Annotated in this window: 101 protein-coding genes and 5 pseudogenes; 57 read left to right on the forward strand and 49 right to left on the reverse strand. The window is 54.3% G+C overall.

All coding sequences use genetic code 11. The features are described 5' to 3' along the window. From CLV88_RS17860 to CLV88_RS17945, 17 genes and pseudogenes are all read left to right on the forward strand, one after another. Positions 1-137 (forward strand): annotated as a pseudogene (locus CLV88_RS17860) (IS5/IS1182 family transposase); the annotation flags it as partial. Between the two features lie 241 nt (positions 138-378). Then, the gene (locus CLV88_RS17865; protein WP_106609781.1) at positions 379-582 is read left to right on the forward strand and encodes a hypothetical protein; all 204 of its coding nucleotides are present in this window, start codon (positions 379-381) and stop codon (positions 580-582) included. Positions 583-760: 178 nt separating this feature from the next. After that, positions 761-940, forward strand: coding sequence for a hypothetical protein (locus CLV88_RS17870; protein ID WP_106609782.1), 180 nt, complete (start codon positions 761-763; stop codon positions 938-940). 151 nt (positions 941-1,091) lie between these two features. Continuing rightward, entirely contained in the window at positions 1,092-1,946 is an 855-nt protein-coding gene (gene cpaB / locus CLV88_RS17875; RefSeq protein WP_106609783.1) for a Flp pilus assembly protein CpaB, read from the forward strand. 199 nt (positions 1,947-2,145) lie between these two features. Further along, positions 2,146-3,549 carry a type II and III secretion system protein family protein gene (locus tag CLV88_RS17880; RefSeq protein ID WP_106609784.1) on the forward strand — a complete coding sequence of 468 codons (1,404 nt, stop codon included), beginning with the start codon at positions 2,146-2,148 and terminating at the stop codon, positions 3,547-3,549. 185 nt (positions 3,550-3,734) lie between these two features. Beyond that, positions 3,735-4,217 carry an OmpA family protein gene (locus tag CLV88_RS17885; RefSeq protein ID WP_423827744.1) on the forward strand — a complete coding sequence of 161 codons (483 nt, stop codon included), beginning with the start codon at positions 3,735-3,737 and terminating at the stop codon, positions 4,215-4,217. Between the two features lie 346 nt (positions 4,218-4,563). After that, positions 4,564-5,820, forward strand: coding sequence for a CpaE/TadZ family protein (locus CLV88_RS17895; RefSeq protein WP_106609787.1), 1,257 nt, complete (start codon positions 4,564-4,566; stop codon positions 5,818-5,820). Between the two features lie 14 nt (positions 5,821-5,834). Next, complete coding sequence (locus CLV88_RS17900) at positions 5,835-7,307, forward strand: TadA family conjugal transfer-associated ATPase (protein WP_106609788.1); 1,473 nt, start codon at positions 5,835-5,837, stop codon at positions 7,305-7,307. 5 nt (positions 7,308-7,312) lie between these two features. Further along, complete coding sequence (locus tag CLV88_RS17905) at positions 7,313-8,281, forward strand: type II secretion system F family protein (RefSeq protein ID WP_106609789.1); 969 nt, start codon at positions 7,313-7,315, stop codon at positions 8,279-8,281. A gap of 12 nt (positions 8,282-8,293) precedes the next feature. Beyond that, entirely contained in the window at positions 8,294-9,265 is a 972-nt protein-coding gene (locus CLV88_RS17910; RefSeq protein ID WP_106609790.1) for a type II secretion system F family protein, read from the forward strand. Positions 9,266-9,278: 13 nt separating this feature from the next. Continuing rightward, complete coding sequence (locus CLV88_RS17915; protein WP_207797096.1) at positions 9,279-9,854, forward strand: tetratricopeptide repeat protein; 576 nt, start codon at positions 9,279-9,281, stop codon at positions 9,852-9,854. Positions 9,855-9,884: 30 nt separating this feature from the next. After that, positions 9,885-10,733, forward strand: a complete 849-nt coding sequence (locus tag CLV88_RS17920; protein ID WP_106609791.1) for a tetratricopeptide repeat protein — start codon at positions 9,885-9,887, stop codon at positions 10,731-10,733. Positions 10,734-10,748: 15 nt separating this feature from the next. After that, a complete protein-coding gene (locus tag CLV88_RS17925) occupies positions 10,749-11,243 on the forward strand; it encodes a prepilin peptidase (protein WP_106609792.1) in 495 nt (164 codons plus the stop codon). A gap of 99 nt (positions 11,244-11,342) precedes the next feature. Then, positions 11,343-12,650, forward strand: coding sequence for an ATPase (locus CLV88_RS17930; protein ID WP_106609793.1), 1,308 nt, complete (start codon positions 11,343-11,345; stop codon positions 12,648-12,650). A 246-nt stretch (positions 12,651-12,896) separates the two neighbouring features. After that, positions 12,897-13,829, forward strand: coding sequence for a bifunctional riboflavin kinase/FAD synthetase (locus tag CLV88_RS17935; RefSeq protein ID WP_106609794.1), 933 nt, complete (start codon positions 12,897-12,899; stop codon positions 13,827-13,829). After that, the gene (locus CLV88_RS17940) at positions 13,802-14,311 is read left to right on the forward strand and encodes a YcgN family cysteine cluster protein (RefSeq protein WP_279338360.1); all 510 of its coding nucleotides are present in this window, start codon (positions 13,802-13,804) and stop codon (positions 14,309-14,311) included. Before CLV88_RS17935 ends, CLV88_RS17940 begins: the two co-directional genes overlap by 28 nt. Next, positions 14,311-15,363, forward strand: a complete 1,053-nt coding sequence (locus CLV88_RS17945; protein WP_106609795.1) for a threonine aldolase family protein — start codon at positions 14,311-14,313, stop codon at positions 15,361-15,363. Before CLV88_RS17940 ends, CLV88_RS17945 begins: the two co-directional genes overlap by 1 nt. Positions 15,364-15,379: 16 nt before the next feature. Here CLV88_RS17945 and CLV88_RS17950 read toward each other — a convergent pair whose 3' ends face one another. Further along, positions 15,380-16,210: an alpha/beta fold hydrolase gene (locus tag CLV88_RS17950; RefSeq protein WP_341477188.1), complete on the reverse strand. Its 831-nt coding sequence runs from the start codon at positions 16,208-16,210 to the stop codon at positions 15,380-15,382. Then, the gene (locus CLV88_RS17955; RefSeq protein ID WP_106609797.1) at positions 16,156-16,755 is read right to left on the reverse strand and encodes a 2-hydroxychromene-2-carboxylate isomerase; all 600 of its coding nucleotides are present in this window, start codon (positions 16,753-16,755) and stop codon (positions 16,156-16,158) included. Before CLV88_RS17955 ends, CLV88_RS17950 begins: the two co-directional genes overlap by 55 nt. A gap of 104 nt (positions 16,756-16,859) precedes the next feature. Between CLV88_RS17955 and CLV88_RS17960 the strand changes: the two genes are divergently transcribed. Then, positions 16,860-17,876 carry a ribose-phosphate pyrophosphokinase gene (locus CLV88_RS17960; RefSeq protein ID WP_106609798.1) on the forward strand — a complete coding sequence of 339 codons (1,017 nt, stop codon included), beginning with the start codon at positions 16,860-16,862 and terminating at the stop codon, positions 17,874-17,876. A gap of 83 nt (positions 17,877-17,959) precedes the next feature. On the opposite strand, the gene CLV88_RS17965 is transcribed toward CLV88_RS17960, so the two are convergent. The 6 genes from CLV88_RS17965 to CLV88_RS17990 all read right to left on the reverse strand — a co-directional run bounded on the left by CLV88_RS17965 (position 17,960) and on the right by CLV88_RS17990 (position 23,610). Then, complete coding sequence (locus tag CLV88_RS17965) at positions 17,960-18,313, reverse strand: H-type lectin domain-containing protein (protein WP_106609799.1); 354 nt, start codon at positions 18,311-18,313, stop codon at positions 17,960-17,962. Between the two features lie 462 nt (positions 18,314-18,775). After that, complete coding sequence (locus CLV88_RS17970) at positions 18,776-19,171, reverse strand: F0F1 ATP synthase subunit epsilon (protein ID WP_106609800.1); 396 nt, start codon at positions 19,169-19,171, stop codon at positions 18,776-18,778. 11 nt (positions 19,172-19,182) lie between these two features. Further along, entirely contained in the window at positions 19,183-20,607 is a 1,425-nt protein-coding gene (atpD, locus tag CLV88_RS17975) for a F0F1 ATP synthase subunit beta (protein ID WP_106609801.1), read from the reverse strand. Between the two features lie 16 nt (positions 20,608-20,623). After that, positions 20,624-21,499, reverse strand: coding sequence for a F0F1 ATP synthase subunit gamma (locus tag CLV88_RS17980; RefSeq protein WP_106609802.1), 876 nt, complete (start codon positions 21,497-21,499; stop codon positions 20,624-20,626). Between the two features lie 12 nt (positions 21,500-21,511). Beyond that, positions 21,512-23,050 (reverse strand): F0F1 ATP synthase subunit alpha, encoded by a 1,539-nt coding sequence (atpA, locus tag CLV88_RS17985; protein ID WP_106609803.1) that lies wholly within the window; start codon positions 23,048-23,050, stop codon positions 21,512-21,514. Next, positions 23,050-23,610, reverse strand: a complete 561-nt coding sequence (locus CLV88_RS17990; protein WP_106609875.1) for a F0F1 ATP synthase subunit delta — start codon at positions 23,608-23,610, stop codon at positions 23,050-23,052. Before CLV88_RS17990 ends, atpA begins: the two co-directional genes overlap by 1 nt. Positions 23,611-23,838: 228 nt before the next feature. On the opposite strand from CLV88_RS17990, the gene CLV88_RS17995 reads away from it, so the two are divergent. Then, entirely contained in the window at positions 23,839-24,399 is a 561-nt protein-coding gene (locus tag CLV88_RS17995; protein WP_106609804.1) for a hypothetical protein, read from the forward strand. Positions 24,400-25,101: 702 nt separating this feature from the next. Further along, positions 25,102-25,443: a hypothetical protein gene (locus CLV88_RS18005; protein ID WP_106609806.1), complete on the forward strand. Its 342-nt coding sequence runs from the start codon at positions 25,102-25,104 to the stop codon at positions 25,441-25,443. 322 nt (positions 25,444-25,765) lie between these two features. On the opposite strand, the gene CLV88_RS18010 is transcribed toward CLV88_RS18005, so the two are convergent. Then, positions 25,766-26,506, reverse strand: a complete 741-nt coding sequence (locus CLV88_RS18010; RefSeq protein ID WP_106609876.1) for a class I SAM-dependent methyltransferase — start codon at positions 26,504-26,506, stop codon at positions 25,766-25,768. 61 nt (positions 26,507-26,567) lie between these two features. On the opposite strand from CLV88_RS18010, the gene gloB reads away from it, so the two are divergent. The 3 genes from gloB (at position 26,568) to CLV88_RS18025 (ending at position 30,898) form a co-directional block, all read left to right on the forward strand. Continuing rightward, a complete protein-coding gene (gene gloB, locus CLV88_RS18015) occupies positions 26,568-27,341 on the forward strand; it encodes a hydroxyacylglutathione hydrolase (RefSeq protein WP_207797097.1) in 774 nt (257 codons plus the stop codon). Positions 27,342-27,584: 243 nt separating this feature from the next. Beyond that, positions 27,585-29,909, forward strand: coding sequence for an ATP-dependent Clp protease ATP-binding subunit ClpA (gene clpA, locus CLV88_RS18020; RefSeq protein ID WP_106609807.1), 2,325 nt, complete (start codon positions 27,585-27,587; stop codon positions 29,907-29,909). A gap of 35 nt (positions 29,910-29,944) precedes the next feature. Further along, on the forward strand, positions 29,945-30,898 hold the full coding sequence (locus CLV88_RS18025) for a M23 family metallopeptidase (RefSeq protein WP_106609878.1): 954 nt from the start codon (positions 29,945-29,947) through the stop codon (positions 30,896-30,898). Between the two features lie 4 nt (positions 30,899-30,902). Here the strand turns inward: CLV88_RS18025 and CLV88_RS18030 are convergent, their stop codons facing one another. From CLV88_RS18030 to CLV88_RS18040, 3 genes are all read right to left on the reverse strand, one after another. Continuing rightward, a complete protein-coding gene (locus tag CLV88_RS18030) occupies positions 30,903-33,479 on the reverse strand; it encodes a peptidoglycan -binding protein (protein WP_106609808.1) in 2,577 nt (858 codons plus the stop codon). 11 nt (positions 33,480-33,490) lie between these two features. Next, positions 33,491-34,729, reverse strand: a complete 1,239-nt coding sequence (locus CLV88_RS18035; protein WP_106609809.1) for a biopolymer transporter ExbB — start codon at positions 34,727-34,729, stop codon at positions 33,491-33,493. Between the two features lie 95 nt (positions 34,730-34,824). After that, the gene (locus tag CLV88_RS18040; protein ID WP_106609810.1) at positions 34,825-35,349 is read right to left on the reverse strand and encodes a gamma-glutamylcyclotransferase; all 525 of its coding nucleotides are present in this window, start codon (positions 35,347-35,349) and stop codon (positions 34,825-34,827) included. A gap of 74 nt (positions 35,350-35,423) precedes the next feature. Between CLV88_RS18040 and CLV88_RS18045 the strand changes: the two genes are divergently transcribed. After that, the gene (locus tag CLV88_RS18045) at positions 35,424-36,419 is read left to right on the forward strand and encodes a DUF2125 domain-containing protein (protein ID WP_106609811.1); all 996 of its coding nucleotides are present in this window, start codon (positions 35,424-35,426) and stop codon (positions 36,417-36,419) included. A gap of 42 nt (positions 36,420-36,461) precedes the next feature. On the opposite strand, the gene CLV88_RS18050 is transcribed toward CLV88_RS18045, so the two are convergent. The 9 genes from CLV88_RS18050 to CLV88_RS18095 all read right to left on the reverse strand — a co-directional run bounded on the left by CLV88_RS18050 (position 36,462) and on the right by CLV88_RS18095 (position 45,385). Further along, the gene (locus CLV88_RS18050) at positions 36,462-37,280 is read right to left on the reverse strand and encodes an extensin-like domain-containing protein (protein ID WP_243403716.1); all 819 of its coding nucleotides are present in this window, start codon (positions 37,278-37,280) and stop codon (positions 36,462-36,464) included. Between the two features lie 14 nt (positions 37,281-37,294). Beyond that, complete coding sequence (locus CLV88_RS18055; RefSeq protein WP_106609813.1) at positions 37,295-38,221, reverse strand: prephenate/arogenate dehydrogenase family protein; 927 nt, start codon at positions 38,219-38,221, stop codon at positions 37,295-37,297. Further along, complete coding sequence (gene hisC / locus CLV88_RS18060) at positions 38,221-39,321, reverse strand: histidinol-phosphate transaminase (protein WP_106609879.1); 1,101 nt, start codon at positions 39,319-39,321, stop codon at positions 38,221-38,223. Before hisC ends, CLV88_RS18055 begins: the two co-directional genes overlap by 1 nt. Positions 39,322-39,627: 306 nt before the next feature. Further along, entirely contained in the window at positions 39,628-40,248 is a 621-nt protein-coding gene (gene rpsD, locus CLV88_RS18065) for a 30S ribosomal protein S4 (protein WP_106609814.1), read from the reverse strand. Positions 40,249-40,509: 261 nt separating this feature from the next. Then, the gene (locus tag CLV88_RS18070) at positions 40,510-41,571 is read right to left on the reverse strand and encodes a Hint domain-containing protein (RefSeq protein ID WP_106609880.1); all 1,062 of its coding nucleotides are present in this window, start codon (positions 41,569-41,571) and stop codon (positions 40,510-40,512) included. Positions 41,572-41,688: 117 nt separating this feature from the next. Then, positions 41,689-42,603, reverse strand: coding sequence for a lipid A-modifier LpxR family protein (locus tag CLV88_RS18075; protein ID WP_106609815.1), 915 nt, complete (start codon positions 42,601-42,603; stop codon positions 41,689-41,691). A gap of 142 nt (positions 42,604-42,745) precedes the next feature. After that, positions 42,746-43,234 (reverse strand): peptidoglycan-binding domain-containing protein, encoded by a 489-nt coding sequence (locus tag CLV88_RS23185; RefSeq protein WP_133169992.1) that lies wholly within the window; start codon positions 43,232-43,234, stop codon positions 42,746-42,748. A 658-nt stretch (positions 43,235-43,892) separates the two neighbouring features. Continuing rightward, positions 43,893-44,669, reverse strand: a complete 777-nt coding sequence (locus CLV88_RS18090; RefSeq protein WP_106609818.1) for a DUF2092 domain-containing protein — start codon at positions 44,667-44,669, stop codon at positions 43,893-43,895. A 98-nt stretch (positions 44,670-44,767) separates the two neighbouring features. Beyond that, entirely contained in the window at positions 44,768-45,385 is a 618-nt protein-coding gene (locus tag CLV88_RS18095; protein ID WP_106609819.1) for a response regulator transcription factor, read from the reverse strand. 247 nt (positions 45,386-45,632) lie between these two features. Here CLV88_RS18095 and CLV88_RS18100 point away from each other — a divergent pair, with 247 nt between their 5' ends. The 7 genes from CLV88_RS18100 (at position 45,633) to CLV88_RS18130 (ending at position 53,254) form a co-directional block, all read left to right on the forward strand. After that, positions 45,633-46,154 (forward strand): putative pterin-binding protein, encoded by a 522-nt coding sequence (locus tag CLV88_RS18100; protein ID WP_243403717.1) that lies wholly within the window; start codon positions 45,633-45,635, stop codon positions 46,152-46,154. Positions 46,155-46,202: 48 nt separating this feature from the next. Beyond that, positions 46,203-48,791 carry a hybrid sensor histidine kinase/response regulator gene (locus tag CLV88_RS18105; protein WP_106609820.1) on the forward strand — a complete coding sequence of 863 codons (2,589 nt, stop codon included), beginning with the start codon at positions 46,203-46,205 and terminating at the stop codon, positions 48,789-48,791. A 108-nt stretch (positions 48,792-48,899) separates the two neighbouring features. Next, on the forward strand, positions 48,900-50,084 hold the full coding sequence (locus CLV88_RS18110; RefSeq protein WP_106609821.1) for a lipid-transfer protein: 1,185 nt from the start codon (positions 48,900-48,902) through the stop codon (positions 50,082-50,084). Continuing rightward, positions 50,084-50,554, forward strand: a complete 471-nt coding sequence (locus CLV88_RS18115) for an FAS1-like dehydratase domain-containing protein (protein ID WP_106609822.1) — start codon at positions 50,084-50,086, stop codon at positions 50,552-50,554. Before CLV88_RS18110 ends, CLV88_RS18115 begins: the two co-directional genes overlap by 1 nt. After that, the gene (locus CLV88_RS18120; protein ID WP_106609823.1) at positions 50,551-50,970 is read left to right on the forward strand and encodes a MaoC/PaaZ C-terminal domain-containing protein; all 420 of its coding nucleotides are present in this window, start codon (positions 50,551-50,553) and stop codon (positions 50,968-50,970) included. Before CLV88_RS18115 ends, CLV88_RS18120 begins: the two co-directional genes overlap by 4 nt. 12 nt (positions 50,971-50,982) lie before the next feature. Further along, positions 50,983-52,131, forward strand: coding sequence for an acyl-CoA dehydrogenase family protein (locus tag CLV88_RS18125; protein WP_106609824.1), 1,149 nt, complete (start codon positions 50,983-50,985; stop codon positions 52,129-52,131). 25 nt (positions 52,132-52,156) lie between these two features. Further along, complete coding sequence (locus tag CLV88_RS18130) at positions 52,157-53,254, forward strand: CaiB/BaiF CoA transferase family protein (protein ID WP_106609825.1); 1,098 nt, start codon at positions 52,157-52,159, stop codon at positions 53,252-53,254. A 521-nt stretch (positions 53,255-53,775) separates the two neighbouring features. Here the strand turns inward: CLV88_RS18130 and CLV88_RS18135 are convergent. Further along, positions 53,776-54,963 (reverse strand): AI-2E family transporter, encoded by a 1,188-nt coding sequence (locus tag CLV88_RS18135; protein ID WP_106609826.1) that lies wholly within the window; start codon positions 54,961-54,963, stop codon positions 53,776-53,778. A 203-nt stretch (positions 54,964-55,166) separates the two neighbouring features. Between CLV88_RS18135 and CLV88_RS18140 the strand changes: the two genes are divergently transcribed. Together CLV88_RS18140 and CLV88_RS18145 are read left to right on the forward strand one after the other, a co-directional pair. Beyond that, positions 55,167-56,060 carry a YegS/Rv2252/BmrU family lipid kinase gene (locus tag CLV88_RS18140; protein WP_106609827.1) on the forward strand — a complete coding sequence of 298 codons (894 nt, stop codon included), beginning with the start codon at positions 55,167-55,169 and terminating at the stop codon, positions 56,058-56,060. Between the two features lie 5 nt (positions 56,061-56,065). Then, a complete protein-coding gene (locus CLV88_RS18145; RefSeq protein WP_106609828.1) occupies positions 56,066-56,911 on the forward strand; it encodes a YihY/virulence factor BrkB family protein in 846 nt (281 codons plus the stop codon). A 72-nt stretch (positions 56,912-56,983) separates the two neighbouring features. On the opposite strand, the gene CLV88_RS18150 is transcribed toward CLV88_RS18145, so the two are convergent. Next, positions 56,984-57,994: a helix-turn-helix transcriptional regulator gene (locus CLV88_RS18150; protein WP_165798926.1), complete on the reverse strand. Its 1,011-nt coding sequence runs from the start codon at positions 57,992-57,994 to the stop codon at positions 56,984-56,986. Between the two features lie 332 nt (positions 57,995-58,326). Between CLV88_RS18150 and CLV88_RS18155 the strand changes: the two genes are divergently transcribed. The 9 genes from CLV88_RS18155 to CLV88_RS18195 all read left to right on the forward strand — a co-directional run bounded on the left by CLV88_RS18155 (position 58,327) and on the right by CLV88_RS18195 (position 67,078). Further along, entirely contained in the window at positions 58,327-59,871 is a 1,545-nt protein-coding gene (locus CLV88_RS18155) for an arylsulfatase (RefSeq protein WP_207797103.1), read from the forward strand. A gap of 147 nt (positions 59,872-60,018) precedes the next feature. Continuing rightward, entirely contained in the window at positions 60,019-60,528 is a 510-nt protein-coding gene (locus CLV88_RS18160) for a DUF1269 domain-containing protein (RefSeq protein WP_106609830.1), read from the forward strand. A 140-nt stretch (positions 60,529-60,668) separates the two neighbouring features. Then, positions 60,669-61,022: a PRC-barrel domain-containing protein gene (locus CLV88_RS18165; RefSeq protein WP_165798927.1), complete on the forward strand. Its 354-nt coding sequence runs from the start codon at positions 60,669-60,671 to the stop codon at positions 61,020-61,022. Positions 61,023-61,128: 106 nt separating this feature from the next. Then, complete coding sequence (locus tag CLV88_RS18170) at positions 61,129-61,683, forward strand: HdeD family acid-resistance protein (protein WP_106609832.1); 555 nt, start codon at positions 61,129-61,131, stop codon at positions 61,681-61,683. A 57-nt stretch (positions 61,684-61,740) separates the two neighbouring features. Beyond that, positions 61,741-63,459: an alkaline phosphatase family protein gene (locus CLV88_RS18175; protein ID WP_243403719.1), complete on the forward strand. Its 1,719-nt coding sequence runs from the start codon at positions 61,741-61,743 to the stop codon at positions 63,457-63,459. Further along, positions 63,456-64,241, forward strand: coding sequence for a hypothetical protein (locus CLV88_RS18180; protein WP_207797098.1), 786 nt, complete (start codon positions 63,456-63,458; stop codon positions 64,239-64,241). Before CLV88_RS18175 ends, CLV88_RS18180 begins: the two co-directional genes overlap by 4 nt. 12 nt (positions 64,242-64,253) lie before the next feature. Continuing rightward, positions 64,254-65,177 carry a DUF1269 domain-containing protein gene (locus CLV88_RS18185; protein ID WP_133169993.1) on the forward strand — a complete coding sequence of 308 codons (924 nt, stop codon included), beginning with the start codon at positions 64,254-64,256 and terminating at the stop codon, positions 65,175-65,177. Positions 65,178-65,240: 63 nt separating this feature from the next. Further along, on the forward strand, positions 65,241-65,525 hold the full coding sequence (locus tag CLV88_RS18190) for a hypothetical protein (protein ID WP_133169994.1): 285 nt from the start codon (positions 65,241-65,243) through the stop codon (positions 65,523-65,525). 263 nt (positions 65,526-65,788) lie between these two features. Beyond that, a complete protein-coding gene (locus tag CLV88_RS18195; RefSeq protein WP_165798928.1) occupies positions 65,789-67,078 on the forward strand; it encodes an AI-2E family transporter in 1,290 nt (429 codons plus the stop codon). Between the two features lie 53 nt (positions 67,079-67,131). On the opposite strand, the gene cls is transcribed toward CLV88_RS18195, so the two are convergent. Continuing rightward, positions 67,132-68,541: a cardiolipin synthase gene (cls, locus tag CLV88_RS18200; RefSeq protein ID WP_106609836.1), complete on the reverse strand. Its 1,410-nt coding sequence runs from the start codon at positions 68,539-68,541 to the stop codon at positions 67,132-67,134. A 443-nt stretch (positions 68,542-68,984) separates the two neighbouring features. On the opposite strand from cls, the gene CLV88_RS18205 reads away from it, so the two are divergent. Continuing rightward, positions 68,985-69,923, forward strand: a complete 939-nt coding sequence (locus tag CLV88_RS18205; RefSeq protein ID WP_165798929.1) for a mechanosensitive ion channel family protein — start codon at positions 68,985-68,987, stop codon at positions 69,921-69,923. Between the two features lie 14 nt (positions 69,924-69,937). Here CLV88_RS18205 and CLV88_RS18210 read toward each other — a convergent pair whose 3' ends face one another. Next, positions 69,938-70,399 carry a phage holin family protein gene (locus CLV88_RS18210; protein ID WP_106609838.1) on the reverse strand — a complete coding sequence of 154 codons (462 nt, stop codon included), beginning with the start codon at positions 70,397-70,399 and terminating at the stop codon, positions 69,938-69,940. 9 nt (positions 70,400-70,408) lie between these two features. After that, entirely contained in the window at positions 70,409-70,678 is a 270-nt protein-coding gene (locus CLV88_RS18215) for a hypothetical protein (RefSeq protein WP_106609839.1), read from the reverse strand. Positions 70,679-71,089: 411 nt separating this feature from the next. Here CLV88_RS18215 and CLV88_RS18220 point away from each other — a divergent pair, with 411 nt between their 5' ends. From CLV88_RS18220 to CLV88_RS23410, 4 genes and pseudogenes are all read left to right on the forward strand, one after another. Continuing rightward, positions 71,090-71,809, forward strand: coding sequence for a hypothetical protein (locus CLV88_RS18220; protein WP_165798930.1), 720 nt, complete (start codon positions 71,090-71,092; stop codon positions 71,807-71,809). 18 nt (positions 71,810-71,827) lie between these two features. Then, a complete protein-coding gene (locus tag CLV88_RS18225) occupies positions 71,828-72,334 on the forward strand; it encodes a site-specific integrase (protein ID WP_106609841.1) in 507 nt (168 codons plus the stop codon). After that, the gene (locus CLV88_RS18230) at positions 72,327-73,388 is read left to right on the forward strand and encodes a tyrosine-type recombinase/integrase (RefSeq protein WP_165798931.1); all 1,062 of its coding nucleotides are present in this window, start codon (positions 72,327-72,329) and stop codon (positions 73,386-73,388) included. Before CLV88_RS18225 ends, CLV88_RS18230 begins: the two co-directional genes overlap by 8 nt. A gap of 692 nt (positions 73,389-74,080) precedes the next feature. Continuing rightward, positions 74,081-74,518: pseudogene (locus CLV88_RS23410) on the forward strand (FAD-binding domain-containing protein); the annotation flags it as partial. Positions 74,519-74,542: 24 nt separating this feature from the next. On the opposite strand, the pseudogene CLV88_RS23415 reads toward CLV88_RS23410, so the two are convergent. From CLV88_RS23415 to CLV88_RS18270, 6 genes and pseudogenes are all read right to left on the reverse strand, one after another. Next, positions 74,543-75,171 (reverse strand): annotated as a pseudogene (locus tag CLV88_RS23415) (transposase); the annotation flags it as partial. A 225-nt stretch (positions 75,172-75,396) separates the two neighbouring features. Next, complete coding sequence (locus tag CLV88_RS18250) at positions 75,397-76,275, reverse strand: NAD(P)-dependent oxidoreductase (RefSeq protein ID WP_243403720.1); 879 nt, start codon at positions 76,273-76,275, stop codon at positions 75,397-75,399. Positions 76,276-76,294: 19 nt separating this feature from the next. Then, positions 76,295-76,720, reverse strand: a complete 426-nt coding sequence (locus CLV88_RS18255; protein ID WP_106609845.1) for a GlcG/HbpS family heme-binding protein — start codon at positions 76,718-76,720, stop codon at positions 76,295-76,297. A gap of 19 nt (positions 76,721-76,739) precedes the next feature. Beyond that, a complete protein-coding gene (locus CLV88_RS18260) occupies positions 76,740-78,026 on the reverse strand; it encodes a TRAP transporter large permease (protein WP_106609846.1) in 1,287 nt (428 codons plus the stop codon). Positions 78,027-78,028: 2 nt separating this feature from the next. Next, positions 78,029-78,562 (reverse strand): TRAP transporter small permease, encoded by a 534-nt coding sequence (locus CLV88_RS18265; RefSeq protein WP_106609847.1) that lies wholly within the window; start codon positions 78,560-78,562, stop codon positions 78,029-78,031. Positions 78,563-78,635: 73 nt separating this feature from the next. Then, on the reverse strand, positions 78,636-79,610 hold the full coding sequence (locus tag CLV88_RS18270) for a TRAP transporter substrate-binding protein (RefSeq protein ID WP_106609848.1): 975 nt from the start codon (positions 79,608-79,610) through the stop codon (positions 78,636-78,638). A 321-nt stretch (positions 79,611-79,931) separates the two neighbouring features. On the opposite strand from CLV88_RS18270, the gene CLV88_RS18275 reads away from it, so the two are divergent. The 3 genes from CLV88_RS18275 (at position 79,932) to CLV88_RS18285 (ending at position 83,704) form a co-directional block, all read left to right on the forward strand. Further along, positions 79,932-80,600, forward strand: a complete 669-nt coding sequence (locus CLV88_RS18275; RefSeq protein WP_133169996.1) for a GntR family transcriptional regulator — start codon at positions 79,932-79,934, stop codon at positions 80,598-80,600. 273 nt (positions 80,601-80,873) lie between these two features. Continuing rightward, the gene (gene uxaC / locus CLV88_RS18280) at positions 80,874-82,280 is read left to right on the forward strand and encodes a glucuronate isomerase (RefSeq protein WP_106609850.1); all 1,407 of its coding nucleotides are present in this window, start codon (positions 80,874-80,876) and stop codon (positions 82,278-82,280) included. Further along, positions 82,277-83,704, forward strand: a complete 1,428-nt coding sequence (locus CLV88_RS18285) for a mannitol dehydrogenase family protein (RefSeq protein WP_243403721.1) — start codon at positions 82,277-82,279, stop codon at positions 83,702-83,704. Before uxaC ends, CLV88_RS18285 begins: the two co-directional genes overlap by 4 nt. A gap of 224 nt (positions 83,705-83,928) precedes the next feature. Here the strand turns inward: CLV88_RS18285 and CLV88_RS18290 are convergent, their stop codons facing one another. Then, positions 83,929-84,366, reverse strand: coding sequence for a hypothetical protein (locus CLV88_RS18290; RefSeq protein WP_106609851.1), 438 nt, complete (start codon positions 84,364-84,366; stop codon positions 83,929-83,931). 408 nt (positions 84,367-84,774) lie between these two features. On the opposite strand from CLV88_RS18290, the gene CLV88_RS18295 reads away from it, so the two are divergent. Beyond that, a complete protein-coding gene (locus tag CLV88_RS18295) occupies positions 84,775-85,743 on the forward strand; it encodes an SMP-30/gluconolactonase/LRE family protein (protein WP_106609852.1) in 969 nt (322 codons plus the stop codon). A gap of 170 nt (positions 85,744-85,913) precedes the next feature. On the opposite strand, the gene CLV88_RS18300 is transcribed toward CLV88_RS18295, so the two are convergent. The 7 genes and pseudogenes from CLV88_RS18300 to CLV88_RS18335 all read right to left on the reverse strand — a co-directional run bounded on the left by CLV88_RS18300 (position 85,914) and on the right by CLV88_RS18335 (position 91,808). Then, a complete protein-coding gene (locus tag CLV88_RS18300; RefSeq protein WP_106609853.1) occupies positions 85,914-86,357 on the reverse strand; it encodes a GNAT family protein in 444 nt (147 codons plus the stop codon). A gap of 184 nt (positions 86,358-86,541) precedes the next feature. Next, positions 86,542-87,297 carry a CPBP family glutamic-type intramembrane protease gene (locus CLV88_RS18305; RefSeq protein ID WP_106609854.1) on the reverse strand — a complete coding sequence of 252 codons (756 nt, stop codon included), beginning with the start codon at positions 87,295-87,297 and terminating at the stop codon, positions 86,542-86,544. 99 nt (positions 87,298-87,396) lie between these two features. After that, positions 87,397-88,578: pseudogene (locus tag CLV88_RS18310) on the reverse strand (serine hydrolase domain-containing protein). Beyond that, positions 88,575-89,561: a S41 family peptidase gene (locus CLV88_RS18320; RefSeq protein ID WP_165798932.1), complete on the reverse strand. Its 987-nt coding sequence runs from the start codon at positions 89,559-89,561 to the stop codon at positions 88,575-88,577. The pseudogene CLV88_RS18310 and the gene CLV88_RS18320 overlap by 4 nt, the downstream one beginning before the upstream one ends. Positions 89,562-89,698: 137 nt before the next feature. After that, the gene (locus CLV88_RS18325) at positions 89,699-90,097 is read right to left on the reverse strand and encodes a DUF4260 domain-containing protein (protein ID WP_243403722.1); all 399 of its coding nucleotides are present in this window, start codon (positions 90,095-90,097) and stop codon (positions 89,699-89,701) included. Between the two features lie 83 nt (positions 90,098-90,180). Next, positions 90,181-90,720, reverse strand: coding sequence for a hypothetical protein (locus CLV88_RS18330; RefSeq protein WP_133169998.1), 540 nt, complete (start codon positions 90,718-90,720; stop codon positions 90,181-90,183). Positions 90,721-90,803: 83 nt separating this feature from the next. After that, complete coding sequence (locus tag CLV88_RS18335) at positions 90,804-91,808, reverse strand: helix-turn-helix domain-containing protein (RefSeq protein WP_133169999.1); 1,005 nt, start codon at positions 91,806-91,808, stop codon at positions 90,804-90,806. A 766-nt stretch (positions 91,809-92,574) separates the two neighbouring features. Between CLV88_RS18335 and CLV88_RS18345 the strand changes: the two genes are divergently transcribed. Both CLV88_RS18345 and CLV88_RS18350 read left to right on the forward strand, forming a co-directional pair. After that, positions 92,575-93,252: a recombinase family protein gene (locus CLV88_RS18345; RefSeq protein ID WP_243403723.1), complete on the forward strand. Its 678-nt coding sequence runs from the start codon at positions 92,575-92,577 to the stop codon at positions 93,250-93,252. A gap of 234 nt (positions 93,253-93,486) precedes the next feature. Beyond that, positions 93,487-93,755, forward strand: a pseudogene (locus CLV88_RS18350) (IS5/IS1182 family transposase); the annotation flags it as partial. Between the two features lie 41 nt (positions 93,756-93,796). On the opposite strand, the gene CLV88_RS22865 reads toward CLV88_RS18350, so the two are convergent. From CLV88_RS22865 to CLV88_RS18385, 8 genes are all read right to left on the reverse strand, one after another. Then, positions 93,797-94,261: a hypothetical protein gene (locus CLV88_RS22865; RefSeq protein ID WP_133170000.1), complete on the reverse strand. Its 465-nt coding sequence runs from the start codon at positions 94,259-94,261 to the stop codon at positions 93,797-93,799. Then, on the reverse strand, positions 94,258-95,376 hold the full coding sequence (locus tag CLV88_RS18355; RefSeq protein ID WP_165798933.1) for an ROK family transcriptional regulator: 1,119 nt from the start codon (positions 95,374-95,376) through the stop codon (positions 94,258-94,260). Before CLV88_RS18355 ends, CLV88_RS22865 begins: the two co-directional genes overlap by 4 nt. 131 nt (positions 95,377-95,507) lie before the next feature. Then, positions 95,508-96,161 (reverse strand): fructose-6-phosphate aldolase, encoded by a 654-nt coding sequence (gene fsa, locus CLV88_RS18360; RefSeq protein WP_106609863.1) that lies wholly within the window; start codon positions 96,159-96,161, stop codon positions 95,508-95,510. A 31-nt stretch (positions 96,162-96,192) separates the two neighbouring features. Then, positions 96,193-98,184, reverse strand: a complete 1,992-nt coding sequence (gene tkt, locus CLV88_RS18365; RefSeq protein WP_207797101.1) for a transketolase — start codon at positions 98,182-98,184, stop codon at positions 96,193-96,195. A 26-nt stretch (positions 98,185-98,210) separates the two neighbouring features. Further along, positions 98,211-98,894, reverse strand: coding sequence for a nucleoside/nucleotide kinase family protein (locus CLV88_RS18370; protein ID WP_106609865.1), 684 nt, complete (start codon positions 98,892-98,894; stop codon positions 98,211-98,213). Continuing rightward, positions 98,891-99,700, reverse strand: a complete 810-nt coding sequence (locus CLV88_RS18375; protein WP_106609866.1) for an ATP-binding cassette domain-containing protein — start codon at positions 99,698-99,700, stop codon at positions 98,891-98,893. Before CLV88_RS18375 ends, CLV88_RS18370 begins: the two co-directional genes overlap by 4 nt. Next, positions 99,676-100,746: an ABC transporter permease gene (locus CLV88_RS18380; protein WP_106609867.1), complete on the reverse strand. Its 1,071-nt coding sequence runs from the start codon at positions 100,744-100,746 to the stop codon at positions 99,676-99,678. Before CLV88_RS18380 ends, CLV88_RS18375 begins: the two co-directional genes overlap by 25 nt. Before the next feature lie 116 nt (positions 100,747-100,862). After that, entirely contained in the window at positions 100,863-101,879 is a 1,017-nt protein-coding gene (locus CLV88_RS18385; RefSeq protein ID WP_106609868.1) for a sugar ABC transporter substrate-binding protein, read from the reverse strand. Between the two features lie 64 nt (positions 101,880-101,943). On the opposite strand from CLV88_RS18385, the gene CLV88_RS18390 reads away from it, so the two are divergent. From CLV88_RS18390 to CLV88_RS18405, 4 genes are all read left to right on the forward strand, one after another. Then, positions 101,944-103,395 (forward strand): ROK family transcriptional regulator, encoded by a 1,452-nt coding sequence (locus tag CLV88_RS18390; RefSeq protein ID WP_133170001.1) that lies wholly within the window; start codon positions 101,944-101,946, stop codon positions 103,393-103,395. Between the two features lie 325 nt (positions 103,396-103,720). Next, positions 103,721-106,294, forward strand: a complete 2,574-nt coding sequence (locus CLV88_RS18395) for an ATP-binding cassette domain-containing protein (protein ID WP_106609870.1) — start codon at positions 103,721-103,723, stop codon at positions 106,292-106,294. Continuing rightward, positions 106,291-107,274: an ABC transporter permease gene (locus tag CLV88_RS18400; protein ID WP_106609871.1), complete on the forward strand. Its 984-nt coding sequence runs from the start codon at positions 106,291-106,293 to the stop codon at positions 107,272-107,274. Before CLV88_RS18395 ends, CLV88_RS18400 begins: the two co-directional genes overlap by 4 nt. Before the next feature lie 48 nt (positions 107,275-107,322). Further along, positions 107,323-108,318 (forward strand): rhamnose ABC transporter substrate-binding protein, encoded by a 996-nt coding sequence (locus CLV88_RS18405; RefSeq protein ID WP_106609872.1) that lies wholly within the window; start codon positions 107,323-107,325, stop codon positions 108,316-108,318. A gap of 322 nt (positions 108,319-108,640) precedes the next feature. On the opposite strand, the gene CLV88_RS23190 is transcribed toward CLV88_RS18405, so the two are convergent. Then, on the reverse strand, positions 108,641-108,936 hold a 296-nt coding region (locus tag CLV88_RS23190; RefSeq protein ID WP_207797102.1), incomplete at its 5' end, for a hypothetical protein.

A 108,936-nucleotide genomic window follows, 5' to 3' on the forward strand; every position in this document is an offset into this window, starting at 1 on the left:
CGCATTGCGTGAAACGACTTGGCCAATCCTTGATGGCGGGTGACTTCGATCGTCAGGTCGCTGAGGTCCAAATCCGCATCGCGGCACTCAACCGCTTTACCGCTCTTGGTATACCTGCAACTGAGCCCGCAGGATAAGTCCGTCCGGGGAAACGGGAACTGCGCTCACACCCCGATTTGTGCAACAAGGCTTTCCTTCTCTCTGTTTTCCTCAGAAACAACCGGAAAAAGAACCAGAATGGTTGCTAAGACGCCCCAATCCCGCCCCATTCCTTAGCGATAAATCAATCATACCAAGTCGGACGGGCAACTGAGAGAGACGCCCACTCAATCCGACAAGGTCGATTAAACACTCAATGATCCTTTGGAGGGACACATCATGATCAAGTTCATCAAAAACTTCCGCAAAGACGACTCTGGCGCCGTAACTGTTGACTGGGTTGTTCTGACTGCCGCCGTTGTTGGTCTGGCTGTAGCTGCATACACAACCATCGAAACCAACACTGCGAGCCTGGCTGCTAACGCAGCGGGCACTCTGGGCGAGCAAAACGCTGACGCAACTGCTATCCCTGCAGACAACTAAGTTCGCATTTTGCGAAGGACGATTTGCAAGGGGCCGCGTAGAACTACGCTGGCCCCTTGTCGCTCAAATAATAGGGTCGCGCGTCACACCCGTCGTGCAATCCAATTGTTGTTTTTTCGGCAAGGGGTAGTGCCGGCAAACTTCCAATGGCCTCAGAACACCTAGCGGGAGAGATACCATGGAAAGATTCTTAAAGGGTTTTCAGCGCAACGAAAACGGCGCTGTAACTGTTGATTGGGTCGTTCTAACGGCAGCATTGGTTGGCCTCGCGGTAGGTCTAGTTGGCGCGATTAGCGGCGCAACCCAAGGCGTCGCGAACAATACCGGTCAACAGATCGACGACCAGATCGAAGACTAATCTTTTTTCAGGTGTGTATTGCTGCCCGGCTCCACGAAACGAACTGATTTCGTCCCTCGAACCGCCACAATTGCAATGCATAATCAATTCCGAAGAAGTCCCGATACGGGAACGCCAACCCGTGAAATGAATAACTGCGAGGTGATACATCATGCGAGCTATATTTGCCGTGGTCTTGCTGGTCGGCCTAGGTCTAGCCGGTTTTGCCGTCTACATGGCGCAAAACTATGTCGAAGGATACCAGTCCGCACTCGCAAAAGAACGTTCCGAGCGTCAGAACATCGATTTGGTGGACGGCTTTATCGTTGCGAAATCTTTGAAATATGGAGAACGACTGATCAAAGCAGACGTTAGGATTGTAAAATGGCCCAAAGCGGCCATGCCGGACGGAATGTTCACAACGGTCGAAGAGTTGTTCCCCAAAGGTGATGACCGCGACCGTGTGATTTTACGCGCGATGGAAAAAGGTGAAGTTCTGATTGCTGCCAAAGTTTCCAAACCGGGCGAAGAGGCCGGCATCACATCTCGACTTGAGCGTGGTCAGCGTGCCTTCGCGATAAAGGTTGACGTGACAAGTGGCGTTTCGGGGTTCTTGCGGCCTGGAGACCGCGTCGACGTTTATTGGACCGGCAAAGCTAGCGACAAACGCGACGCGCGTGGAGAATTTACCAAGTTGATCGAAGCCAATGTCAGCCTGATTGCAATTGACCAAACAGCCGATGAGGAAGTTAAGTCTGGCAAGATCGCCCGCACTGTAACGGTAGCAGCCTCTCCGCAGCAAGTAGCTGCGCTAGCACAAGCGCAATCGACTGGCCGCCTGTCACTTGCACTTGTCGGAGTTGAGGATGACACGATTGCCTCAGCGATTGAAGTCGATCAGCGTGAGCTGTTGGGATTTCAAATAGAAGAAGCCGTGGTAGAAGAAGTTGAGCGAGACCGGGTCTGCACAATCAAAACCCGAAAAGGCGGCAACGTCGTCCAAATTCCCATCCCCTGCACGAACTGACCATAGGAGTTCGAACAGATGCAACTTTGATGAGGCGCCAGTCACTGGCGCCTTTTTTGTTCTAGCCTGTGTTCAGTTATCCACATGCACTAAACCTCCGAAACCTTTGATTCTTGCAAAAAAACTTAAACTGACGCACAGTGCAAATAAATGTGGACGTTAGATCCATGATCCGAGGCGTGATCGAGAGGCAGGTCACATGAAAAATCGACGTATCGTACAGGCCGCGTTAGTCGGGGCTTTCCTATGCATTCTTCCTGTTTTATCAGGTCCAGTTCAGGCAGAATCCCTTCGCATCGTGCGAAGCGGCACATCCTCTGGGCTAAGCGTACCAATGAACCGCGCGGTGGTCGTCGAGAGTGACGTTCCATTCGCGGAACTTTCGATCGCGAACCCCGCGATTGCAGACATTTCATCCCTATCTGATCGCACGATCTATGTTTTGGGTAAGGCGCCTGGCATCACAACGCTGACTTTGCTGGACGCGACCGGCAAGCTCATTACCAACGTAGAGGTCAGTGTATCTCCGGATATTTCTGAGTTCAAAGAGCGCTTACGTCAGATCCTACCAGGGGAAAAGATTGAGGTCCGCACTGCAAACGACGGTGTTGTACTTTCAGGAACCGTATCTTCTGCTCAAAAGCTACAACGCGCATTGGATCTCGCCCAGCGCTATGCGCCTGAACGTGTATCCAACCTGATGGTCGTCGGTGGCGTCCAACAGGTTATGCTAAAAGTACGATTTGCAGAAATGCAGCGCACTGTCTCGAAATCACTGAGTTCATCGGTAATTGCCAACAACCCCGCCAACGTCTTGTTGGAAACAGGTACGTTGCTCGGGACCACTGCATCTGGCTCTGCTCCAACGATTCCGGCCAACACTGCAGGTGCTCTTGGTTTTACGTTCGGCGTTGGCTCGTTCGAAGTCGGCATTCTTCTGGAAGCTTTAGAGCGCAAGGGCGTCGTGCGCACTTTAGCTGAACCGAACCTTACCGCCCTTTCTGGACAAGAGGCTAAATTTTTGGCCGGTGGCGAATACCCTATTCCTGTTGCTCAGGACGACAATACAATCACTGTCGAGTTCAAACCATTTGGTGTCGAACTCAACTTTATTCCCCGCGTCGTAGACGGTGACCTGATCAACCTTGAATTGGCAGCCGCTGTCTCTGCAATTGACACTGCCAACAGCTTCTCAGACGGGACAATTTCGATCGCGGGTTTCCGGCGGCGCGAAGCCTCTACAACGGTTGAACTGCGTGACGGAGAAAGCTTCGCAATTGCAGGCTTGCTGCAAGATGACTTTCAGGACAACAACGACCAGATTCCGTGGCTTGGCGATGTTCCTGTTCTAGGTGCACTTTTTCGCAGCGCAGATTTTCAGCGCGATCAGTCAGAATTGGTCATCATCATCACGGCACATCTGGTAACCCCTACCAGGGGCGAAGCGCTTTCCCTGCCCACTGACCGGATCAAGCCGCCAACCGAACAGGGGCTGTTCCTTTATGGCCACGTCGCACGCGACGCAAAAGCCCCGCAAAAAGGCCCAGCCGGCGAAGTTGCCAAACAGGACTTCTCCGGATCCTACGGCTATGTGATGGACTAAGGAACAGACCTATGTGGAAGCACTTTGCCGCCCTCGCACTTCTTCTAACCAGCGCTTGTTCGGACGGCGACCGAGACGCCGTTCCCTCATGGTGGCGCGAAGCAGGATCAGTTATTGACAATGGCCATTTCGGAGAGGCGACTTTAAACAACACGAGCATTCACAATGGCGACAAGCAATATGTTTTGGCACTGGCCAACCGATTCTCTGAGGAAGTGAATTCGACAGTCAACTTTGCATTCGACAGCACTCAACTTGACCACGCCGCGCGCATGACACTCCAACAACAAGCATCTTGGATTCTTCAATTCCCCGAAGTCCGCTTCAAAGTTTACGGTCACACGGATCTCGTCGGCAGCGATGCCTACAACAGAAGCCTTGGTTTGCGACGCGCAAAAACTGTGGTCAGCTATCTGGTGGCGCGCGGTGTTAACCGTGACAGATTGGAGGCGGTGGTTTCCCTCGGCAAAGAGCAACCCCTTGTCGTCACCCAAGGTCGCGAACGTCGAAACCGCCGAACTGTCACAGAGGTCACTGGCTTTGTGGATCGTCATCCGACAGTGCTTGACGGAAAATACGCAGAAGTTGTTTATCGTCAGTATGTTACCGGCGCAAAACCTCAAACCGAGCTGGTCGGATTGTCCGCGACCGGAACAAGTAGCGAATAATCACAAACTAATCTAGCTTACAAAACCCAAAGCGAGAGACCGGCCAAAGCGCCGGTCTTTTTGCATCTTCGCAACGCGTCACCGCAAATGGCATAAGGCCCATCTGTTTCAACCAGTGGGGAAACGAATTGGCAATTGCGTCTTGATCGTCGCACAATTCCGCACAATTTCGGTTTTTTGGCCCCAATGTTGCCCCAGTTAGAGGTGATTTTCTGATCAATGGGACAAGTGTGTCGACGAGAGTCGCGCTCTTGCACCAAGGAAACGGAACCGGGGCAGCAGTGTTGGTAACGCCCCTCAATCCGAAAAAGAAATGCGGATGCCGCGAGCAAGGAACCAGAGGCTTATGACGAGTAGCGAGCCGATCCAAAGCGAACCGAGCCCGATCCTGGCGTGTACCATTTGCCGGGACGTGCAAAACTTTGAACTCCTCATAGTGGATATGGAGGAGGCTCTAGGAGAGCAATGGGGTGATTTGGGGTTTGAGGATGCGATTCCGTTCATGTCCCAACCCGAAGCCGCGCATCTGAATTTTATTGCTCTCGCCATCGATGATCTTGACGAGGAAAACCTGTCTCAATTGACGGACATTATTTCCGAGGCTCGCAACCGGAACATCCAAACAATTTTGATTGCAGAGGACGTTACTCCAGCGTCGCTGCATCACTTGCTACGTCAAGGCGCAAACGAGTTCATTCCTTACCCTCTTCCCCCCGGCGAATTGCAATCGGTCATCGAAAAATCGGACAATGCCGGATCAGATGAAGAGATCGTACCAGATCAACCTCAGCAACCCGCTGTCGCATTAAACTCCCGTTCTGAATCTCGTGAAGGTGTTCTAATCGCGGCTCAGGGACTCGCTGGTGGAACGGGCGCGACAACACTTGCGGTAAACTTAGGTTGGGAATTGGCAAACATCTCTAAGAAGAACTCACCCTCGGTTTGCCTGCTAGATTTGGACCTGCAATTCGGTTCAGTTTCGACTTTTCTGGATCTACCCAGACAAGACGCCGCATTCGAAGTAATCACCGATACCGAAAGTATGGATAGCGAGAGTTTCGGACAGGCATTACAGACCTACGAAGACAAACTGCACGTGCTGACGTCGCCACCTGATATCATTCCCATGGACCTGGTATCGCCCGAGGATATCGAACGTATTCTTGATGTAGCGCGCAGGCACTATGACTATGTGATCGTCGATATGCCTTCGGTCTTGGTGCAATGGTCCGAAGTCGTTCTCAATACGGCCCATGTCTATTTCGCGACTATGGAAATTGACATGCGCTCAGCCCAGAACGCCATGCGGCTTAAACGTGCACTCCAAGCCGAAGACCTTCCATTTGAAAAGCTGCGCTATGTCATGAACCGCGCACCAAAATTCACCGATCTAAGCGGAAAGAGCCGTGTGAAAAGGCTCGCGGAAAGCCTCGGCATTTCAATCGACCTACACTTGCCGGATGGCGGCAAACAGGTCGCCGCGAGCGGCGATCATGGCCAGCCATTGGGGCTAAGCGCGGCCAAGAACCCGCTTCGTAAAGAAATCGCCAAACTAGCGACCAGCCTATTCGAAATCGAACACGCTGACGATAAAGCAGCTTAAGGGAAGGAAACACCATGTTTTCCCGTTATAAGAAAACTACTAGTGCCAAACCAAATGGCGCAGTCGCCACCGGGGCGGTCAAAGGCAATTCAGCCTCCACGACACCACAAACCACCCAGGTTTCCAAACCTGACGCTGCGCCGAAAAAACCAATAATGAGGAAACCCTTGGCAACGGCGCCAGCCCAAGTTGTCGCTGGCGATAAAGAACGTCGTCGCAAAGAGCGCCTTGGTGAAATTAAACTGGAACTGCACCGCGAACTACTGGACAATCTTAACCTCTCAGTGCTGGACAAAGCCTCCGAAAAGGAGCTGCGCGCGGAGATTGGCGCAATCGCAACAGAGGTACTTCAGGAAAAGGCCATAGTGCTCAACCGTGAAGAGCGCACCAATCTGTTTCAAGAACTCTATGATGAAGTGACCGGTCTTGGCCCGCTCGAAACCCTGCTTCAGGACGAAACTGTCAACGACATTTTGGTAAACGGGCCAAAACAGATTTTTGTCGAGCGTGAAGGCCGTTTGCAACTAACCGACATCGTTTTTAAAGATGAAAAGCACCTTCTACGCATTATCGACAAAATCGTCTCAGCAGTAGGTCGTCGCGTTGACGAGTCAAACCCTTATGTTGACGCTCGCCTCCAAGACGGTTCGCGTTTCAACGCCATGGTTCCGCCAATCGCCGTCGATGGATCCCTTGTCTCCATTCGTAAATTTAAAAAGGACAAGCTTGGAATTGACGATCTCGTCGGGTTTGGCGCGTTCTCCGAGCAAATGGCAGCCTACCTGCAGGCGGCAGTTTCCACGCGTCTCAATGTGATCGTCTCGGGTGGTACTGGCTCCGGTAAGACCACAACATTAAACGCGCTATCGTCCTTTATCGACAATGCCGAACGCATCTTAACAATCGAAGACACCGCCGAACTCCAACTGCAACAGACCCATGTTGGTCGGATGGAAAGTCGCCCACCCAACGTTGAAGGCAAGGGCGAGGTATCCCCTCGGGATTGTCTAAAAAACGCGCTGCGGATGCGCCCAGACCGCATCATTGTAGGTGAGACGCGCGGCGAAGAAGTAATCGACATGCTTCAAGCGATGAACACCGGTCACGATGGGTCAATGACCACGATCCACGCAAACTCGGCGCGCGATGGTGTGTCACGGCTGGAGAACATGATCGCCATGGCTGGGATCGAAATGCCCATCAAGGCCGTACGCTCTCAAATCTCTTCGGCGGTGAACCTGATCGTTCAAGCCTCCCGACTTCAGGACGGGTCGCGCCGGATGACCTCGATCACCGAAGTCACCGGAATGGAAGGTGACGTAATTTCCATGCAAGAACTGTTTCGATACCAACGAACCGGCCTCACCCCTGACAACAAAATCATCGGCCATTTCACTGCCACCGGTGTCCGTTCGCATTATTCTGAACGTTTCCGCATGTGGGGCTACGAACTTCCGGCTGACATCTATGAACCGAGCGCGGGGTAACAACGATGCCAATTTCTCCAGAACTCATAGTATATGGCCTTATTTTTGTGGGCGTATTCGTCCTTGTGGAAGGCATTTACCTAACCGTTTTCGGTAAGTCGATCAGCCTGAATAGCCGTGTCAATCGCCGTCTAGAAATGATGGACAAAGGCGCGCGGCGCGACGAAGTGCTTGAGCAACTCCGGAAGGAGATGAATCAACATGGTGAAAACAAGACCATCCCACTCTATTCCATGCTGGCCGAAAAGGCACAGAAAGCCGCGATAGCGTTTACGCCACAACAGCTCATCTTGATGATGGGAGCCGTTTCGGCCTTTGCATTTGTTGGACTTTCAGTTGGAACTCAAACTGGCGTCGCCACCACCGCTGTAATCTCTGTCATGATGGGTGTGGGAGGGGTCTATTTCTGGGTCAGCATGAAGGCGGGTAAGCGCATCGCCATGATTGAAGAACAACTTCCCGATGCCATCGAACTCATGGTGCGTTCGCTCAAAGTTGGCCACCCATTTTCGTCCGCGATTCAAATCGTGTCCCGTGAGATTGACGATCCACTTGCAACAGAATTTGGTCTGATCGCTGACGAAAGCGCATATGGCCGTGACGTTGGCGAAGCACTCAAGGATATGGCAGAACGTCTTGATATGCAGGATATGCGCTTTCTCTCCGTTGCAGTCACGATCCAACAACAATCAGGTGGCAATTTGGCAGAGATTCTCGCCGGTTTGTCCAAAGTGATACGTGCTCGCTTCCGCCTGTTTCGCAGGGTCAAGGCCATTACCGCCGAAGCCAAGTGGTCCGGAAAGTTTCTTTCCGCCTTCCCTGTCGTCGCACTGATCGTGATCAACGTGCTTGACCCCAACTACTATGACGAAGTTAAGCCGCACGAACTATTCATTCCAGGCTGTATTGCTGTGGGACTGTTTCTGGCCGCAAATCTGATCATCATGCGCATTCTGACGAACATCAAGGTCTGAGGAGACACCAAAATGAATACACTCGAAGCCCTCAACCTTATGCTCATAGATCAACTCGGCCCAAACGGACCGATGATTGGCATCGCTATCGCTTTCACATTGTTTCTTGGTCTGATCATCCCGTTGATGCTCGGGCGCAAAGATGACCCGATAGAAAAACTGAAACGTTCGCAACAGGAAGGCGCGAACTCCAAACGCAAGGAGCAGCTGCGCCGAAAAGGTGCGAACGCCAAGCTGGACAAATACAAAGCATTTCTTGAACCCAAGAGCGAGGAAGAGCTTAGCTCGGTTCGCCTTACTTTAATGCAAGCGGGATATCCTTCCAGAGACGCCGTTCGCGCGTATCACTTGGCGCAAATGCTTCTAGGTATTGGCGGACTTATTTTGGGCGTACTCTACTTCGTCTATGTTAAGGGCACCGAAGGTGCGACCACCCAGGACACCCTCATGTACACACTCGGACCCGGCGTGATCGGATACATGATGCCAAAATACTGGGTTACTCGCCGGGTCGAAGCCCGCAAGGAAGAGATTACCGCCGGTTTTCCAGACTCGCTGGATATGATGCTCGTATGCGTCGAGGCCGGTCAATCGCTTGACCAATCCATTGTTCGCGTCGCGGGTGAATTGCGCGCCTCCTACCCGGCACTGGCAGACGAATTCCAAATTGTCGCCTATGAAATGAAGGCAGGAAAAGACAAACAACAGGTTCTTTCGGATATGGGCGAACGTTGCGGTGTTCAGGATGTGTCATCATTCGTAACGGTTCTGATCCAGTCCGCTACATTTGGTACATCCATCGCAGAGGCGCTACGCGTTTACGCAGGAGAAATGCGCGACAAACGCGTCATGCGCGCGGAAGAAGCCGCAAACAAGTTGCCAACCAAGATGACACTTGCGACTATGGCACTAACTGTTCCACCGCTACTGATTATTCTCGTGTCGCCTTCAATCGTTGGCATCGGCAACATGGGCGGCAACTAACAAGAAACCAACTATGAACCGTTATTGGGCATTTGCACTATGTTTGACCTATATTTCCATGGCCGCCTGTTCACCGGGTGGCCTTGGAACATCGTCATCTCCTGACCCCGATAGTCCATTTGCCCCTGCCGTAGATGCTAGCAAGCAAGCTGAAGATGGCTTGATCGTTGGATGGCGTTTGATGGAGGCCAACGAATATGAGCTGGCGTTGGAAGCCTTCGCTCGCCATGCACTTGATAATGGCACGACGCCAGAAGTAAAAGCATCGGTTGCCACCGCATATATTGGGTTGGGTCGTTTGGGTCAGGCTGAAACTCTACTCCACGAAAGCCTCGAAGCCGAACCCGAGCATCCAGAGACTTGGAACAACCTCGGAGTTGTCCTGCTCGAACGAGGTCGATTAGGCGAGGCAGAACAAATCTTTCGCAAGGCCTATGCACTGGACAATGGCCAAAGTGACTCAATCCGCGATAATTTACGCTTAGTGCTCGCAAAATCGGAAAACCCCGGCTATGATGACGGGAAAACACAAGACTATAAATTGGTGCGGCGGGGTAGCAGCGATTACCTCATCCGGGAAACACCATAAGAGGCAAGAGCAGTACAAAGGACGCAAAAAATGCGCCACCCTTTTCTCTGGACTATCTGTGCAGCTGGTTTGGCTGTTATTTCGGCGTGTGCAAACTCCGAGGATGAAAGCGTCGAACGCGCTATTCAGAATGTGAATGCGCTGGACGAGTCTAACCTGTCAGATGTCATGCTCACAGTCGCAGACCCCAACGAAGGCGTAAACTACTTTCAGCGGACGCTTAAGGACAATCCTGACCGCATCGATATCAAGCGCGGACTCGCAATTTCATATGTGAGGGCCAAGCGTTTCGCCGAAGCGGTCCCGGCCTGGAAAAACGTAGTCAAAGATAGCGAAAGCACAAATAATGATCGAGTTGACCTCGCGGACTCACAGATTCGAGCAGGTAAATGGGACGGCGCAGAAGAAACACTGGACAGCATTCCTCCCACGCACGAGACATTCAAGCGCTACCGTCTGGAGGCAATGATCGCCGACGCCAATCAGGAATGGAACCACGCCGACAGTTTTTATGAAATCGCGGTTGGTCTTACCACGCGCCCTGCTGGAGTTATGAACAACTGGGGTTATTCGAAACTAACCCGAGGAGACTATTCCGAAGCCGAGCGCCTCTTTGGTGAGGCTATCCGTCAGGATAGCACTTTGTTCACTGCCAAGAACAACATGGTTCTCGCTCGCGGTGCTCAGCGCAATTATACTTTGCCAGTCATCCCCATGGTCCAGACAGAGCGCGCGCAACTCCTGCATACCTTGGCGCTCTCAGCAATCAAACAAGGCGATACGGAAACCGGCAAAGCGCTGTTGCGCGATGCCATCGACACGCACCCCCAGCATTTCGAGGCTGCCGTGCGCGCCTTGCGCTCGCTGGAAAACACGTAAACGAGCGCCGCGCCTATGCTGATTACGGCCCAGTCGGCACTATGGTTCCTGCCATTTGTTCTCCCGATCTGTTTTTATGTTGCATGGTCCGACATGCGCGCTATGCGCATTCCCAACCACTCCGTGATGGCACTACTTGGTGTCTTTTTGGTGATCGGGCTGATCGCCCTGCCCTTCTCTGAATATGCGTGGCGCTTGTTACATATCGTTGCGGTACTAATCCTTGGAATGGTTTTGAATGCAGGCGGCCTCGTTGGCGCGGGCGACGCCAAATTCTCGGCCGCAGCTGCGCCGTTTGTCGCGCTTGGCGATTTGCGCCTAATGCTGGCAATTTTTGCCGCGACCCTTCTCGCCGCATGGGTAACCCATCGTCTCGCGAAATACTCGCCACTACGTCGCGCATTACCTGAATGGGAAAGCTGGGACAAAGGTTGGGATTTCCCGATGGGCCTCGCGCTTGGTGGCGCATTAGGCATCTACCTCGTGCTCGGCGCCTTGTACGGGGCTTAAGCGGGCCTGAAATTCGCCTTTTTTGTCTGATTGAATCGCATTCAACACGCTGCGCATCTTGATGCGTCCATGACTCGCGCCTGTCAGGAGATACCGCTGATGAACATGCAAACTTCAAACGTGATGGCCCCGCCGCCGCCCAAGCGGTTAGAGGAAATGCGCCTACCCATCGTTATGATGCGCGACATCCTATTGAAAACCATGTTTCGCAAAAACATTGACATGGTTTCTGATATCGCTGCGGCTGTTTGCCTCCCAACCGCAGTGACTCAAGAACTTGTCGACATGGCCCGCGAGCAACGCTTTTGCGAAGCAACCGGTACGCTCAATGCCAATAATGGCAATGAAATGGGCTATCAACTAACGGATCTCGGCAAACATCGGGCACAGGACGCGCTGGCGCAATCAGAGTATTTTGGCGCGATGCCAGTACCACTCGACGTCTACCGCGAACAGGTTAAGCGCCAGTCAATCCGCAATATTCAAATTACCCGCCAACAACTCACAGATGCAATGGGCCATCTGATCCTGCCTGACAGTCTGCTCGATAATCTCGGCCCCGCTGTCGGCTCAGGACGCTCTATCCTCATGTATGGTCCCCCCGGCAACGGAAAATCGTCAATTTCAAACGGAATCCGAGATGCGATGGGCGACAAGGTCTATGTTCCCCGTGCCATTGAATACGCTGGACAGGTGATTACCGTATATGATCCCATCGTGCACTCCGCTGCAGAAAGCGACACTCAAAATCCAAACAGCCTGCGCCGGGTTGCGCGATTTGACACCCGATATGTTAAATGTGACCGGCCTACGGTGATTACCGGCGGCGAGCTGTCGCTCGACATGCTCGATCTGGTCTTCAACCCGACGGCGCGTACCTATCAGGCACCGCTGCAGCTCAAATCCACGGGTGGTATCTTTATCGTCGACGATCTGGGTCGTCAGGCGGAACCGCCACAATCGTTGGTCAACCGTTGGATTGTGCCTTTGGAGGAAAGCAAAGACATCCTTGCGCTACAATCAGGCGAAAAATTCGAGGTCCCTTTCGACACGCTGGTGATCTTCTCCACCAACTTCCACCCAAATGAGATCTTTGACCAAGCGGCCCTGCGCCGGATCTTCTACAAGATAAAGATCGACGGTCCCAGTCAGGAAAACTTCCTAAAGATTTTCGCGTTGATTGCCCAGAAAAAGCGAATGCCCCTTGACGAGAAAGCACTAGTACATCTGCTAAAGCACAAGTACCCCACGATCGAAAATGTCTATGCAAACTACCAACCGGTCTTCCTCATCGACCAGATGATCTCGATCTGCGAATTCGAAGGCATTCCGTATCAGATGAATCCTGACCTGATCGATCGCGCTTGGGCTAACATGTTCGTCAAAGACGAACACATCGTCAAATAGATCCATCAAAACCGACCGCCAGTCTCAATGTGGGTTTGTCGTTGGGTACCGTGCTTGGCGAGTTGACCGTTGGCAAGTACCGATTTCCACGCGAGGTTTGTTAGTTTCCGCGCGACTTACCTGTTTCGCCTCGAACGCCCGAAGTTGAACGATCAAACCACGTCGACATGTGCTACCTGCGCGGTTGCACGTCTACTGCACGTGCACCTCTTGCACACGCTTGTTCAACAAGTTACCCCTCGCGCTATGAAGATAATTCGAGACTATCAGTTCGTCGCAAAAAAAGATCGCGGTGCCAGTGCCGCGATTGGCAATTTTGATGGTGTACATCTAGGCCACCAATCGGTGATCGAAATCGCACGCAATGCGGACACCAACGCGCCCATGGGAATTGTCACATTCGAACCGCACCCTCGCGAGTTTTTTGCTCCAGACGCCCCTCCGTTCCGCCTGACAGGCGCCGACACACGTGCTTTACGATTAGAGAAGCTAGGCGTCGAATTCGTTTATGAACTTCCTTTCAACGCCACTCTATCCAGCCTCACACCACGTGAATTTGCCCGTGATGTGATCGCAGATGGCCTGGGCTTGTCCCACGTGGTCGTAGGTGCCGATTTTTGCTTTGGCAAGAGTCGCAGCGGCACCGCAGCAGATTTGCGGATCTTTGGAAAAGAATTCGGTTTTGGTGTCACCGTCGCGCCGCTTTTGCAATCCGGTGAAAATCAAGTCTCATCCACATCTATTCGTGCTGCTCTCAGCAATGGCAACCCCCGTGAAGCCGCGCGTATGCTTGGGCACTGGCACCGAATCTCTGGCCCCGTAATCGGTGGCGACCAACGCGGCCGCAACCTTGGTTACCCCACCGCGAACATGTCGCTGGACGGCCTGCATCCGCCGAGATTTGGCGTATACGCTGTACTCGTCGATGTATTGGAAGGCCCCCATTCAGGCAGCTACCAAGGCGCATCCTCGATTGGCATTCGCCCGATGTTCGGCGCAAATAAAGCTAATATCGAAACATATATTTTCGACTTTTCTGGGGATCTCTACGGCACCCCTCTTTCAATCGCGCTGGTCGACTTCCTGCGCCCAGAGGAAAAATACGACAGCCTTGAGGCTTTGGTGGCACAAATCGAAAAAGACTGCGCTGAATGCCGCGCGATCCTCACAGCACTTTGAATACGATGAGCAATTCCGACCCAATTTCACGCAATGGCCTGTCTACTCGGTTCTGGGAAAAAAAGCCTCTCGACCAGTTTTCTCAAATGGAATGGGAAGCGCTGTGTGATGGCTGCGGAAAATGCTGTTTAAATAAACTCGAAGATGCCGATACTGGCGAAGTTGCACTTACCCGTGTCGCATGCCGCTTGTTGGACGACGAAACCTGCCGCTGCACCCAGTACGACATCCGACATCAATTTGTGCCCGAATGCATCGTACTCAAGCCTTCGAACCTCGACACCCACGCTTACTGGATGCCGCAAACTTGCGCGTATCGCCTGCTGTGGCAGGGCAAGCCGCTCTATGATTGGCATCCGCTCATTTCTGGTGATCCGTTAAGCGTGCATCAAGCTGGCGTCTCTGTCTGGCGTATGACAGTCTCTGAGTTTGAAACCCCCCAAGACGAATGGGAAGATCACATTATCCAGGAACCGCTCTGATGTTTTTTGCTTCTGACAACTCTGGCCCCGCCTTGCCCCTGGTCATGGCCGCACTGGCGGACGCCAACACAGGGTACGTGATGGGTTACGGCGCTGATCCAATCATGAACGAAGTACAGGCCCAGATCCGCGAAACGTTTGACGCGCCCGAGGCTGCCGTCTACCTCGTCTCTACTGGTACCACAGCTAATGCGCTCGCGCTGGCTACGTTGACCAGCCCGTGGGAAACCATCTTTTGTTCGCGTGTCGCGCATATCCAAGAAGACGAATGCAACGCACCCGAATTTTACACCGGCGGAGCCAAGCTCACTCTTGTTGGCGACGGTGACAAGGTATCACCCGTGGCTCTGACCGCGGCAATCGAGGCCGAGGAAAACCGCGGCGTGCATGGACCCCAACGTGGCCCGCTTTCGATCACTCAAGTCACCGAACGCGGAACCATCTATACGCTTGATGAAATTCGCACCCTAACCGCAATCGCCAAAGCCCACGACATGCCGGTCCATCTTGACGGCGCTCGCTTTGCCAACGCGATTGAAGCACTTGGCTGTTCACCTGCAGATATGACCTGGAAAGCCGGTGTCGACGCTGTCAGCTTTGGCGGCACAAAAAACGGCTGCCTTGGCGTCGAAGCAGTGATCTTCTTTGACCCCAAGCACTCTTGGGAATTTGAGCTGCGCCGAAAACGCGGCGGACACCTCTTTTCCAAGCACCGCTATCTATCTGCTCAGATGAATGCCTACCTCAAAGGCGATCTTTGGCGCCGCGCCGCCAATACTGCCAACGCGCGCGCCGCACGACTTGTCGCGGGTCTCAAGGAAGTATCCGCTGTCAGTTTTGCCCATGAACCACAGGCCAACATGGTTTTTGCGTCAATGCCCCGTGCCAAGCACAAATCTCTGTTCGAAGCCGGCGCGGTCTATCATATCTGGGATGGTAGCCTCGAAGGGGATGATCCAAACGCACTGGTCACCGCGCGCTTTGTCTGTGACTGGTCGATTAGTGAAGAACAGATCGATCAGTTTATTGCGCTGGCACAAAGCACCAACTAAGCGTGGCGAAGCGCGCCTAAGGAATTAACCTTGTCACTTCCTGCGCCACGGTGGCAGGATGCGAAATCGCACCCATATGCCCCGCACCAGGCACTCTCACTCGTACCGCGCCTTCGATCCGTTCTGCCAGCCCGTCGCAAATAGAGGTAATCTCCGGCGGTGACTCCACTCCATCCATTATTGCGCAAGGCACAGTAATCTCTCCTAAACGAGGCAAAGTACCAGGAGTGTCCAATGAAACGTAGTTTTGCGAACCCAAAACGAAAGGGATGCGGCGCGCAAATCCGTCACGTACTTGCTTTGGTATTGCCGCCCATGGCGTGCCGTCGTTCCATTGCTTCATAAAATCGCGCGCCGCTGCCGTGTGGTCTCCAGATCTGACAGCTCTGGCAATCCGCGAGACCATGGCCTCGTGCGCATCAAACCCCCCAAGGTCGATCCCGCGGGCCAAAGCGAAAAAAACTGGCTCGTAGAGCGTCAAACTGCGCACTATTTTTGGGTGGCTCACGGCCAGTTGCAATGCAACAACCGCCCCAAAGCTGTGAGCAATAACATCCACTGGGGCCTGTATTCTCTCGAGAACAGCCTCTGACACTAATGTTCCTGTACATGAGACCCCGTCATACGGCGCGCTACGTCCGTGCCCAGGCATGTCCAATGCGTGTATCGTCAGCACGTCATTCAGGTATTCGCTCACACCGCGCCATGCGCCCGAATGTGCCATTGTGCAATGTAAGGCCAGAGCAGTACGCCTACCCTGACCCAACTTACGCCAATATACATCTCTGGCGCTCAAAGTGCTCCGGCCAAGTGCCTGTCCAGATAGGTCAGACGGTCTTGACCCCAAAAACGCACGTCACCGTCAGTTATGTAAAATGGCGAACCAAAGACGCCTGCGCTAACGGCCTCTTCCAGATTGCGGGCATAAGTCTCGGCCCCAGCCAGCAAACCAGTATCAGCTAAGGCAGGATCAAATCCAGCCGCTTCCAGACAGGCGCGTATCACCTCGTCCTGAGCGACGTCCCTTTCCTCAACCCAACAGGCCCGCAGGATCGATTGAGTCAAAGCCCCGAGATCTCCGCCGCCCGCAGCTTGCGCCGCAATAATTGCATAAGAAGACGGCGCCATATTCGTGGGGAAATACGCCGGGGCCAGGTTCAATGGCATATCCAGCATCTTTGATTGATAGATCATGTCCTGAGCACGGTATTCTTGGCGCGAAGGATGGCGATCTTTGGGCGATGTGCCACCCGTCCGCGCAAACAACGCCATGATATCCAGGGGTTTGTAAGTAATCGTTGCGCCTTGCTTGGACGCGATTTCCTCCAACCGACCCCCTGCCAAATACGCATAGGGGGAAATCGTTGCAAAATAGTAGTCGATATGTGGCATTCCGCCCTCCGGTCATGCTGTGCTGTTTGCCTGACCCTAGGCACATGCTAAGCGGAAGGCAACGACACGAATCTGTCATAAGTGCACTTCTGGGGATCTCGCACATGCCAAATATTCTTGAACCAAAAATGATCACCGGCAGCTCGAACATGCCGTTGGCCAAAGCCATCGCACGCCGTATGTCTATGCACCGCGGCCAAACTGTAGAACTCGTCAACGCACGAGTTGAACGCTTCAACGATGCCGAAATCTTTGTCGAGGTCTACGATAACGTACGAGGTGAGGATATGTTCATTGTGCAGTCGACGTCACGTCCTGCCAACGACAACCTCATGGAACTACTTATTATGGCGGATGCGCTGCGTCGTTCATCGGCGAAACGCATCACAGCTGTGATCCCATATTTTGGCTATGCACGCCAAGACCGCCGCACCAAAGCCCGCACACCGATCTCTGCCAAGTTGGTGGCAAATATGATTGTCGAAGCGGGCATCGAGCGCGTTTTGACAATGGACCTACACGCGGCGCAGATCCAGGGTTTCTTCGATATCCCCGTTGATAACCTTTATGCGTCTCCAATTTTTGCGCTGGACATAAAACAACAATTTAAAGACACGCTTTCCGAAGTCATGGTTGTTTCTCCCGACGTTGGCGGCGTAGCACGTGCACGTGAATTGGCAAAACGAATTGGAGCTCCACTCTCAATTGTCGATAAGCGCCGCGAAAAGCCAGGCGAAGTAGCGGAGATGACCGTGATCGGTGACGTCTCTGGCAAAAAGTGTATTATCGTGGACGACATGTGCGACACTGCCGGAACACTCTGCAAAGCAGCTGAGGTCCTAATTGAACACGGCGCAACGGAGGTCCATTCTTACATATCACACGGTGTCATGTCTGGCCCCGCCGTCGACCGTGTTACAAAGTCGGTAATGAAGTCGTTGGTAATCACAGACTCTATTGAACCTACTCAATCCGTTCTTGATGCAGACAACATTCGGATCGTACCCACGGCCCCAATGTTTGCTCAAGCTATTATGAATATTTCGACCGGTACTAGCGTCTCGTCATTATTTGAAACCGAAACACTCGAACCGTCATATGAAGGCCTTTTCAAAGGCTAGCACAACGACGAGTACTGCGAAACCAGAAGCACCCTCGCAACTGTTTGCGAGGGTGCTATTAATTCAATGTAGATCGCGCAATCCTAGTCGTCTATTTGCCAATCATCTGCAAATGCCAATTCACCAATCGACATCCACGACATGCGCACTCGCGCTACTCGGCTATCACCCCAAGTGCGAAAAACCAGATGAAATCCAAGATTTGTGACCTCTTCGGCCACGACTTCGGCCCGTATATTATTCTGGCTGTCGATATCCCAAAGTGAGAGCCCCACGTGAACCACTGGTGGAACACGGTATTTTTGCGAAAATCGAATAAGTTTACGACGTTCCCTGGGGCCGTTTCCGGTCCACATTTCGCCGTCGTTTTCAAAGTCTGAAAACAGCGTCGCGTCGCCGCTGTCCACACCAATATAGTTATTCCGTAATTTCTTCATCGTAACTTCCCAATTACGTTAGGCATACGCTTTGTCTCTCGGAAAATTCAATCCCCAAAAATTGTTCACATGATGTCGTGTGTCAAAAAATGGCGATGCAATCTCTATCACGATAGAACCACTCGCTATGCGAACTACATCGGACTGCTCAAGGCAGTGGGACACCAGTTCCGGCAAAATGATACATCCGACCGCATGAAAACCAAGATGGAAAAGTAGTCCGAATGACCTTACGAAAGTTGAACGACCGAGTTGTGATACGCCTTATCGACGGTAAACCAATTGATTTCGAACACGTCATTCGACGCATGCCTCTCTTCTGCGGCGGAAGCAATCTAAATGGATTTCCACTCATCAACCGCGTCGCAAGGTTTTCAATCTGTGAGATCGAATCTCGACCATCAGCAAAAAAAAGGCCCCGCCATATGGCAGGGCCCAAGTGGAAAGTTCACAGATTCAAAATCAATCCATGTCATCCATTAGGTGCACAAGATCTGCCACGAATTTCTCCGCAGCGTCCTTGTCGTCGGCCCCAGCTCCTTCTGCCGACTTGCGGGCGCTCGTCAGAACGTCCTCAAGATCCGCCTTGCTAACTTCCGTACCAACATGCGCGTGTTCCGCGATGACAGAGATTGACTCTGCCGAGATTTCCGCGAAACCGCGGGTCACAACAAAATCTTTCTCACCGTCACTCGATTGCACCTTAACAACGCCCGGGCGAAGCGAGGTCAATAAAGGCGCGTGTCCCGCCATCGCGGTCAAGTCGCCATCCGCACCGGGAATTTGCACCGAGGTCACCTCGAGCGAAGCAAGGCTTCGCTCAGGGCTGACCAGATCAAATTGCATCGTGTTTGCCATTTCGGGCCTCCTTAGGCCGCTTCAGCAGCCATCTTTTCGGCTTTTGCGATCACTTCGTCGATGCCGCCAACCATGTAAAAGGCACCTTCGGGCAAGTGATCGTATTCGCCAGCCACGACAGCTTTGAACGACGCAATCGTGTCTTCCAGCGGAACCTGAACACCGTCAGAGCCGGTGAACACTTTCGCAACGTCAAACGGCTGCGACAGGAAACGCTCGATCTTACGGGCACGGGCCACGGCCATTTTGTCTTCTTCGGACAATTCGTCCATCCCGAGGATGGCGATGATGTCCTGAAGCGACTTGTAACGCTGCAGAATCTGCTGAACGTCGGACGCAACCTGATAGTGCTCTTCACCAATGATCAGCGGGTCAAGCAGACGCGAGGTCGAACCCAGCGGATCCACGGCAGGGTAGATACCCTTTTCCGAAATCGCACGGTCCAGAACGGTTGTCGCATCAAGGTGCGCAAACGAGGTTGCTGGTGCAGGGTCGGTAAGGTCATCCGCAGGCACGTAAACGGCCTGAACCGACGTGATCGAACCAGACTTGGTCGAGGTGATGCGTTCCTGCATCGCGCCCATGTCAGTTGCCAGCGTTGGCTGGTAGCCCACGGCCGACGGAATACGACCGAGCAGAGCCGAAACTTCCGAACCCGCCTGCGTAAAGCGGAAGATGTTGTCCACAAAGAACAGAACGTCAGCACCGGTTTCGTCGCGGAACTGTTCCGCCAGGGTCAGACCCGACAGTGCAACACGCATACGTGCACCGGGAGGCTCGTTCATCTGGCCGTAAACCAGAGCAATTTTCGACTCGGGCAGGTTGTCAGGAACGATAACACCGGATTCGATCATCTCGTGGTAGAGGTCGTTGCCTTCACGGGTCCGCTCGCCAACACCCGCAAACACGGACACACCCGAGTGCACTTTCGCGATGTTGTTGATCAGTTCCATGATCAGAACGGTTTTTCCAACGCCGGCACCACCGAACAGACCAATTTTACCACCCTTGGTATAGGGCGCCAGCAGGTCGATAACTTTGATGCCGGTGGTCAGGATTTCGGTCGCGGTCGACTGATCGGCAAATGCCGGTGCGTCGCCGTGGATCGGGCGTGTGCCTGTCGCGTCAACCGGGCCCTGTTCGTCAACCGGGTCGCCGGTCACGTTCAGGATACGGCCAAGTGTGCCAGTTCCAACCGGAACAGCAATCGGAACACCAGTGTCTTCAACCGCTTGTCCGCGCACCAAACCTTCGGTGGCGTCCATCGCGATGGTACGAACTGTGTTTTCGCCAAGGTGCTGGGCCACTTCCAGAACCAATTTCTTACCGTTGTTTTCGGTGGTCAGCGCGTTGAGGATTTCCGGCAGGGCGTCCTCGAACTGCACGTCCACAACGGCGCCAATGACCGCGGTCACTTTGCCTTTTGCGTTTGCCATGTTTCGTCTCCGGTTCTTAGAGCGCTTCAGCGCCCGAGATGATTTCAATAAGCTCGTTGGTGATCACAGCCTGACGCGAGCGGTTGTACTGAATGGTCAGTTTGTCGATCATGTCGCCAGCGTTGCGTGTCGCGTTGTCCATTGCCGACATCCGAGAGCCTTGCTCGGATGCGCCATTTTCCAACAGCGCAGCAAAGATCTGAGTTGCGACGCCGCGCGGCAACAAGTCAGCCAGAATGGCCTCTTCACTGGGCTCGTAGTCATACAACGTAGCGGCACCTGCATCCTCGACTTCGTCAAACGATGCCGGAATGATCTGCTGAGCTGTCGGCACTTGAGTTACGACGTTGACAAACTTCGAATAGAAGATCGTGCACACGTCAAACTCTTCGCTATCAAATCGCGCCAGAAGATCGCGTGCGATATCCTGAGCGTTGTCGTATCCGATGCGCTTTACTTCTGTCAGGTCAACATGACCAACAAAGTGCTCGCCTAGATCCCGTTTTATGCTGTCACGGCCTTTTTTTCCAACGGTGACAATCTTCACCGTTTTGCCCTGAGACAGTAGTTCCTGCGCCCGCGCACGACCAAGCTTGGCAATGTTCGAGTTGAAACCGCCACATAAACCGCGTTCAGCCGTCATGATGACTAGCAAGTGAACATCATCCTTGCCCGTGCCACTCAGTAGCTTGGGCGCAGAATCCGATCCACCAACCGAAGCAGCCAGCCCACCCAGAACGGCATTGAACCGTTCTGTGTATGGGCGCGACTGTTCCGCGCTTTCCTGCGCGCGGCGAAGTTTCGCCGCGGCAACCATTTGCATGGCTTTTGTGATCTTCCGAGTGTTTTTTACACTCTCGATCCTGTTTTTAAGGTCCTTTAGATTTGGCATCTGTCAGGCCCCTTACGCGAAATCAGCGGCGAATTCGTCGAGTGCTGCTTTCACTTTATCTGCGGCGTCGCCCTTGATCTTGGGATCTTCATCGGTGATCCACTGCAAAAGGTCCGCGTGTTTGCTGCGAAGGTGCAGCAACATGCCTTGCTCAAAGCGGCCAACGTCGGACACTTCAACTTTGTCCAGATAACCGTTCACACCCGCGAAAATCACACAGACGATTTCGGCGTTGGTCAGTGGAGAATACTGGGCCTGCTTCATCAGTTCGGTCAGACGTGCGCCACGGTTCAAAAGCTGCTGTGTTGCGGCGTCAAGGTCAGACCCGAACTGAGCAAACGCAGCCATCTCACGATACTGAGCCAGCGAAAGCTTCACCGGACCGGCAACCGAAGACATCGCCTTGGTTTGCGCCGAAGAGCCAACCCGCGAAACCGACAGACCGGTGTTCACAGCTGGGCGGATACCCTGATAGAACAGTTCGGTTTCAAGGAAGATCTGGCCATCAGTGATCGAAATCACGTTGGTCGGAATAAACGCAGAAACGTCACCACCTTGGGTTTCGATCACAGGCAGCGCAGTCAGCGAACCGGAACCGTAATCTTCGTTGAGCTTGGCCGAACGCTCTAGCAGGCGCGAGTGGAGATAGAAAACGTCACCAGGATAGGCTTCACGTCCGGGTGGGCGACGCAGCAGCAGAGACATCTGACGATAAGACACGGCCTGTTTGGACAGGTCATCGTAGATGATCAGCGCGTGACGGCCGTTGTCGCGGAAGAACTCCGCCATTGCGGTCGCAGCGTATGGTGCCAGGAACTGCATTGGCGCTGGATCGGAAGCAGTCGCGGCGACAACGATCGAATATTCAATTGCACCGGTCTCTTCCAGCTTTTTCACCAGCTGAGCAACAGTCGAACGCTTCTGACCGATCGCAACGTACACACAGTACAGTTTTTTGCTCTCGTCATCGCCAGCGGCTTCGTTGTAGGATTTCTGGTTCAGGATCGCATCCAGAGCCACAGCCGTTTTACCGGTCTGACGGTCACCAATGATCAGCTCGCGCTGGCCACGGCCAATCGGGATCATCGCGTCAACCGATTTCAGACCAGTCGCCATCGGCTCGTGCACCGATTTACGCGGGATAATGCCTGGCGCTTTCACATCCGCAACGCCGCGCTCAGTGGATTCAATCGGGCCTTTGCCGTCGATTGGGTTGCCCAGACCGTCCACAACACGACCCAAGAGGCCGTTGCCGATTGGCACGTCCACGATCGAGTTGGTGCGCTTAACTGTGTCACCTTCTTTGATGTCACGGTCGGACCCGAAGATAACAACACCAACGTTGTCGCTCTCAAGGTTCAGGGCCATACCCTGAATACCACCGGGGAATTCAACCATCTCACCGGCCTGAACATTGTCCAGCCCGTAGACGCGCGCGATACCGTCGCCGACGGAAAGCACACGGCCAACTTCGGCCACTTCGGCTTCATTGCCGAAATTTTTAATCTGGTCCTTAAGGATCGCAGAGATTTCGGCTGCTTGGATACCCATTATCCGACCTCTTTCATTGCATTCTGGAGGGAAGCGAGCTTGGAGCGGATCGACGTATCGATCATCTTCGAACCCACTTTAACGACAAGACCGCCAACGAGGGCATCGTCAACGGTCGCATTGATCTTAACAGTTTTGCCCACACGAGCTTCCAGCGTTTTCGCCAGCTTCTCGCTCTGAGTTTTGGTCAGCGCCTTGGCGGTTACTACATCGGCGGTCACTTCACCCTTTTGCTCGGCAATCATTGCGCGCAGCTGTTCAATCAGCTGGGGCAGCACGAACAAACGGCGTTTTTCTGCCATCAGGCCCAGAGCTTTTTTCAGAACGGGCATCAGGCCCATCTTATCGGCAATGGCACCTATAGCCTTACCTTGATCGTCGCGGCTCACCAACGGTGAGTTGATCAACGCGCCCAGGTCGGCACTGTCTGCCAGCACGTTTGCCAATTCATCCAATCCTGATTCCAGTTTGGCAAGTGCATTATTCTCTTGAGCGATCTCAAAGACCGCGGTGGCATAGCGCTCGGCGATGCCGGAGGAGATCGAAGCTGGTTCGGACACGTCCACCCTTCCGCTTTCTGGCTCCGGCTTCTGCATACATGTGTATGCAATTCCTCGGAGCGTTACGTCGCCCTGCTGATGAGCAGGGCAGTCAAATCCGACGCGGGTGTAGCAGAGGCTCGAGCGTCTAGCAACATTGTTTGAAATATTCCCAAAACCCGCAAAAGTCCTTGTTTATAAGGTGTTGCGCAGGGTGCGACCCTTTGCCTGCGACAGAGGGTCAAAAAAATGCCCCTCAAAGACGGGTTTTTCGCGATTCCCATGCCCCAATTGTGCCGTTACTCCGCGGCGACAGAGTGTTTCGATGGACCCGCATTGTATTTGACGCCCAATCGCGTCAACGTTGTTGGGACTTCTAATGAGGCCACGGTACTTACAGTGGTGTCCATTTTTCTATTGTCCCTGCTTGGATTCGGCTTTGCGTTAATTCTGGCCGAAACCATCTCTGATGATGACAATGACAACGAGACGGAAACCGAAACCCCGACGTGTGGTGCCCAAACGATCACCGGTACAGTCGGAGATGATTTTCTTGTCGCACATGACAGCCAACTTGTGCGCGCCGAAGATGGCGATGACCGCGTCAGGGTTCTGGGTGACACCACTGTTCAAGGCGGCGTTGGTAGCGACATTCAGTGCTGCTTTGAAAGCGCAGAGGACGCGGAATTCTACGTCGGCGCGGGTGATGACCGCATTGATACCAGCCGCGTAACCGCCGGGCAAAGCAATGGCGGAAGCGTCAAAGACCATATCACTTCAGGTAGCCAAGGTGTTGCACGAGGCGGTTAGGGTAACGATGAGATCACGACAGGCGCAATTAGCGCAGTTTTGGGCGGCACTGGGGATGACAGCATCACGGCAACCGACGGTTCCGACCTGCGCGGAGGATATGGCGACGACACGATCTCCGGCCAAGATGACGCAACACTGTTCGGTAGACACGGCGATGACCGCATCTCTGTCGGGGATCACTCTCCTTTCGACGGCAGGCACGGAGACGACCCGATCTTCGGGGGAAACGAAAGCGAACTCCTTGGGGGTGCAGGCGACGACGCGCTTCGCATTGGCAGCGGTTTCGGACATGGTGGCGAGGGGGCGGATCATCTCACAGCCGCACTAAGCTGGCTCCTGAGCGACCAAGGCGCGCAGCTAACTATTACCGGTGGCGAAGGAATCGACCGCTGTTCTGTTGCGCCCGAGCGCTGCAGGGGAGACCACGAGTTTAGATCTGCCCCCCGGTCGTCATCACGGGTTTCGCGACCGGGGCCAAACAGCTGATTCTGGAGGAGGCAGACCTGATGGTGTTACTTTCCGCCGTTATCGCTCCTCCTCTAACGGGAGCTACACAGAGGTCACGGCAACGTATGAATTGGGCCTAGGCGTCACTTCCCCGGATGACAACCAGATCCCGATCGTTATCATCTTGAGGGTGTGCCCGAATTGGGCGAGGACGACATTTCCGTCATCAGTTAGGCGGATAACGATACTGAATTGTCCCTTGTATCTGGAACAGACGGCGACGACACCGTTTCTTTCACGCCAGACAGTTTCCTTTTGGCCGGGCCTGGCAATGATATGGTGACGTCAAGTATCGAAAATGCAGTTGTCCGTCTGTGCGACGGAGACGGCACCAACATGTCCGACGCGAACGGTGGCAATGTTCACGGTGGCATCGGCAACGATACAATTGCCTACGGTGGTGCAGGCGAAGACACCCTTGTCGCCGAGTGCGGCTCAGGCAACCACGTGTTCCATGGCGGCAGGGGCTATGACAGTTATGAAGTCGGCGGTGATCATGTTTTTGTGGGCACAGCACATGAAGTATTGTTGTGAACGTTTATCCCGAAGACATCGGCGAGGAAGCCCCATTTATTAGTAGCAACCACGATCCATACAGTGCTTTGCCCGCACTAGACTGGCCAGACGGTGTGTTTGTCCTGTATTTGCCGCCGGAGTTATTGGCGATCTGACGATCGTTTCCGTCCCGATACAAACAACCCAATGTCCTTTCGACCTTGAACCATCAGCACCGCCAACAATCAGGTTTGGTTTCGGTCCGAGCCTGGATTTTTGATTAGGGCTCACCAACTGGACCTGTTCATCATCAACCGCGACGTTGTCTTCTAGTGTAATTCGGCACTTGCCGCTCCAAACTTTAAACTGGCTTCGCCACCGGCGATGGGGCCAAAACCCCCAACGGCTTTTTCACGGCCTCGCGCAGCCCAGGTCCGCTCGGCGCATGAACCCGTTTGCTTGCCTCAACGATCAAAACGCCTCCCGACATGACCGGCGAAACGGTTTTCCCAAAGCTCTCGATCAGTGGGCCGGATTTGCGCCAGAATCGCTTGTGCGACGGGGGCTGAAACAGAGTCGCGCGATGACGTTCTGGCATGAAACCATGTTGACGCAACTGAGCCTCCAATTGTCCAGTGGAATAAGGGCGTCCAAAACCAAATGGCGTTTTGTCGCTGCGCGACCACAGGCCTGAACGATGGGGCACAACAAATATGGCCCGCCCTCCGGGGCCCAGAACCCGATGCGCCTCAAGCAAAACATCAGTGGGCCGTTCGCTGGTCTCCAGCCCGTGCATCATCACCAACCGGTCCACATGGCCCGTTTCGATCGGCCACAGCGTCTCTTCGCACAGGACCGAAACGTTTTTCATCCCCGCAGGCCAGGGCATAACGCCCTGCGGTCCCGGCATCAAACCGATGACCCGACGCGCTTCGGCCAGATAAGGGCGCAACAACGGCACCGCAAAGCCAAACCCCGCCACTGTCTGCCCTTTTGCATCCGGCCAAAGTTCCAACAACTCATCGCGCACGGCCTTTTGCGCCGCGCGCCCCAAAGTGCTGCGGTAATAAAAATTCCGTAAGTCCTGCACATCAAGATGCATTGCACCCGGTCCCATGATCGGCAAAGCTCTATTCAACATAGCAATGAAAAGGCGAAAATCCATGCCCTCCCAACAGCTCGTTACCATCCCCTGTCTTTCCGACAACTACGCCTTCCTGCTTCACAACACTGTGACGGGCGAAACAACTCTGATCGATGCACCCGAAGCGGCGCCAATCAATGCAACCCTTGCCGAACGAGAGTGGTCGCTCACCACAGTAATGCTCACTCATCATCACTACGATCACATTGATGGTCTACCTGATATCCTTGCCCAGTATCCCAACGCAAAGGTCATTGGCGCATCGGCAGATGCTCACCGATTGCCAGCACTCGATGTTGCAGTAGCCGAAGGCGACACGCTGACCATCGCAGGTGAATCCGTGCGGGTGATCGACGTACCCGGTCACACCGTCGGCCACATCGCCTATTACTTCCCGGACACCAAAGCTGTTTTTACTGGTGACAGCCTCATGGCTTTAGGATGTGGTCGCTTGTTTGAAGGCACACCAGACATGATGTGGCAAAGCCTTTCCAAGCTCGCCGCTCTGCCGGACGGCACTACCGTCTGTTCCGGCCACGAATACACAGTCGCTAATGGCCGTTTTGCCGCCACCATAGACACCGGAAACCCAGCTCTGAACACACGACTCGCTGCTGTGGCCAAGGCGCGCGCGGACGGCATTCCAACCGTACCTTCATCCCTCGCAGAGGAACGTGCGACAAACCCGTTCCTGCGCCCGAACGATCCCGCGATACAGCGACTCCTTGGAATGGAGGGCGCGGACCCGGCGTCTGTTTTTGCTGAAATCCGCCGTCGAAAAGACAATTTCTAACCCCTACCCCCTGCGCACGCTTGCATAGCGGCGAAAAATCCGCTTTGCCCAGTTTTCCTGCAATCTGCGATTTCCTTGAGGAAAACACCCAAATTTCAGGTCGATCACGATAATTGTGAGGCAAAAAAGCAAGAAAGTCCTTGAAGACAGCCTCAGATCGACCAAACTTTAACTGTATGAGGCCAATGATGTGGTTGGGGCCTCGGCCCTCCGCATCCCAGAACTAGAAGGAGCACGAGAGCAGTGCCTTCATTCTCGAATACACTAGAACACGCCATTCACGCGGCTTTGGCTCAAGCGAACCAGCGCAAGCACGAGTTTGCCACGCTGGAGCACTTACTTCTGTCGCTACTGGACGAACCCGATGCCCTGCGCGTGATGCAAGCGTGCAGCGTCAATGTCGATGAACTGCGCGAGACGCTTGTTGAATTCATCGATGATGACCTGTCTAACCTTGTGACAGATATCGAAGGATCCGAGGCAGTGCCGACCGCTGCGTTCCAGCGCGTTATCCAGCGCGCTGCGATCCATGTGCAGTCATCCGGTCGAACCGAAGTAACCGGCGCCAACGTGCTGGTCGCCATTTTTGCCGAACGCGAATCCAATGCTGCCTACTTCCTTCAAGAACAGGATATGACCCGGTATGACGCGGTCAACTACATCGCGCATGGCGTGGCCAAGGACCCCGCTTTTGGTGAGGCGCGGCCTGTCACCGGAGCCCCTGAAGAGAACGATGAACAGGCGGGAGCGCAGGTTGAAGGCGACAACAAAGAGAGTGCGCTTGCAAAATACTGTGTCGATTTGAACGTCAAGGCCTCTCAAGGCGACGTTGATCCGCTCATTGGCCGCGATCACGAAGTTGAACGCTGTATTCAAGTGCTGTGCCGCCGCCGAAAGAACAACCCTTTGCTAGTGGGTGACCCTGGTGTTGGGAAAACCGCAATCGCAGAGGGCCTCGCACGCAAAGTGGTTCAGGGTGAAACACCGGAAGTGCTCGCTTCTACAACCATCTATTCACTCGATATGGGGGCACTTTTGGCCGGCACCCGCTATCGCGGCGATTTCGAGGAACGTCTCAAGGCGGTTGTGACTGAACTTGAGGCGCACCCAGACGCCGTTCTTTTTATTGACGAAATTCACACAGTGATCGGCGCCGGTGCGACTTCTGGTGGCGCGATGGATGCATCTAACTTGCTGAAACCGGCATTGCAGGGCGGCAAACTGCGCACAATGGGGTCCACAACCTATAAAGAGTTCCGCCAGCACTTTGAAAAAGATCGAGCCCTGTCGCGCCGCTTCCAAAAAATCGACGTGAACGAGCCGACTGTTTCAGACAGCATCAAGATCCTCAAAGGTCTTAAGGAATATTTCGAGGAGCACCACTCCGTAAAATACACCGCCGACGCGATCAAAACAGCTGTGGAACTCTCCGCACGCTATATCAACGACCGCAAGCTGCCGGACAAGGCCATTGATGTCATCGACGAAGCCGGCGCCGCGCAACATCTTGTCGCGGCTTCCAAGCGCCGCAAAACCATCGGAGTGAAAGAAATCGAAGCGGTCGTAGCGAAGATCGCCCGCATTCCGCCCAAAAATGTGTCCAAGGACGATGCAGAAGTTCTCAAAGATCTCGAAAAATCCCTCAAGCGCGTGGTCTTCGGTCAGGACAAGGCCATTGATGCTCTGTCTTCCGCGATAAAACTGTCGCGTGCAGGTCTGCGCGAGCCGGAAAAACCCATTGGAAACTATCTTTTTGCAGGCCCAACCGGGGTTGGTAAGACCGAAGTGGCCAAGCAGCTGGCGCACACACTGGGCGTCGAGCTATTGCGCTTTGACATGTCTGAGTACATGGAGAAACACGCGGTTTCGCGTCTCATTGGCGCCCCTCCAGGCTATGTCGGCTTTGATCAAGGGGGAATGCTAACCGACGGTGTGGATCAGCATCCACATTGTGTTCTGTTGCTTGACGAGATCGAAAAGGCCCACCCTGATGTATACAATATTCTGCTGCAGGTTATGGATCACGGCGAACTGACAGACCATAATGGACGTACAGTCTCTTTCCGCAACGTGGTCCTCATTATGACTTCCAATGCAGGCGCTGCCGAACAAGCCAAGGCAGCGATAGGATTTGGCCGTGACCGTCGCGAAGGTGAGGATACCGCTGCAATCGAGCGCACTTTTACGCCTGAATTCCGCAACCGTCTCGACGCGGTAATTTCTTTCGCACCCCTGCCCAAGGACGTGATTCTTCAGGTCGTCGAAAAATTTGTTCTGCAGCTCGAAGCGCAACTCATGGATCGCAACGTATCTATCGAGCTTACTCGCAAAGCCGCCGAATGGCTGGCCGACCGCGGCTATGACGAAAAAATGGGCGCTCGCCCTTTAGGCCGCACGATACAAGAGTATATCAAGAAACCACTGGCCGAAGAGTTGCTCTTTGGCAAACTGGCCAAAGGTGGGCTTGTTAAGGTCAAAGTCAAGGATGGCGAACTGGTCCTGGATATGTCCGGCCCGGAAAAGCCGCGGATATCGGGAGATAAACCACCGCTGCTCACGGCCGAGTGACACGCGCTGCACTCAAATTCATTGTCAGCACCCTAATGGCATTACAGGCCTTTGGGGTGATATCTATTGCCCAAGCAGACCCACCGCAGTTGGTCCATCCGGTCGATTGTGTCCTTGGTGAAACTTGTTTCATCCAGAACTACGTCGATCACGACCCAAGCCCCGATTACGCCGATTTCTCTTGCGGCCCGCTCAGCTACGATGGCCACAAGGGTACAGATTTCGCACTACCTAGCCTCGAAGTTATGATGTCTGGCGTCAGCGTTCTGGCCGCAGCGCCCGGTGTTGTCAGTGGCGTTCGTGATGGTATGCCCGATCAGGAATTCAACGAACAAAACGCCGCCACAGTTCAAGGGCGCGATTGCGGTAACGGTGTCGCCATAGATCACGGCGATGGTTGGGTCACGCAATATTGCCACATGAAACAGGACAGCGTCGCAGTCACTTTAGGTCAACGGGTCACTACAGGTGAAACTCTCGGCCAGGTAGGCCTATCTGGCCGCACACAGTTCCCCCACCTCCACATATCGCTGCGCCAGAACGAACGAGTCGTGGACCCTTTCCGCCCGGACCCAAAAACCACAAACTGCGCGCCATCACCCCAAACACTATGGAAATCTCCAACAAAGTACGTACCCGGAGGGTTGATCCAGGTTGCCTTCGCTCCTGGTATTCCACAGTTTAAAACCATCAAATCAGGCATGGCCGCCCACCCCAAACTTCCAGCCCAGGCAAAGGCGCTCGTGCTGTTCGCTTACGGTTTTGGCAGCCGCGCGGGCGATAGTGTAATCCTCGAAATTATCGGTCCGCAAGGAAACGTCCTAACGCATACTGAAATTCTTGAGAAAACTCAGGCCCAATATTTCAGGGCATCGGGCCGTCGCACCCCAATGGGCGGCTGGCTGCCTGGCGTTTATCACGGCAAGGTCGAGGTTCTGCGGGATGGTGTCGCGCTAGACAGCGGCGCGGCGACAGTCCTAATCCAATAACCCTCTATCTTTCGGTGAATTTCAACTCAATTCGCCGATTGCGCGCTCTTGCCTCAGCAGTATCCGTGTTGTCAACCGGTTGGTATTCACCAAAACCATTTGCCGATAATCGATATGGCGCTACCCCGAGCGCTTCGATCATAAAGCGCACAACCGACAACGCGCGCGCTTGACTAAGCTCCCAGTTATCCGCGTAGAAGCCGCCACCAATTGGAACATTATCTGTATGCCCGTCGACCCGGATAATCCAGTCGATCTCGTCTGGTATTTCACCTGCAACCGTCTGCAATATCTGCGCGACCTTGGCGATCTCGTCTTTACCTTCGATTGACAGATCCGCACTGCCCGGCGCGAACAATACTTCCGAGGCGAACACAAACCGGTCGCCGACAATGCGTACACCTTCTTGTGCGCCCAGCACTTGTCGTAAGCGGCCAAAGAACTCTGACCGATACTGTGCCAAATCCTTGGTCTCCGCCTCCAGCGCGGCCTTTTCTGCCTCCAACCGCTTGCGCTCTTCCTCTTCAAGCTCCCGCCGCCGCCGCTCTTCCGCAGCCGCGCGCGCCAGTGCAGCGTTCAGGTCGCTGCCCAAAGTTTCCAACTGTACTCGCGCCGCCGCATCGCGCTCCTTGTAGTCATCAAGCAACGCCTGCAATCCCGCCAGCTGCGTTCGTAGCGCACCAATTTGTTGGTTCAAGGCCTCGATCTTACGTAGGCTCTCTGCCGATCGCGCCTCTTCCTGCTCCAACGCCTTGTTCGCGGCTGCCAGCAAGGCTGCCCGTTCTTGCGCAGCACTCAACGCCTCACCCGAAGACCCTTCGGCCAAACGTTGCGCCGCCAACGCAGCGGCCAGTTCGCGTTCCAACGCCTCCGTATCACGCAAAGTCGCCTCCACCGCCAACTTCGCAGCCACGGCAGCAGCTAACCTCTCACGCAAGGAACGGGCATTTTCCTGAACAGCAACCAGCTCTGCCTCGGTTGACTGCTGCGCCAATACAGCCGCCGCCAACCGCTCTTCCAGTGATTGCAGCGCATCTTGCAAACCGGCCCCATTGCTTTCTGCTTCATCTGCACGTGACTCGGCCGCCAATTGTGCTGCCAACGCCTCAGACAATTGCAACTCAAGCGCAGTCAATAGGTCCACCTTGCTCGCGACCTCCACTTCGGCCAATGAAAGCGCCGCTTCGACCGACGCCAAACGCGCACTCAGGTCCTCAAGGTCGGCGCGCAACTCGCCCTGAGTTGAATTCGCACCCAGTCGCGCCGCCTCCAGCGCGGCTTTCGTTTCTACCAACTCCCTTGTTAGCGCTTCCAGATCAGCGCTCAGGCGATCTTCCACGGCTTTCGCTGCTGTTTCAGTTGAAGTCAGTTTTGCCTCGACGGCCGCCAACCGGGCCTGCAAATCCGAGACTGTTTGGGTGCCTGTTTCCACGCCCAACAACGCCGCCGTCAACTCCGCCTTGACCGAGGCGAGCTCTGCCGCGGTGGCGGTCGCATCTTGCTTGGTTGTCTCCAGCGCCAATACTGCGCGTGCCAACTGAGCCGCCAAATCTTCTTTTTCAGCCAGCACGCCTTCCAGATTTCCACGCGCCACGGCCAAATCTCGTTCCCGCGCAGCAAGCTCCGCCTGAACCGCTGCCAACCTGAGGGCAGCCTCTGCAAGGTCATCGGAAACATCCTGCCCTTCAACCAATGCTGCCGCAAGCTTCAGATCCAGATCCTCTCGCGCGGCCTCGGCGGCGGCCAACATTGTCAGCGTGTCTTCGGCCTCCTTGCGCTGCGCCTCCAGTGCGAGCGTCATCGCCGTCAACTCCGCCTCGGCATTTTGCAAGCGTTCGCGTAACGCCTCTGCCGCTGCTGCTTCAGCCAGCCGTGCCATTTCCTCTGCGCTCAGCGTCTCTTCCAACTCGCCTGCGCGGGCCACGAGATCGGCTTCGCGCGCCTCGCTTTGGGCCAGCTTGCTCTGCAGATCATCGATCAAAGCCTGCAAGGCTTCACGCCGCGCCGCGTCCAGCCGCGCCGCCTCAACCTGTGCATCAATCTCGGTCCGTGCCTGCGCCAGCGCCAAATTTAGCGCCTCTCGTTCATCCACCAACGCCGCACGTTCCGCGTCCAATTCATCACGCCGCGATTCAAGATCTGCAATTGTGCTCAGAGCAGCTTCGCGTTGCGACAACAAGGTCGCCACCTGCGCCTCAAAACTGGTAATACTAGCCTGCGCGGCCTCCAGCGCGGCTTCAGTCGCATCCCTTTCCGCCGTCAGAGACGCAATCAACGCATCCTGCTCGCGCACCAGTGTTTCTCGATCATCCAAAGTCGCTCGAAGTCCACCTAATTCGGTCTCCAAACCGGCAGACCGTTCGCGCTCAAGCCCTAAGGCGCTGGCCAATGCGGCAACTTCCAACTCCAACGCGTTCAGCTCAGTTTCCTGTCCGGTAATCGTCTCGCTCAGCACCGATTGAACGATCATGAAAATCGTCAAAACGAACATCAACACCAGCAAGAGGCCGGTCATTGCATCGACAAAACCGGGCCAGATCGAAGCCTGAAATCGCTGTCCTGTGCGCCGAGAAAGGGCCATAGAACCGCCCCCTACCCTTCGCCCGGCTCAGGTCGTGGTTTGGCGCGCAATTTTCCAACGGCCTTGGGCCGTTCTGCCTGAATCTTTGCCATTTGCCGCAATGTGCGCTGCAAAGCCGACAGATCAGTGCGCAACTCGGCCATGCTCTCCTGACGCCCCGCCGAAACCTCTTCCAGAATGCGCAACATCTGAACGTCAATCGAACGCAACCGCATCCGGCTTTCTGCATCGATCCCGCTGCCGCCATCTTCTTCGCGATGTTCAATGGCGTGGATCAACCGTTCCTGCCCTTCGGCAACGCGCAGCAGCGCTTGGGTCGTGGGCGCCTGCGCCTCCATTCGGTCAGTCATCCGATGGATTGCCTCGGCTAGTTGGTTCAGACGTTCATCCGCGTCGACTCGCCCCCCCATCGCCAGCGAAACGTTCTGTTGCAAAAGCTCCATTTGTTGGGCCATGTGATCAAATGCCATGCTCACACCGGACATTTCGCCGCCGTCGCCGTCACCCCCATCGCCGGATGAAAACCCGACCCGTGTGATCGAACTCAACCACTCTTCCAGTTCGCGGTAAAATCGGTTCTGCCCGTGCCCGGCGAACAGCTCTAGCAAACCTACGATCAACGATCCCGCCAGCCCTAAAAGCGACGACGCAAATGCGATTCCCATGCCTCCCAACTGTGCTTCCAGCCCGGTCATCAAACGCGAAAATCCGTCCGCACTGCTTTCACCTTCTTGCGGTGCAAGGCTACGGATTGTGTCGACTACAGCTGGAACCGTCGTGGCAAGGCCGTAGAACGTCCCCAAAAGCCCTAAGAAGATCAACATATTAACAAGGTAGCGTGTGATTTCACGCCCCTCGTCAATCCGTGTCGCGACCGAATCCAGAATGGATCGTGAACTGGAAGCTCCAATCTGGCTATGCGCCCCACGTGACCGCAACAGCGCTGCTAACGGCGCCAACAACGATGGCGGTTGATAAGAATTATGCCCCTCGCGCAAGCCCGCAAAACTCTCGATCCAACGCACAGATTTGATCAGTGAAAATACCTGCCAGAAACAAGCCAAAACACCGATCAAGAAGACAAACGCGATGAACCCGTTCAGGTACGGGTTGGCGATAAACACCGGCAAAACGCGCGGTAGGGCGACGTAGACCAACAGGCCCGTCAGCCCCAACACGACCAGCATCAATATGATCTGACGAAACGGTTGAGAGAAGTGCGGCTCGACTTTGCGGTCCGGCTGGTCCATGTGGACGGTTCCTGACACTATGATTTAATCGCGCTCACCCTAATGGCACTTGGTCACAGTGCCAAGGATTTATGCGCTGCACTGCCGCATCTGCATCAAACTGTTGTCAATTCGCGCACACGTTGCGACAACCAATCCAGTTCCGGATCAGTGATCCCCAGCTCGCCCAGATGACTTGCCGTATTGTGCAGATACTCGGTGTTGGGACCCCGTCCACCGACCGCCTCTGCTATGATCTGCGCCTGCTCTTCGACGTCCAGATGGCAATACTGTACATGATGCGGGTCAATCACATATGTCACTGCCACTACTTCGCGCCCATCCGCCAGCGTCACGGGCAGTTTCTTTTCCAGATAGGCCGAGCTGATCAGCTCCCGTTCGCGCAAATAGTCCAATGTCGCTTCGCGCCGCTCCGGTGTTACGGACAATGCGAGCCCCTGACAGGTCGCCCCTGCCAACTCGTCCAATGCCAAAACCAGCCCCGGCGAGTCCACTGTTCCGCGATGGTGGATCGAACGCATACAAAAGCTTCGGTGCCAGCCCGGCAACGTCGCAATCGACTTTTCTTCATATTCAAAGCCCGGATTCCATAACAAGGACCCGTATCCAAAAACCCACATATTCCGCCTCTGGTTCTTTTTTGCGAGCGCCTTTAAACACCAATTCGAAGGAATGGAAAAGAGGCCACCCCAAGATGAAGCGACTTGCCTTTCTTATCATCTTTGCTGCCTTCGTCTGGTCTGGCTTTTGGGCTGTGGGTTTCTGGGGACTTAACGTCGGACTGGATGCTTGGTTCAAACAACGCCGCGCAGAAGGCTGGGTCGCAGAATTTGATGAACGTAGCATCCTTGGTTATCCCAGCCGCTTTGACATCACGTTCGAGAATCTCTCCCTGGCCGATCCAGATACATCTGTCGCCTGGGAGGCTCCTTTTTTCCAAATCCTCGCGCTTAGCTACCGCCCGAACCACGTTATCGCTGTCTGGCCAAACAACCAGACCCTAGCAACCCCGACCGAGAAACTCACGCTGCGCACAAAAGACATGCGCGCTTCGCTTGTATTGCTGAGCGACACAAATCTTAGCCTTGATCGAACCAACCTCTCAATCCAGAATCTTGCACTTAACTCTACAGCCGGCTGGCAATTGACCGCCCAAAACCTCGACCTCGCTCTGCATTCCGTACCAGATACCGCAGCCACCTATCGCGTGGGGCTGAATACCAAGGAACTTGCACCCAACGTAGCGTTTCGCATGCCGGCAGACGTAAACTTGCCCCGTACATTCAGTGCTCTGAATGCACGCCTAACCGCCAAGTTCGACCGCCCCCTTGATCGCACCACTATCGAAGAGAGCCGCCCGCAGCCCACCGCGCTTGATTTGGAACTGGCTGAAATCACCTGGGGTGAGTTGCACCTCAACGCCGCTGGCCAAGTCACACTCGACAAACTGGGCTACCCAACTGGTGCGATTACCATCCGCGCTGTCAACTGGCGCGAGATCCTGAACATCGCGCGCGCTTCTGGTCAATTCTCCTCCGACGTCCTCAATACCGTGGAATCCGCACTCGATTTAATCTCGAAGCTTTCCGGCAATTCAAACGAGCTGGACTTGCCGCTGACATTCGAGAACAACACGACCCGCCTCGGCCCAGTTCCCATCGCACCCGCGCCTCGTATCCGTTTGCGCTAAGCGAAGCAGCCCGTACGGGTCAATGCGCGCACACCAGAAACATTACCGGCAATAACTCCCACCGCGGTGGCGCGCGATATCAAAATGGAAATGATCCCGATGGTAACGATCCGAGTTGGGGCCTAGAACAGTTCCAAACGGACCACAGGCTTTAGAGTGCGCCTTCTTGAGGATGCGACCTTTCTTGCCTTTGTTCCAATCTCGCAGCACGCTGATACTGTCTCCATTCTTCAAATGCACCGCCGCAATATCAATTGCATTTCCCTTACCGTGCTCCGAAATTTTTGCACCGGGTCGGTTGTTGCGCGTACGGCACGCATAGCTAGCCACCACTTTCAGCTCAGCTACCCCGCCGCCGTACCGCCCCACTGCTGGCTCAAGCCCCTTGTCGACCCAAAGCTGTAACGCCCGCGCCGTATCACATTTGATCGTCGCTGGTCGGCTCAAATTAACTCCGTTCACTTCGTGAAGCCGAATTGCGTCTCTTGGAATGCCACAGCCGCGTACGTTCGACATTACCGGCTTGATCTCTTCGCCGTACAGCTTGCGATCCTTGCAAAGCCTTACAAGCCCATCTTTGCGCTTTGCCCTCAGCGACCAGTCGCGTTTCTTCTTTTCCGGCTTCGCCTCAGGCTCAGGTTTTGGCAAAACCGCAGCCGTCGAGGCTGCCGCAACCGCAGAGGACACCTTCCGGGTTACATTTTGAGGTCGTACAACTGGACGCAGCGACGCATCAGGCGCAAAGCTCGACAAGGCTGGTGGGAAAACATGCTCGCGCGTGACAGGTCGCAACGATTTTTCCGGCGCCCGCGCCTCCACAAATCCGGCAACCCCCAACCCAACGCAGAGGGCCGCTGCCATCGCAGCCCGCCCCTTCATGACTTGGGCGCGCCCCGGCCAAAATCCGGCGCGTCTGTATCCTGGCCCGCTTCGATAATCCCGCGCCGAATGGTACGTGTGCGAGTGAAATAATCAAACAGGTGATCGCCGTCGCCGGTACGTATGGCACGCTGCAACGCAAACAACTCTTCGGTGAACCTGCCCAAGACCTCCAACGTCGCGTCTTTGTTGGTCAAGAACACGTCCCGCCACATGGTCGGATCAGATGCAGCGATGCGAGTAAAATCCCGAAAACCTGCAGCGGAATACTTGATCACTTCGCTGTCTGTTACCCGGCGCAAATCGTCGGCGACACCCACCATCGTATAGGCAATCAGATGCGGTGCGTGGCTGGTGACAGCCAGGACCAGATCATGGTGATCCGCATCCATCTGATCGACATTCGCACCCATCCCTTCCCACAGGTCGCGCAATCGCGCAACGGCCTCTGGGTCGGTTGCATCATCAGCGGGAACGATAATACACCAGCGATTGTCGTAAAGCTCGGCAAAGCCACTCTCAGGCCCCGAATGCTCTGTCCCGGCCAACGGGTGCGCAGGTACAAAATGCACCCCGCCTGGCAGATGCGGTGCAACTGCTGAGATGACAGACCGCTTGACTGACCCCACATCGCTTACAGTTGTGCCAGATTTCAAATGCGGCGCAATTTCGCGAGCCACAGCGCCCATCGCTCCCACTGGAACACAGAGCACGACAAGGTCAGCCCCCTCAACGGCGTCACGCGCACTTTCGCACACACGGTCACATAACCCGATCCGCCGCGCCGTTTCGCGTGTCGCCCTTGAGCGCGCGAACCCCGTAACTTCGCCTGCCAATCCGCGTCGTTTCATCGCCCAGAACATCGACGACGCGATCAGTCCTAACCCAATCAAAGCCACACGTTCGTATACAGGCGCTGTCATCAGGCATCTTCCGGCGCGTTGCGCTTGGCCTTGAATTGCCCAACTGCATGGGCGACACGGCGACAGCTCGCCTCATCCCCAACCGTTATGCGTAAGCAATGCGGCAGGCCGTAGCCCGCCACCAGACGCACAATGATGCCTTGCGACTTCAAATAGGCGTCACATGCCACTGCCTCGTCCTGATCCGCAAATCGCGCCAGGATAAAGTTGGCCGTTGACGTATCTGATGGCACACCCAGCTCAGCCAAAGCTTCGGCGAGCCACGCGCGCATCCGTGCGTTCTCGGACCGGCACTTGCGTACCCAAGCCTGATCACGCACCGCCGCTTCGGCAACCGACATTTGTATTGTCGACAAGTTGAACGGCTGACGTAAACGATTGAGTACATCGATGATCTCGCGCGATGCATAACCCCAGCCAACGCGCAATCCACCAAGGCCATAAATCTTGGAGAACGTCCGCGTCATAATCACGTTCTCACGCGCACCCACCAGCAACGCACCGCCGTCAAACCCCTCGACATATTCCGTATAGGCACCATCATGAACCAAAATGGCGCCATTGGGTAATCCATCCGCCAGACGGGCAACCTCGTTGCCTCCAATCATAGTGCCGGTCGGATTTGCCGGGTTTGCGATGAATACGATTTTGGTCTTGTCAGTACACGCCGCCAAAATCGCATCCACGTCCACGACGCGTTCGCGTTCGGGAACAACCACCGGTTTCGCCCCAACCATACGCGCTAGGATGGGGTACATTGAAAATCCGTGTTCGGTGTAGATCACTTCGTCATCCACACCGGCATAGGCCTGCGTGACGAATTGCAACACTTCGTCTGACCCAACACCACAAATAATGCGATCCTTGTCCAAACCGTGCACTTCGCCAATTGCGGCCCGCAGCTCCGCGTGATCGGTTGACGGATACCGATGCAAGTTATGTCCAGTCTTGCCATGGGCAGCTTTCACTGCGTCCGAGGTTCCCAGTGGGTTCTCGTTCGAAGAAAGCTTGACCACATCTGACACCCCCTCCACAGAGGATGTACCACCCACGTAGAGCTCGATATCCATGATACCCGGCTGTGGCTGAATGACTGACATCATAATACTCCTGCTACGCACTGGTACTTAGCCCCGCGCCATCCCCAAGGCTAGAGGCTTTCGCCCATTCTCTTAAGTACGGATACGCAGCAACTCCGATACTGGCACAAAAACCACAGCCCGTTTTTGCGTAAAGCAATTGCGACGCGCTCATAGTCTTCCAAGAATTCATTTCGTTTGACCGCCGCTACCCTTCTGACTTCAGGAGAACTCCAAAAAATGCTTTCGCCTTATCTGACCTGCGAAACAAAAAACCCGCTGCACCATGCAACGGGTTTTCCAAATCTTTCAGAAAGTCGGCGAAGATTAGTTCTTCGCGTAGAATTCAACCACTAGGTTCGGCTCCATCACGACGGGGTACGGCACGTCGGACAGACCAGGAGCCCGTACAAAAGTCGCCGTCATTTTGTTGTGATCTGCATCCAGGTAATCTGGAACATCACGCTCAGGCAATTGAACCGCTTCAAGCACGACGGCGAGTTGCTTGGACTTGTCACGTACTTCGATGACATCACCCTCTTTCACACGGAAGGACGGGATGTTCACGCGCTGTCCGTTCACGGTGACGTGACCGTGGTTCACAAACTGGCGCGCCGCAAAAACGGTTGGAACGAATTTTGCGCGGTACACTACTGCGTCCAGACGGCGCTCCAGCAGACCGATCAAGTTTTCACCCGTATCGCCTTTAACACGCTCGGCTTCGCCATAAATACGGCGGAACTGCTTCTCTGTCAGATCTCCGTAGTAACCTTTCAGCTTTTGCTTTGCGCGCAGCTGGGTTCCGAAGTCCGACATCTTTCCCTTGCGGCGCTGACCATGCTGGCCGGGGCCATAGTCACGACGGTTAACTGGGGATTTTGGACGACCCCAGATGTTTTCACCCATCCGGCGGTCAATTTTGTACTTGGCAGACGTGCGTTTGGTCACGGCTGTTCTCCTTCTAATGGTCGACGCCCAAATAGGCGACTATGAAGGGCGTTGTCCTCTTGGCCGAAGCCATGACAGGCGACCTCTTGCGAGGGCCACCAACACCAATGAAGCCGCGCGTATACATCAGTGATCGGGGGTGTCAAGCATCAACTCCCTACCATAATGAGAACCGTCCGAAGGAATTAACGAATTGTCTTCGCTCAAACTGAACCACGCCAAGTGCTTTCCGAGGCGTGATCCAAAATTTGCCAACTGCGCCTAGGCAGCTTCGTGCAACAGGATCGCGGCTTCCGATCGGGTCAAGTTGCGTCGCGCATAAGGGCCATACCCATGAGGATCGCGATCCAGCGCCGGTTGCATCGCCAGCAGACGCTCACGATCCCCCGGCCCTAGCGACTCTAGCGAAGCGCTCGCCGGATGGAAGCTTTCGGTTTCCACGCCGTTAGCCCAGATCACCTCATGCGCCGGCAACAACAAGTGCACATATGTCACCTCACGAAGCGCGTGATCCACCGACACTGTGTCGCCGTTTACCAGATCGCGCGCACGGACCAACACTTCCGAGTTATTGAACAATGTGCGCGCCGCCAAGCCGCGCACCAACATTCGGTGTTCCGGCGAAACCAGCAGCTCCTGATCAGGTCTATCAATTCCTAAAGCGCCAGGTTTGATCCGGATCGGTCGCAACTTGGGCATCGCGAACAAACGCGCCCCCGTCATACGACGGCTTCCAATCCACATAACCTCTTGTGAGCCATTGTCACGTGTCTGCACCCGATCACCTTCACGAAGGTCGTCGATGCGACGTGGCCCTTGCGGTGTTGCGATGATGGTTCCCGGTGTGAAACAGATCACGCCACCATCCTGCTGTTTCGCCCTTCGGCTCGACAACGCGTTCATCGAATGATGCACTACCCAAAGCTCGCGCCCACTTGGCGGTAACTCGTCAAGGAACATTAATAGCGGAGCGCCCCCCGCCACCTCAATAACTGTAGCCGTATAACTACCGTCACCGTCCGTGACGACAAAGCCGCCCTCAAACAACGGCAAATCGACATCCGCGTCATCCACCGATTGCGTATCATTTAGTGCTGCCCCAACCAGTCGGCGCACCATATGCGCCGCCCGCTTGCGGATGTTTGCCCCTTCTTCCCCCTGATCGAGTCGCAAAAGCGCGCCGGGACCGTCCACTTGGACAGCATCCCCATGCCATGACCACACCACGCCTGTTTCCAGCGTTTGCTCGGGTGCAGCCCTAAGGCCATCTACTTCTGTTTGCGACCAGGAGATGACAAACGTGCCACGAAAGCCCGTCTCCATTGCCTGATAACCTGCCATTTTCTTTTTTTATGGCTAAACGATATCAAAGCAGATTCGACGTGCAAAGACCCGATTTGTAAAAAGTTAACGCGCGTCACAAAGCGATGCAAAAACGGCTCAGAATTTAAGATCCAACCGGATCGCACCTACAACTTGGCCTTCCCCCTGACCAACAAACTCTTCACTCAACCAAGTAACACCATAAAAAACATGACTCTTTTTGCCCCGCCAGTGAAACCCCATACGCGCGCGCTGGCGAGTATCCGTCAGTTGCAAACCACGGTCGTCGGGCAGATACACACTGTCAAACACCTTGGCGATATCCGCACCTATAACAAAACTGGTGCCTGCTATCTGGTTCTTGACCGCTCTGTAACGATGTCCCGTCACCCAATCACGTACCAGCAATTCGCCCTCTCCATACCGGCCCAGCGTGACATCAAATCCAGCGCGCACCAAGCTTTCATCGCCCAGACGTGCTTCGGCAAATGGGCGTAAAACGCTCTTTTCGCCCAGACCATAGTCGCGCCCCATCTCAGCCACGGCTCGCCCCGTCCATTGATTGGGCAACTGCCCCGCCAACACCGTATCTGACGGCCCTGGAATGCCTACGGCATCATGAATGGCGCTTTGCAAATCATCTAGATGGGTCATAGGACCAATAGCTATCAGATCCGCCCCCATCGCAAACTCAGTCTCGCCGGATCGGAAATGTGTATGTAACCCCCACGACAATGCCCCAGCCCAAGGCCTGTCTCCTGATCCAGAATCGTTAATGTTTCTTGGGGAAATTATCTCGCCACCGAACCGAAACTCCAACAGATCAAAGGCCTTTTCCGGTACCCGACCATCCCAGCCATACCCCCAGATACGACTCGAAGATGCCGAACCTGTGCGCCAACGGTCGCGCCCATCGCCCAGCAAGTCATTGACGATAATCCGGCCATAGCCCAAAAACTCGCGTCCAGCGATATCAGCAATACTAGGGCTGGCGGTAAGTGCCAGAAAACAGGCGAAAACTCGGCCAAACATATCGGTCCCCGATTAACGCCCCCACGGCTCAATCGTCGTAACCGCTTCCAAACGTTTACGACAAGAAGATTAGGTGTTTTTTCATCCAATTGTAGCAAACGAGTTACGGTTCGGGGCTCAGCGATACCGAGCCCCGATTGTGTCAGTTGTCGCTGAGCGTCACGTCACCGCCCTCGGTCTCAGTCTCGACTTCTGTTGCCGCCTCCGCGTCCGCCTTTTCAGTCCCGTCCTCGGTGGACGGAGCGGGCGGAACATCAAAACCCAAATGCTCGGCAGTGTCGCGATCTACGAACCCGGTTTGATCCATCTGGTTGTCATACTGAAGCCACAGAATGGCAGTTTCCGTCGCAGTACCAAACACTCCGTCTACCGTGCCCACATCATAGCCCAGCGCAACCAACCGGTTTTGCAAATCACGTACAATCTGGCCCTGCGTCATTGGAGTTGTCAGAGCCAGGCCGATAACACTTTGTGGCTCCGCGCTATCCTCCTCTACCGGATCAGATACAATTTCATAGACCTGTTCATCATCTTGATATGTCGCACGATAAAGAACGCCATCGCACAGATACAGAGTCTCGCCGTCATCCTCGACTTTCTCGCAATCTTTATCATCCGGGAGCGATGTCACAAATACCAACGTCGAACCAACGATGGCGGCGGTAAAAAACCACCCCCAACTAGGGGACCAATAGTACGACCCCCAGTGATAATGAGGCGGTCTAGGATAGGGAGGAGGATAGTACGGCGGCCTCCACGCCGGAGGTCGGTACCCAGGCGGCCGATATCCAGGCGGACGTGCGACTGGAGGTCTTGCGCCTGGTGGCCGTGTGCCTGGCGGGCGTGTGCCCGGAGGCCGTGCCCCAGGCGGACGGCTTCCAGGTGGCCTTGCGCTTGGTGGGCGTGTCCCGGGTGGGCGCGTCGTGGGGCGAGTCGAAGGTCCTGTCCCCGCACCTGGCAATTGAGCAGAAGGAGGGCGCGCCGGTCGTGTTGAGGGACGATTGGCTGGCACACTCGGGCGTGTCACTGGTTGACTTGGCCGTGCGACCGGTTGGCTTGGCCGGGCCACCGGCGCGCTAGGTCGTGCCGTCGGCGGGCGGGTCGCTGGCCGAGTTTTGGCACCGCCGGGTCTGGCTGACGGTCTGTGTGTAAACCCGCCTCGAGCACCTGGTCCACTCAACTGACGCGCAAAGGCCTGATCAGCCCCCCCAAACCCGCCAATGAAGGCCACCGGCCCTTGAGTGAACGCTATCGCAAACGAGACAATCCAAACAATCATGCGTCTCATCTTACTCACCTCCCGCATCGAAACGCACTGTCCGGTCCGCCTTTGGCCAAGCTAGGCGCGTAGCCTTGGCGTCAGGCTCGTATGAAAATAGCTCCTCATTTAGCACCGGTTCGAAATTCCAGTTCTGAAAGTACACGCGAAACTGAGGCCAGCCCTGTTTATAGGGTTCTGTGCCCACCATCATTACCGGCACCGGCGTATCGGCCTCATCCGAGAGCCAAATCTGCAAATCATATTCATATGTCGACATGGCAATATGATGTGTGTCTCTCCCTGCAATTCGTTTTGTACCCAGATAAGCTGCCGACGTGACCTCTCCTAACAACTGATCGGCGCTGTCACGCACAAGCACCTGCCAAATCGGTAGCGCGGTATCGAATTCTTGTGCGATCCGCGCCGCCAGCGCATCAAATGAACCCCAGTAAGGCAACTGCACATAAGCATTACGTTCAAGCAAGTGTACGGACAGAACAGTACCATCAAAAAAGTACTCACGCACGTCGGTGCCCTGCTCAGCGTATGAATAGTATCCAACATCACGCGCCAGAATCGTGTCGCCGCTTCGGATGTGAGTAACAACTTCGCGACCGTCTATTACTTCATCGAAGGACACAAACCAGCTGACCGAAATACTTCCTTGCTCCGCAACATACTCTGTAGCCTTCTCGACCAACCCCAACGCCTTCGGGTCGATCAGCTGGTCACCAGTGTCTTGCGCGCCAGCGCCTTGTGAAAAAGCGATCACTCCAAAAATGACAAACGCTCTGCGGCAATTCATGATTCACTCCCCGACTCGGTTCTCAGAGCACCACCATAGCCGTCTATTAGGGAATGGCTAAACCTTTGGTCGGGCGGCTAGGCCAATCAAACTGGATTCTAAAACAATCCCTGCTCTCGTGCGATCAGTGCGGCCTGAGTTCGGTTCGCCGCGCCAACCTTCCTATAAAGCGTTTTCACATGCAGCTTGATCGTCGGCTCGGACAAGTTGAGATCGCGCGCTATTTCCTTGTTCGACTTGCCTTCAGTCAATCCTTCTAGAACTTGCATCTCGCGCATCGTCAATGTTCTCGCCAAAGGATGGCTATCTTTCCTTTCGGTCCCGCTCGCCAGGAAATCAACTGGTACATACTGTTCGCCGCTCACCATGAAACGGATGGCATTGACGAGCGATTTCGCCGAAAGAGTCTTTGGAACAAAACCTGCAGCCCCAGCTTCAAGAGCGGCCTCTGCCACACTCCGGCTGGCCTCGCCGGACAACAAAGCAACGTGGTGCGCTCCCTCCAGCGCCTGCATTTTTTCTAATCCGTCCAAGCCGTTCATGCCCGGCATATTATAATCAAGCAAAACCAAATCAAACGGCCCGTGGTCGACGACCACATCCAATGCGCCATTTAAATCTGGGGCGGTGTGTGTCTCCGCATCACCGGCGCTGGCTACAAAAGCCACCAAGGTATCACGCAACAACCCGTGATCATCTGCAACAAGGATCTTCAAAATATCTTCCTCTAATTGCCTTTAATATAGCGCATCGCGCCCTACTACGCGCAAGACCTGATAACGGAGTTTTCCCCACGAATACCCACGTATTCGGTCGCCACAACTACGTAACCCTAATTCTCGTACATTTACCTTCCGTGGCAGCGCTCCTATCCTTCTGGATAGGTCATTATCCATTTGCCCAATTCTGCAAATATCAAGACTATGGCATAAAAATCAGACAAAGAATGAGGACCCCGAGCAGATGCGCATTTTGAGATGGGCGATAATCGCCTTGATCGTCGGCCTCATGCAACCACTCACGACTGCCCTCTGGGCAGAGGACGCCATGGTTGAGCCAACCGGACGCGTCATACTGACCGTGTCGGGCAAAATTGGCGCGACGAACTCGGGAGACACGGCTCAGTTCGACCTTGAGATGTTGAGGGCATTACCGTCTGAAAGCTTCTCTACTACCACCTTGTGGACCGAAGGGGTTCGCGAGTTTACGGGTGTACCGCTGGCAGTACTGCTTGATAATCTGGGGATTTCAGGCAGTACTGTCGACGCTTGGGCGATCAATGATTACCTGGCCGAATTCAGCGTGTCGGAGCTAGACGAAAAGGCTCCAATTATAGCGTACGAGATGGACGGGGAGCCTATGACCCGCCGGAACAGAGGACCGCTTTGGATCGTTTACCCCTACGATTCATCTGCAAAGTACCAAAACGAATTGACATACACACGAAGCGTCTGGCAACTCGACAGAATTGAGATACTCGAATAACCTCAGCTTGGTTGGCCGGGGGGTAATTCAATTCCAAAATACAGTCAAATGCGTCGCGTTAATGCCTTGCTGGCAGAACGTTTTCTGTCGGATGTCGGCCAGAGACTGCGCCTTGGCAGCTTCCTCGCAGCAATTGCAATTGCTTTGATGGTCATAGGCGTTTTTTTGACCGCAGACGTTCTCAACAACCTTAAACGACTGAAAGACACAAGTTCCGACAACATCCAGTGGACCGTAACTCAGGTCGAAGTTGAAATGCTCGACTTGATAAACGCGATCACGCTAAGCATCTATGAACCCAATGCCGACATCGAAAACGTCCGTATCGAGTTCGATATTTTATATACACGCGTGCAAACCCTCTATGGTTCACCAATGCTGGACCAGATCACCAGCTTCGGCCCCTTTGCGACATCTTTAGTTGAGCTCCAGTCGTATCTAGATGAGGTCATTCCAATCATTGATGGCGACGACACGAGTTTGCGCGCCAACCTCCCTCAACTTCTGGAGTTGTCCGATACTATGCGACTTGATGTTCGCAAATTGGCTGTGGTCGGACTGGCAGGTTTCGCACAGCGTTCGGACGAGCGACGTCAAGAAATTGCATTCGCGCTTATTCGACTTGGTGGTTTGGCCGTTATGCTGGTCGCCGCGCTGGTTGGTTTAGTACTCTACATGCTCACGATTTATCGTCAGACGAGAGATACCGGCGTTGCTCTTGCCGAAGCCAATCAACGCATGAATACAATTCTGACAACGTCTTTGGACGGCGTAATCGTAACTGATTTTTCCGGAAAAATCGTCGAGTTCAACGAAGCAGCGCAAGCCATTTTTGATATATCCGAAACGGCTGCCAGAACCATTCAAATCCGTGACTTATTCGCTTCCGATGATTTAAACTGGTTTCGTGGCCCTCAACTCTTTGGAAACACTTATCCTAAAAACCAAATTGTCGGCCAAGGGCGAATGCAACTTGACGCATTTCGAAACGACGGCACTTCCTTTCCAGCAGAAATCGCGCTTCAAAACGCGTCAGATGGTGGCCAAACACTTTATGTTGCTTTCGTGCGCGATATCTCAAAACGCGTTGCCGATGAGCAGGAGTTGGTTGAAGCCCGCGACAGGGCGCTCGCCGGCGAAAAGGCAAAGGCAGGGTTTCTGACAGTGATGAGCCACGAAATCCGAACGCCCTTAAATGGCCTTCTGGGCAATTTAAGTTTGCTGAATGAGACACCACTGACGCAGTCACAATCTCAATACATTCGCAATATGACCGTTTCTGGAAACGTATTGATGCGGCATGTCGACAGCGTTCTAGACCTCGCCCGTTTTGAGGCCGGAAAGACAGCGTTTTCATTAGAAACAACAGACCTGTCAGCGCTCATCCAAAATGTGATCGACGGTCAACGCGGTCTCGCCGCAAGCTCGGGCACCGACATCTCATGGCGGTGGGTTGGACTGCCGACGCGGTGGATAATAACCGACGCTTCCGCACTTGAGCAAGTTCTTCTAAATCTTTTGGGGAATGCCATAAAATTCACGGACGGAGGACAGGTAATAATTGAACTCGAAGCAACGCCAATCCCGAACATGTTGAATAAGATCACGTTGGAAACCCGCGTCGTGGATACCGGGATTGGCATACCCGAAGAAGACTTAGAAAAAGTCTTTGCGGATTTCGTCACTCAGGACGCCTCCTTCGGGCGGACGGCTGGAGGTTCAGGTCTCGGTTTGGGCATTTCAAGGCGCATTGTTGAAGCATTGGGTGGCGAAATCGGAGTTGAAAGCACTCTAGGCACTGGGAGTGTGTTCTGGTTCAGATTGCCTTTGGATATTAGTTCAAGGCGATCAACACACAAAACAAACCTGCAGCCTGCAGACCACATCAAACCACTCAACATACTTGTGATAGAAGACAATGAAATAAACCGCGCCGTAACTTGTGAAATGCTCAAAAACGACGGGCATAGCGTCTTGTGTGTGGCTGATGGAGCCTCTGGAGTTCGCGCTGCGCGCGACGATCTATTCGACGCTATCCTCATGGATATATCGATGCCGGTGATGGATGGGCTTCAGGCGACACAAAGCATCCGTGCGGATAACGCGGCTTCGCGATACACGCCCATTATTGCATTTTCAGCCAACGTCATGGCTAGCGCTCAGGACGATTTTGCCAAGGCCGGTATGAATGGCTTTTTGTCTAAGCCCCTAAACCGCGAACAACTGCGTACGACGCTTTCTCGAATCCGCACCGATTCTGCAGGCGCGCAAATGTGGGCTTTCCAGCGACCTCAAATTCTCGATTCTGATCAATTGGATTCAACCCGAACCAGTTTGGGAGATGAAGTCCTCCTCCCGTTGGTCCGACGTTTTCAAGCCGAAGTCTCAGAAGTTGTTGAGCAACTTTGTGGTGCCAATTCGGCTCACTTAGACGCAGACACTATTCGCAATTTGGCGCACAAACACGCGTCGAGCGCCGCTATATTTGGAACAACCGCACTTCGAAACACTCTTCTCGATCTAGAAAACGCGGCCCAATCGCAAAACCAAGAAAAAACGGCCAAATATCTTACCGAGTTACCGGACGTATGGCAAAAAACGTACACAGCATTAAGAAAGTTAACGCTTGTCTCATGAGCAACCATTCGTAGCTTATGCACTCAGTGCAGTACGATTTGATAATTTGTGTCATTCCGGTAATATTTTCGTACCGGTTCGGATTGCCAAAACACAAAGGAAGCCACAATGACCAAACACGCCATTGTTGCTGGTGTCGGCATGATCAAGTTCACCAAACCCGGCGCATCCGACACTTACGACAAAATGGGCGCTGCCGCGATCCGCAACGCGCTTACTGACGCTGGCATCACGTACTCCGACGTACAACAGGCTTATGCCGGTTACGTCTACGGCGACAGCACATCCGGTCAAAAGGCGCTGTATAATGTGGGCATGACTGGCATTCCCATCGTAAATGTAAACAACAACTGTTCCACTGGCTCGACCGCTCTATACCTAGCGCGGCAAGCTATTGAGCACGGCGTGGCCGAATGTGTTCTGGCCGTTGGATTTGAACAGATGCGGGCTGGTGCATTAGGCTCGCACTGGCTCGACCGCCCCACGCCATTTGATGATTTTGACACTGAAACCGATGCGCTGGTTGGCAACGCTCAGATCCCTGTGGCCTTACGCTACTTTGGCGGGGCCGGCAAATCTCATATGGAAAAATTCGGCACCACTTTGTCTGATTTCGCCCGCATCCGAGCAAAGGCCAGCCGTCATGCCGTGCGTAACCCATTGGCACTTTTCAACAAAGAGATCTCCGAAGAAGAAGTCCTCGCAGCGCCGATGCTGTGGGACGGTGTCATGACTCGCCTCATGGCCTGCCCTCCTACTTGCGGCGGCGCGGCTGCGATACTCTGCTCTGAAAAATTTGCCCTCAAACACGGGCTCTCGGCCAAAGTGAAGATTACCGCGCAGTCCATGACGACCGACACGCCCTCGACCTTCGAGGCGCACGACATGATGCAGCTTGTCGGATACGACATGGCCAAGTCCGCTCGCGACGCGGTCAGTGAGACTTCAGGAATTGGCCCTGACGATATCGACGTCATTGAATTACACGACTGTTTCACCCACAACGAACTGATAACTTATGAGGCTCTCGGCCTCTGCCCAGAAGGAAATGCTCAGCAATTTATTGCAGATGGCAATAATACTTATGGCGGTAACATTGTGACCAACCCCTCCGGCGGTCTCCTTTCCAAGGGCCATCCGCTTGGTGCCACCGGTCTGGCCCAATGCTACGAGTTGACCCATCAGCTGCGCGGCACAGCTGAAGCACGGCAAGTCGACGACGCGCGTATCGCCCTTCAACATAATCTTGGAATTGGTGGTGCCTGCGTTGTCACCCTCTATCAAGCTACCTGATGGCCCTCTTTGACCGCTCGCTCATGGGCCAAACCATCGGACCTGTCTCTGTAATACTGGAACGTGGTCCAATGCTGTTCTTTGCTGAAACAATTGGCGAGACAAACCCAGTTCATCTCGATCCGGCTGCCGCCCATGCTGCCGGGCACCCCGACATTTTGGCTCTTCCCACCTACGCCGTTGTCATAGCATCCCTGGCCGACAAATCCCTAGCTCGCCAAGGTAGATGCGACAGCCTCAAACGCCTTGGCGCTGACATGCGCTATCTTCTGCATGGCGGTGAAAGCTACACGTACCACGCGCCTATTTTTGCGGGCGAAACCGTTGAGGTCACTACTGAGTTTGCCGGTGTATCTAACGCTGGCGGTGGCACCCTCGAAATCGCACGCATCTATCAGCACATCGTTCACACTGACCGCGGCCCCCTAGTCACCACAAAACGTGACCTCATTCACAAATTGCCAAAATGACACACCCAACCCCGCAACTTGCTAACATTGGGGACACCCTCCCACCGCTCACTTTCGGACCAATTTCGCGCCAAACCCTCGCGCTCTATGCCGGCGCTTCAGGAGACCACAACCCGATCCATATAGACACGGATTTCGCCACTGCCGCAGGCCTGGATGATGTCATCACGCACGGAATGCTAGCAATGTCCCAACTCGGTCGACTTGTCTCCGACTGGGTTGGCTCAGAAAACATCGCCACTCTTTCTACTCGTTTCACCGCGATCATCCCCGTTGGCGCCAGCCTCACTTGCACCGCCTGCGTCATAGAATGCTTTGAGCAGGACGCCACGTCTTACTTGCGCCTGCGCCTTGCTGCTCACATCAATGATGGCACGCAAGCGTTGAAAGGAGACGCCACAGTCCGCGTCCCATAAAGGAAGGTTCCGATGCCCAACCACCTCTGGATGCAAGAGGAGCACCACGCTTTCGCCGAAACCGTCCGTCGGTTTTTCGCGGAGGATCTGGTGCCCAATTTCGCCGAATGGACCAAAGCCGGCACCATCCCCAGACCCGTCTGGGCCAAAGCAGGCAAGCTTGGCATCCTTGGAGCCACTTTCCCCGAAGATTACGGCGGGCTCGGCCTCTCACGCCACTTTGACGCCGTTACTCTGCTTGAACAGGCCAAGGCAGGCGACATTGGCTGGGGATTTGGCGTACACAACATAGCTGCCCACTATATCTCCGCTTTTGGCACCGACGATCAAAAAGCCCGCTGGCTCCCCGGCCTCGCAACAGGAGATAAAATTGCTGCCATTGCCATGACTGAACCCGGTACCGGTTCCGATCTTCAGGCGGTTAAGACATCCGCGATCCGCGACGGCAATGAATACCTTATCAACGGCTCAAAAACCTTCATCACCAACGGTGGTAGCGCCGATCTCCTTTTGCTCGTTGCCAAAACCGACCCAACGGCCAAGGGACGCGGCGTCTCGCTCATAATCGTCGAAACTGAACAGCTGGATGGCTACTCCGTTGGCCGCCGCCTTAAGAAAATGGGCATGAAACGCAACGACACAGCCGAACTCAACTTTGCCGACGTGCGTATACCGTTAACCAACCTGCTCGGCGCCGAAGAGGGGCAAGGCTTCTACCAGCTCATGAAACAACTCCCTTGGGAACGCCTCATAATAGGCTTTTCTGCTCTCGGTTCCGCACAATGTGCACTCGAAATGACATTGGAATACGTCAAGGAACGCCGCGCCTTTGGCAAACGCATTATGGATTTCCAAAACACCAGGTTCAAACTCGCAGAAGTGGCCACAAAGGTAGACATACTCGCTGCTTTCATGGACCAATGCCTCGTCGAACTCGACCTAGGGCAACTCACCGCCGAAAAGGCAGCCATGGCAAAATGGTGGAGCACTCAAACCCAATGCGAGGTCATCGACGAATGCCTGCAGCTTTTTGGGGGCTACGGCTACATGTCCGAATATCCGATCTCCGAACTCTACACTGACGCCCGCGTACAAAAGATCTACGGCGGTACCAACGAGATAATGAAAGAACTGATCGCACGCGGACTGGACAGAGACTAAAACGACCGGCCAGGGGAGGCAGAGTATGCTCAAAGGCATCCGCATCATCGAAATAGAAGGTCTCGGCCCGGCCCCCTTTGCTGCGATGACACTCGCCGATCTTGGCGCCGATGTGATCACTATCCATCGCAAAGCCACCTCGGGCCAAGTCACCACCGACGCCTCAATCCTTGACCGTGGCAAACGTTCCATCGAATTAGACCTCAAGGACACGTCCGACCTCGCTACCGCCAAACAAATCATTAAAACGGCCGACGCCCTGATCGAAGGCTTCCGCCCTGGCGTGATGGAACGTCTCGGCCTAGGCCCAGAAACCTGCCACACGGACAATCCCGCCCTCGTCTATGGCCGAATGACAGGATGGGGCCAAACCGGTGAACGCGCCAAAACTGCTGGGCATGATCTCAATTACATCGCTCAGTCCGGCGCTCTACACTACGCCTCAGAACCGGGTAGTACGCCTATCGCCCCCGCCACTCTCGTCGGCGACATCGGCGGTGGTGCGCTCTACCTAGTGATCGGAATACTCTCAGGAATACTCAACGCCCGTGCCACAGGGCAAGGCACTGTCGTCGATGCCGCCATTGTCGACGGCTCTGCTCATATGATGAACCTGCTCATGGCTATCCGGCAATCCGGCGGTCTCTCTCCTATCCGAGGAAACAGCCTGCTCGATGGCCCTCACTGGAGCCGTACTTACGCGTGCGCTGACGACGGCTTTGTCTCTGTGCAATGTCTCGAACCGAAATTCTACGCCGAATTTCTGCGCATCATGGAACTCGATGCCGATCCAGACTTCCGCGACCAGATGAACAAGTCCTGTTGGCCGACGCTTACGACAAACCTGTCTAAAATCTTTCTCCGTCAACCTCGCATCCACTGGGAAATGCTGTTCGCAGGCACCGACGCCTGTGTGGCAGCGGTGCTTTCACCTGACGAATCTGCCCGTTCACCACACATGATCGAGCGGGGTACTTGGCAAACTCCAAACGGAGATCTGCAAGCAGCACCGGCCCCGCGTTTTGATAACCATATCCAAAGACCACGCCCCGCCCCTCAACGAGGCCAGCACACGGCAAACATTCTCAAAAAACTTGAAAGCGAATTGAACAACAAAACCTGAGGTGTCTTGTCTGCTACGAAAAATACGTAGGCGTAGCTTCTGCGCCCCATAAACAATCTGGAGCTGTACTGGACGTGTGACGTGTTCGCGCTGCCCCAAGTGCTCGTTTAAGCCACTTTCCTTTCGAAAGCGACGGGACTTTTCTAGCCTTAGGCTGACTGTCTTCGGCGCGGATCGTAGGCGTGCTCGTCAACGCAAGTTGATCCGACAGTCTAGATACCTACTATCAACATGAAGATTTTGGGCAGGTAGTCGGAAAAGGTGCGAGAAATACCATTTTTACTCATTACATCAGCCGATGCATCTCCTGCTTCACCACCCTCTTATCGTCTCAAAAGCTTGCAACGGGTTCGTGCCAAAAGCAGCCGGGGGCGCTGGAACTGAGTTAGCTTATCCGAAACAAAAGAAACTGAACGAGGCGTTCAGCTCGCCTATCAAATGACCTCTCTGAACTTTTAGGTGCGTTGCTGATTGCAACGAGGGCGAGGGCACACCGGCGGACTATACCACCCTGCCCAAGCTTATGCGTTTCGATCCTCGAACTCTGCGCGCAGTTTTTTTACCTCGGCGTCAAACACCTCTCGTTTTAACGGCTCTGACCCACCGCGCCTCGTAGGTTGTGCTGAAGTCTCATCGACATCGGGAAGGCGCTCGCCCAGAAGCTGACCGTCGCTAGACAACAGGACAGCGATCCATCGGGCCGCAGGAATCTCTGCGAATATGACCATCACCACTACGGTCAACGGAATAGCCAGAAAAGCCCCTATTCCCCCCCAGATCGACGACCAGAATGTAAGGGCCACCATGACCATGAAGGTGCTAAGGTTCAGTGACCGACCTTGCATTGCAGGTTGTATCACATTGGCGATGAATTGGTCGGCTCCGCCATATCCAATCAAAACGATCAAAAAGGGGGTGAAGTCGTCAAATTGGATCAACGCGACTAAAGAAGGTAAAGCAATTCCGATAAAGGCACCGATATTGGGAATGAACCCGGCGAAGAAAACAGTAAGTGCCAGAAGTGGAGCAAAATCCAGCCCTACCCATGTGAAGATCCCGAACGCGACGACACCGCTCATCGCGCTGGTTACGGCATTGACCCACATGTACTGCTTCACGCCGTCCGAAATCCGCGCCAAAATCCTCTGAGCCTTGCGTGATTCTTCCTCAGTTGTGGCCATTCGTGGCAGTTTTTCGATCCACGCCATCCGTTCGGACGCCAGAAAAGCCAGATACAGCGCCACAAGCCCCAATAGAGACAGGGCACCGCCAAGCTGACCTAAGACGGCCGCGGCCCAAGACCCAAGGTCAATAGTCTCGGCGGCCTTTAGGCCTGCCACTACCATTTTTGGTCCCAGCAGGCTTTCGATCCTTTCCATTATGATGAGGGATCTCTCGTGATAACGCGGGAGGGCGTCCTGGATTTCTTCGACGGACGAAGACACGATCAGTCCCAGAAATAGGATTACCGCAATGATCACCAAAACACTAAAAACCTGTGCCAGCCACATTGGCGGTGTCCGCCCCATAAGAGTCACACACTGAATCTTGTCAACAAGCGCCGAAGAGAGAATGAACAGCAGGCCGGTGATGGACAGGGGTATCAAGAGATCGCGACCATACCATAAAAAGCAAACTGAAATCGCCATAGTCGCCAAAGCGAAAAACCACGTCGATAGCGTTGCTCTGTTTGGATCACTGGATGTCATATGCTACCCTTGTCAAAGCCATTCTTTCCCAGAATAGAAACGTTTGATTGCCACCTTTGGCGTTGTTTTGCAAATTGCCAAAGGCAAAACAATTGGTGGCGCTTTCATGATTTCGTTCAAAACCAATCAGTTTTCAATTGACACTCCAGTCAATCCGAAAGCACCCTGACCGCTTTCCAACTCAAGAAATACACAGGCAACCGATGAGCCAGAAAACCCTGCTTCTACTAAACAGAAAATCCGCCGCCCGCCCGGAGGTGCGCGAAGTCCTGAAGCTCGTTCAAAAAGATCTGGATATCGAAATTTGGGTGCCATGGTCGCGCAAGCAACTCCGCAAGATATTGCGCCGCTCGATTGAGAGAGGAACAAAACGCGTGATCGCAGCCGGTGGTGATGGCACGCTAAACAAGGTCACAAATGCATTGCTTTCTTGTTCGTCTGACGTCGAAGTCTCGCTGGGATTGGTGCCGCTTGGAACAGCCAATGATTTTGCGCGAGCTTATGGCGATTTTGGGCGAGAATTGGACCATTCAATCCGGGTAGCCGCCACAGGAGAAGCCAGTCCCATTGATGTGGGTAGGATCAACGGCACGTATTTTTTGAATGTCGCCAGCGGCGGTTTCGGTGCCATGATAACGGCAACAACGCCGCAAGAAATAAAACGCAGGTTGGGAGGCTTGGCCTATTCGATTTCGGGTCTGGCGCGGATCTCCGAATTGCAACCCGCACAAGCGTCGATCAGTATTGATGGAAAGCCAGCTGTTCCAACGGCCGTTACCGCCTTGGTCATTGCGAACAATCGCTATGCCGGGGGTGGATTTGATGTAGCTCCTGATGCGTCTGTTTCAGACGGTTTGTTGGACCTTGGCGTATTTTCGACAAATAGCTTGCAGTCCGTTTCAACAGGGCTTGCGGGATTGATAGACAGTAAGGACCCCGCATCGGGAATTGTGAACAGGACAAAAGTCAAATCTGTTGTTTTGGAGACAGTGGAGCCTTTCCATTTGAACCTCGACGGGGAACCGATGATTGCGACAAAATTCGAAATAGATGTTTTGCCAAGGCGCCTGTTGTTTGTTGCGCCTGCTCCAAACTAACGCAAATGAATTTTAGGCCCATTTTACAAGCCCTCTGGGCGGCCCTGGTAAGGTTTGACGGGAACCATGGCTGGAGCAAAAGCAGCCATATTGCCATGTCTATGATGCTGGCCTTGTTTCCCTTTACGGTATTTGCATTGTCCTTGACCCAAGCCGTGTCGTCCGAATTCTCAAGCTTGGATGTCGTCGAATTCATCTATGGAACTTGGCCGGATAGTATCGCGGAGCCCATCGTCATAGAAGTAAAGGCTGTCTTGCGAGACAGCGGCGTTAAGGCAATGACCGTTGGGGGCCTTTTAGCCGTATTTTTTGCCTCAAATGGCGTGGACGCAATCCGGCAAGCGTTGACCGATGCCTATCGCGAAGATGATCCCCGCCCACTTTGGAAATCGCGCGCCTTATGTGTTGTTTTTGTTCTTTGTGGTTCTGCAATTCTGACGGTTGCCGCCCTTTTGACTTTCGCTGTCCCGCTGTTTTTTGACTTGCTGGAAACGAGTTATGAATCGCATACCGCGACATGGTTCGGCCACGAAGCCCTGCGGCTAGGGGTTTCATTTGTGCTGCTAATTTTTTCGGTGTTTGCGTGTCACCTTTGGTTGCCCGGCACCCATCACACCTTAAAACAGGTCGCGCCTGGTGTAGTTCTAACAGTGGTTCTTTGGATTACCTCAGGACGAATTTTCGCTCTCTACGTCACCAGCTTTTCTTCTTATAGCGTGACCTATGCTGGTTTGGCCGGCGTCATGGCGGCCTTGGTGTTTCTATACTTGATGGCCACAATATTTGTTATCGGAGCTGAGGTTAATGGACGCCTCATTGCAATCGGTGGTGATGAGATCTGCGACGCGTAGAATCTTTCAGAGATATCCTATCGCCTAGAACCCTTGCAAAGAGATCGAAGGCTGACAAAATACGAAGCCTTCTTACCCACTTGCCAAATTGGCGCTTTTCGGTTCCTGCGCTTTTAAGAATTTGGAGGGAGACGTGCCTTCCCAACTAGAGAAAGCCTCGGAAAAACTTTGTCGGTGATCAAAGCCAAGTGCCTCTGCAATTTCTTCGATACTTTTCCCGACCATCAAAAGACGTTTGGACATGTCGTGACGTTGGGTTTGCATGATTTCACGAAAGGATGTCCCTTCAGCCTTTAACCGAAGTTGAATCGTTCTTTCATGTGTTTGTAACGCCTGAGAGGTATTGGCCAGCGACCACGGCGCGACACCGAACGACGCGCGAACAAGTCCCGCGACGACGTCTTTGGTCAACGGCTTCAGGTCGGCCAAATTCTGATCCCTGCGAATGAACTTGGCATCCAAATAGCGGGATAACACCTCGGCACGGAGGACATCCGTCCCGGCCATGCCTGATTTTAGCAACTTGTCGTCAAAAGAAATGTAGCCTTGTTTCGAATTTCGCACCTCTGCGATTGGAGAACCCGCCGGAAAATGCGTCAGGGATCCGTTGGGGTAAGCGATCTTGATGTCAGGATCCCACTCGCTGTTTGCAAGGCACACGATATTGGCCAACAGGCCGATAGTGTATTGCACATCATGCGCCCCTTCATCGGCATTGAACGGTTCGAAATACCAGATGTGGCAACGCCCGTTATAGATCCTGATCACCAGCTCTGACTCGCTTTGGATGTAATCGAGCGCTGATTTCGTGATCTGGAAAGCGTCCCATAGTGTATCTGCGGAAACAGCCGCCCGACCAAAAAATCCAAGATCTTCAAGGTTTTGGTTAAACCCCGCCCATATGAAAAAATCGTCATCGCCCGCCAGCCGCGATATTTTCCTCAAGCCTTTCAGATAGCTCGAAACGTTAATAATTTCTTCCGCGTCAGCAGAGAGGTCGAGTGCTTGAAGGGTTTTGTGAAACCCCTGTATACTGTCGGATAGCAGCAACGTTGGCCCATGGAATGCGCCCGCTCGGATCATGAACTTCTCCGCGGAAGCGCTCATTCCCCGAGACTACAATATGGCTTTCGATCGGTATCAACGCCTTCGGCTTGTCGTGTCATAGCTCTTCTCGATGTGGAAATGGCCGTGTTGGATATAGTGCTACCACATACCCTTTTTGAAAAGATACACCTCAAATCGGACTTAGATTCGTGTTTGCCGACATGAACGGGGCGAACGATCCCTAACATCTCAATTCTTCGCGGCGACTAAGGTTTTTGCGCGATGCCGTCAGTCGAAAGACTGATGTGGTGATTTTGATAAATTTGGGAGCGCGCATGAAACAGAGGTTTAGCTTAACAAAGACAGCGATGTTGGGTGCTTTATCCGCCGCAGTTTTTCTGGGAGGAGCGCCCGTTTCGGCGCAAGAGAAACCAAACATTCTGGTGATTTGGGGCGACGATATCGGGCAATCCAATATCTCGGCCTATACGCGAGGTCTCATGGGCTATGAAACGCCCAACATTGACCGGGTCGCTGACGAAGGCATGATGTTCACCGACTACTATGGCGAGCAATCCTGTACGGCGGGGCGCTCTTCCTACATCATGGGTCAATCCGTTTATCGCACGGGTCTGTCCAAGGTCGGCCTACCCGGGGCGGATCTGGGCATGCAAGAAGAAGATCCGACGATTGCCGGCCTTCTGAAACCTCTAGGGTATATGACCGGTCAATTCGGCAAGAACCACTTGGGCGATCAGGACCGGATGCTGCCGACGAACCATGGATTTGATGAGTTCTTTGGCAACCTTTATCACCTAAACGCAGAAGAAGAGCCGGAAAACCGTGACTATCCGGGTGATGCCGTTCTGGCGGACGGGCAAACATTCCGCGAGGCCTTTGGCCCGCGTGGTGTGATCAAGTCGTCAGCTGATGGCGCTATTGAAGACACGGGCCCACTCACGAAAAAACGTATGGAAACCGTCGACGATGAAACCGTTGCCGCCGCCATCGATTTCATCAAGCGCGCTAATGAGCAAGGCAAGCCGTTTTATGTCTGGTGGAATGGCACACGGATGCACTTTCGCACACACGTAAAGGACGAGCATTTCGGAATCTCAGGGCAAGACGAGTATGGCGACGGCATGATCGAACACGATATGCATGTCGGTCAACTCCTGGACGTGCTGGATGATCTGGGCATCGCGGACAACACCATCGTGCACTACTCAACTGACAACGGACCTCACAAGAACACATGGCCTGATGCCGGCTCCAACCCGTTCTACAGCGAAAAGAATACCAACTGGGAAGGTGGATGGCGCGTACCGTCGCTCGTGCGTTGGCCTGGCAAAATCGAGCCTGACTCGGTGTCTAACGAAATCATGCACCACATGGATTGGCTGCCGACATTCCTTGCGGCAGCAGGAAACCCGGACATCAAGGAACAGCTGAAGGCTGGTGGCGTTCAGGCGATTGGCCGCGCGTACAAAGTTCATCTGGACGGCTACAATTTCTTGCCCATTCTGATTGGTGAGACAAAGGACGGACCGCGCCACGAGATTTTCTATTTCGCGGATACCGGCGAACTGACGGCGCTGCGCTATGACGATTGGAAACTGATCTTCCTAGAGCAAAAAGCGGTTTCGACCTTGCGGGCATGGATCGAGCCATGGACTCCACTACGGGTTCCTTTGATCACCAACTTGCGGCGTGACCCGTATGAGCAAGCCCACCTGACGTCCAACACATACTACGACTGGATGATTGACCGGATCTATTTCTTGGTGCCCGCGCAGAAGTATGTGGGACATTTTCTGGCGACATTCCAAGAATTTCCGCCTCGTCAAAAACCTGCCAGCTTCTCTATCGATCAGGTGATGGAGCTGATGGAGGCAAACAACGGAAGCAAGTAATTCCGCATTTGCAAAACTGACGTCATGTGCGGAGTTGAAAGATGCCGCGCATGATTACCAAGCCACAGCAACAACCGAGAGCGGCATAACGTTTTTTTATGTGTCGCTGCAAGGCAATCAAACAAATTTCAAACAGGGAGAGAGACTATGAGTGATCTGGTCGTAATTGTTTTTGAAGGCCGTCATACAGCAGACGAGGCGCTTCTGCGCCTTCAGAAAATGAGCATGGACTGGGAAGTCGATCTTGACGAGGTTGTCGTGATGACCCGTGACAAAAACGGCGTCGTGCGGACCCGCAACTCTGACACCCTTACCGCAACAGGCTTCCTCGGGGGCACATCCCTAGGAGCGCTGACCGGAACTCTGATCGGTGCCATGGCTGGCAATCCAGCTGCCGGGTTTATTGCAGGTTCGGCTGTTGGCGCCAGTTCCGGCACATTGGCAGGAATGCTGGATCAGGCGGAAGAAGAGGACGCATTGGCCGCGCGTGTCGGTGCAAAAATGGGGCCAGACTCTTCGGCACTGGCCGTCATCGGGTGGTCCAGTCGCCCCACCAAGCTGCTGGGCGAACTCGAAGGCATGAAGGGCGAAGTCATCGAAACATCTTTGTCCGTCAGCGATGAAAATGAACTTCGCGCCGCCTTGTCGCGAAACTGATTAAGTCTTCTTGGAAATCCGGTGGCCTGAGCCGCAGGCCACCGGAACGCAACACTCACATCATTCTGACTGGAAAAGGGTAAATGAAAAGATTTCTGACCTCCACTGTCGCTCTGAGCGCGTTTGCTTTCGGAGCCCCAATGACAGCATCCGCAGAGTCTGCCCCCCACGTGGCTGGCGGCGTTGTTGTGGAATACAACAATCTGGACATCGCTTTGGTCGCTTCGGGCTGGAGCGTTATCGAGCTTTTGCGCGGCGACGTGTACAATGATCGCGGTGATTTCGTGGGATATGTCCATGATGCGCTTGTTTTGCCGGATGGTGATACGACTTTTGTAATTGTCAACGTCGCGGGCTTCCTGAACATCGGTGAAAAGCTGATCGCGTTGCCAGCGGGTGCCTTCGAGATCAACGCGGATGGCGATTTGGTGTTGCCAAATGCTTCCAAGGACAATCTGAAAAGTCTGCCCCGGTTCTACTACGCACGCAACTAAACAGACTGGCGCACTCGACAGGGTTGATCGGGTTGAAGAAGCAACAACGCAAAAGTGATCCACAAAGTTTGGAACTGCAATCTACCAAGAGAAAGATACATTCGGCATGGGAAACTCGAAAAACAAACTACAAGAAAACTGGGGATGGTTTCTTGCGCTCGGGATCGTGTTGATGATTGGTGGCGCGTCCGCACTTTTTGCCCCCTTTCTGGTATCATTGGCCATCGAATTTGTGGTCGGAATTGTCTTCGCTGTCGGTGGCGTTGTGATGCTTGTCCAAGTTTTCACAACCAAAGACGGCTGGAACGCTCGGCTCATCTATTCAATCCTTGGCGGCTTCAATCTGTTTGCGGGGATTATGCTGATGTTCCGCCCTCTCGAAGGGCTTGTGGCGCTGACGATGGTCCTGATCGTCGCCATTTTCGTGAACGGCTTGGTCCGTATCGCTGTAGGCGTGATGGCGCGACCTGACGAAGGATCCGGCTGGGTCATTTTTGTTGGCTGCGTGTCCGTACTGGCTTCGGGATATCTGTTGGCAATGTACCCCGAAGTGAGCGCCATGCTGCTGGGGATTGTGGCAGGTGTCTCGCTGATTGGTGAGGGCGCGGGATATATCCGCTTTGCCTATGGTTTGAAAAGCGAAGTGTCGGTCGCTGTCTGACGCGGCGCTACATTTTGGTTAAACACCTGTTTTGCCGCTGCCCAAAGGTAGAGAGATATGCCCGAGCCAAAAACGATTTCCATGCTAGTCAAATGGGCTGCGGTAGGACTGAGCTTGATCATTCCGTCTTTCTCAGATGCGCAGGAAAAACCCCGGCTGGTACTTCAGATTACGGTGGATCAGTTGCGGGGGGACATGATCAACAGATACGGTGCCCACTTGGGCGAGGGTGGCTTCCGCTACTTGTTGGATAATGGCGTTAACTTCACCAACACCCATCACCGCCATGCCAACACCGAAACAATTGTCGGTCACACGACACTGGCAACAGGCACCGATCCCGCAATCCATGGAATGGTTGCCAATCTTTGGTTTGATCGAAAGACAGGTACGCCATTCTACAACGTACAAGATCAAGGCTATCCCCTGGTTGGGGCGTCCGGAATTGACGCCGAGAACGAAATCGACCCGACCCAGCGGGCCGCCACAACTGACGGGCGGTCGCCACGCAACATCATCAGTTCAACGATCTCCGATGAAATCGCCCTGCACTTTGGCCCGTCTTCAAAGGTGTTTGGGGTGTCAGTCAAGGATCGTGGGGCAATTGCGATGGCGGGTCACGCCGGTGATGCTTACTGGTTCTCAAAGTCAGAAGGCCGGTTTGTTACAAGTACTTTTTACAATGACGCATACCCAAGTTGGATCGAAGAATGGGATGCCAAGGGACTCGTCGCGTCTTATGCCAACCGCGATTGGAAGCTGCTGAGGGACGCTTCGGATTATGCCTTTGCTGACCGGGATGATCAGCCATGGGAAACAGATTTGCCGGGGTTTGGCCGCACATTCCCGCATAACTGGGGCCCGGCCGAGGGAAAATACTTTTCAACCTTTCTAACACTTAGCCCCGCAGGGGATGAAATCACTGTCAACTTTGCCAAGACTCTGCTGGACGCAGAACAGCTCGGGCAAGACGTGGTAACTGACTACCTGTCCGTCAGCTTGTCATCCACTGACTATGTCGGACATATTTTCGGGCCTTCGAGCCTCGAAGCTGAAGACAATTTTGCCCATCTCGACAGGCAAATTGCCGACCTGTTGGCACACGTAGAGTCCGTCATAGGGCTAGAACACACATTGATCGTGTTATCGGCAGACCACGGTGCTCCTGAACACCCAGAGTACCTTGCAACACTGGGCATTGAGGCGGGTTTGTTCGATTTTGAACGCGTCGACACGGAACCGGGATTCGTGCGGCTGCAAATGGATTTTGGCGAGGCCAAAGACCTGGTTCAAAACTTCTCCAACCCTTACGTCTACTTGAACAAAGATCTCATTTCCGAACGCGATTTGGATCCATTGGATGTTGAACGGGCAGTCGCTGATGAACTCCAGAAGCTCCCAGGCATTGCTTATGCGGTCAGTAGCTCGGACTTGCGAAGAGGGGCGTTTGCCAAAACCAAGATTAGCGATGCAGTCTTGGCAAACTTCAATCCAGACCGATCCGGAGACATCTATGTGGTGTTTGAACCGCATTGGTTTGTGGCTGACTTTGATGGATTGCATGTTGCATCTGCGCATGGCTCGCCGTGGACATATGACACCCATGTGCCCTTGATTATTTCCGGAAAGAACATCGCCGCCAAGACGGTCGTGCGACGTGTCGAAACCGTAGATGTCGCGCCAACGATTGCGGCCATTTTGGGCACCAAGCCGCCTTCTGGAGCAGTCGGTGTTCCCCTACCTGAAGCGATGCCAAAGACAAAGGACCAACCATGAGATCGCTACTGAAACGTTTCGCCCTAATAGCCGGATTTTGGACAATTGGTGTGCCTGTTTTGGCGCAGTCAGACGCCGCCCAAGCCAACAATCCGTTGGCGGACATAACTGCGTTTAACATCCAAAATTACTATTTCGGAGAGTTTACTGGACCTGGCGATGTCACCGGAAATCAGTTCGTATTGCGATACGCAAAGCCGGTCTCAATTGGCGATTCAAATTGGCTGATCCGGGCCTCACTGCCGTATAATTCGTTACCAGTGGGTTCGGGGGGCGGTACGGTAAGCGGGATCGGGGACTTCGACGTTTTTGCAGCCTATCAGTTCGATACAGCCAATCCCGGAGTAAGTTTCGCGCTTGGTCCCCAAATCGTGGTTCCAACGGCCTCTGATGACCGCCTTGGGGCAGATCAGTGGCAACTGGGATTGGCAAACGTCTACTTCAATGCGACATCGCCTGTGTTTCAGTACGGCTATCTTTTGACGTACCGCACAGGTGTCGGGGATACGAACGGCCGTCAACGAGCAAGCCTTGGTGCCTTTCAACCATTTGCCTTTTATCAACTCGGTGGGGGGTATTACACAGGTGGTGCGCCGATCTGGACGTACGATTTCGCCACTGACAGTTATGCGGTTCCACTGGGGCTTCGGCTCGGTAAAGTCACCAAGCGCGGCAACACCGTCTTTAACTTTTTTGTTGAGCCACAGTACTCGGTTTTCACCAAAGGCGCAGGCCAGCCAAAGTGGCAAATCTACATGGCACTTAACATGCAGTTCCAATGACCCTTGGGGCACGTGACGCATGCCGACCTCGTTTTGAAACACATCAATCAATTTAACCAAACAATCAGGAATGCTATTATGGAAAAGTTTATCGCTGTCGTTTTTGAAAGTGATGACACTGCTTTCAAAGGCGAAACGGCCTTGCGCGGGCTGCATGCAACAGGAGAACTTGCGGTGTATGCGGCTGCTGTGATCGGGAAAGATCTCGACGGAAAAGTAAAGGTCAAGAAGGTGGAAGACGAAGGGCCATTGGGAACTGCGTTGGGCCTTGTAATTGGTGGCATGGTAGGTGTTCTGGCTGGCCCTCTGGCTGTTGCCTCCGGTGCTGCAATCGCCGGTTCTGCGGCCGCTGCGTCTGCGGCCGCCTCAGGAATGGCTGTCGGATCAATGACAGGCGGCCTGTTCGGTGTTTATCGTGACCTTTGGGTGGCCGGAATTGACTCCGCGATGCTTGATGAAGTCAGTGTCGAACTTCTTCCGGGGAAGTCTTGCGTGGTTGCGTCGGTCGATGAAGTCTGGACCTCACCCTTGGATGTCAAAATGGGTGAAGCTGGTGGGGTGGTGTTCCGTAAACCGCGCATCGATGCAATTGATGAACAATACGCGTCCGACATGGCAGAGCTTGACCGGGAGATCACAGAACTCAAGGATGAGTGGAAGCAAGCAAGCGATGAGACCAAACAGGCAATCCACGACAAGATCGATGCTGCAAAGTCCAAAACAAACGCAGCCATGGAGAAGATTCTAGATCGCATTGATGAACTGGACAGCCAGACAGAAGCGAGGCTTAAGGCGATTGATGAGCAAATTGCAACGGCCAAGGAAAACACCCGCCAAAAGTTTGAAACGCGCAAAGCTGAAATTCAGGCTGACTACAAAGAGCGGAAATCCAAGCTAGATGCATCAATGGCTCTGGCGAAAGAAGCCCTGACCTGAACCAATCATTAAAAACGCTGACAATTGGCATTTTGCGTCTTCCAAAAAAGGTGACGCAGATTAGTGGCAAAAGTGTTGCGCCAATCCAATCTAGAGAAAGGAAAAGAAATGACAGATCTAAAAAGTATGATGGCTGAACTTCAACAAAAACGAGACGAGATCAAACTTCAGTTGCACCTCGGATCTATGGAAGCTGAGGAGGAGTGGGATTCACTTGTATCTGAATGGGACAAATTCCTTTCAAAAAACCAGTTTGACCAAACTTCTGACGAGGTTGGTGAAGCAGCCCGTGAACTTGGGCTTAAAATGAAGGCTGCTTATGACAATGCTAAGAAGGCAGTTGGTTAACAGTCGGGCCGGACTGCTCCGAAATCAGCTCTATTGATTGAAGGGCGTGTGGGCTTAGGCAAACGTCTGGCATAATTGCACGCGGCCAAAGGATGGTACGACTTTCGGAAGGGGTTGGCTCGTTTCATGAGCTGACCTCTACTTTGAAACCCAAGTATGTTAGTCACTATGAGAAACGGGTGCTTCTGGAGCCTAATTGTGCCGCTTCGCGGGTTCCTTTTTTGAAAATGCACCACTTCCCAAGATACAAGGGGTCAAGACGAATGCCTGTTGATGCAGATGACTCCGCCACTGAAGTCAAAGAGCCGGCTGTAGCCGCCTCACGGCAGACTATTGCTTTGGCGTCCTTTCTGGTGCTGGCACTTTTGACCAGTGTTGCCTTTGTGGAGCTCGTTCGCCCATTTCTGGCAGCACTGGCGCTGGCCGCGATTTTTTCGGCACTTGTCCAACCATTTTACACGCGGGTTCTGGTCCGAACCGGAATGCGAGAAGGCCTGGCCAGTACCATTACCGTGTTGGTTGGCGTGCTGCTTGTAGTGGGACCGCTCATAGGAGTGGGATATCTTGCGACGGCTCAGGCTTCCGGTTTGGTGGCCGGCGCAGATCAGGTTATTGAAACGCTATCCAAAGATGCCGCGGCCCTGAAAGGCGGGACGTATGAGTTCCCAAGTTGGGTTCCGTTTGACCAGGAACTGACAGAAGCTGGCCCTCTGGTATTTGAGAAAGCAGAAAGTTTGTTAGGTTCGGCAGCCTCGTTCCTCACCTCTGAATTATCGCACTTAACCAATGGCACAGCGAAATTCTTCCTAAGCCTTTTCACTTTCTTGTATGCGATGTTCTTCTTCTTACCGCTTAAGGAATCTGCATTCCGCCCAATCCTTAAGAACTCGGGGCTAAGCGCGGATCTTCAGGATAAACTGCACGAAAGAATCGTGTCAGTAAGCCGGGCGACGATAAAAGGAACTTTGTTGATCGGCGTGATACAGGGCGCGCTCGGAGGTCTTGGTTTTTGGGCGGCAGGGATCGAGGGGCCCGCTTTTTGGGCAGTAGTGATGGCGATTGCAGCAGCTATTCCAGGTATTGGGGCTACAGGCGTGGTCTTTGGCGGAGCTGCCTATCTCGCTTTTCAGAGCGAATTTCCGGCCGCAATTGGGTTGGCGCTTTGGGCTGGTTTGGTGGTCGGGACAATCGACAACGTTCTGCGGCCATCGCTTGTGGGGCGAGACGCACAAATGTCGGATCTGATGATCTTTGTCAGCACCTTGGGCGGGCTTGCGCTGTTCGGCGCTTCGGGACTGATTTTTGGCCCTGTTATTGCCGGTGTGTTCATTGCAGTTTGGCAGGAAGTACCCAGGTTTTTGCAATCGCCAGCCGAGAGCCAAGGCGGCGACCAGACTGCCCCTGAAATTCAGCAACCGGTAGAACCAGATGCGCGGCATGCCGTTGACGAACCTCAATCGAGTGGGCAAGTGCGGAAATTTACGGCGTCAAAGACCGACCTGGAAAAAGAAGTAGAGGCCTTGAAGCGCGAACTGGCGAGAGACGACACGTAAAACCTCTCGTTGTTTTAGAAAACAAACTTACCATTTTGCGCTGCAGTTTGGCCTCACAGTAACGGTGAGAACAACCGCGCCACGGGCGCGCCCAGCCGGATATGGCGAGGTTGCTCTGAGAGCTCTTTGTCCAGCTTGAGAGCCCGTGCAAAATCCTCCTCTAGGAAGGCAGCAGTTTGCTTTGCAGCCACGGAATCAAACATGACGGCCATGGCTTCAAAGTTCAGGCGGAATGAGCGGTTGTCCATATTGGTCGTCCCAATCGCCGCCAAGCTCTCATCCACAAGAACCACTTTTTGATGCATAAAGCCTTCATCATAGCGCCATACTTCTACGCCCGCTTGCCGGATTTCGTCGAAGTAGGCAAAAGCTGCAAGCCAAGGGATTTTGTGGTCGATAACTTCGGGTACCAAAATTCGAACATCAACGCCCCGGAGAGAGGCATGTTTCAACGCGGTCAAAACGTCGGTGTCGGGGACAAAGTATGGTGAGGCGATCCACACGCGTTCTTTGGCCGCGCAAATGGCAGAGAAGAAGAAAAGCGCACCGGTTTCCAATTCATCACCGGGTCCCGTCGGGACGATCATGCCGGTCATATCTTCTGAAGCATGAGGAGCTTCCCAGTTCAGTGGATCTACCATCAACTCACCCGAAGCCCAGTGCCAGTCTTCGGCAAAAATGAGCTGAAGCTGAGAAACGACCGGGCCCTTTAGCTCGACATGCGTGTCTCTCCAAGCTCCGAATTTGGCGCTTTTGCCCATGTATTCATCACCGACATTCAGCCCACCTGTGAAAGCGATGGTGCCGTCAACAACAACCGTCTTTCGGTGATTTCGAAAGTTGAGCTGAAACCTGTTTTTCGGGCCTCGGGTGCTTTTGGGGTCGATAGCCAATACTCCCGAGGATCGCAGTTCTTCGTGATAGTCTTTAGGTAACCCAACGCAGCCAACGGCATCGAACATGACCCGGACCGTAACACCTCGTTTGGCTGCCGCGATCAGATGCGCCTTTAGCTCACGCCCAATCTCGTCGTCATGGATGATGTAAAACTGTAGCAGAATGTAGTCTTTAGCGGCGTCAAGCGCATCGAAGATAGCTTCAAACGTTTGTGCGCCGTCGATCAAGATCCGCATGCTGTTTCCACGAACAGCGGGCAATTCTGAAATTGCCTCAAATGGCGCTACAGGGAAATCCGGTTTTGAAACGGGGGCGTTGGCTAGTTTGTAATTCTGAACACCTTCGATGATTTCTTCACTGTCACGACGCGCAATCAGGTAACCTTTGAACTTGTGATGCCCCAGAAAGAGATACAAAGGGACACCGAGATAAGGGGCCGTTATCAAGAAAACGACCCAGCCAACGGCGCCTTGCGACGTCCTTGATGACGACACAGCGCGCCATGCAAACCAGATTGCAATAATCTCGAGAACGACTAGGGCTGCTACAGCAAATGACGCTATCATCTAGGCAAAAACTCCTAAGGAGAATTGAAATATTTCAAGAGCATGACACCACAATAGTAGAATTTGTTCAGGATGAACGCGAAATGCAAAACGACGATATTTCATAAATTGCATTTTAGATACACGTAAGATCCATTGCGGAGGCATCCACCGCAAAAAATTGAAAACGCAGGGTTTTCTATTAGTCTGTCGCTCTAAAGTACAAGGTATCCAGACAAATCTACCCAACTGTTGGCAATAGTTGGTTGCCAGAAAAGATTAACAGCGAGCGGTACAACCAAATGCCCTTTAAGGAAGCAGTTTCTGACCTTGTTACGAGAGTGCAAGATTGGCTTTCATCCGCAGACCAAATCGGCGTCGTAGTCGCTATTGTTTTTGTTGCGATTATTATCTGGCTACGCAAGCCATTGGCCAAGATGGTTGTTGGGGCGTTGGATAGTTTAATGACCCGACTTGCCGTAGGCCTATCGGAAGAAACGAAAGCCGAGCTAACTGTACCAACGTCGGTTTTGATCGTTACTTTGTCGGCTTTCTTAGCCTTGGATGTTTTGCAACTGCCTGAGTTTGCAGATGGAATCGTGCGCCGCGTCCTGACGTCCATCGCCGTTTTGGCTGTGTTTGCTGGTTGGTACAATCTATGTGGCCCCTTTGTTTCTCTCTTGAGCGGTGAAACCCGCTTGGGTGTGAAAATGGAAAGTGGCTGGATGGAGCGGGTCGCCCGTTTTGGTGTCGTTTTGTTCGGGATCACGGCTTTGTTGACCGTTTGGGAAGTGGACATTTCTTCGGCTTTGACAGGCGTAGGTGTTTTGGGCGCCGGGTTGGCAATTGCGACGCAGGATCTTATCCGAAACCTAGTCGCCGGCATGAACAACATCAGCGAAAAGCGATTTTCTGTTGGGGACGTAGTCCAGATCGAAGGGATTTTTGTCGGCACCGTTGAACAAATTGACCTGAGGTCGACATTGCTTCGGGGCTTTGACCAAATTCCTAGGTACATTCCCAACTCTGAACTCGCCAACGCGGTGGTGCTGAATTACTCGCAGCGACGCAATCGTCGTGTAAAACTGAGTATACCTTTGGTTCTAGCGACGACCCAAGCTCAGATTTCAGAGTTCTGCGACACCCTGAGAAAGCACTTGAAAGAAAGTGGTGACTTTGACGTCTCAGAGGATGCGCCGCAATATGTGCACGTCGAAGGACTGTCGGACAGTGCGGTTCTCGTGATGTTCTATGCGTGGACAAATGATCCAGATTACGCAAGCTTTCTGGAGGTAACCGAGCGCCTGACCCTGAAAATTATGGAACTGGCGAGTGCTTGCGATACTGCACTCGCCTACCCGACGCAAACATTGAACATGTCAGAGAGTGCATCCGACGTGTAACTCCGGTCTTCAGCTCAGCTCTTTAGGTTCTTGATCACGGCCTTGGCAACAGTCCCGGCAACTCCAGGGGCAATCGCGCCAAACGGATCGCTTGCCATTTTCTTGACGGCGTCAGCCGTTGCTTTTGCCTCGCCTGCAAATGCGCGCATTTCCGCTTCTATGTCTTCGAGAGCCATGTCGCGAACCTCTGTGACAGGCGCCGTTTCCTGTTCAACATTGGATTTGTTCGCCAAAGACACCAGCAAAATTGCCAGAGCCATATTGACGAGCGCCACAATCAAAGCCGCCGACGGGGGGGACATGGTTTGTGACAAAGCCAGATAGGCTGATACGTTTAGCATAATCAGGCCGACACCTGCTGCAATCCCGGCGGCCGCCATCAACCCGGTTTGGCGGCGAAGAACCGCAAGATGACGCTGGGCGATCAGGCGCTCTGCGCGCAGCACAATAGAAATGTTTCTAGAAATACGATTCATAATTAGTTCCTATCTTGCGCGGCCAACTAAAAAGCCAATAGCAAAAGCCCCGAGTGCGATTAGTAGCTGCTGCTTGTGTGGCAGGTGTTCAAGTTCAGCCATGATTTCAGAAACTTCTTTTTCCCAATCGGTTTTTCCTTTTAGGGGTTCCACCATATCCTCATCGACTGACGGGTCAGCGTGAGCCTCTTCGCGCGCATCTACATGTTGTGAGGAGCGTTCCGCCAACTGTCTTCTGAGGTTCAGAAGTTCTGCTTCCAATTCTGCCTTTGTTGCCACAAATCGCTCCTACGTTAACTTTTCTTGCGTTTTTAAGTTTAGCGGTAATTGAGAGTCTAGAAGGCGCCCACTGCCATAAGAATACCCATCACCTTATCCGAAAATGTCGCGACACATAAGTTATTCGACTCGTGTTTACATACGTAGAATGTCCGTGGTCAGCTGGCGACCATCCATCCCGCACAGGCGGGTATCTCGGCCAAGTCGCTGAGCAACGTCAAGACAGACCTTTCCAAGGCGCTGCAACTCACTGGGTATCTGCCCCCTGCGGCACCCAAGGCAGAGCCCAATGAAGCGTGGAAGGCGTTCCTGTCAGCTTGCGAGGCCAAGCATCAGGTTCACTTGTTCGCTCGCCTTGTGAACCACTGCGCACAGCAAGGGGTAGAACCTGATGCAGTGGATGACGCACTGATGTCTGCGTTCCAATCCTATCTTGACGCCCACCTTCTGGGGAAAGACCCCGCGAAAATCTGCAAGGCAATCGCCCAAGCCTGGAATGGCATCGTCAAACGCAAGAAGTTGCCGCTCGCCATTCTGAGTTATGAGAAAGGCGGTCAGTACCGTTGCCGCCCGCTTTCCATCTATCCTCAGTCGTTGCAAGATGAGATTGTGGCCTATCTGGATCAACTGCGTCACATCAGTCTGTTTGACGATGAGGGGCCGGAATATGCTCTGCGCCCGGCCTCGCTGCGCAGCACCGAAGCACACCTCCGTCAGTATCTGGATGCTCTGGTCGAAACTGGGGTGGCTCCGGAGACGCTTCTTTCGCTGAAAGATGCCATCACAGCCAGCAACATGAAAAGCGCTTTGACCGGGATCATGAAGCGTCGTGGCCTGTCCGACACCAAGGATGGTGGGCTGCACAACATCTCCGCCACTCTCGTGGCCATTGCGCGTCATCACCTCAAAGTGCCAGAGGTGGAACTGAATGCCATTCAAAAAATCAAGAAGAGGGCCACGCCAACCGTCCAGGGCATGAGCAGCAAGAACCGTGACCGTCTTGGTCAGTTCCATGATTGGGAGAATGTTGCCCGCCTGCTTAGCCTGCCGGACACGCTCATGGCCCGCGCCGCCGCGAACCATGGTTCCCGCACTTCTGCCCTGTTTGCCATGTATGCGGTTGCCATCTAGATCCTGCTGTCCTGCCCGATGCGTACCAAGAACTTTGCTCAGCTAGAGCTGGATGAGAATGTCACCGCACATCGCAATGGCACGTACACCAACTATTCCATTCGCGTGGATGCAAAGGATGTGAAGAACAAGGAGCATATCGAGGTTGTTCTAAATCCGCACGCGTCCAAAATCCTGCACAGTTACATCATGAAACACCGCCACCTTCTTACGAGCGCGAACGGTCCGGCCCTGTTTCCAAAAAAGGGCAGCGGCAAACCCCGCGATCCGAGGAACTTTGGCAGCGACATCAAATCACTGATCTATCGTGAGACCGGCCTGAAGGTGCATGCGCATCTGTTCCGCCATCTGGCAGGCCACCTCTACCTCAAGAAACGCCCCGGAAATTTTGAGACCGTGCGCCGTCTTCTGAAGCACAAGAGACTGGAGACGACCATGACCTTCTATGCTGACCTTTCGAACCAATGGGCGCATGAACACTATGACGAGGTGGTTCTTGGTAAATGGAGTGGCAATCATGACTAACCCCATCCCCCTTGTTCTCAAGTATGAGGACTGGCCTCAGGCAGATCGCTCTGCCTGGGATGCCCTTTTTTCTGTCAGTGAATGGTTTGGCGACAGCGGTGCTTGTGTTGAATGGAGTGACAGCAGTCGTGCCAAACGCCGCCAAAGCTATGGCCAGTGGCTGTCGTTCCTGTTGCGTAGTTCACCAGAGCTACTGACCGTGTCTCCAGCAGAGCGGATGACCAAGGACAGTGTTCAGGCCTACGTGGAAGAATGTGAAGAACGCCTTAAGCCCAAAAGCGTCCATGGTTTTGTCTCGGATATCTATGTGATCATTCGTGCTGTCGCGCCCGTCGCAGATTGGGATTGGCTTAAGCGTGCCTCTAATCGTCTGCGCAAGAAGGCCGACAGCCAGAGCCTGCCACCCCCTCATGAAATTACGGCTAAGGAAGCACTGCATCGCGCCCTTGACTGGATCGACATCCATGATGGCAACAATCGCTACGCGCATATGACGCAAGCGATCCGCTTCCGTCAGGGGTTGATGATTACCTTTCTTGTCACTCGCCCCGTGCGTCGTCGCACCTTGCTGGCCACAGACCTCAATGATCATCTCAAGGTGATGACCGACGGGATGCATCTCTACTATGAGGCCAAGGACATCAAGACCAAGCGTCCCCATGACTTCCCGATGCCCAAGGTTCTGGTCCCTCACATGCAGCGTTATCTCGACGTACACCGGCCGGTTCTCTTGCAGGGCAAATCCCACGCTGCGCTCTGGGTCAATCAGTATGGCGACCCGATCACACCTGACGGCTTGTCCCGTGAATTGCCCAAAATGACGCAGCGTGTAATTGGCCTGGCGCTTCGCCCCCATGCCTTCCGTCATGTCGCCGCGACCTACATCGCGGAAACCGACCCCGAGCACGCCAACATCATTCGTGACGTCCTCGGCCACACCACGCTCAACATGGCCAACAAGCATTACAATCGCGCCAAGGGGATCAGTGCGTGTGACAGCTATCAGGAGATGATCGCGGGGATGCGCAAGGAAGGAGGTAAAGGGGTGGCATAATGCGCAGGGCTCGAAAGCCGCCGTTCGTGAAAAATGCAGCGAATGGCGGCTAGGAGCCCAGAGCCGTCACTGCGCCAAACTGCAGCGACGGCATTAGAGCATCAACAACGTCACACCCGCAGACGTCTACTTCGGGCGCGACAAAGCCATTCTAAAACAACGCGAAAGGATCAAACGAAAGACACTCGAAGCAAGACGCTTGCATCACCGCCAGCACGCCGCATAATCAAACCAACCAGATGAGCCAAACCTCTTTTAGTTTAGGCCGCCATTGGTTCCAAAAACCCTGACGACGGACAGTTGGAGCAAACGTACTTTGGTCGCATGAGGAAACCCGCAAAGGATGGACCTATGCACGCGACATACGGGTTCGCGCGTGGTGTCGCGAGCAGGGCTTACCATGGCATGAGATACCCCAGCATGGCGTCCAGCGACGTCTTGCGTCGCGCAATGGGTGGGCGAAGCAATGGGATCGGTTTATGGCGGAGCCCGTTACGCAAGCACCCAGCTTGCCCCCTGTCACCATTGAGCCCGGCAATATCCCCACGGCAACAGTGCTTAGTCTTCCCCTGATGGAGCAACGGGGCGTCAAAATGGCGGGCGGCCTGCCGCACAAGCGTTGCTAAATTCGTTTCTGACTGAGCGTGGTCGGACCTACCGCCACGCGATGTCTTCCCCAATGGCGGGCGCACATGCGTGCTCTCGGCTGTCGCCGCATTTGGCATGGGGCAGCCCTGTCTCTGCGTGAGGTTGTGCAAGCCACATGGGCGCGCCAAAGGGAGGTGAAAGCGCGTGCCGCGCGAGATGGATGGAGCGGCGCATTGTCTTCGTTTTCTGGCCGTCTGCACTGCCATTGCCATTTCATCCAAAAATTGGAGGACGCACCGCGGATCGAGTTTGAAAACCTGCATCGTGGATATGTTGGGATCCGACCGTCGGCGCCGGACACCGACAGATTGGCCGTTTGGGCACGGGGCGAGACTGGGCTGCCGTTTGTTGATGCATGCATGAGATCCCTTCGCGCCACAGGGTGGCTGAACTTTCGAATGCGCGCGATGGTAATGGCCGTTGCGAGCTATCATCTTTGGCTCCATTGGCGCGCGCCGGGCCTTGAGTTGGCGCGACTGTTTACGGACTATGAGCCGGGCATTCACTATCGCCCACGTCTCATTGCTGCTAGTGGTGTCCACACGGTCTTCCCGCAACTTAGCCTTCACCCGACGTTTGGGTGTCTTGTTCCGCAGTTGCAGACCCATCTCATTGTAAAGCCGGTAGATCCGCTTGGCTTTCACCTTCCAGCACTCCCGTCGCAGAAGGACGTGGATGCGCCTGTTTCCATAGCGCACACGCGTCTGAGCTATTTCTTTGATGCGTGCCCTAAGTTCGACCTGCTCGTCGCCATGCGGTCGATAATGGTAGGTCGAGCGATGCGCCTGAGGAACACCGCAGGCGCGGCGAATGCTGACGCCCCAAATCGACCTGAGGTCATCAACCAATTCCCGGCGGCAAGCAGGCTTTAGAGCTTTCGTTTGATGACGTCCTGCAGCATTGCCTTGTCCAACGAGAGATCGGCTACCAGCCGCTTCAACCTGTTGTTCTCCTCATCCAGCACCTTCAGACGCTTCATCTCAGCCGACATCAAACCAGCGTACCTTTTGCGCCATTTGTAAAACGTTGCCTCAGCGATCCCGGCCTTCCGACACACCTCAGGGATACTCGTGCCGTCCTCAACCTGTTTCAGCACAAACGCAATCTGCGCTTCCGTGAACTTGCTTCGCTTCATGGAACTCTCCTTCTCCCGCACTCGGGATTGTAAATGGGAAATTCCAGCTTCGTTTGGTCCAGTTTATGGGCAGCAGTTCAGCCTTCTGAGGCTAATTTCTCGGCGACGGATCTGCCGATGTCACGCCCCCCTCCGGCGACGATGGCGGAATTTCTTTGAGTTTCATGAGAAGTCTTTCAAAGCTGAAATCGGCACGAAATATAGTGGACAGTAGTAGTTAAACTCTTATGCGCCGCGGTGCACAAAAAGATCATAGATTTCAGGGACATTGCCATGGCCCATGCCTGCCTCTAGAGCGGCGGCGAGGTTAGCGGCAGTACCTTCTGCGATCTCGACCTGGATATTCATTTCTTGAGTCATCTGTACAAAATATCCGATGTCCTTGGCAGCATTCGCAATCGAAAAGCCAAGATCACTGACCCCATCGACAGCATAGTTCTTGCAAAACTGCATGAAGGGCGAATTGGACGGGCCCGCCGACATGATGTCGAACAGCTGCTGCACATCAATGCCGGTACGTTTGGCAACAGCGAAGGCTTGGCTCATTGCACATACGGTTGTCATGCCCATGAAGTTATTGATCAGCTTCGTCACGTGGCCTGACCCAAGCGCACCAAGGTAAAAGACGTTTTCGCCAAGCACGTCGAGCACAGGCTTCACCTTTTCAAAGGTGTCTATGTCACCTGCTGCCAGGATATTAAGCAACCCGTCCTTGGCGTGCGCTGGCGTGCGCCCCAAAGGCGCATCAATCATTCCCGCCCCTTTTGCAGCTAGATCCGCACCGATCTTTTGGGTGGATGCCGGAATGGACGTGCCGAAATCAATGATGGTTGTCCCTGGCTTGATACCAGCCAGTATCCCTTCGTCGCCGTAGATCAAGCTTTCGACGGCTTCCGAAGTCGTTACGCAGAGCATGACGATATCGCTGGCTAGAGCGAGTTTCTTCGGGGTGCTGGCTTCGACCGCGCCGCGCGCGAGTGTGGCCTCAACAGAGGCACGGTTTCGCCCCATCACCACAAGGTCATACCTGTTGTTTTGCAAGCATTCGGCCATATTGCCACCCATCTGGCCAAGGCCGATGAATCCAATTTTCGGGTTTGTCATATGTCGCTCCTCCATACTGTCACTTGGACATATTTTCGAACGCAGCAGCGCCTGCTTTCGCCACTTCAAGGTCTTGCGCGGGTGATCCAGAACTCACGCCGATACCACCAACTACAGCGCCGTCTGACGTGACTGGCAAACCGCCAGCAACAGCAACCATCTTTCCACCTAAAGCGGACGAGATTCCATGCGCGGGCATACCGGGTTGGTTAACTTCTGCCAAAGCATCCGTGCCTTTCTGGATCCCGGATGCTGTAAAGCTTTTGTCAATGGCTAGTTGAATGCTGGTGATCTTGCCGCCGTCCATCCGCTCAAAGGCGATGAGGTTGCCGCTTTCATCGGTTACGGCGATGCACATTGGCACACCGATCTCTTGCGCCTTAGCACGCGCGCCTGCGATCAGCCGCTCGGCGTCGCTGATATCCAGTCTCTTGATTGTCAACATTGGGTGCGCACTCCGCTGGTCATGGGCCGATTATGAGGTTCGGCAAAGTCAGGGAGATCGCCGGTATGAAGGTGATCAGCATGAGCGCTGCGAAGATCGCCAGATAGAAAGGCCAGATCGTTCTCACGGCTTTTTCCATAGGCAGCTTGCCAACCGCGCAGCCCACGAAAAGACACGTGCCCACCGGCGGCGTACAAAGACCTAGGCCAAGGTTCACCAAAAGGATCATGCCAAATTGCACCGGGTCGATACCCAGCATGTTCATGACCGGCAGGAAGATCGGTGTGCAGATCAGGATCAGCGCTGCCATGTCCATGATCATGCCCAATAGCAGCAGAACTGCATTGATCATCAGCAGGATGAGGATCGGGTTTTCGGTGATCCCCAGCAAGAATTCGACCGTCTTGGTCGGCACGCGATTGAAAGTCAGCATATATGCAAAAGCGGCCGCGCAAGCGATCAGGATCATGACCATCGAGGTGGTGCGAACTGACGATATTACCGCTTCCTTGAAACCCTCCCAACTGAGGCTGCGGTAGACGACAAGTGTTACGATGAAAGCATACATTGCCCCAAAGGCTCCGGACTCGGTTACGGTAAAGACTCCGGACAAAACCCCGCCGACAATAATGACTGCCGTCAGCAATCCGGGGATTGAGCCAACAAAGGCGATGGCCAGTGCCGTCCACCCAGGGAATTGCTCGGCTTGGTAGCCGCGTTTGACGGCCACGACATAGGCGGCAATCGCAAGGCAGCAACACATCAGAACACCCGGCACCACCCCTGCCAGAAACAGCTTGGAGATCGACACTGCGCCGCCTGTGGCCAAAGCGAAGATGATCATGTTGTGGCTGGGCGGAATGATGATCCCGGCGATGGAGGACGTCACCGTAACGTTGACGGCATAATCCGCATCATACCCTTTGTCTTTCATCACCGGGACAAGGATTGATCCAAGGGCCGAGATGTCCGCGATGGCCGATCCGGAGATCCCACCAAACAGCATGGACGAGAACACGTTGACGATCCCCAGACCGCCGCGCACCGCGCCGACTGCAGCCTGAGCGAATTTGACCAGTCGCATAGCGATCCCGCCATGAAACATAAGCTCGCCCGCAAAGATGAAGAACGGGATCGCCATCAGCGAAAAGACGTTGACCCCCGAAACGATCCTTTGAAACCCTACAAAAAGTGGCAGGCCTTCGTACCAAAATGCCGCCAAAGCCGAGATGCCCAGGGCAAAGGCCACCGGCGTACCGATTATAACGCAAAGGGCAAAGACCCCAAGAAGAAGCATCAGTCCCATAATTAGCCCTGATCTATGTTGTCTTGGCGCTCATCCCTGCCGAGAAATAGGCGGATGAGGTGACCAACGGAAAAGAGAAACAAAAGCGCGCCGCAAATCGTTAACGGCAGTGAGCGCAGACCTTCCGACCACTGAATCAAGGGTATGAGTGTGTTCCATTTGAACTTGGTCAACTCGATCCCGTTCCAGAACATCATTGCACCAAACCCGGCCATCAGAACGTCAGAGACTATGACAAAGAGCGTGCGCACCGGCGTCGGGACGATGTTGCGAAAAATCACCACGGAAAGATGTGTGTGATTATGCACCCCGGCGGCTGCACCCAAAAACGCAATGACCATGACCAAAAGCAGCGAGACTTGCTCGACCCACGTGGGCGTGTTGTTCAGCACATAACGTCCAAAGACCAGCCATGCAAATATCGCGGTCATGCAAACAAGAGCGATCCCCGCGATAAAAACACAAGCACGCGAAAGAAAATCGAAGGCTCTGTCCATTGGTCGCAAAAACGCCGGTGCTTTTCTATGCTCGCTCATTTGCCCTCCTTTAGATAAAGCTCCCGGCTGCCATAGTTGGAGCCGGGCGCTCTTTTTGACTGATCAGCCCAGCTTATTCGGTGGCTTTCGCCATATCGACCAAGGCCTTCATGTCAGGATTTGCCGCTAGGTATTCGGCATAGACCGTATCCATTGCCGCCTGGAAAGGCGCTTTGTTAGCGATTTCGTTTACGGCGATCCCGGCGGCCTCCACGTCCTTGCGCGCCTGCTCGGAGCCGACAGCCCAGAGTTCGCGCTGAACAAGTGCTGCTTCTTGCGCGGCACTGCGGACGGCCGCCTGCATTTCAGGGCTTAACGCGCCAAATTTAGCAGTGTTCACGCAAATGCACTCAGGAATGATAAGGTGTTCTGACAGCGAATAGTGAGTGGTCACTTCGTAGTGGCCAACGTTCTTGAACGACGGGAAGTTGTTTTCAGCACCGTCCACAACACCCGTCTTCAACGCCTGCTGAACTTCGGCAAATGCCATTGGTGACGGGTTGCCGCCCATAGCCGAAATCATCGATGTATAAAGATCATTGTTCATCACACGGATCTTCAGGCCTTCAACATCTGCCGGTGTGTTGATCGGCTTCTGGCTGTAGAACGAACGCGCGCCCGCATCAAACCAGGCAAGAGGCAGCACGCCCGCTTCGCCCATCGCAGCTGCAACGGTTTGACCGGCTTCACCTTCCATGACACGGAACATGTGCGGCACGCTCTTGAAGATGAACGGCAAGGATACCAGGTTCGCCTCTTTAACCATTGGTCCAATAGGACCAAGGTTAAAGTTACCTACCTCGATGGCACCGATGCGCACTTGCTCCAACGCATCGGGCTGCGACCCCAGCACACCGCCATGGAAGACGTCTACAGTGATCTCGCCACCCGAAGCCGCATCGACCAACTCAGCGAATTTATCCATGGCCGCGGTGTTCGGGTGGCCGTCGTTGTGAATGTTCCAAGCGCGCCAGCTCTCGGCGGACGCCGAAGTTGCGATGAGAGCGACCGCGGTGGCAGCTGCAAATAGCGATTTCGTAAATGTCATGGGTTCTCCTCCCCGTTAAATTTTGGACAGGACCTGGCTTTTCGAAGTTAAGGGAGTCGATGGAAGCATGGCTTCCTACTTCCTCCCAGAGCCGGAATCACTGCCCCTACATTGATTACTAGTATCCAAGTTTTGTCAACAGCCGTCTCCTAGTATCCCAATTCACTTGACAAAAGCCCTCCTTAGACTTTTCATAAGTGTACAGATCGGTTCCGATTTAAGCTCTTTGAAAGGGGATTTATTTTGTAACAGTTTGAAATATTTAGAGGCGTTTTGACAGGCCCCTACTTGCCGAAGCCATTGGGATGCGAGAGAGTATTCGTGGAAAATATAGTCAGACGAACCACAACCGATGCAGTCTATGAAAAACTGCATGACGAAATAATCTCACTTGAAATTCTTCCCGGTACAAAGCTGTCGGAGTCCGAAGTTGCGCGCCGATTTGGCGTCTCGCGTCAACCCGTCAGGAATGCATTCACACGACTTTGCAATGACGATCTGTTGTTGATTAGGCCGCAAAAAGCAACCGAAGTCCGCGGATTTTCGATGGAGCGGGTAGAACTCGCCCGATTGGTGCGCCTGTCCGTTGAACTGGAGATCGTTTACCGCGCGGTTGGCGTTTGGGATGCATCATGCCAAGCTCATTTGGCCGAGAACATACGCTGGCAGGAACAGGCTATCGAGGGCGGTGACCTGACGAAGTTTCACGCGCTGGACTATGATTTTCACAAGTTGATTTACGTTCTCAGCGGCAATCCTACGGCCTTTGAAGTCATGCTTGAATGCAAACAAAAGGTGGATCGAATCTGCCTCTTGAGCCTCGAAAAGTCCAGCGAAGCTACGTCGATTTTGACAGACCATCGCGCAATCGCTGAGAGCTTAGCATTGAGAGATCTCGACGCAGCTCAGGCCGCGATCCGGGCGCATCTATCGCGACTGGATGAGACGATTGAATTTATTCATGAGACCCATCCGAACTTTTTCGAGTGATTGTTTTTTGAAAATTCGCTGTCACTACACTCTTGGGCCGATGCAACGCAGTATCTGGTCGTACTTTGTCCGCCAGTTATGGCGAAATGGCCGACGACTGCTTTGTCCGCGTCTTACCAGTTCAGACAGCGCGCAGCGAATAGTCTGTTCAGAGCCAATTCTGTTGAAAAACCCATCTTGATTTGAAGCGCATCGGCTGATTCAATTTCCCTTTGAAATTAAGACGCTCAAAACCGTCTTAGACCAGAAAGAACGCGACAGCGGAGGCAGGGCATGATTTTACTGGACGAGGATCGGCTTTTTCCGACTGAGGGGCGCGGACGGGAACTGGCGCGCGCGCTGTTTGACAGTGTGCGGGACCTGCCAATCATAAGCCCCCATGGTCACACAGATCCGCGCTGGCTGGCCGGAAATGAGCGGTTTGGTAACCCGGCAGACCTGTTTGTCACGCCGGACCATTATGTCTTTCGGATGTTGTATTCGCAAGGCATCCGGCTGGAAGATCTTGGGATTGAAACCCTTGCGGGGGAGAAAAGTGCCACAGATCCCAGAGAGGTTTGGCGCCTTTTTGCCGCACATTATCATGTGTTTAGAGGCACCCCGTCGCGGCTTTGGATCGATCATTCGTTACAAGAGGTTTTCGGAGTCGAAAAGGGTCTGTCGGCAGAGACGGCGGACGAGATTTATGAACAGATTAGCGATTGTCTGGGCCGTCCCGAGTTCCTACCACGCGCGCTCTTTGATCGATTCAACATCGAGGTGATTGCTACAACTGAAAGCCCGCTGGACACACTGGATCACCATGCCCGCGTTGCTGCGTCCGACTGGGGTGGGCGGATGATCTCAACCTATCGACCAGATGCGGTGATGGACCCCGAGAATCCGGATTTTTTGAATAACCTTAAAGTGTTCTCCGAGATCACCGGCGAAGATGCGCTGAGCTGGGATGGGTATCTTAAGGCGCATCGCAAGCGAAGACTGCGGTTCAAGGCCTACGGCGCCACGGCGACAGATCATGGCCATCCGACCGCCAGAACAGAGAACCTTTCGCAACAGGCCGCGCGCGAATTGTTCAATGCGGTACTGCGCGATCCGACAGATGCGGGCAACGCCGAGATGTTTCGCGCGCAGATGCTGACGGAAATGGCCAGGATGAGCCTGGACGATGGTCTGGTGATGCAGATCCACGCCGGTTCGCGGCGCAATCATTCCAGCGCGATTCATCGCAGGTTTGGTGCCGACAAAGGGTTCGATATTCCGGGGCGTACGGATTTTGTCACAGCGCTTGGGCCGCTTCTGGATGTGGTTGGCCATGAACCGGATATGACGGTGATCCTCTTTACGCTGGACGAGAGCAGCTATGGCCGCGAACTTGCGCCGCTTGCCGGGGTTTATCCGGCGCTGAAACTGGGGCCTGCCTGGTGGTTTTTTGACAGTGCCGACGGTATGCGGCGGTTTCGTGAAATGACGACAGAGACCGCCGGTTTCTACAACACAGTCGGCTTTAACGATGATACGCGCGCGTTCTGTTCAATACCGGCACGTCACGACGTGGCACGGCGAGTTGACTGCGCCTTCCTCGCGTCGCTGGTGACCAGCGGGCGGCTCGGCGAAACAGACGCGTTCGAGGTCGTTCAGGATCTGACATATCATCTTGCAAAAAAAGCGTACCGGTTGTGAGCGACGCGGATGAAACCAGGCTTCGACGCACAGAAGAAGCGCCAAAAACCGGGATCGTTCATCTTGGTTTGGGGGCTTTTTTCCGAGCCCATGGGGCCGTTTATATCAAACAGGCGATGGCCCGTTCGGGCGGGAATTGGGGCATTGTCGGTGTCAGCCTGAGATCGCCGGGAATACGGAACCTGCTTGCACCGCAAGAGGGTGTTTACACGGCTGTGGAGCTTTCGGCGCAAGGTTTGAAACCTCAATCCATCGACGTTGTAAGCGACGTTCTGGTGGCCCCGGAAAATCCTCAGGCGGTTCTGGATGCGATGGTCGATGACTCCGTGCGGATCGTCAGTCTCACGGTTACCGAGAAAGGCTATTGTCGTGGCGGCGCGGATGGGGCGCTGGATCTGGATCATCCCGAAATTGAAAACGATCTGGCCAGCAATCTGCCGAAATCAGCCATTGGCTTTATCGTGCGTGCGCTGGACAACCGGCGCAGGAAGGGGCTGCGCCCATTTACCGTGTTATCGCTCGATAACCTGCCTGCCAACGGGGCTCTGACCCGCCGGATTGTGTGCGAAATGGCGGCGCGGGTTGACAGCGATCTGGCGGATTGGATCGCAAGCGAATGCTGCTTTCCCTGCACCATGGTGGATCGCATCGTGCCCGCGATGACACCGGACACCATTGCGCGACTGCATCGCGAAACGGGCATCCATGACCCGGCCGCCGTTGTGCACGAACCGTTTCGGCAATGGGTGATTGAGGACAGCTTTGTCGACGGTCAGCGGCCGGAATTTGAGGCCGTCGGAGCGCAACTGGTCGACGACGTGGAGCCGTTTGAGAACATGAAATTGCGGATGCTCAACGGCACCCATTCGGCAATGGCCTATATCGGCAGCATTGCCGGGCACGACACCGTTGAAGTTGCCATAAACGATCCGGCGATTTCGGCGTTTCTGGACACCATGTGGCAAGAGGAAATCATACCTTCTCTGGTCGCCCCACCTGAGACGGATCTTGCCGATTATGCTGCCGCGCTCAGGGAACGTTATCGCAATCCCGAAATCCGGCACTTGTTGGAACAGATTGCCATGGACGGGAGCCAAAAGTTGCCACAACGTATTCTGGACCCGCTGTTTGAAAACCTGGCGGCCGGCCGGCCGGCCGAAAAGCTGATGACGGTGGTGGCCGCCTGGTTCCGGTTCCTCTCACAACGGGCTGACGGTGAGCAGATCAATGACCCGATATCGTCTGATCTCTGTGCCGCCATGCGCGGTCATGCAGACGACCGCGCGCTGGTGCTTGGCCTATTGTCCGTTGATCAGGTGTTCGGACCGTACCCGACGGATCAGATCAGCGACGCGCTTGTCAGGCGCTTTCAGGCGATGTCTGTACAAAATATCCAACAGGATCTGGGAAAGGTGCTTTCATGATGGAAACATGGCGTTGTGTCAACGGCGGCGCAACAACCGGCCCGCGGGGCGGAGCACCTGCCTTTTTTCCCAATTGCAATAGGCCAGCCCACAGCTAGGGCGGGGTCGTTTTCCTCCCTACGTGTCAATGCCTCTCGAAACCTATCTGGCAGGTGCTCGAGCTGGATTCGGATGTATCCGGTCTGTTGCTCTTCTGGGAAAGGATCTCCCGCTCCGCTTATCAGTTAAAACGCAGTGCCGTGGCGATCATTCGCTTGGGTCAAGGCACCTCGTGGATCGCTTTGAAGAGCTGCGCGATAGTACCTGAGCAACGCGTTCGCATTGATTGCTCCATCAACCTCCAACTCTTCCGACGCAAAAACAAAGGCATCTTGCTCGGTACCAAACCGTGCGGGTGAAGCGACCATCGCTTCAACTTGGTTGGTGCAAGCTCTGGCTGGCGTACCGGCTTCCGGACCGCTTGATTTTGCGATGACTCTGGTTGCGGTTCGCCACTTGTTATCGTGACCCAAGAGCACCAGACCCCGTTTCTGCAATGACAACAGCTCGGTAAGAATCTCTTCCCTCCGGGTGGCCGTGAAATCGGTATCAATAAGTGCGTAGAGCTCTTGACTCGAGCGGCCTCTTGGAAATGCTTCAACTGTCTTTAGTAGTGTGCTCAATTTCTTCTTCCTCTAGCCTTTCAGGTAGAGGCCAAGGACAAACTTCGCCTTTGATTTATCGCCAAAAATTTTCGAAAATTAACCAGTATGGACTACTCTTTTCTACTTCCCCGAACCATGTTGTCGTTATAGTGGAAATATGCACTTTTTAATTGACTCAAATCAATAAAAACACGCTGCGGAAAAGATTAAAAGTTGTCCGTTGCAAGGAAAGCTTGTCACCATCGGCTCGTTGCCAGAGCTCCTGGCAAAAATGGCAACTTCTGGCGTGAGCGATACTGGCGGAAGGTCGGGCTAAGACCACCGTGTGAAAAAACGAATGACGAGCAAGGCAGTTCAATCAACGCATCCTTTAAAACTTGGAACCGGTCAATTAATCTGACCAAGCCAATGAACAGAGGCTTATCCATGACTGACAAACACGACGACACAAACAGCTGGCAACCTTCCCAGCGATATCCCGATCCTTCCGTGATCTCGCTCGATCCGCGCTTTGATCGATACAGGCTGCCTTTGGCCGGGGTCGAGCGCTTGGCAACCGGTTGTCGCTGGTGCGAGGGGCCTGTGTGGTATGGTGACGGACGTTACCTTTTGTGGAGTGATATTCCAAACAACCGGATCATGCGCTGGGATGAAGTTACTGGGCTGTCATCCGCGTTTCGCCAGCCATCGAATTTCGCGAATGGTCAAACACGCGATCGGCAGGGCCGCCTAATCACCTGCGAACATGGCGGGCGACAGGTGATACGCACGGAATATGACGGTTCCATAACGGTGTTGGCAGATAGCTATGACGGCAAAAAGCTCAATTCACCCAATGACGTGATTGTCAAATCCGATGGCAGCATCTGGTTCACAGATCCGCCATTCGGCATTCTTGGCAACTACGAAGGCCACCGAGCTGAACCCGAACTGGGCCAAAACGTTTATCGGCTAGATCCCAACACAGGGGTGCTAAACGTCGTTGCTGATGACATTCTTGGACCAAACGGGTTGGCTTTCAACCCCGACGAAACGGTCCTCTACATCGTGGAATCGCGGGGCGTACCCACGCGCAAGATATTGGCCTATGACGTGGGCACGAACGGGGCCTCGATCGGAAACAAGCGTGTGATGATAGACGCCGGGCCGGGAACACCAGACGGGTTCCGCGTAGATGTGGACGGCAATCTCTGGTGCGGTTGGGGCATGGGCGAGGCCGAATTGGACGGAGTGATGATCTTCGCCGCGGACGGAACCCCCATCGGCCGCATTGCCTTGCCCGAACGCTGCGCTAACCTCTGCTTTGGAGGTCGTGCAAACAGTCGGCTTTTCATGGCTGCAAGCCATTCTGTCTACGCTCTTTATGTCAATATCGCCGGAGTGACAGGAGGTTGATTGCGCATCCGGCATGTATCGCAAACTGGATCTTTGCCTACCGTGAACCCGCATCTCAATACCGCAACTGATGTGCCTGAAATCTACCTCGCGGTCGTACTTTCAGAGCGCACGGGGTGCCGGTCTTCTTGCCCACCCCATCGGGATACAGAGCCATTCCTCGCCGGCGATCAGAATAGTCCGAAGTTTGGGTTGGCTGCCATCTGTGCCGCTTCTTTCTCCCGGAGAATCACACGCGCACGCTTCAACGGCTCTGTTACCCGGTCTCTAGTCAACTCCTTATTGTGCAAGGTCCGGAGGCCGTTATGATTGAAAACATCAGAAAGCTGAGATCTTGTTAGCTCCATCGAGTTTGGCAATCTGCGCAAAACGTCAGCAAGAGCTTGGTCGTGGTCTTCCCTCGTGTTCGACCAGGTTAAGGTCCCGAGTGGTTGCACGTCGGTGCCGATCGCAGGGTTGCCGAATGTCATACCCTGGACGAGGTATATATTGCGAAGGTTATCCGCCTCGCTTTCGATGAAGTCGGCAGTCAAGAAGGGGAGCGCGACAGCCGTCGCCGCTCTCCATACGTCCACAACTGCGTCGGCGTCGGTGGTTTTGAAATCACGTATCATTGGTTCATGTCCTGCGTTGTTGATGCTGGTAGATTGGCGCAGTCCAAGGCTTCGCGACATGACTGAACCTGCGAAGGATTTGGCAAATTATGCATTGTTGTTGGTCGTGATCATCGCGTTTCGACCAGTGTCACACGTCTTCATTCCTTTGCGGATTATCGTACAAAGAGTACGATCTTTCGAACTAAACCAGTTGCAGTGTGGCGGCGGTCAAGAAAACTCCGAGATGCAGCCCCATATGCGCGCTGAATGCCGCCTCGAGGCTGATGCGCGTATAGGCGTAACCGAAAAGAAGACCGGCGATGAGATTAAGACCAAGAGTTCTGACAAGAACGAGGCTTCCCGGTTCAGGAGACATCAAAAAAATGGCGGGTAAGTGTCCAGCCGCAAACAAGACTGCCGTCAGAACGACCGCCAACTGCAACGCGACGCGGTAGTGTGACAGTTTTGAAAGACCAAGCGCAAGCAGGCTCAACAGACCCCAGCGCATGATGATTTCTTCGGTGATCCCCCCGTAGAATATACCGATGGTCAGATTGGACAGATCTGCCCCTTCAAACAATGTCTTCAATTCACCTCCGTCAGGACGCCACACCGATGCGGTGGTCTGATCGAGAACGCCAAGCATCAGACCAGCAACCGCGCCGAGCAGCAGAAAGAACAGGAGCAGTGCTGGAGACTGTTCGTCACCAAGAAACAACCGTGACTTCAAACTCACTCTCGGCGCTGCGAAACACCCCGCCAAGGTAAAGACAACAAGCAGAACAAGAGGGTTCACGGCCAAAGCGATTGCCGGAAAACCAAGCGGTGGCGTGACAAGCGACACGAGTGCGAGCAGGCCGGGAAGACTGATCAAGATCGCAACCGACAGTTTCTTGGCGTTCTTTGAGATAAACGACACGTTCATATCCCCAATTCCAGAAAACTTCGGTGTGAGCATTTGAAATGACCTGTCATGCTCAGGTTCCGCACGCAGGCTTTAACAGACCGCGACAATCCTGCGATGCGGGATGCATCGGTTTTGTAGCAGCCCTTTGCATCACTCTTCACCACCCAAAGACTGCGCGACGACATCGGCGATATCGGTAACCGGGGCGTCAGTTCCGCTTGCGAGAACGGCAATGGAAAGACCTTGGGCCGGATAGACCCTCACCACCGCTACAAAGCCCGGGCCGCCGCCGCGATGTTGCAACCTTTGTGCCGCCACATCACGTTCGAACCAGCCAAGGGGGAAATCCTCTGGATCCTGTGCAACCATCAACCGCACAGTGTCGTCAACCTGAAGCACCGGGCCTTTTGCCAGTGTGACAGCGCCCAGCCGGGCGGCGTCGTGCGCGGAGGCTATCAGACCCGTTGGCGGGGTCGCTTTGACATTGACACGGTTCGCCACCAAATCCGACCGTCCCGCTCCCTGACCAGATCGTTGACATCGGCAAAAAGGGGAAGCAACAGCGTGAAGACATGCACCAATGGGTGGCGACCCGGGCGCTTCGTTTTCTGATTGCGGTGCGCTAAAGACAAAGCTGCTGGATGCCATCCCTGCGGGCTCTAGCACGCGCTCGAAGACCGCGTCTTCATAGGCTTGTCCCGTCTTCGCCTCGATGATCGCGCCAAGTAGCATGTATCCAAGGTTGCTGTAGCTGCGGTAGTCACCGGGTTGAAAACGAAAATCGCGGTAGGCGGGCATCTTTTGGCGCAGAAACTCCGTTTGATTTGGCAAGTTCTCGTCATATTGCAGCCACCCAAACACCGCTGGCACTGTGTCTTGAAGTCCCGAAGTGTGGCGCAAAAGATCTCACGTTGTAATCCGGTTTTCCGCAGCTTCGACCAAATCCAGCCAAGGTAGGATATCTGCAACCGGAAGGTCGAGGTCCAGTTCCTGATCCCCAGCCAGCGTCAAGATCGTCAGCGCTGTCGCGAGTTTGGTAACGGACCAAATGTGATATATTGTCTGCGGCGTTGCCTTTTGATCCTTGAAAGGATCTGCAGTTCCTGACGCCATTTCCCATGCAACTTCGCCGTTCTGAATGACAGCGATCGATATTGCAGTGGCGGCTTGGGCTGAGACGATGCTGTCGAGCCACACTTCAAGATGATCGCGATCAACCGGTGCCGTGGGTGCAGCAGGATGGGTGACCATCATCATCCACACCGCGATCATGAACGAGGCCAGCAGGCCAATCACCCATTTCGCCCATCGCTTATGCGCCACATATTTCATAACTTCCCCTCAATATTCCGCATCTCGGGAAGGGAGGACGAGGCTACGGAGATCGCGTCTTGGTCAGACGCGTTTATGTCCGGCACCAGCCCCACGCCTTCGATCCGACCGCTGCCGTGGCTTATGTAATCGGCGACAGGCAAGGACAGGGTAAACTGGTCTCCAACATCAAAGGGTTGTTGAATCAGCAGAGCGCCCGCGCTGGTATCACCGATCAGCACGGCACCTCGCACACTTCGCAGAACCTCTGCAACGAGTTCGGAAGCGCTTTGCGTTTGTCCATTGATCAGAATCGCTATCGGGCCATGAAACATCGGCTGCATGGGCAAGAAATGGACCCGAGTGACGGCATGGGTTGCAAGGTGGTTCCAGAGACTAACAACGGATGCACCATGCCAGGGTTCTAGCGCCTCGATCTGTGTGCGTTTCGGCATCAGCACGGAGTCCCGGGACCATCCCCGCCCCAATAGCACTCCTGCATCGGCACCATCTGAAATACTGTGTCCTACCAGATGGCGCATCGCAAATGCCCCGCCGGGATTGTCGCGCAGATCAATGATCAGCCCCTTCGCGCCCCTGGACGCAATGTCCTCGAACGCTGCCGTGATGCGCAGGCCGGTGTCCTGGCCCATGAAGGTGCGAACACTGAGGCAGGCCACCTGGTGGTCCCATTCCAAGGCTACAGCCTCGGGGCCGACTTGCATGGAATCGAAGTGTCGACCCAAAGCCGCCGCACTGCGTTGTCGAACAGACAGCGTGACATGGGACAGGCCTATACGTTTGAACGTTTGTTCAAAATCGAGGCAAAGGCGTTCGGGGTCTTGCGAGGTTTCGGCGAGTTCCATCAGCTCAGAGAACAGCGAATGCGCTTGCTGCGATGTCATCCAGGTGGGATCGAAAAAGTATCTCTCGAAGATGTCTAGAATAATCGAAATGGATTGGCGGTAATCGTTCGGGCTTGCCGCAGTGGGACCTGAAATCATGGCTAGGCATGTCGCAGAGAGCGCCCCAAGAAAGGACCGGCGGTCTATCCAACGGGACGAGTTGGATGCAAGCGGCACATCAGGAACACGCGAAGGCGCACTTAGGGACAAAAAGCCAAGCGGTTTGGTGGCACTGTTCATTGCTGCACCTGCCGCGATAGGTGTGTGGTCTTGAAGCCCGATCTGTGTTTGAGGCCATAACCGATCGCGCGATCAAGGCCGATATGGGCGACCCAGATGGTTACCAGCGCGATAGCCTCTGACCAGCCAGCGACCCAGCCGATCGTCCCGACCGCAGCGGGGGCGATGTAACCGTGCATCGCATTATAGGCAATCGCACCGACGCGCGCGCCGAACGCGTAACCGAGCATCGCCAGGTCGGGCGAAAGGAACAAGATTGCGAACAGCGTCCAACTTTGTTCCAAACTGGCATAGGCAAAGATGGCCGCAAGCCCAATCGCGAAGCCTTCCAGTCGCAGCAGGGGGATCAACTGGTACATCGTGGGTCGTTTCGGGTCAGTCGTTTCGGTTTGCATGGGTGCAGGCCTTTTTATGTTTGGCGTGGAAGTATGCGCAGCATGAAACCCAAGAGGCATCAGCTGCGCACGCATGTCTCGGCCTATGGAAGCGTCGTTGACAGGCTGGCGCAGTCCACGTCTGTGTTGCGAGCGCCAAGGACATCCGCAAACAGGTTTCGCCCTGGGTTGATGACAAATCCGGTGTCCGCCGAAAGGCCCTGCGCCAGATACAAGTCCGCCGCCCGATCGGTGGCATCGGATGACACGCGCACCATGTCGCTGACCAGATCCCGCCCTGCCATCAGGTCGCGCATCACCTCTGGGTTCGTGATAACAATTCGGATCGATCCCGTGCGCCCCACATCGACTTGTTCGCCGGAAAAGTCGCCCGCCACAAACCGGACAGGCATCGTGCGGCAGGTGCTGTTGATGCGAAACGCGGCGGTGCCCTTGCCGGCAACACCGCGCAGCATCAAAAGGTTCCCTTCCCTTGGCTGCGGAATATTGATGACGGCGATGTCCCTTTCCGGCTTGGTGATCGCTTCAGCCTTTGCAACATCGATTGCTGCGGCGGTGATCAACATCACGCTGACCGCCAATCCAATGGTCGCCAGATGATCTTTTGGCGTTCTGAGTTTCATGACATTTCCTTTCATGGTTGCTGTCCCACGCCTGTGGGCTCGGCAATCAAGAAAGGCGAATAACGGAAGTTGTGCGCCCGGATTTACGTTTCCGAACGTTTGAAATCGCGATTGCGAACGTGTTTATCGCCGCTTCCGTGGCGTTTGTAGTCAGATGGTGTTTGACCGGTCAGGCGACGAAATTCGGTGTTGAAGCTGGACTTGCTTTGGAAACCGGCCTCCAGCATAATGTCTGTTACGGGCAGATCAGAGGTTGTCAGCAGCATCGCTGCATGGCGCACGCGAAAACCGTTGATATAGCGCGAAATATTCTCTCCGTGAATGCGGTTGACCGCTTTTGAAACGCTCCGTGCGGGGCAGTGAAGCCGCCGACCCAACCGCGCGAGCGTCAGATCCGGATCCGTGAATATTTGCTGATCTGCCATCAGTTGATCGATCCTGCGCAACAGGTCGTGGTCCTCTTCCAGTGGTGCCTCTGCCGCAGGATCGCGCGAAGCGCGCCGGGTCTGGCCCCTAAGGACAAGTGGAACACCAAAAAGAGCGCTGAGTAAGACGACCGTTACAATCACGCCAGATACGCCCGTCAAAAGCTGGATGACCCCCGTGTTTCCCGCAGAAAGTACCGCAACAAAGATCAGATCAGCCGCAACGATCAGGCCGATGAAGAGCAGGGCAAAGAGCAACGCAATTCTGGTCATGCGAAATTTGCCGGGCGCGACCTGAACAAATGCTTCTGATGGCTGAAGCAGCATCCGCGCCAGCAAAATGGCACAGATGGCATTGGTGCCGATCACGACCAAATCAGCCGACCAGGCCATTGGTAGAAAAAGCGCAAGTTGCCCAACCACAAGACCAATGGCGACTAACAGAAGCCTCTGTCGGCTTGGGAACCCGGTCGTTGACGCAAGTGATTGAAAACCAAGCCATAGCGCGGGGGCTATCAGTATCGCAATATGCGGCTGTATCCGACTCAGCGCCTCAATCCCATATTCCGATCTCAATCCCACAAAGACGGTGACCACTGCAACAAGGCTAAGTGCAAGACCAAAAAGAACGCGCGCCGCCACAGGCAGCAGCGGTCTGCTCACAACCGCTGCTGCGATGAAAACCGCGAGAATCGAAATGAGCCAAGAGGTTGGAACCGTGCTCACAGTAGTATTCCTCAAATCAATTTCTCAAGCGCAATGGCTTTGATGCCCCGCAGCGTTTCGTGCGCCGTTCATCTGAGCGTTTTGACACGCAAGACTACAATGCCATCAAATATAACACCACACGCAACGAAGCTTGCTGGTTTTCTCCGGCACAAAACCCGCTTTGGAAATCAGGCCAAACAGCAGAATGACGGCATTGGCGATGTTTCGAAGACGCTGAAAACGACTCACTCCCGGCTGACGTAAACGGCCCCTTGCCACAGGTTGCAGACAACGTTCCATCGCCCACAGACTGCGAACTTGCCCGAGTCTCGATTGTCTTGGCTCGGTGTAGCGTAAGTTAGGTTTGAATTTGACGTCAAGGAGCCCGTTTGAATGTCCGGTTTGGCTCCGCCAGCTGCAAGGCGGCGAAACCCTTTCGGCAAGTGCGAAAGGATGCTGCGCTAGCAAAGGCGAATTTCCCAAGGTCAGCGAAGTCCGCATAACCGCACTTCGTAAGGCGCATGATCAATGTCCGCATTGGATGCGCGTCACGCTCTCCAACACTCGGATATTGCGACTGATCAAACGCCTATACGAACCAACCTATTGCTTTCAATCACAAATAAATTGCAACTGGGTTGCAATCGAAAGTTGCTGACGTTGTTGGAAACGTGCCTATAATAGGCAGGGCCAATTTGATCCTTCAGGAAAGGCCCTTGCGATGCGTGCTGCGATTTACGCGCGATATTCCACTGATATGCAAAGTGACGCCTCGATTGAGGACCAGCACCGCTTGTGCCTGCGGCTGATAGAGAGCCACGGATGGGCGGGAGGCGAGACCTACTCGGATCGCGGCCTGAGCGGCGCGTCCCACCTGCGTCCCGGCTACCAGCACCTGCTGGAAGACGCCCGCCACAACCAGTTCGATGTTGTTGTCTCCGAGGGCCTCGACCGCATCAGCCGCGATCAGGAGCATATCGCCGCCTTCTTCAAACAGATGCGGTTTCAGGGGATACCGATTTTCACGGTGGCGGAAGGGGAGATTTCAGAACTGCATATCGGTCTCAAAGGCACAATGAGTAGCCTGTTTCTCAAAGGCCTCGCCCAAAAGCCCCATCGCGGTCTGGAAGGGCGCATTCGCAAAGGCAAATCCGCTGGCGGCATCACCTACGGCTACGATGTCGTCCGCAATCTCCAAGCCGATGGAGAGGTCTCGACGGGCGAGCGGGTTATCAACGAAGAGCAAGCGAATGTCGTGCGCCGTATCTTACCGCGAGACCGTCGCCGATCTCTCTTACGCCCTGAACGACGCGGCCACCAAGCCCGAGGCAACCACGATCATTCGGAGTCTCTTGTCGGAGATTCGGCTGATCCCAGACGGGGGCAAGCTGTCCATTGAATTGGTTGGCGAACTCGCTGGCTTGTTGTCGTTGGTGCAAACAAAAACGGCCTCTGAGAGTGTATCTCAAGGCCGTTCTGTAACGATGGTTGCGGGAGCTCGATACCAACGATGTTTACTGAGACTTGTTCGCACACCCGGATAGGTCTCTCAAACCCGCTGGAAAAACCCTTTGGCTTTCGAAGCAAAGGCTACAAAGGTGAGCATTCGGAGCTAAGCGAAAACGGGAAAGGTCCAAACGCCGATACGCGGAAAATTCCCCGAGAAGAACACGAAGACGCCTGTCAGCTTGCCGCGAGATCGCCAAAACCAAGCAGACCAGCACCTCGATGAGGCTAAGAAAGAAGTTCGAGATGCTCTTCGCGTACCTCAAACGCATTCTCCGGTTGGCCCGCCTCGGAATAGGTGGACCTTGCGGCGCAAATGATGAATTCCTCATCGCCGCCACCGCCCAGAACCACCGCAAACTGGCAAATATCATTCCTGCGCCGCAGCAAACCTGAGATAACTGATATGAAGGGCGCTATCCCTCAGTTTCGAAGGCCTATTCGTGCATCAGCAATACGGAGTTTTTCAACAGAACCGGCCCAAAGCCGCCGCTGGTGCGTGTTGCAGCAAATGGCGGCAAAGAGCCCATACAGACGTATTGATTTTGAGCTGCTTGCGCCCGCAGCAAGGGTATTGCCGCGCCGCGTTCAAAGCCAAATCTAATGTGCGGCAGAGATTGCTGCCGTAAATGCAACGTGCAGAAAATTTGAATTCGAAAATTCAAAAGTTGCGGGCAAAACAGCTTTTGGAATCCAAGCCGTCGAGGAATTTTTGCGATGAGACCAATCGCGCGCCTTCGTAACTGACATGCAATGATGCGACGATTCACGCGGTGGTTAACGGATCGGAAGGAGCTTCGGCTTCTACGGTCGATTTGATGCCAAAGTAGTTTCCTCTTCAATGGCAAATGCATTTTTTGAGAAACTGCCATGCGATCTGAAGCGACAGAAAAGATGGTCACGCATCAAGCATAAACAGTTTTGACAATGGCAGGCTGGCCGCACCCAGCACCACGGCATCTGGTCCGAACGAGCCTTCCACCACATTGGGTCTATTGGGACTGCTGGGGTTCGAATCCGCAAGGTATTCTTCTACCTTCAAGACAATTGATTTTCGCAGCCTTTTCGGCATTGGCCCATCGATGACTACACAAGGAAGATCAATGAGAGCATTCGCACCGATGACGACCTGAGCAATTGCTGGCGCCGCATCACCCAACCAGCACGCAACGGGATCACTAAATTCGCCCCAAGCCTGGGTTTTCACCCAGATGTCATTCAAACAAGTGCCCTCTGCGGCGGCAGAGTTCCACAGGCCATCAAGCGAACACATGTCAGAAAGTCGATTGGACGGTCTGTCTATGCCTTCAAGGGGAAACCGGTCAATCGATCCTGCGTTGCCGGTACAGCCTTGATGGAGGTGCCCTTCAATTGCCAAGCCGCCGCTAACTGCATGACCAATGTGAATATAGAGAAAGTGCTTCGGAACATGCTCCGAACCGAATATCAATTCGGCATTACAGGCACAGCTCCCTTCTTTGCCAAAATGCGACGGGCAATCGGGGCCTACTCCAAGTTTAGTCCCGACAAGAGACCATGTTTTCGCCCAACAGTCCGTGTCAGTCAGCGCATCTGTAATTCCAATTCCTGAAATTTTCTCACTCTGACCCTGGCTGAGCCTTCGCGACATTTCTTCAGCCGCAAAAAATGCAAACTTTCGCGCCGTCTCAGGTGTGAATTGAGCATCAGTCGAACATATCCTGTCCAATATGTCGCCGACAAAATTTACCAGGATAAGCTCGACTTTCTTCGCTTCAACTTCCAGGCCGACAAATAGTGCCCCGTCGGCAGCGAGCTGAAGTGGCACCGAAGGTTGACCGACTTTTCCCTTTCTTTTTTCGCCACGGCGAATGAGCCCTTCTTCCTCAAGTTCGCGCGATATCACTGAAACAGTTTGAACGGACAGCCCTGTCATCCGTGCAATGTCTCCTTTCGGCATCGCACCTTTCTTCCGAAGAACTGTGAGAAACAGTCGTCTGTTCCTGTCGCGCAGATCCTTGTGATTGGAACCCAACACTTGAAAAATGACTCCTTGTTAGTTTTCGTTCACCCTGAATAGAGAGATGCGCACTGCTTATTGTTTGAAATCGGTTAGTGGTTGCCCTTCCAATATTCGGAAGGGCAAATGATCAATCGACTTTCACAGCCTTACAATATCGACTGCCCGGTTGCTTCCCAGTCTTTGAGGAATTGCGTGATGCCATTGTCGGTCAGCGGATGGTGAGCCAGTTTTCGGATGACGCCTGGCGGGATGGTTGAGATATCGGACCCGGCAAGTGCGGCTTGTGTCACGTGATTGGCGGTTCTGATTGAGGCGGCGATGATCTCGGTATCCAGGCAAAAGTTATCATAGATCTTTCGGATGTCGCGGATCAGGTCGGCACCTTCAAGATTGATATCGTCAAGCCTGCCGATAAACGGGGACACATAGGTCGCGCCGGCCTTGGCCGCCAGCAATGCCTGGTTTGCAGAGAAGCACAATGTGACATTGGTCTTGATCCCGTTACGCTTGAAATGGGCGCAGGCTCTGAGCCCATCAAAAGTCAGGGGCAGTTTTACGACAACATTGGCGGCAATCCTGGCCAAGTGCTCGCCCTCGGCGATCATGCCATCGGTATCCAGCGCTGCCACCTCAGCGGACACCGGCACATCCGCCAGCCCACAGATTTCGGCGACAACCTCTTTGAAATCGCGGCCCGACTTGGCGATTAGGCTGGGGTTTGTGGTTACGCCGTCCAGCAGTCCCGTTGTCAGAAGATCCTTAATGTCATCGACTTCAGCTGTGTCTACGAAGAATTTCATGTTTCATTCCTTGAATTGGGTGTGTTTGCGCTCAAGCTGCTTGTGATGCCGCATGGCGTAAGATCAGATCGTTTGCTTTGAATGTGATGTCTTCAGGTGTGATCCCGAAATGTTGATAAAGTTCACTCGCTGACGCAGAGGCTCCGAAGTCGGTCACGCCTATTACGTTGTCCTCGCTGCCAACGTAACGTGCCCAGCCAAACGGGCTGGCCGCCTCGATAGCAAGTCTAGGGGCATCGCCAAGAACTTCGGCGCGATAGCTTGCGGATTGCGCGTCAAACCGCGACCAGCAAGGCAAAGAGACTACGGCAGCAGTAACTCCCCCTGCCTCTAGCTGTTCAGCGGCTGCGAGCGCGACGGCGACCTCTGTTCCGGTGGCGATCAGAGTTATGTCACGCGCGTTTCTTGCTTCACGCAGTACGTATCCACCTCTGGCCGTCAGGTTCTCTGCCGATGGGTCTTTTCGCACACATGGCGTTCCCTGACGCGACAATGCCATGACCGCCGGACCTGCGCCATCGAGCGCAGCCTCGTAGGCCTCCATCGTCTCGATCACGTCCGCGGGTCTAAAGACGTCCAGGTTCGGGATCGCCCTAAGGCTCGCAAGGTGCTCAACTGGCTGGTGGGTCGGGCCATCTTCGCCCAATCCGATTGAGTCATGCGTAAGAACATAAAGGACTTTGGACTGCATAAGAGCGGACAGTCGGATTGCATTGCGCATGTAATCCGAGAACACCATAAAGGTGCCGCCATAGGGGAGGATGCCCCCGTGCAGTGCAAGGCCATTCATGATTGTTCCCATGGCGAATTCGCGCACGCCGAAGTTAATGTAACGACCGTTGTTGACCGAGATGGATGAGGTGCCGGTCAGATTTGAGCCGGTAAGGTCGGCTGAACCGCCTACCATTTCAGGCAGGTCCCGCGTCAGAACTTCGAGACACATCTGGCTGGCCTTGCGCGTTGCCGGGGCCGGCTTCTCGGACAGCCAGTCTGCTTTTTGTCGCGCAATGGTATCTGAAAGTCCGACTGCAAGTCGACCCTCAACCCGGCGTTCAAATTCGCTCCGTTGATCGGTGGACATGCTGTCATGCCGCTCCTGCCAAGCTTGCATCTCTACCGCGCCGCGCGCACCGAACTCCCTCCACGCCTTAAGGTGCGCCTCCGGGATTGCAAACGGTTCTGCGGGCAAACCCAGAGCGGCTTTCGCGGCGGCGGATTCTTCCCCGCCGAGCGGGGCGCCGTGAATTCCGGATGTTCCCTGCTTGGTCGGAGCACCCTTCCCGATACTTGTGCGGAACAGGATGATCGACGGTCGTTCGGTTTCAAGTTTCGCCGATGCCAGCGCATCGTCAATCTCGGACGGGTTGTGTCCGTCGGCCTCCAAAACGTGCCAGCCCAGTGCCGCGAATTTCGCCGCCGTGTCCTCGGTGAACGACAGATCGGTACTGCCGTCGATCGAGATTCCATTCATGTCATAGAGCAGGTTAAGATGGCCGAGGCCGAGATGCCCGGCCAGTGATACGGCTTCTTGCCCGACACCTTCCATCAGACAGCCATCGCCACAGAACACCCAGGTGCGGTGATTACATATACCGGACCCAAACTCGCCGCGGATCTGACGTTCCGCCAACGCAAACCCAACCGCCATGCCAATGCCCTGACCAAGCGGGCCAGTCGTCGTCTCGACCCCTGGCGTGTGGCCAAACTCCGGATGCCCCGGCGTGATCGACCCGGCCTTGCGGAAAGATTTGAGATCCTCAAGTTCAATCCCCGGCGTTCCCGTCAGATAGAGAACCGAGTACAAAAAAATGGCGGCATGACCGTTCGAAAGAACGACTCTGTCCCGGTCATGCCAGTTCAGGGAGGTAGCGTTATACTTGAGGTGTTTCCCATAAAGCCCGACGGCGATGTCAGCCATACCCATCGCGGCACCCGGGTGGCCATGCCCGGCGGTTTCAACAGAATCGATGGCGAGACCGCGCACGACATTTGCCAGCTCTACACTGGTTGGCGTTTTTATCATCATTTTTGTCCGTTAAAAGGAGTTGATCAGAACGCGTAGCGCACTCCGAATTCGGTGTAATTCTGGGTCAAAGTCATGTCGGCGTCGCAGCTTTCACGCATGATCAGTTCTGCATTCGGGAGGTCGTTCCCACGCGCCCTCACCATTGCCGCCTCGGCATCCAGACCATGTTTGGTCCACCTTTGCTTAAGTCGATCAAGGATCTCGTCATGTGTTGGACACACAAAAACCGTCGCATCAAAAACATCGCGCAGAGAGCTCCAGGGCTCCGATTTGAGCAGCAGGTAATTTCCCTCGACCACGACAATTGGCGTGTCGGGATGGATGACAATCGACTGAGCGATCGACAGATCCATCTGGCGGTCAAATTTGGGATGGAAGGTTTCGCGTTTTGCCGATGACAATCGCTTGACCGCTTCACAAAAACCATGCGCGTTAAAGGTCTCGGGCGCGCCCTTTCTCGCCAGCAGCCCCCGGGACTCCAACAGCCGATTGTCGAGATGATACCCGTCCATTGGCAAGAGCGCCGCTTCAGAAACCGCCCGGTCACTTTCACGGTTAAGCCTTTGAACAACACTCTCGGCAAGGGTCGACTTGCCAGAGGCAGGCGGGCCAGAGATCCCGATTATTGTTCTGGCACCGTCCTGCATCCTACTCCTCACCAGATCGCAGACTTCACCGACGTCATGTTCGAGTGAGGTTTCCGTCATGCTGCCACACCTGCTTCTTCAGGGGTCATCGCGCCGGTCATCAAGGCGACTGCATCCGACATGGAGATGTCCTTCGAGTCTACGGTACAGAGCCGTTTCCCGAGCCTGTGGATGTGAATTCGGTCTGCGACCTCGAACACGTGGGGCATGTTGTGGCTGATGAGGATGATCGGGATGCCGCGTGATTTGACGTCCTGAATCAGCTCCAGCACACGGCGGCTCTCCTTGACACCCAGCGCCGCCGTCGGTTCGTCCATGATGATGAACTTAGAGGCAAACGCCGCCGCCCGTGCCACCGCCACACCCTGACGCTGACCGCCAGAAAGTGTTTCAACGGCCTGATTGATCGACTGCACGGTCATCAGCCCCAATTCGGAGAGCTTATCACGGGCAAATTTCTCCATTGCCGGGCGATCCAGTTGTCGCAGGTACTTGCCCATGAAGCTACCTTTTCGAATTTCACGGCCCATGAACATGTTGTCGGCAATCGATAGCGCAGGCGACATAGCGAGTTGCTGGTAAACGATCTCGATTCCCATGTTGCGGGCGTCGATTGGAGAAGTGAAGTTGACTTTTTTACCCTCGATCAGGATCTCTCCCTCGTCGGGAATGGTGGCACCACAGATCGCTTTCACGATCGATGATTTGCCCGCGCCGTTGTCCCCGATAACAGCAAGAATTTCGCCCTTACGTAATTCAAAGTCCGAATGATCGATGGCGGTTACGTGGCCGTATCGTTTGACGATTCCCCGGCCCTGAACGATGGGTGTATTGTCCGACATTAGCCCGATACCTTTCTGATCCATTGGTCCACCGCCACCGCGGCAATGATGAGAAGTCCGATGAGGAGGAATGTCCATTGCGCGTCAGCGCCCATAAGCCTCAGCCCCAACGTAAAGACACCAACAATCAGCGCCCCGAAAAGCGAGCCCAGGATCGATCCTCGCCCGCCAAAGAGCGAGATGCCCCCGATGACAACAGCGGTAATGCTTTCGATATTGGCCAGTTGGCCAGAGGTTGGCGAAACTGATCCGATGCGCCCGATAAGGGCCCAGCCTGCAAAGGCACAAATGAGCCCCGAGAGCATGTAGACCGACATCAACGTCTTATGCACATTGACACCGGAAAGCTCTGCCGCTTCAGGATCATCACCAACCGCGTAGACATGACGGCCCCAGGCGGTGTGCTTGAGTGCGTAAGCCAAGACGATGATCAGAAGAAGCATGAACACCACACCGACCGTGAAGGTTGCACCGCCGATGCTGAATTTGGACCCGAAAAACTGCAGGAATGACGCCTCGGTCTCAATATCCTGACTGCGGATCGTTTCATTTGCGGAATAAAGGAAGTTCGTTGCCAGAACGATCTGCCACATTCCCAGCGTCACGATAAAGGGCGGCAGTTTGACCTTGCTCACCAGCCAGCCGTTCAGCGCCCCGATCGCGGTCCCCATTGCCAGGCCGCACACGACGGCAACAGGCGTTGGTATCCCGTAACGGAACGTAAACTGGCCCATGATCACGGACGAGAAAACCATAATTGCACCGACGCTCAGATCGATGCCCGCAGTCAGAATGACCAGACTCTGCGCGGCGGCAACAATGCCGACGATCTGAACTTGCTGCAGGATCAGCGTCATCGCGAAGGGTGAAAAGAACTTGGACCCAAGAAGTAGGCCAAAGATGAGGATTGCCGCGACAAGAACCGTGAGCGGCACCATAGATGGATTATTGTGCAGGATATGTTGCACCTGGCCGACAAACCCACGGCGGGTATCTTCGAATTGCGCCACAGTCTCATTCCGGCTGGCGGCGGCCTCGAAGTCCTGGCCACTTTTTGTTGTATCAGACATAGCTTCCCCCAAACTTGCAGCTAACGAGTAAATCGACCGCCGCGCGGGTAATTTCTAGGTAATTATTGTGCTGGTGCGAGAGGCGCAGATGCGCGCCTCTCGCGGTGCAAGGGCAATCAGCCCCAGCAGAGGTCCAAACCTTCAGCGACAGAGATAGAGTCAACACCGTCGACAGCTGTCCCGGCAATGAGGCCAACGCCAGTATCAAAGAAGTCTTTGCCCGGAGTGGTTTCCGGTGTCGTACCGTTTTCCGCCCACGCTTTGATCGCCTCAACACCCAGAGCCGCCATCGACAGCGGATACTGCTGGCTGGTTGCATCAATCACGCCGGCCTCGACGTCACGGACACCCGGGCATCCGCCGTCCACCGAAACGATGACGACACCTTCTTCACGACCCAGTGATTTCAGCGCTTCATACGCGCCAGCCGCCGCAGGCTCATTGATGGTGTAAACCACGTTGATATCCGGATCGATCGCCAGCAGGTTTTCCATGCCCTTGCGGCCGCCTTCAGCGTTACCATTAGACAGCTCATGTCCGACGATGCGCGGATCGGTTTCGTCACCCCACTTCGAGGGGTCACCGATATCCACACCAAAGCCGTCAAGGAAGCCCTGATTGCGCAGAACGCCAACAGTCGGCTGCGAGATGTTGATGTTCAAAAGGCCGATCTTGGCATCGGCAGCCGCATCACCCATGTGGCCCTTGGCCCACTGACCGATCAACTTGCCTGCCAGATAATTGTCGGTGGCGAAGGTTGCGTTTGCTGAATCGGCGGGATCCAACGGCGTATCTAGTGCGATAACAACCAGGCCCGCATCACGGGCTTGTTTTACGGCAGAACCAATCGACGAGGTGTCCGAAGCCACGAGCAGAATGCCTCCTGCGCCGTCCAGAATGCAGGTCTCGATCGCCTGAACCTGAGTTTCGTGGTCTCCATCAAATTTGCCGGCAAACATTTTGAGCTCAACACCGATTTCCTCAGCTTTCGCCGAAGCACCTTCGCGCATCTTCACGAAGAAAGGGTTCGAGTCATCCTTGGTGATAAGGCAGGCGCTTGTATCTGCCAGCGCCGCGCCAGCGAATGTCGTCGACACGGCCAAAGCCGCGGCACCAGTAAGTAGTTTTCTCATTTTGGTCTCCCAATTGGTTCAGCTTGCTCGCACTCCGCGATCAGTTGTCGAACGCGAAACGGCGATGATTTCTGGAAGTGTTCCTCCGAATGAAGCAAGGCAATGCCTCCACCCCACTACTCTTCAACTCTTCCTCCCAACGACAGTAGTGCCGTTAATGATCGAATTAGCGCCAACAACTGCGCCCTGTCAATACTTACTTCGTGATGAATTAATTTTACGCACTTCTGATATTTGCCACTCGACCGGAGTGCGACGGAAGCATCAAATTGCTTGCAATACCGGGGTGGAAGGTTGCACAAGTGTAGTCATGGATGAGGAAACCAAGGAACAATTGCTCCGCGCTAACCCCCTTAAGGGAACGAACCAGATCGATGTTCGGGGATACAATGAACGGCTGGTCTTGCAGCTGATCCGGGAGCACGGCTCACTCACAAAAGCGGAAGCCACACGGGCGACAGGGCTATCCCCAAATGCCTCCTCTGTGATTTTCAGAGCGCTCGAGAGCGAAGGTCTGATAATCCGGGGCGACCCGATTCGCGGTCGGGTCGGGCAACCATCGACCCCTCTCAGGATTAATCCTGATGCACATCACTATGTTTCGCTCAGAGTGGGGCGCCGCAGTATCGATATTGCTGTTGTGAATTTTGTTGGCGAAATCGAGTCGAGCCGTCGCATGGCACTGCCCTTTCCAACACCAAAAGTCGCTTTGGAATTCTTTAAGTCCGAGCTCGGAGGCGTACTCAGGTCAGCCAAGAAGAACCGCAAATCGATCTCCGGTATGTCGGTTGCGATGCCGTTTGAGCTGTGGAGCTGGACCGAGGAGTTTGGCGCTCCAAAAGAAGAAATGGAAGCGTGGCGGGACTTCGACATTGCCGCAGAACTTCAAAAAATCGTTCCGTGGAAAGTACTTGTTGAGAATGACGGCACTGCAGCCTGTCGCGCCGAGCAGGTTTTTGGCTCGCATACAGGCAAAAAAGACTGGGTATACTTCTTTGTGGGCACATTCATCGGCGGAGGCATTGTCCTGAATGGAAGCGTCTTCCCCGGCAGTCGGCGAAACTCGGGCGGTTTCGGGCCCATGCGCGTGCCCGAGCAAAGCGGTGGAAACCGTTTGGTGGATCACGCGTCCCTTGTGGTTCTCGAAAGAAGCATTGCAGCCGAAGGCGGCAATCCATTTGCAATCTACGAAGAGGGAAGCAACTGGGATGATTACGAGCCCCTCCTTTCCAATTGGATCTCAAATGCAGCCTTAAACCTTTCACATGCAATTGTTTCGTCACTGTCGGTTCTGGACTTTGATGCTGCGGTGATCGATGGAGCTTTTCCGAGCGACGTCAAAAAACGCCTGGTGTCCGAAACGCGCCGCCAGCTTAGCCGGGCCGACTTGCAAGGTGTGCATTTTCTAGACGTTGAAGAGGGGCAAGTCGGGCGTCGCGCCAGAACCATCAGCGCCGCCGCGGCTTTTGTGTCGGCCAACTACATGATCGATCAGAACACCTTACACCGCAACTGAGGTCGAATTACCGCCGCGAGTTACGTGGATCAATACTCCCCCAACTCCGCTCCTGGACATCAGGAATTCTTCACAATACTTTAATTATTACTTCATTCACAATTATTATTGACTCAGCAAAAACTGTGAACCTATGTTCGCAGAATGTCTGTTTTGGCCCGGGAGGACGCCATGCATTTCGCACCAGTCTGTCATCCGGGCTGCGTGAGCGCAGGAAGGTAATTTTGCCGACCACCGAAACGGTCCCAAAGGGGTCTGAGAAAAATTCAGAAAATCGGTCTGCTTCTGCCCCATTTGGGTGCACGCAGATTGGAGGATAAGCAAAATGGACGGCTCGATAGAAGCACGCCGGGTATCACCCCGCAATAAACCAGAGAATGGTTCGGTCCTGCTCACCTTGGAGGCCGCAACCAAGGTGTTTGGCGGCACCGTCGCAGTCAAGGACGTCACGTTTGACATCCGCGCTGGTGAGGTACTGGCGCTGCTGGGCGAAAACGGCGCTGGCAAGAGCACATGCGTGAAAATGCTTGCCGGGGTCTATTCACCCGACTCCGGCTGCATATCGGTTGGAGGCGAAAAAAAGGTCTGGTCTTCGCCGATGGATTCCCAATCCCAGGGTATCGCGGTCATCCATCAGCATCCGGGCCTTTTTCCTGACCTTTCGATAGTTGAAAACATTTTCTTTGGGAGATTCCGAAAGAAGCCCAATGGGCTTCTCGATATGGAGACCATGCGCAGGGCAGCCGTCGAAGTATTGGAAATGGTTGGACTGGACGCTGATCCCGACCAATCACTTCGCACGCTCAGCGTCTCTGAACAACAACTGATCGAGATTGCCAAGGCGCTCTCGACCAACTCGCACATTCTTATCATGGATGAGCCGACCGCCGCGCTTTCACACAATGAGGTTCGCAAACTCTTCGACGTTGTCGATTCCCTCAAAGCGCGTGGCGTCGGAATTGTTTTTGTTGGCCACCGGATGGACGAGATCTTTGAGATTTCTGATCGGGTTGCCGTGCTCAGAGATGGCGAACTTGTTGGCCTCGACAGCGCTGCCAATATCACTCGGCCGCAAGCGATCAACCTCATGGCTGGTCGTGAGTTAACGGCCTCCTACCCCGAGCGGACGCACGATTATGGAGACACCGTGCTTGAAGTGAACAGGCTCGGCGTCGACGGTCAGTATGCCGATGTCTCCTTCGCAGTGAAGGCAGGTGAAATTTTGGGGATCGGTGGCCTCGTGGGCAGTGGCCGCACCGAAATCGCACGCACGATTTTTGGCGTAACAAGCCCGACTTCCGGTGCGATTAAAATTGACGGCAGGGAAGTCTCATTCGCGAACGCCAACGCCTCGATGAAACATGGCGTCGCGTATGTGTCAGAAGACCGGCTTACGCAAAGCCTGATCATGGACTTTTCAATTCGCGTCAATGGCTCGCTAACCGTTCTCAACAAAGCGACAAAAAACGGGTTGCTTGGCGCCGATCGCGAGATCGCAACCGTCAAAGACCAACTGGACCGACTCAAACTCCGATACGCAAGCTTCGAACAGGAAATCTCGGGCCTTTCGGGCGGCAACCAGCAAAAAGTCGTCCTTGCCAAATGGCTGGCAACAAAGCCAAAAATCCTAATTCTGGACGAACCGACACAAGGCATTGATGTTCAGAGCAAGGCCGAAGTGCACGCAATTATTGCCGATCTCGCCAAAGCGGGAATGGCGATTGTTTTGATTTCGTCGGAAATGCCAGAACTCATCGGCATGTGCGACCGCATAACCGTGATGCGCGAAGGGCGTCAGGCAGACACGTTCGATAAGTCGGTCGCTACGCCGGACGTTATTCTTGAGGCGGCAACCGCCGACGACGCAGTTCCTACGCACACAGAAGGCGTTGAACTGTCCGAATCGGAACCTCGGCACGGGCTCCTGAAAAAAGCCATGGCACAACGCGAGATTGGCCTGATCGCAGCGATATTGCTGATCGTGATCCCCGTGACACTGATCAATCCGCGCATGTTGTCGGGGACGAACCTTTACTCGTTGGGAATGGATGCGGCGTTGCTGGCGATTGTCGCCCTTGGGCAGATGATGGTCATTCTGACGCGTAACATCGACCTTTCGGTGGCTTCGGTGATCGGGTTCACCGCCTATGCCGCCGCTTATGTCATGTCGACGAACCCGGATTTACCGGTGATCGTAGCGGTTCTGGCCGCCGTGGCACTCGGCGGCGTTGCGGGGGCGATCAACGGGACAATTATCGCGATCGGCCGGGTGCCGGCCATCGTGGCAACACTTGGGACCATGTCCGTCTTCAGGGGGGCGCATAGTCTGTTTGCCGACGGTGATCAGATCAGTGCCGACGAAGTTCCCGGTCACTGGCTGGACCTGGCGTCGAGCAGCATCGCGGGCATTCCGGTATTGATCCTGATTTCTGCGGCGATCCTTTTGGTCGCAGCGGTGATCCTTGCCCGGACGCAATGGGGCCGAGAGCTTTATGGGGTGGGATCGAACCCTGAGGGCGCGGATCTTGTCGGTGTGCCAGCGCAAAAACGGATCTTTGTTGTTTTCCTTATCGCCGGCGCACTTGCCGGGCTGATGGGGGCGCTCTGGGCGTCGCGCTATGCGACGGTGGATGCGCGCGTCGCCTTCGGCTTTGAACTGACCGTGATCGCCTCCGTCGTCGTCGGTGGCGTAGCGATCCGCGGAGGATCAGGAACCGTGTTCGGGATCCTACTGGGAGCCATCACGCTGCTGGTCATTCGCAATGGGCTGACGCTTGTTCGGGTCGACCCGCTTTGGCTCCAGGGCGTTTACGGCCTTGTGATTCTAGTGGCGATCTTCGTTGACGCAAAAGTCGCAGAGAAAAGCGAAAAAACTAAAGCTCGGAGGGTTCGAGTATGAGACGACCTGACTGGATTTCCGCTTGGGATCTCTTCATTTGCGCATTCGCCCTAATCCTATTGATCGCAGGATTGGTGATGTTCCCTAACTTCGGGACCGCATTCAATATTTCGCAATTGATTGCCGGTGCCTCTGAACGCGCATTGCTGGTCCTGCCAATGATGCTCTTGCTTATCACCCGTGACATTGACCTGTCGGTTGCAAGTACGCTCGCGCTAACGAGCGTTGTATTCGGCCTGGTCGTTCAGGCTGGGATACCGCTTTTTCCGGCTATCCTGATCACGCTTTTGGCGGGTGCGGCACTTGGCGGATTCAATGGGTTTCTTTCAACAACCGCCGGTTTGCATTCGCTTGTGGTGACGCTTGGCACGATGGCGCTGTTCCGGGGTATTGGCTACATGCTACTTGGCAGCGGCTCGGTAAACCTGCTTCCGGATGCGCTTTTGGATTTCGGCTTCACCAACATTCCGGGCATTCCGGTACCTTGGACGATTGTTCCATACCTGGTGATCCTGCCGATATTTGCGCTTGTCGTACACAAGACACCCTTGGGGCGCCGCATCTTCGCAATTGGTGGCAACCCGGACACGGCGCTTTATTCCGGCATTCTGGTCGACAGGATCAGGTTCTGGCTATTCGTCTTTTCAGGTGTGCTTTGCTCGATCGCAGGGATCGTCTACACGGCGCGTCTCGCTAATGCCCGCGCCAACAACGCGTTTGGCATGGAGCTGGACGTCATCACAATCGCGATCCTGGGCGGCGTCAGCGTGTTTGGCGGCAAAGGCGGCGTGGTCGGTGTGACAGGCGCGCTTATTCTGGTTGCTCTTGTCAGGAACCTGCTGGGCATCAATGGAGTCGGCGGCGACGCCCAAAGCACGATCGTCGGCTCCATGCTTATTGCCGCCCTTTTGATTGGAAATTTCGGCCCGCAGATATCGAAAGCATTCGGACGTCTGCGGTCCCGGAGTTCGCACGCCTGAAGGCGCGTAACAAACGGCTCAACAAATCCAACATAGAGGAGAACTACTTTGAAAAAATTCCTATTTTCCAGCGCCATTGGCCTATCGGTCCTGGCAGGAAGTCTGGCGCAAGCGCAAGAGTGCTACGACAGCCCGGTGAAAGTCGGCTTTCTTCCAAAACTTGACACTGACCCCTATTTTCAGGTCGCTGGACAGGGTGCCGACGAGGCAGTCGCTGAAATCGGCGGAGAGCGCATTCAGCTCGCCCCCAGTCAGGCAACGGCCGAAGCTCAAATCGAGTTTATCAACAATCTGGTCGCTCAGGGTGTAAAAGTCATCGCCATCTCGGCCAACGACTCGAACGCAGTCGCACCTGCACTCAAGCGCGCCATGGCAAACGGTGTTCGTGTCATTTCTTACGATTCCGATGTATCGCCGAGCGCCCGCTCGCTTTTCATCAATCAGGCGCAAGGCACAAGCCTTGCCGCGATGATGCTCAAGTCTATGAACGACATGATCGGTGAAGGTGACTTCGCAATCCTGTCATCGACGCCAACTGCGACCAACCAGAACGCATGGATCGCCCAGATGAAGGACGAAATGGCGAGCAATGCTGATTACGCAGGTTTGAATCTGGTTCAAGTAGCCTACGGCGAGGAAAGCGAGCAGATCAACCAGCAGCAAACCATCGCACTGGCACAGGCCTACCCGGATCTAAAGGGCATCATCGTTCCTGCCGGCATCGGTTTGCCTGCCGCCGCGCGCGCTCTGGAAGAAGCTGGGCTGACCGGTCAAATCAAACTCACGGGTCTGGCTCCGGCGACCCTGATCAGCAAGTACATCGAGGAAGGTTCTGCACAGGATATCTGGTGGAATGTTTCTGACCTCGGCTACCTAGCCTACTACGCAGCACAGGCGCTGGCGCAATGCCAGATCAGTGGTGCCGAGGGGGAAACCTTCGATGCCGGACGTCTTGGCTCTTACACAATCGGTCAGTCGGGAGAAGTCATTCTTGGCGAAGCCAAGATCGTGACGCCAGACAATCTCGACGAATTCAAATTCTAACTCTGGTCACGATCACTCCCCTGTGACCCGCACCGGCGTGCCACGGCTCGCTGGTGCAAATTGCTACGTCGGTGCCATGTGCAGCATGAGCGCAGGATGGAATCCTCTCGGCAGTCAATCTCAAAAGTGTGAAGGGCATTAGAACGAAGGGCCGATAGCCGTTTGTTTCCTGCTCCGTTGAGTAGTGTTCGAAACGTACGAACAGCTCAAATTCATACTTGACCAAGCCCCTTCAACACCCTGAACGATCAGAAAGGCGATATACGCCGCGCTGAAGCGAAAAAATGCCGCATCAGAGGCTAAATACTGCGTACGCGCATGTTCAATATCGAAAGGCATTAATGTCCGGCGTTTCGATGATCGAACTAATTCGCGGCGAAAGTGAGGTTTGAATTTTGCATCTAAATCCCATTTTCAATGGCCGCTCTGGCGTAAATCGTGCCACTGCCAAATTCTCGACGCTGCGCGAGCCATTGGTTTCTGCGTCAGCAATAGCCGCGTGAGCAAAAGGCTGCTTTGTCCGGAGGCTGTGTGAAAACTCCCCCATTCTGACCGGACTGATGGTATAATTTCTGTATTTGGTACGGAGGTTGTTGATGACGCAATTTATCGAGGGTC

Origin of the sequence: Shimia abyssi (genome assembly GCF_003014475.1) — a bacterium.
GTDB lineage: Bacteria > Pseudomonadota > Alphaproteobacteria > Rhodobacterales > Rhodobacteraceae > Shimia > Shimia abyssi.

Coding starts and splice junctions, on each gene's coding strand:
- CLV88_RS17865 (WP_106609781.1), top strand. CDS start 379: ATGATCAAGTTCATCAAAAACTTCCGCAAAGACGACTCTGGCGCCGTA.
- CLV88_RS17870 (WP_106609782.1), top strand. CDS start 761: ATGGAAAGATTCTTAAAGGGTTTTCAGCGCAACGAAAACGGCGCTGTA.
- cpaB (WP_106609783.1), top strand. CDS start 1,092: ATGCGAGCTATATTTGCCGTGGTCTTGCTGGTCGGCCTAGGTCTAGCC.
- CLV88_RS17880 (WP_106609784.1), top strand. CDS start 2,146: ATGAAAAATCGACGTATCGTACAGGCCGCGTTAGTCGGGGCTTTCCTA.
- CLV88_RS17895 (WP_106609787.1), top strand. CDS start 4,564: ATGACGAGTAGCGAGCCGATCCAAAGCGAACCGAGCCCGATCCTGGCG.
- CLV88_RS17900 (WP_106609788.1), top strand. CDS start 5,835: ATGTTTTCCCGTTATAAGAAAACTACTAGTGCCAAACCAAATGGCGCA.
- CLV88_RS17905 (WP_106609789.1), top strand. CDS start 7,313: ATGCCAATTTCTCCAGAACTCATAGTATATGGCCTTATTTTTGTGGGC.
- CLV88_RS17910 (WP_106609790.1), top strand. CDS start 8,294: ATGAATACACTCGAAGCCCTCAACCTTATGCTCATAGATCAACTCGGC.
- CLV88_RS17915 (WP_207797096.1), top strand. CDS start 9,279: ATGAACCGTTATTGGGCATTTGCACTATGTTTGACCTATATTTCCATG.
- CLV88_RS17920 (WP_106609791.1), top strand. CDS start 9,885: ATGCGCCACCCTTTTCTCTGGACTATCTGTGCAGCTGGTTTGGCTGTT.
- CLV88_RS17925 (WP_106609792.1), top strand. CDS start 10,749: ATGCTGATTACGGCCCAGTCGGCACTATGGTTCCTGCCATTTGTTCTC.
- CLV88_RS17930 (WP_106609793.1), top strand. CDS start 11,343: ATGAACATGCAAACTTCAAACGTGATGGCCCCGCCGCCGCCCAAGCGG.
- CLV88_RS17935 (WP_106609794.1), top strand. CDS start 12,897: ATGAAGATAATTCGAGACTATCAGTTCGTCGCAAAAAAAGATCGCGGT.
- CLV88_RS17940 (WP_279338360.1), top strand. CDS start 13,802: ATGCCGCGCGATCCTCACAGCACTTTGAATACGATGAGCAATTCCGAC.
- CLV88_RS17945 (WP_106609795.1), top strand. CDS start 14,311: ATGTTTTTTGCTTCTGACAACTCTGGCCCCGCCTTGCCCCTGGTCATG.
- CLV88_RS17955 (WP_106609797.1), bottom strand. CDS start 16,755: ATGCCACATATCGACTACTATTTTGCAACGATTTCCCCCTATGCGTAT.
- CLV88_RS17960 (WP_106609798.1), top strand. CDS start 16,860: ATGCCAAATATTCTTGAACCAAAAATGATCACCGGCAGCTCGAACATG.
- CLV88_RS17965 (WP_106609799.1), bottom strand. CDS start 18,313: ATGAAGAAATTACGGAATAACTATATTGGTGTGGACAGCGGCGACGCG.
- CLV88_RS17970 (WP_106609800.1), bottom strand. CDS start 19,171: ATGGCAAACACGATGCAATTTGATCTGGTCAGCCCTGAGCGAAGCCTT.
- atpD (WP_106609801.1), bottom strand. CDS start 20,607: ATGGCAAACGCAAAAGGCAAAGTGACCGCGGTCATTGGCGCCGTTGTG.
- CLV88_RS17980 (WP_106609802.1), bottom strand. CDS start 21,499: ATGCCAAATCTAAAGGACCTTAAAAACAGGATCGAGAGTGTAAAAAAC.
- atpA (WP_106609803.1), bottom strand. CDS start 23,050: ATGGGTATCCAAGCAGCCGAAATCTCTGCGATCCTTAAGGACCAGATT.
- CLV88_RS17995 (WP_106609804.1), top strand. CDS start 23,839: ATGCCCCTCAAAGACGGGTTTTTCGCGATTCCCATGCCCCAATTGTGC.
- CLV88_RS18010 (WP_106609876.1), bottom strand. CDS start 26,506: ATGCATCTTGATGTGCAGGACTTACGGAATTTTTATTACCGCAGCACT.
- gloB (WP_207797097.1), top strand. CDS start 26,568: ATGCCCTCCCAACAGCTCGTTACCATCCCCTGTCTTTCCGACAACTAC.
- CLV88_RS18025 (WP_106609878.1), top strand. CDS start 29,945: ATGGCATTACAGGCCTTTGGGGTGATATCTATTGCCCAAGCAGACCCA.
- CLV88_RS18030 (WP_106609808.1), bottom strand. CDS start 33,479: ATGGCCCTTTCTCGGCGCACAGGACAGCGATTTCAGGCTTCGATCTGG.
- CLV88_RS18035 (WP_106609809.1), bottom strand. CDS start 34,729: ATGGACCAGCCGGACCGCAAAGTCGAGCCGCACTTCTCTCAACCGTTT.
- CLV88_RS18040 (WP_106609810.1), bottom strand. CDS start 35,349: ATGTGGGTTTTTGGATACGGGTCCTTGTTATGGAATCCGGGCTTTGAA.
- CLV88_RS18045 (WP_106609811.1), top strand. CDS start 35,424: ATGAAGCGACTTGCCTTTCTTATCATCTTTGCTGCCTTCGTCTGGTCT.
- CLV88_RS18050 (WP_243403716.1), bottom strand. CDS start 37,280: ATGGCAGCGGCCCTCTGCGTTGGGTTGGGGGTTGCCGGATTTGTGGAG.
- CLV88_RS18055 (WP_106609813.1), bottom strand. CDS start 38,221: ATGACAGCGCCTGTATACGAACGTGTGGCTTTGATTGGGTTAGGACTG.
- hisC (WP_106609879.1), bottom strand. CDS start 39,321: ATGTCAGTCATTCAGCCACAGCCGGGTATCATGGATATCGAGCTCTAC.
- CLV88_RS18070 (WP_106609880.1), bottom strand. CDS start 41,571: ATGGAGACGGGCTTTCGTGGCACGTTTGTCATCTCCTGGTCGCAAACA.
- CLV88_RS18075 (WP_106609815.1), bottom strand. CDS start 42,603: ATGTTTGGCCGAGTTTTCGCCTGTTTTCTGGCACTTACCGCCAGCCCT.
- CLV88_RS18090 (WP_106609818.1), bottom strand. CDS start 44,669: ATGAATTGCCGCAGAGCGTTTGTCATTTTTGGAGTGATCGCTTTTTCA.
- CLV88_RS18100 (WP_243403717.1), top strand. CDS start 45,633: ATGCGCATTTTGAGATGGGCGATAATCGCCTTGATCGTCGGCCTCATG.
- CLV88_RS18105 (WP_106609820.1), top strand. CDS start 46,203: ATGCGTCGCGTTAATGCCTTGCTGGCAGAACGTTTTCTGTCGGATGTC.
- CLV88_RS18110 (WP_106609821.1), top strand. CDS start 48,900: ATGACCAAACACGCCATTGTTGCTGGTGTCGGCATGATCAAGTTCACC.
- CLV88_RS18115 (WP_106609822.1), top strand. CDS start 50,084: ATGGCCCTCTTTGACCGCTCGCTCATGGGCCAAACCATCGGACCTGTC.
- CLV88_RS18120 (WP_106609823.1), top strand. CDS start 50,551: ATGACACACCCAACCCCGCAACTTGCTAACATTGGGGACACCCTCCCA.
- CLV88_RS18125 (WP_106609824.1), top strand. CDS start 50,983: ATGCCCAACCACCTCTGGATGCAAGAGGAGCACCACGCTTTCGCCGAA.
- CLV88_RS18130 (WP_106609825.1), top strand. CDS start 52,157: ATGCTCAAAGGCATCCGCATCATCGAAATAGAAGGTCTCGGCCCGGCC.
- CLV88_RS18135 (WP_106609826.1), bottom strand. CDS start 54,963: ATGACATCCAGTGATCCAAACAGAGCAACGCTATCGACGTGGTTTTTC.
- CLV88_RS18140 (WP_106609827.1), top strand. CDS start 55,167: ATGAGCCAGAAAACCCTGCTTCTACTAAACAGAAAATCCGCCGCCCGC.
- CLV88_RS18145 (WP_106609828.1), top strand. CDS start 56,066: ATGAATTTTAGGCCCATTTTACAAGCCCTCTGGGCGGCCCTGGTAAGG.
- CLV88_RS18150 (WP_165798926.1), bottom strand. CDS start 57,994: ATGATCCGAGCGGGCGCATTCCATGGGCCAACGTTGCTGCTATCCGAC.
- CLV88_RS18155 (WP_207797103.1), top strand. CDS start 58,327: ATGTTGGGTGCTTTATCCGCCGCAGTTTTTCTGGGAGGAGCGCCCGTT.
- CLV88_RS18160 (WP_106609830.1), top strand. CDS start 60,019: ATGAGTGATCTGGTCGTAATTGTTTTTGAAGGCCGTCATACAGCAGAC.
- CLV88_RS18165 (WP_165798927.1), top strand. CDS start 60,669: ATGACAGCATCCGCAGAGTCTGCCCCCCACGTGGCTGGCGGCGTTGTT.
- CLV88_RS18170 (WP_106609832.1), top strand. CDS start 61,129: ATGGGAAACTCGAAAAACAAACTACAAGAAAACTGGGGATGGTTTCTT.
- CLV88_RS18175 (WP_243403719.1), top strand. CDS start 61,741: ATGCCCGAGCCAAAAACGATTTCCATGCTAGTCAAATGGGCTGCGGTA.
- CLV88_RS18180 (WP_207797098.1), top strand. CDS start 63,456: ATGAGATCGCTACTGAAACGTTTCGCCCTAATAGCCGGATTTTGGACA.
- CLV88_RS18195 (WP_165798928.1), top strand. CDS start 65,789: ATGCCTGTTGATGCAGATGACTCCGCCACTGAAGTCAAAGAGCCGGCT.
- cls (WP_106609836.1), bottom strand. CDS start 68,541: ATGATAGCGTCATTTGCTGTAGCAGCCCTAGTCGTTCTCGAGATTATT.
- CLV88_RS18205 (WP_165798929.1), top strand. CDS start 68,985: ATGACCCGACTTGCCGTAGGCCTATCGGAAGAAACGAAAGCCGAGCTA.
- CLV88_RS18210 (WP_106609838.1), bottom strand. CDS start 70,399: ATGAATCGTATTTCTAGAAACATTTCTATTGTGCTGCGCGCAGAGCGC.
- CLV88_RS18220 (WP_165798930.1), top strand. CDS start 71,090: ATGTCTGCGTTCCAATCCTATCTTGACGCCCACCTTCTGGGGAAAGAC.
- CLV88_RS18225 (WP_106609841.1), top strand. CDS start 71,828: ATGCGTACCAAGAACTTTGCTCAGCTAGAGCTGGATGAGAATGTCACC.
- CLV88_RS18230 (WP_165798931.1), top strand. CDS start 72,327: ATGACTAACCCCATCCCCCTTGTTCTCAAGTATGAGGACTGGCCTCAG.
- CLV88_RS18250 (WP_243403720.1), bottom strand. CDS start 76,275: ATGACAAACCCGAAAATTGGATTCATCGGCCTTGGCCAGATGGGTGGC.
- CLV88_RS18255 (WP_106609845.1), bottom strand. CDS start 76,720: ATGTTGACAATCAAGAGACTGGATATCAGCGACGCCGAGCGGCTGATC.
- CLV88_RS18260 (WP_106609846.1), bottom strand. CDS start 78,026: ATGGGACTGATGCTTCTTCTTGGGGTCTTTGCCCTTTGCGTTATAATC.
- CLV88_RS18265 (WP_106609847.1), bottom strand. CDS start 78,562: ATGAGCGAGCATAGAAAAGCACCGGCGTTTTTGCGACCAATGGACAGA.
- CLV88_RS18270 (WP_106609848.1), bottom strand. CDS start 79,610: ATGACATTTACGAAATCGCTATTTGCAGCTGCCACCGCGGTCGCTCTC.
- uxaC (WP_106609850.1), top strand. CDS start 80,874: ATGATTTTACTGGACGAGGATCGGCTTTTTCCGACTGAGGGGCGCGGA.
- CLV88_RS18295 (WP_106609852.1), top strand. CDS start 84,775: ATGACTGACAAACACGACGACACAAACAGCTGGCAACCTTCCCAGCGA.
- CLV88_RS18300 (WP_106609853.1), bottom strand. CDS start 86,357: ATGATACGTGATTTCAAAACCACCGACGCCGACGCAGTTGTGGACGTA.
- CLV88_RS18305 (WP_106609854.1), bottom strand. CDS start 87,297: ATGCTCACACCGAAGTTTTCTGGAATTGGGGATATGAACGTGTCGTTT.
- CLV88_RS18320 (WP_165798932.1), bottom strand. CDS start 89,561: ATGATTTCAGGTCCCACTGCGGCAAGCCCGAACGATTACCGCCAATCC.
- CLV88_RS18325 (WP_243403722.1), bottom strand. CDS start 90,097: ATGCAAACCGAAACGACTGACCCGAAACGACCCACGATGTACCAGTTG.
- CLV88_RS18330 (WP_133169998.1), bottom strand. CDS start 90,720: ATGAAACTCAGAACGCCAAAAGATCATCTGGCGACCATTGGATTGGCG.
- CLV88_RS18345 (WP_243403723.1), top strand. CDS start 92,575: ATGCGTGCTGCGATTTACGCGCGATATTCCACTGATATGCAAAGTGAC.
- fsa (WP_106609863.1), bottom strand. CDS start 96,161: ATGAAATTCTTCGTAGACACAGCTGAAGTCGATGACATTAAGGATCTT.
- tkt (WP_207797101.1), bottom strand. CDS start 98,184: ATGATAAAAACGCCAACCAGTGTAGAGCTGGCAAATGTCGTGCGCGGT.
- CLV88_RS18370 (WP_106609865.1), bottom strand. CDS start 98,894: ATGACGGAAACCTCACTCGAACATGACGTCGGTGAAGTCTGCGATCTG.
- CLV88_RS18375 (WP_106609866.1), bottom strand. CDS start 99,700: ATGGATCAGAAAGGTATCGGGCTAATGTCGGACAATACACCCATCGTT.
- CLV88_RS18380 (WP_106609867.1), bottom strand. CDS start 100,746: ATGTCTGATACAACAAAAAGTGGCCAGGACTTCGAGGCCGCCGCCAGC.
- CLV88_RS18385 (WP_106609868.1), bottom strand. CDS start 101,879: ATGAGAAAACTACTTACTGGTGCCGCGGCTTTGGCCGTGTCGACGACA.
- CLV88_RS18390 (WP_133170001.1), top strand. CDS start 101,944: ATGATTTCTGGAAGTGTTCCTCCGAATGAAGCAAGGCAATGCCTCCAC.
- CLV88_RS18395 (WP_106609870.1), top strand. CDS start 103,721: ATGGACGGCTCGATAGAAGCACGCCGGGTATCACCCCGCAATAAACCA.
- CLV88_RS18400 (WP_106609871.1), top strand. CDS start 106,291: ATGAGACGACCTGACTGGATTTCCGCTTGGGATCTCTTCATTTGCGCA.